At 65.9% G+C, this 113,772-nt stretch carries 102 protein-coding genes, 1 tRNA gene and 1 pseudogene (2 of these 104 cut by a window edge); 39 read left to right on the top strand and 65 right to left on the bottom strand.

Annotated features, from left to right (window positions below):
- The 6 genes from U0042_RS24425 to U0042_RS24400 form a co-directional block, all read left to right on the top strand.
- Positions 1-1,419, top strand: the 3' portion of a protein-coding gene (locus tag U0042_RS24425) for a 3-hydroxyacyl-CoA dehydrogenase (RefSeq protein WP_114813450.1). 144 nt of this gene lie to the left of the window's left edge; 1,419 of the gene's 1,563 nt are visible here — the last part of the coding sequence; the start codon falls outside the window, past its left edge; the stop codon is at positions 1,417-1,419.
- Positions 1,416-2,204 carry an oxepin-CoA hydrolase, alternative type gene (locus U0042_RS24420; RefSeq protein WP_114813452.1) on the top strand — a complete coding sequence of 263 codons (789 nt, stop codon included), beginning with the start codon at positions 1,416-1,418 and terminating at the stop codon, positions 2,202-2,204. Before U0042_RS24425 ends, U0042_RS24420 begins: the two co-directional genes overlap by 4 nt.
- A 13-nt stretch (positions 2,205-2,217) precedes the next feature.
- Positions 2,218-2,937, top strand: a complete 720-nt coding sequence (locus U0042_RS24415) for a histidine phosphatase family protein (protein ID WP_114813454.1) — start codon at positions 2,218-2,220, stop codon at positions 2,935-2,937.
- Positions 2,938-2,991: 54 nt separating this feature from the next.
- Positions 2,992-4,098 carry a phosphotransferase family protein gene (locus U0042_RS24410; protein WP_114813456.1) on the top strand — a complete coding sequence of 369 codons (1,107 nt, stop codon included), beginning with the start codon at positions 2,992-2,994 and terminating at the stop codon, positions 4,096-4,098.
- Positions 4,099-4,127: 29 nt separating this feature from the next.
- Positions 4,128-5,387 carry an acyl-CoA dehydrogenase family protein gene (locus U0042_RS24405; protein ID WP_114813458.1) on the top strand — a complete coding sequence of 420 codons (1,260 nt, stop codon included), beginning with the start codon at positions 4,128-4,130 and terminating at the stop codon, positions 5,385-5,387.
- Between the two features lie 118 nt (positions 5,388-5,505).
- Positions 5,506-6,207 carry a glutathione binding-like protein gene (locus U0042_RS24400; RefSeq protein WP_114813460.1) on the top strand — a complete coding sequence of 234 codons (702 nt, stop codon included), beginning with the start codon at positions 5,506-5,508 and terminating at the stop codon, positions 6,205-6,207.
- A 66-nt stretch (positions 6,208-6,273) separates the two neighbouring features.
- Here the strand turns inward: U0042_RS24400 and U0042_RS24395 are convergent, their stop codons facing one another.
- The 28 genes from U0042_RS24395 to U0042_RS24260 all read right to left on the bottom strand — a co-directional run bounded on the left by U0042_RS24395 (position 6,274) and on the right by U0042_RS24260 (position 33,484).
- Positions 6,274-6,738, bottom strand: a complete 465-nt coding sequence (locus U0042_RS24395; RefSeq protein WP_114813462.1) for a MaoC family dehydratase — start codon at positions 6,736-6,738, stop codon at positions 6,274-6,276.
- Positions 6,735-7,202, bottom strand: coding sequence for a MaoC family dehydratase (locus U0042_RS24390; protein WP_114813464.1), 468 nt, complete (start codon positions 7,200-7,202; stop codon positions 6,735-6,737). The genes U0042_RS24395 and U0042_RS24390 overlap by 4 nt, the downstream gene beginning before the upstream one ends.
- Before the next feature lie 36 nt (positions 7,203-7,238).
- On the bottom strand, positions 7,239-8,390 hold the full coding sequence (locus tag U0042_RS24385) for an acyl-CoA dehydrogenase family protein (RefSeq protein WP_114813466.1): 1,152 nt from the start codon (positions 8,388-8,390) through the stop codon (positions 7,239-7,241).
- A gap of 10 nt (positions 8,391-8,400) precedes the next feature.
- Positions 8,401-9,597: an acyl-CoA dehydrogenase family protein gene (locus U0042_RS24380; protein ID WP_114813467.1), complete on the bottom strand. Its 1,197-nt coding sequence runs from the start codon at positions 9,595-9,597 to the stop codon at positions 8,401-8,403.
- Positions 9,598-9,647: 50 nt separating this feature from the next.
- The gene (locus tag U0042_RS24375) at positions 9,648-10,082 is read right to left on the bottom strand and encodes a DUF1178 family protein (protein WP_114813469.1); all 435 of its coding nucleotides are present in this window, start codon (positions 10,080-10,082) and stop codon (positions 9,648-9,650) included.
- 306 nt (positions 10,083-10,388) lie between these two features.
- A complete protein-coding gene (locus U0042_RS24370; protein ID WP_114813470.1) occupies positions 10,389-10,991 on the bottom strand; it encodes an NUDIX domain-containing protein in 603 nt (200 codons plus the stop codon).
- Between the two features lie 51 nt (positions 10,992-11,042).
- On the bottom strand, positions 11,043-11,339 hold the full coding sequence (locus tag U0042_RS24365; protein WP_114813472.1) for a DUF2818 family protein: 297 nt from the start codon (positions 11,337-11,339) through the stop codon (positions 11,043-11,045).
- Entirely contained in the window at positions 11,339-12,811 is a 1,473-nt protein-coding gene (nuoN, locus tag U0042_RS24360; RefSeq protein WP_114813474.1) for an NADH-quinone oxidoreductase subunit NuoN, read from the bottom strand. Before nuoN ends, U0042_RS24365 begins: the two co-directional genes overlap by 1 nt.
- Positions 12,812-12,836: 25 nt before the next feature.
- Positions 12,837-14,327 (bottom strand): NADH-quinone oxidoreductase subunit M, encoded by a 1,491-nt coding sequence (locus tag U0042_RS24355; protein WP_114813477.1) that lies wholly within the window; start codon positions 14,325-14,327, stop codon positions 12,837-12,839.
- Between the two features lie 14 nt (positions 14,328-14,341).
- Positions 14,342-16,387 (bottom strand): NADH-quinone oxidoreductase subunit L, encoded by a 2,046-nt coding sequence (nuoL, locus tag U0042_RS24350; protein WP_114813479.1) that lies wholly within the window; start codon positions 16,385-16,387, stop codon positions 14,342-14,344.
- A gap of 17 nt (positions 16,388-16,404) precedes the next feature.
- Entirely contained in the window at positions 16,405-16,710 is a 306-nt protein-coding gene (gene nuoK / locus U0042_RS24345) for an NADH-quinone oxidoreductase subunit NuoK (protein WP_017774415.1), read from the bottom strand.
- Positions 16,711-16,727: 17 nt separating this feature from the next.
- Positions 16,728-17,384, bottom strand: a complete 657-nt coding sequence (locus U0042_RS24340; RefSeq protein ID WP_114813481.1) for an NADH-quinone oxidoreductase subunit J — start codon at positions 17,382-17,384, stop codon at positions 16,728-16,730.
- 173 nt (positions 17,385-17,557) lie between these two features.
- Entirely contained in the window at positions 17,558-18,046 is a 489-nt protein-coding gene (gene nuoI, locus U0042_RS24335) for an NADH-quinone oxidoreductase subunit NuoI (protein ID WP_017774413.1), read from the bottom strand.
- Between the two features lie 15 nt (positions 18,047-18,061).
- On the bottom strand, positions 18,062-19,126 hold the full coding sequence (nuoH, locus tag U0042_RS24330; protein ID WP_114813483.1) for an NADH-quinone oxidoreductase subunit NuoH: 1,065 nt from the start codon (positions 19,124-19,126) through the stop codon (positions 18,062-18,064).
- A complete protein-coding gene (nuoG, locus tag U0042_RS24325) occupies positions 19,127-21,466 on the bottom strand; it encodes an NADH-quinone oxidoreductase subunit NuoG (protein ID WP_114813485.1) in 2,340 nt (779 codons plus the stop codon).
- A gap of 196 nt (positions 21,467-21,662) precedes the next feature.
- Positions 21,663-22,991, bottom strand: coding sequence for an NADH-quinone oxidoreductase subunit NuoF (nuoF, locus tag U0042_RS24320; RefSeq protein WP_017774410.1), 1,329 nt, complete (start codon positions 22,989-22,991; stop codon positions 21,663-21,665).
- On the bottom strand, positions 22,988-23,473 hold the full coding sequence (gene nuoE, locus U0042_RS24315; protein ID WP_114813486.1) for an NADH-quinone oxidoreductase subunit NuoE: 486 nt from the start codon (positions 23,471-23,473) through the stop codon (positions 22,988-22,990). Before nuoE ends, nuoF begins: the two co-directional genes overlap by 4 nt.
- A gap of 114 nt (positions 23,474-23,587) precedes the next feature.
- On the bottom strand, positions 23,588-24,841 hold the full coding sequence (locus tag U0042_RS24310) for an NADH-quinone oxidoreductase subunit D (RefSeq protein ID WP_114813488.1): 1,254 nt from the start codon (positions 24,839-24,841) through the stop codon (positions 23,588-23,590).
- Positions 24,842-24,850: 9 nt separating this feature from the next.
- Positions 24,851-25,453 carry an NADH-quinone oxidoreductase subunit C gene (locus tag U0042_RS24305; protein WP_114813490.1) on the bottom strand — a complete coding sequence of 201 codons (603 nt, stop codon included), beginning with the start codon at positions 25,451-25,453 and terminating at the stop codon, positions 24,851-24,853.
- Between the two features lie 22 nt (positions 25,454-25,475).
- Positions 25,476-25,955, bottom strand: coding sequence for a NuoB/complex I 20 kDa subunit family protein (locus U0042_RS24300; RefSeq protein WP_006052903.1), 480 nt, complete (start codon positions 25,953-25,955; stop codon positions 25,476-25,478).
- Between the two features lie 62 nt (positions 25,956-26,017).
- Positions 26,018-26,377 carry an NADH-quinone oxidoreductase subunit A gene (locus tag U0042_RS24295; protein WP_114813492.1) on the bottom strand — a complete coding sequence of 120 codons (360 nt, stop codon included), beginning with the start codon at positions 26,375-26,377 and terminating at the stop codon, positions 26,018-26,020.
- Between the two features lie 156 nt (positions 26,378-26,533).
- A tRNA-Leu gene (locus U0042_RS24290) sits at positions 26,534-26,618 on the bottom strand.
- Between the two features lie 113 nt (positions 26,619-26,731).
- Positions 26,732-27,109, bottom strand: coding sequence for a preprotein translocase subunit SecG (gene secG, locus U0042_RS24285; RefSeq protein WP_114813494.1), 378 nt, complete (start codon positions 27,107-27,109; stop codon positions 26,732-26,734).
- Positions 27,110-27,203: 94 nt separating this feature from the next.
- Entirely contained in the window at positions 27,204-27,989 is a 786-nt protein-coding gene (gene tpiA, locus U0042_RS24280; RefSeq protein ID WP_114813496.1) for a triose-phosphate isomerase, read from the bottom strand.
- A gap of 219 nt (positions 27,990-28,208) precedes the next feature.
- A complete protein-coding gene (locus U0042_RS24275) occupies positions 28,209-29,222 on the bottom strand; it encodes an NAD(P)H-quinone oxidoreductase (protein ID WP_114813498.1) in 1,014 nt (337 codons plus the stop codon).
- Between the two features lie 154 nt (positions 29,223-29,376).
- Positions 29,377-31,527: a polyribonucleotide nucleotidyltransferase gene (gene pnp / locus U0042_RS24270; RefSeq protein ID WP_114813500.1), complete on the bottom strand. Its 2,151-nt coding sequence runs from the start codon at positions 31,525-31,527 to the stop codon at positions 29,377-29,379.
- 309 nt (positions 31,528-31,836) lie between these two features.
- Complete coding sequence (gene rpsO / locus U0042_RS24265; protein WP_017774401.1) at positions 31,837-32,106, bottom strand: 30S ribosomal protein S15; 270 nt, start codon at positions 32,104-32,106, stop codon at positions 31,837-31,839.
- A gap of 109 nt (positions 32,107-32,215) precedes the next feature.
- Positions 32,216-33,484 carry a branched-chain amino acid ABC transporter substrate-binding protein gene (locus U0042_RS24260; RefSeq protein ID WP_419150538.1) on the bottom strand — a complete coding sequence of 423 codons (1,269 nt, stop codon included), beginning with the start codon at positions 33,482-33,484 and terminating at the stop codon, positions 32,216-32,218.
- Between the two features lie 247 nt (positions 33,485-33,731).
- Here U0042_RS24260 and U0042_RS24255 point away from each other — a divergent pair, with 247 nt between their 5' ends.
- The 3 genes from U0042_RS24255 to U0042_RS24245 all read left to right on the top strand — a co-directional run bounded on the left by U0042_RS24255 (position 33,732) and on the right by U0042_RS24245 (position 36,752).
- A complete protein-coding gene (locus tag U0042_RS24255) occupies positions 33,732-34,262 on the top strand; it encodes a hypothetical protein (protein ID WP_114813712.1) in 531 nt (176 codons plus the stop codon).
- A gap of 189 nt (positions 34,263-34,451) precedes the next feature.
- Entirely contained in the window at positions 34,452-35,087 is a 636-nt protein-coding gene (locus U0042_RS24250) for a carbonic anhydrase (protein WP_114813504.1), read from the top strand.
- 72 nt (positions 35,088-35,159) lie between these two features.
- Positions 35,160-36,752, top strand: a complete 1,593-nt coding sequence (locus tag U0042_RS24245) for a SulP family inorganic anion transporter (protein ID WP_114813506.1) — start codon at positions 35,160-35,162, stop codon at positions 36,750-36,752.
- Between the two features lie 100 nt (positions 36,753-36,852).
- Here the strand turns inward: U0042_RS24245 and U0042_RS24240 are convergent, their stop codons facing one another.
- The 6 genes from U0042_RS24240 to U0042_RS24215 all read right to left on the bottom strand — a co-directional run bounded on the left by U0042_RS24240 (position 36,853) and on the right by U0042_RS24215 (position 43,961).
- The gene (locus U0042_RS24240) at positions 36,853-38,403 is read right to left on the bottom strand and encodes a 2-isopropylmalate synthase (protein ID WP_114813508.1); all 1,551 of its coding nucleotides are present in this window, start codon (positions 38,401-38,403) and stop codon (positions 36,853-36,855) included.
- Positions 38,404-38,732: 329 nt separating this feature from the next.
- Positions 38,733-39,605, bottom strand: coding sequence for a CDP-diacylglycerol--serine O-phosphatidyltransferase (gene pssA, locus U0042_RS24235; protein WP_114813510.1), 873 nt, complete (start codon positions 39,603-39,605; stop codon positions 38,733-38,735).
- A gap of 22 nt (positions 39,606-39,627) precedes the next feature.
- Positions 39,628-40,266 (bottom strand): phosphatidylserine decarboxylase, encoded by a 639-nt coding sequence (locus U0042_RS24230; protein WP_114813513.1) that lies wholly within the window; start codon positions 40,264-40,266, stop codon positions 39,628-39,630.
- Between the two features lie 184 nt (positions 40,267-40,450).
- Positions 40,451-41,467: a ketol-acid reductoisomerase gene (gene ilvC / locus U0042_RS24225; RefSeq protein WP_114813515.1), complete on the bottom strand. Its 1,017-nt coding sequence runs from the start codon at positions 41,465-41,467 to the stop codon at positions 40,451-40,453.
- Between the two features lie 69 nt (positions 41,468-41,536).
- Positions 41,537-42,028 (bottom strand): acetolactate synthase small subunit, encoded by a 492-nt coding sequence (gene ilvN / locus U0042_RS24220; protein WP_007588180.1) that lies wholly within the window; start codon positions 42,026-42,028, stop codon positions 41,537-41,539.
- Between the two features lie 169 nt (positions 42,029-42,197).
- Positions 42,198-43,961, bottom strand: a complete 1,764-nt coding sequence (locus tag U0042_RS24215; RefSeq protein WP_114813517.1) for an acetolactate synthase 3 catalytic subunit — start codon at positions 43,959-43,961, stop codon at positions 42,198-42,200.
- Positions 43,962-44,334: 373 nt separating this feature from the next.
- Between U0042_RS24215 and U0042_RS24210 the strand changes: the two genes are divergently transcribed.
- The 11 genes from U0042_RS24210 (at position 44,335) to U0042_RS24160 (ending at position 54,432) form a co-directional block, all read left to right on the top strand.
- Positions 44,335-44,898, top strand: coding sequence for an RNA polymerase sigma factor (locus tag U0042_RS24210; RefSeq protein ID WP_114813519.1), 564 nt, complete (start codon positions 44,335-44,337; stop codon positions 44,896-44,898).
- Complete coding sequence (locus U0042_RS24205; RefSeq protein WP_114813521.1) at positions 44,895-45,323, top strand: DUF3619 family protein; 429 nt, start codon at positions 44,895-44,897, stop codon at positions 45,321-45,323. Before U0042_RS24210 ends, U0042_RS24205 begins: the two co-directional genes overlap by 4 nt.
- A 16-nt stretch (positions 45,324-45,339) precedes the next feature.
- Positions 45,340-46,113, top strand: coding sequence for a DUF3106 domain-containing protein (locus U0042_RS24200; protein WP_114813522.1), 774 nt, complete (start codon positions 45,340-45,342; stop codon positions 46,111-46,113).
- Positions 46,114-46,236: 123 nt separating this feature from the next.
- The gene (locus tag U0042_RS24195) at positions 46,237-46,710 is read left to right on the top strand and encodes an RDD family protein (protein WP_198665380.1); all 474 of its coding nucleotides are present in this window, start codon (positions 46,237-46,239) and stop codon (positions 46,708-46,710) included.
- Positions 46,711-46,895: 185 nt separating this feature from the next.
- Positions 46,896-47,864: a UDP-2,3-diacylglucosamine diphosphatase gene (locus U0042_RS24190; RefSeq protein ID WP_114813526.1), complete on the top strand. Its 969-nt coding sequence runs from the start codon at positions 46,896-46,898 to the stop codon at positions 47,862-47,864.
- 77 nt (positions 47,865-47,941) lie between these two features.
- Complete coding sequence (locus tag U0042_RS24185) at positions 47,942-48,973, top strand: glycosyltransferase family 4 protein (RefSeq protein WP_114813528.1); 1,032 nt, start codon at positions 47,942-47,944, stop codon at positions 48,971-48,973.
- A 254-nt stretch (positions 48,974-49,227) separates the two neighbouring features.
- Entirely contained in the window at positions 49,228-49,743 is a 516-nt protein-coding gene (locus U0042_RS24180; RefSeq protein WP_327205070.1) for a diacylglycerol kinase, read from the top strand.
- A gap of 157 nt (positions 49,744-49,900) precedes the next feature.
- Positions 49,901-50,611 carry a TetR/AcrR family transcriptional regulator gene (locus tag U0042_RS24175; RefSeq protein WP_114813532.1) on the top strand — a complete coding sequence of 237 codons (711 nt, stop codon included), beginning with the start codon at positions 49,901-49,903 and terminating at the stop codon, positions 50,609-50,611.
- 67 nt (positions 50,612-50,678) lie between these two features.
- Positions 50,679-51,263 carry a TIGR00730 family Rossman fold protein gene (locus U0042_RS24170; protein ID WP_114813534.1) on the top strand — a complete coding sequence of 195 codons (585 nt, stop codon included), beginning with the start codon at positions 50,679-50,681 and terminating at the stop codon, positions 51,261-51,263.
- A 105-nt stretch (positions 51,264-51,368) separates the two neighbouring features.
- On the top strand, positions 51,369-52,115 hold the full coding sequence (locus tag U0042_RS24165; protein WP_114813536.1) for an SDR family oxidoreductase: 747 nt from the start codon (positions 51,369-51,371) through the stop codon (positions 52,113-52,115).
- Positions 52,116-52,410: 295 nt separating this feature from the next.
- Entirely contained in the window at positions 52,411-54,432 is a 2,022-nt protein-coding gene (locus tag U0042_RS24160) for an ArnT family glycosyltransferase (RefSeq protein ID WP_232833490.1), read from the top strand.
- 116 nt (positions 54,433-54,548) lie between these two features.
- Here the strand turns inward: U0042_RS24160 and U0042_RS24155 are convergent, their stop codons facing one another.
- The 15 genes from U0042_RS24155 to U0042_RS24085 form a co-directional block, all read right to left on the bottom strand.
- Entirely contained in the window at positions 54,549-55,163 is a 615-nt protein-coding gene (locus U0042_RS24155; protein WP_114813538.1) for a DUF924 family protein, read from the bottom strand.
- 37 nt (positions 55,164-55,200) lie between these two features.
- Positions 55,201-55,932 carry an alanyl-tRNA editing protein gene (locus U0042_RS24150; protein ID WP_114813540.1) on the bottom strand — a complete coding sequence of 244 codons (732 nt, stop codon included), beginning with the start codon at positions 55,930-55,932 and terminating at the stop codon, positions 55,201-55,203.
- A 215-nt stretch (positions 55,933-56,147) separates the two neighbouring features.
- Entirely contained in the window at positions 56,148-56,558 is a 411-nt protein-coding gene (locus U0042_RS24145) for a group II truncated hemoglobin (protein WP_114813542.1), read from the bottom strand.
- A 114-nt stretch (positions 56,559-56,672) separates the two neighbouring features.
- The gene (locus U0042_RS24140; protein ID WP_419150537.1) at positions 56,673-59,282 is read right to left on the bottom strand and encodes an ABC transporter permease; all 2,610 of its coding nucleotides are present in this window, start codon (positions 59,280-59,282) and stop codon (positions 56,673-56,675) included.
- A gap of 89 nt (positions 59,283-59,371) precedes the next feature.
- The gene (locus U0042_RS24135; protein ID WP_114813546.1) at positions 59,372-59,989 is read right to left on the bottom strand and encodes a DUF4126 domain-containing protein; all 618 of its coding nucleotides are present in this window, start codon (positions 59,987-59,989) and stop codon (positions 59,372-59,374) included.
- Positions 59,990-60,318: 329 nt separating this feature from the next.
- Positions 60,319-61,017 carry a two-component system response regulator KdpE gene (kdpE, locus tag U0042_RS24130; protein WP_114813548.1) on the bottom strand — a complete coding sequence of 233 codons (699 nt, stop codon included), beginning with the start codon at positions 61,015-61,017 and terminating at the stop codon, positions 60,319-60,321.
- Positions 61,014-64,214, bottom strand: a complete 3,201-nt coding sequence (locus U0042_RS24125) for a sensor histidine kinase KdpD (RefSeq protein WP_327204998.1) — start codon at positions 64,212-64,214, stop codon at positions 61,014-61,016. The genes kdpE and U0042_RS24125 overlap by 4 nt, the downstream gene beginning before the upstream one ends.
- A 174-nt stretch (positions 64,215-64,388) precedes the next feature.
- On the bottom strand, positions 64,389-64,967 hold the full coding sequence (gene kdpC, locus U0042_RS24120) for a potassium-transporting ATPase subunit KdpC (RefSeq protein ID WP_114813715.1): 579 nt from the start codon (positions 64,965-64,967) through the stop codon (positions 64,389-64,391).
- A gap of 30 nt (positions 64,968-64,997) precedes the next feature.
- A complete protein-coding gene (kdpB, locus tag U0042_RS24115; protein ID WP_114813552.1) occupies positions 64,998-67,103 on the bottom strand; it encodes a potassium-transporting ATPase subunit KdpB in 2,106 nt (701 codons plus the stop codon).
- Positions 67,104-67,127: 24 nt separating this feature from the next.
- Positions 67,128-68,933 carry a potassium-transporting ATPase subunit KdpA gene (gene kdpA / locus U0042_RS24110; protein WP_114813554.1) on the bottom strand — a complete coding sequence of 602 codons (1,806 nt, stop codon included), beginning with the start codon at positions 68,931-68,933 and terminating at the stop codon, positions 67,128-67,130.
- On the bottom strand, positions 68,930-69,022 hold the full coding sequence (kdpF, locus tag U0042_RS24105; protein ID WP_114813556.1) for a K(+)-transporting ATPase subunit F: 93 nt from the start codon (positions 69,020-69,022) through the stop codon (positions 68,930-68,932). Before kdpF ends, kdpA begins: the two co-directional genes overlap by 4 nt.
- On the bottom strand, positions 69,019-69,132 hold the full coding sequence (locus U0042_RS24100; protein ID WP_081601790.1) for a potassium ABC transporter ATPase: 114 nt from the start codon (positions 69,130-69,132) through the stop codon (positions 69,019-69,021). Before U0042_RS24100 ends, kdpF begins: the two co-directional genes overlap by 4 nt.
- A 210-nt stretch (positions 69,133-69,342) precedes the next feature.
- Positions 69,343-70,317 carry a quinone oxidoreductase family protein gene (locus U0042_RS24095; protein WP_114813557.1) on the bottom strand — a complete coding sequence of 325 codons (975 nt, stop codon included), beginning with the start codon at positions 70,315-70,317 and terminating at the stop codon, positions 69,343-69,345.
- 97 nt (positions 70,318-70,414) lie between these two features.
- Complete coding sequence (locus U0042_RS24090) at positions 70,415-70,807, bottom strand: methylglyoxal synthase (protein WP_114813559.1); 393 nt, start codon at positions 70,805-70,807, stop codon at positions 70,415-70,417.
- A gap of 95 nt (positions 70,808-70,902) precedes the next feature.
- Positions 70,903-71,682 carry an SDR family oxidoreductase gene (locus U0042_RS24085; protein WP_114813561.1) on the bottom strand — a complete coding sequence of 260 codons (780 nt, stop codon included), beginning with the start codon at positions 71,680-71,682 and terminating at the stop codon, positions 70,903-70,905.
- Positions 71,683-72,011: 329 nt separating this feature from the next.
- Between U0042_RS24085 and upp the strand changes: the two genes are divergently transcribed.
- The 9 genes from upp to rng all read left to right on the top strand — a co-directional run bounded on the left by upp (position 72,012) and on the right by rng (position 80,746).
- Complete coding sequence (upp, locus tag U0042_RS24080) at positions 72,012-72,662, top strand: uracil phosphoribosyltransferase (RefSeq protein WP_017774366.1); 651 nt, start codon at positions 72,012-72,014, stop codon at positions 72,660-72,662.
- A gap of 570 nt (positions 72,663-73,232) precedes the next feature.
- Complete coding sequence (locus U0042_RS24075; RefSeq protein WP_114813563.1) at positions 73,233-73,961, top strand: YebC/PmpR family DNA-binding transcriptional regulator; 729 nt, start codon at positions 73,233-73,235, stop codon at positions 73,959-73,961.
- A gap of 121 nt (positions 73,962-74,082) precedes the next feature.
- Complete coding sequence (purD, locus tag U0042_RS24070; protein ID WP_114813565.1) at positions 74,083-75,360, top strand: phosphoribosylamine--glycine ligase; 1,278 nt, start codon at positions 74,083-74,085, stop codon at positions 75,358-75,360.
- A gap of 396 nt (positions 75,361-75,756) precedes the next feature.
- Entirely contained in the window at positions 75,757-76,680 is a 924-nt protein-coding gene (gene hemF, locus U0042_RS24065) for an oxygen-dependent coproporphyrinogen oxidase (RefSeq protein WP_114813567.1), read from the top strand.
- The gene (locus tag U0042_RS24060) at positions 76,671-77,399 is read left to right on the top strand and encodes a nicotinate-nucleotide adenylyltransferase (protein WP_114813569.1); all 729 of its coding nucleotides are present in this window, start codon (positions 76,671-76,673) and stop codon (positions 77,397-77,399) included. The genes hemF and U0042_RS24060 overlap by 10 nt, the downstream gene beginning before the upstream one ends.
- A gap of 2 nt (positions 77,400-77,401) precedes the next feature.
- Positions 77,402-77,860: a ribosome silencing factor gene (gene rsfS, locus U0042_RS24055; protein WP_114813571.1), complete on the top strand. Its 459-nt coding sequence runs from the start codon at positions 77,402-77,404 to the stop codon at positions 77,858-77,860.
- 52 nt (positions 77,861-77,912) lie between these two features.
- Positions 77,913-78,383 (top strand): 23S rRNA (pseudouridine(1915)-N(3))-methyltransferase RlmH, encoded by a 471-nt coding sequence (gene rlmH, locus U0042_RS24050; protein ID WP_042301886.1) that lies wholly within the window; start codon positions 77,913-77,915, stop codon positions 78,381-78,383.
- 236 nt (positions 78,384-78,619) lie between these two features.
- Positions 78,620-79,258, top strand: a complete 639-nt coding sequence (locus tag U0042_RS24045; protein ID WP_114813573.1) for a Maf family protein — start codon at positions 78,620-78,622, stop codon at positions 79,256-79,258.
- 18 nt (positions 79,259-79,276) lie between these two features.
- Positions 79,277-80,746 (top strand): ribonuclease G, encoded by a 1,470-nt coding sequence (gene rng / locus U0042_RS24040; protein WP_114813575.1) that lies wholly within the window; start codon positions 79,277-79,279, stop codon positions 80,744-80,746.
- A gap of 231 nt (positions 80,747-80,977) precedes the next feature.
- On the opposite strand, the gene U0042_RS24035 is transcribed toward rng, so the two are convergent.
- From U0042_RS24035 to U0042_RS24025, 3 genes are all read right to left on the bottom strand, one after another.
- Positions 80,978-81,550, bottom strand: a complete 573-nt coding sequence (locus tag U0042_RS24035; protein WP_114813577.1) for a TetR/AcrR family transcriptional regulator — start codon at positions 81,548-81,550, stop codon at positions 80,978-80,980.
- 75 nt (positions 81,551-81,625) lie between these two features.
- Entirely contained in the window at positions 81,626-82,117 is a 492-nt protein-coding gene (locus tag U0042_RS24030; protein ID WP_114813580.1) for a DUF302 domain-containing protein, read from the bottom strand.
- A gap of 66 nt (positions 82,118-82,183) precedes the next feature.
- A complete protein-coding gene (locus U0042_RS24025) occupies positions 82,184-83,638 on the bottom strand; it encodes an amidase family protein (protein ID WP_114813582.1) in 1,455 nt (484 codons plus the stop codon).
- Between the two features lie 370 nt (positions 83,639-84,008).
- Between U0042_RS24025 and U0042_RS24020 the strand changes: the two are divergent.
- From U0042_RS24020 to U0042_RS24010, 3 genes and pseudogenes are all read left to right on the top strand, one after another.
- Positions 84,009-84,167 (top strand): annotated as a pseudogene (locus U0042_RS24020) (carboxymuconolactone decarboxylase family protein); the annotation flags it as partial.
- Between the two features lie 126 nt (positions 84,168-84,293).
- Entirely contained in the window at positions 84,294-84,452 is a 159-nt protein-coding gene (locus U0042_RS24015; RefSeq protein WP_198665375.1) for a hypothetical protein, read from the top strand.
- 56 nt (positions 84,453-84,508) lie between these two features.
- The gene (locus U0042_RS24010) at positions 84,509-84,838 is read left to right on the top strand and encodes a hypothetical protein (protein WP_114813584.1); all 330 of its coding nucleotides are present in this window, start codon (positions 84,509-84,511) and stop codon (positions 84,836-84,838) included.
- A 30-nt stretch (positions 84,839-84,868) separates the two neighbouring features.
- Here U0042_RS24010 and U0042_RS24005 read toward each other — a convergent pair whose 3' ends face one another.
- On the bottom strand, positions 84,869-85,711 hold the full coding sequence (locus U0042_RS24005; protein ID WP_114813586.1) for a glycosyltransferase family 2 protein: 843 nt from the start codon (positions 85,709-85,711) through the stop codon (positions 84,869-84,871).
- Between the two features lie 282 nt (positions 85,712-85,993).
- Here U0042_RS24005 and U0042_RS24000 point away from each other — a divergent pair, with 282 nt between their 5' ends.
- Positions 85,994-87,244 (top strand): O-antigen ligase family protein, encoded by a 1,251-nt coding sequence (locus U0042_RS24000; RefSeq protein WP_114813588.1) that lies wholly within the window; start codon positions 85,994-85,996, stop codon positions 87,242-87,244.
- A gap of 11 nt (positions 87,245-87,255) precedes the next feature.
- Here U0042_RS24000 and U0042_RS23995 read toward each other — a convergent pair whose 3' ends face one another.
- Positions 87,256-88,371 carry a glycosyltransferase gene (locus U0042_RS23995; RefSeq protein ID WP_114813590.1) on the bottom strand — a complete coding sequence of 372 codons (1,116 nt, stop codon included), beginning with the start codon at positions 88,369-88,371 and terminating at the stop codon, positions 87,256-87,258.
- Positions 88,372-88,535: 164 nt separating this feature from the next.
- On the opposite strand from U0042_RS23995, the gene U0042_RS23990 reads away from it, so the two are divergent.
- Positions 88,536-89,567: a glycosyltransferase family 2 protein gene (locus U0042_RS23990; protein ID WP_114813592.1), complete on the top strand. Its 1,032-nt coding sequence runs from the start codon at positions 88,536-88,538 to the stop codon at positions 89,565-89,567.
- An 11-nt stretch (positions 89,568-89,578) separates the two neighbouring features.
- Here the strand turns inward: U0042_RS23990 and U0042_RS23985 are convergent, their stop codons facing one another.
- Positions 89,579-90,607 carry a glycosyltransferase family 2 protein gene (locus tag U0042_RS23985; protein WP_232833492.1) on the bottom strand — a complete coding sequence of 343 codons (1,029 nt, stop codon included), beginning with the start codon at positions 90,605-90,607 and terminating at the stop codon, positions 89,579-89,581.
- A gap of 165 nt (positions 90,608-90,772) precedes the next feature.
- The gene (gene msbA, locus U0042_RS23980) at positions 90,773-92,560 is read right to left on the bottom strand and encodes a lipid A export permease/ATP-binding protein MsbA (RefSeq protein ID WP_114813596.1); all 1,788 of its coding nucleotides are present in this window, start codon (positions 92,558-92,560) and stop codon (positions 90,773-90,775) included.
- A 250-nt stretch (positions 92,561-92,810) separates the two neighbouring features.
- On the opposite strand from msbA, the gene U0042_RS23975 reads away from it, so the two are divergent.
- The gene (locus tag U0042_RS23975; RefSeq protein ID WP_114813598.1) at positions 92,811-93,614 is read left to right on the top strand and encodes a glycosyltransferase family 2 protein; all 804 of its coding nucleotides are present in this window, start codon (positions 92,811-92,813) and stop codon (positions 93,612-93,614) included.
- Here the strand turns inward: U0042_RS23975 and dnaE are convergent.
- The gene (gene dnaE, locus U0042_RS23970; RefSeq protein ID WP_114813600.1) at positions 93,608-97,228 is read right to left on the bottom strand and encodes a DNA polymerase III subunit alpha; all 3,621 of its coding nucleotides are present in this window, start codon (positions 97,226-97,228) and stop codon (positions 93,608-93,610) included. The genes U0042_RS23975 and dnaE overlap by 7 nt on opposite strands.
- Positions 97,229-97,490: 262 nt before the next feature.
- On the opposite strand from dnaE, the gene U0042_RS23965 reads away from it, so the two are divergent.
- A complete protein-coding gene (locus U0042_RS23965) occupies positions 97,491-98,402 on the top strand; it encodes a sulfurtransferase (RefSeq protein ID WP_114813602.1) in 912 nt (303 codons plus the stop codon).
- 97 nt (positions 98,403-98,499) lie between these two features.
- Complete coding sequence (gene gluQRS, locus U0042_RS23960) at positions 98,500-99,411, top strand: tRNA glutamyl-Q(34) synthetase GluQRS (RefSeq protein ID WP_114813604.1); 912 nt, start codon at positions 98,500-98,502, stop codon at positions 99,409-99,411.
- 113 nt (positions 99,412-99,524) lie between these two features.
- Here gluQRS and U0042_RS23955 read toward each other — a convergent pair whose 3' ends face one another.
- The 6 genes from U0042_RS23955 to purT form a co-directional block, all read right to left on the bottom strand.
- On the bottom strand, positions 99,525-100,967 hold the full coding sequence (locus tag U0042_RS23955) for a DEAD/DEAH box helicase (RefSeq protein WP_114813606.1): 1,443 nt from the start codon (positions 100,965-100,967) through the stop codon (positions 99,525-99,527).
- Positions 100,968-101,420: 453 nt separating this feature from the next.
- Positions 101,421-102,857, bottom strand: a complete 1,437-nt coding sequence (locus U0042_RS23950) for an aldehyde dehydrogenase family protein (protein WP_114813608.1) — start codon at positions 102,855-102,857, stop codon at positions 101,421-101,423.
- A gap of 62 nt (positions 102,858-102,919) precedes the next feature.
- Positions 102,920-104,584, bottom strand: coding sequence for an acetolactate synthase large subunit (locus U0042_RS23945; RefSeq protein ID WP_114813610.1), 1,665 nt, complete (start codon positions 104,582-104,584; stop codon positions 102,920-102,922).
- 239 nt (positions 104,585-104,823) lie between these two features.
- On the bottom strand, positions 104,824-105,213 hold the full coding sequence (locus U0042_RS23940; RefSeq protein ID WP_157977874.1) for an MliC family protein: 390 nt from the start codon (positions 105,211-105,213) through the stop codon (positions 104,824-104,826).
- Positions 105,214-105,256: 43 nt separating this feature from the next.
- On the bottom strand, positions 105,257-105,445 hold the full coding sequence (locus U0042_RS23935; RefSeq protein WP_232833500.1) for a DUF6726 family protein: 189 nt from the start codon (positions 105,443-105,445) through the stop codon (positions 105,257-105,259).
- Between the two features lie 138 nt (positions 105,446-105,583).
- Positions 105,584-106,807 (bottom strand): formate-dependent phosphoribosylglycinamide formyltransferase, encoded by a 1,224-nt coding sequence (purT, locus tag U0042_RS23930; protein ID WP_114813618.1) that lies wholly within the window; start codon positions 106,805-106,807, stop codon positions 105,584-105,586.
- A gap of 224 nt (positions 106,808-107,031) precedes the next feature.
- Between purT and U0042_RS23925 the strand changes: the two genes are divergently transcribed.
- Both U0042_RS23925 and U0042_RS23920 read left to right on the top strand, forming a co-directional pair.
- Entirely contained in the window at positions 107,032-107,571 is a 540-nt protein-coding gene (locus tag U0042_RS23925) for an META domain-containing protein (RefSeq protein ID WP_198665381.1), read from the top strand.
- 173 nt (positions 107,572-107,744) lie between these two features.
- Positions 107,745-111,746: an FtsK/SpoIIIE family DNA translocase gene (locus U0042_RS23920; protein WP_114813622.1), complete on the top strand. Its 4,002-nt coding sequence runs from the start codon at positions 107,745-107,747 to the stop codon at positions 111,744-111,746.
- A gap of 60 nt (positions 111,747-111,806) precedes the next feature.
- On the opposite strand, the gene U0042_RS23915 is transcribed toward U0042_RS23920, so the two are convergent.
- The gene (locus U0042_RS23915; protein ID WP_114813718.1) at positions 111,807-112,397 is read right to left on the bottom strand and encodes an antimicrobial peptide resistance and lipid A acylation PagP; all 591 of its coding nucleotides are present in this window, start codon (positions 112,395-112,397) and stop codon (positions 111,807-111,809) included.
- 113 nt (positions 112,398-112,510) lie between these two features.
- A protein-coding gene (locus tag U0042_RS23910; RefSeq protein ID WP_232833493.1) for a lactonase family protein crosses the window boundary here: on the bottom strand, positions 112,511-113,772 show its 3' portion. The gene runs 10 nt beyond the window's last position; only the last 1,262 of its 1,272 coding nucleotides appear in the window; its start codon lies off the right edge, out of view; it ends in the stop codon at positions 112,511-112,513.

The raw sequence follows: 113,772 nt of genomic DNA, 5'->3' as shown, positions 1-113,772 counted from the left end.
AGCTACCTCGGCGACACGTTCGCAAAGCTCACGGCCAAAGGCAAGCTCAACGACATTGAAGGCCGCACGGCGCTCGAACGCGTGACGGGTGCGCCGTCCATCGAAAGCCTCGCGGATAGCGACCTTGTCGTGGAAGCCATCGTCGAAAACCTCGAGGTGAAGCGCAAGCTGTTCCGCGATCTCGAAGCGGTGGTGAGCGGCCTCTGCATTCTCGTATCGAACACGTCCTCGCTCTCGATCACGGCGATTGCGGCCGCGTGCAACGATCCCTCTCGCGTGGCCGGCTATCACTTCTTCAATCCCGTGCCGCTGATGAAAGTGGTCGAGGTCATCGACGGGCTGCGCACGAACCCGGCCGTCGGCGACGCGCTGATGGACCTCGCGCGTCGCATGGGCCACACGCCGGTGCGCGCGAAGGACATGCCCGGTTTCATCGTGAACCACGCGGGCCGCGGCATGAACACCGAAGGGCTGCGCGTGGTGAGCGAAGGCGTGGCGAACTTCGTCGAGATCGACCGCATCATGCGCGAGCAAGCGGGCTTCCGGCTGGGACCGTTCGAGCTGCTCGACCTCACCGCGCTCGACGTGTCGCATCCCGTGATGGAGTCCATCTATCATCAGTTCTACGAGGAGCCGCGCTTCACGCCGTCGCCCGTCACAGGCGTGCGGCTTGCAGGCGGACTTATCGGGCGCAAGGCCGGCGAGGGTTTCTATTGCTACGTGGACGGCAAGCAGCAGGTTCCTGAAGAAGCGCCCGCGCCCTCCGCGCTGCCGCAACGTGTTTGGGTCAGCCGAAGCCATCCCGAAGCGCGCGAGGCCGTGCTGCAGATTCTCGCGAAAGCCAACGTCACGCTCGACGACGGCGCGCATGCCGCCGCCGACTCGCTGCTCGTCGTCACGCCGTTCGGGCTCGATGCGACGAGCGCAGCCGTCGAGGAAGGACTCGACGCGAGCCGCGTCGTGGCCGTGGACGCGCTCTTCCCGCTCGTCGGCGCGCAGCGGCGCACCGTCATGACGACGCCCGCCACCACGCGCGAGGCCCGCGACGCCGGCCACGCGCTCTTTGCGTCGGACGGCGTGCCGGTCACCGTGATCCGCGATTCGACGGGCTTCGTGGCGCAGCGCGTGGTCGCGACCATCGTGAACATCGGCTGCGACATTGCCCAGCAACAGATCGCTTCTCCGCAGGACATCGACCTCGCCGTCACGCTGGGCCTCGGCTATCCGCGCGGGCCGCTCGCGCTGGGCGACGCGCTCGGCGCGAAAACGATCCTCACGATTCTCCAGAACATCCATCGCGTACTGGGCGATCCGCGTTACCGGCCGTCGCCGTGGCTCGCGCGGCGCGCGCAGCTTGGCCTGTCGCTCGCACAGCCCGACGCAGCCGATGCCCCCAACGCCGCAGGAGCCGCCCAATGACCGCCGAACTGCTTACCTCGCGGCCGGCCGGCAGCGAATCCACGCTCGTGATGACGTTGTCGAACCCGGGCGCGCGCAACGCGCTGCACCCCGACATGTACGCGGCCGGCATCGAGGCGCTCGATTCGGCCGAACGCGATTCGTCGCTACGCGCCATCGTGCTCACCGGCGCCGACAACTTCTTCTGCGCCGGCGGCAATCTCAACCGGCTGCTGGAAAACCGCGCGAAAGATCCATCGGTGCAGGCGCAAAGCATCGACCTGCTCGCCGAATGGATCACAGCACTGCGCCAGTCGACCAAGCCCGTGATCGCCGCCGTGGAAGGCGCCGCGGCCGGCGCGGGCTTTTCGCTCGCGCTCGCATGCGACCTGCTCGTCGCGGCCGACGACGCGAAGTTCGTGATGTCGTACGCGCGTGTCGGCCTGACGCCCGACGGCGGCGGCTCCTGGTTCCTCACGCAGGCGCTGCCGCGACCGCTCGCCGCCGAAGTGCTGCTCGAAGGCAAGCCGATCAGCGCGACGCGCCTTGCCGAACTCGGCGTGGTGAACCGGCTCGCGAAGCCGGGCAGCGCGCTCAATACCGCCCTCGACTGGGCCGACGACCTCGGCAAGCTCTCGCCGAATTCGACCGCACGCATCAAGGCGCTCGTCGATGCAGCGGGCACGCAGACGCTCGAAGCGCACCTCGTCGCCGAACGCGACAGCTTCGTGGCGTCCCTGCATCATCGCGACGGCCTGGAAGGCATCACCGCGTTTCTCGAGAAGCGCGCCCCCGTCTACAAGTGAGAGAGGCCACGCCATGAGCGCATTCACGCTGCCCAAGCGCCGCCGCATCTTTCTGATGCGCCACGGCGACGTGACGTACTTCGATGCATCGGGCCGCGCCATCGATCCCGAAAGCGTGCCGCTCAACGAGAACGGCCGCGTTCAGGCGACTGCCGCGGGCGACCTGTTCGCGGCGCAAGGCATCCGCTTCGATCGCGTGATCGTGAGCGGCCTGCCGCGCACGCTGGAAACGGCGCGGCGCGTGCTCGCGCAGACCGGCCAGGCTATCGAGCCCGAGATTGAACCCGCATGGGAAGAGATTCGCGGCGGCAAGCTTGCGCATCTTGCGCCCGAAGATATCGAGGCATCGTTTCTCAGCGTGTTCGACGGCGTGGTCGCGGAAAGCACGCGCTTTCTGGGCGGTGAAAGCATCGGTGAGCTGCTGGATCGCGTGCTGCCCGCCATCGATGCCCTGCGCCGCGACACCGCCTGGGACACTGTATTGCTCGTGCTGCACGGCGGCGTGAACCGCGCAATTCTCTCGCACGCGATTACCGCGGGCGGCCGCGCATTCTTCGGCCACCTCGCGCAGGCCACCGGCTGCATCAACGCGCTCGATGTCGGTGCCGAACCACGCGACTGGGTCATTCGCGCGCTCAACCACTCGCCTCCCTCGCCGCTGCATCGCGATGTGCGCCACACGACGATGGAGATGCTCTACGCGCAATACGTCGAATACATGAAGCACCGCTAGCGCGCCCGCAACACAAGACACACACGACTCGCGGCGCCCGACCTGGAGGAGACAATGGCACACGCCACCCCGGCAGACAACACATCGCAACAGGCGGACTATTCGGCATTCGAAGGCACGCGGCCCGTTGCCGAGCGGCAGCGTTTCGACGCGGCTGCGCTCGAAGCGTGGCTCGCGACCCATGTCGAAGGATTCGCCGGTCCGCTTACCGTCGAGCAATTCGCGGGCGGCCAGTCGAATCCCACGTTCAAGCTCGTCACCCCGTCGCGCAGCTACGTGATGCGCGCGAAGCCGGGGCCGAAGGCAAAGCTGCTGCCTTCCGCGCACGCGATCGAGCGCGAGTACCGCGTGATGGACGCCCTCGCGGGCACCGGCGTGCCGGTCGCGAAAATGCTCGCGTTGTGCGAGGACGAAGCGGTGATCGGCCGCGCGTTCTACGTGATGGAGTTCGTCGAGGGCCGCGTGCTCTGGGACCCGTCGCTGCCCGGCCTGTCCACAGACGAGCGCGCCGCGATCTACGACGAGATGAACCGCGTGATCGCCACGCTCCATAGCGTCGTGCCGGCCGACGTGGGGCTCGCCGATTACGGTAAGGCCGGCAATTACTTCGCACGCCAGATCGATCGCTGGAGCCGTCAGTACCAGGCCTCGGAGACCGAGCCCATCGAGGCCATGCAACGCCTCATCGAATGGCTGCCGCAGCACATGCCCGACGACAGCGCCGCGCGAACCACCATCGTTCACGGCGACTACCGGCTCGACAATCTCATCTTCGACCGTCACGCGCCGCGCGTGCTGGCCGTGCTCGACTGGGAGCTTTCCACGCTGGGCGATCCGCTCGCGGACTTCGCCTATCACTGCATGGCGTGGCACGTCGATCCGGCGCAGTTTCGCGGCATCGCGGGGCTCGATCTCGCGGCGCTCGGCATCCCGGACGAAGCGGCTTACGTGCGTCGCTATTGCGAACGCACAGGCCTCGACGTTCGCGGCGACTGGAATTTCTATCTGGCCTACAACATGTTCCGCATCGCGGCGATCCTGCAGGGCATCATGAAACGCGTCGTGGACGGCACCGCCGCCAGCGCCCAGGCCGCAGACGCCGGCCGCCGCGCGCGCCCCATGGCCGAACTGGCCTGGCGCTACGCGCAGAAAGTGCGCTGAGGTATCCCTTCTCTTTCACGAGGTATCGGATGAATTTCGACTACACCCCCAAGGTTCAGGCGCTGCGTGAAAAGCTGCTCGCGTTCTTCGACGAGCACATCTATCCGAACGAGCCCGTCTTTCTCGCCGAGGTCGCACGCAATCGCGCGAACGGCAACGCCTGGGTGCCCACCGAAATCGTGGAAAGGCTCAAGGAAACGGCGCGTGCGGCAGGCCTGTGGAACCTGTTTCTGCCCGATTCGGAGCGCGGCGCGGGGCTCACGAATCTCGAATACGCCCCGCTGTGCGAGATCATGGGCCGCGTGCCCTGGGCGCCCGAGATCTTCAACTGCAACGCGCCCGACACGGGCAACATGGAGACCATCGAACGCTACGGCACCGAGAGCCAGAAGCGGCAATGGCTCGACCCGCTGCTCGACGGCCAGATCCGCTCGGCCTTTCTCATGACGGAGCCCGATGTCGCTTCGTCGGACGCCACCAACATCCAGACGCGCATCGAACGCGACGGCGACCATTACGTGATCAACGGTCACAAGTGGTGGTCGTCGGGGGCGGGCGACCCGCGCTGCGCCGTCTACATCGTGATGGGCAAGACCGATCCCGACGCGCCGCGGCACCGCCAGCAGTCGATGATCCTCGTGCCCGCCGACGCCACCGGCATCACCGTGCATCGCCCGCTCACCGTGTTCGGCTACGACGACGCGCCGCACGGCCACATGGACATCACGCTCGATAACGTGCGCGTGCCCGCGACGAATCTGCTGCTCGGCGAAGGGCGCGGTTTCGAAATCGCGCAGGGACGCCTTGGACCTGGGCGCATTCACCACTGCATGCGGCTCATCGGACTCGCGGAACGTGCTCTCGAACTCATGACGAAGCGCGCACTGCAGCGCGTCGCGTTCGGCAAGCCCATCGCGTCGCAAACCGTGACGCAGGAGCGCATTGCCGAAGCGCGCTGCCTGATCGAACAGGCGCGGCTGCTCACGCTCAAAACCGCGTACATGATGGACACCGTCGGCAACAAGGGCGCGCGCGGCGAGATCGCGATGATCAAGGTGGTCGCGCCGAACATGGCGTGCCAGGTGATCGACTGGGCCATGCAGGTGCATGGCGCGGCGGGCATGAGCGACGACTTTCCGCTCGCTTATGCGTACACGTCGGCACGCACGCTGCGCTTCGCCGATGGTCCCGACGAAGTGCATCGCAACGCCATCGCGAAGCTCGAACTCGCGCGCTACATGGATGCGGATGCCGCCTCGCGTGTCGAGATGCCGGTCACGCGAACCTGAGCGTGCAGACGCGCAGGCAAGCGCCCTGCGCCATCGCGCGATCTATGCTCTAATTTTTGCCTGTTCCGGCGCCGCGCCATACGCGCGCGGCGCCGCTTTCAAGCGCGAAGGAGCCACGATGATCGACGTCTACAGCTGGGCGACACCCAACGGCCACAAGGTCCACATCATGCTGGAGGAAACCGGGCTCGCGTACCGCGTGCATCCGGTCGATATCGGCGCGGGCGACCAGTTCAAGCCCGACTTTCTCGCCATCAGCCCGAACAACAAGATTCCGGCGATCGTCGATTCCGAAGGTCCGAAGCGTGCGGACGGCCAGCCTTTCTCGCTCTTCGAATCCGGCGCGATCCTTATCTATCTTGCCGAGAAGACCGGCCGCTTCCTGCCCGCCGATCCGGCCGAACGCTACGCAACGTTTCAGTGGCTCATGTTCCAGATGGGCGGACTGGGCCCGATGCTGGGCCAGGCGCACCACTTCCGCATTTACGCGCCGGAGCAGATCGACTACGCGGTCACGCGCTACACGAACGAAGCGAAGCGCCTCTACGGTGTGATGGACGCGCAACTCGCCAGGACCGCTTATCTCGCGGGCAACCAGTACACGATCGCGGACATCGCCGCGTTCCCGTGGACGCGCTCCTGGCAAAATCAGGGCATCGACCTCGACGCCTTCCCGCACGTGAAGCGCTGGCACGAAGAAGTCGCTGCGCGACCCGCGGTGCAGCGCGGCGTGGAGGTACTGGCTTCGGCCCGCAAGCCGCTCATGGACGAGAAAGCGAAGGAAGTGCTGTTCGGCGCGACGCAGTACGCGAAGCATTGACGAACCGCATCTCGCGAAAGACGTGGACATTGCCGAGGGCCGCCGCTCGATGGCGGCCCTGGGCGCTCAGAAGTAGTGGCGCGTGATGAATTCCGCGATGCACACCGGCCGCTCGCTTCCTTCACGTTCGAGCGTCACCTTCCAGATGACCTGCACGCCGTTGTCGTCCACGTCGGTGACTTCGGCCACAGCGAAATGTGCGCGCACCCTGGCGCCGACGGGCAACGGCGACGTGAAGCGCACGCGATTGAGCCCGTAGTTGATGCCCATGCGCTGACGTAGCACGACCGTGCGTTCGAGCAGCGCGGGGATGAGCGAAAGCGTGAGGAATCCGTGCGCGATGGGGCCGCCGAACGGCGATTCGCGTCGCGCACGTTCAGGGTCGACGTGTATCCACTGGTGGTCGCCGGTGGCGTCGGCAAAGCGGTCCACACGCGCCTGATCGATCTCGATCCATTCGCTGACGAGCACCGGCGCGCCCACGAGCGCGCGCAGCGCGTCGGCATCGATCTGCGGAGCAACCTCGCTCATGCTGCCGTCCCGGCCGCGCCCGGATGGCGCAGCCCGAAGATGCCTTTCGAACGCACGATGATGGCGGTCTCGCCGTTCTGGTTGATGCCCTCCCACTGCATCGATACGATGCCGCGATCCGGCCGGCTCGCCAGCACGCGTTTGTCGAGCACGGAGACTTTCATCGTGATGGTGTCGCCGACCGCCACGGGCCTGAGCCAGCGGATCTCGTCCACGCCGGGCGAGCCCATCGACGTGGAACCCGCCAGTGTGCTGCGCACGAAGAGCCCCATCATCACTGAGCACGTGTGCCAGCCGCTCGCAATCAGCCGGCCGTACGGCGAGGTCTTTGCGGCCTCGTCGTCCACGTGGAACGGCTGGGGATCGAACCGCTGCGCAAACTCCACGATCTCGTCATGCCCGAACGTGTGCGAACCGATTTCGGCCGTCGTGCCCGCTTCTATGTCCTCGTAGCTCAATCCCATCGCTTGATCCTTGTTGGCAACGTCCTTCGTTGGTGTTCACGCTTCGCAGGCGGCGAAACCGGGTAACGCGGCGAAGCGCGCGAGGTGATGGTCGACATCACCCAGCGTCGTTTCGATGATCGCGAGCCGCTTAAACAGATGCGCCGCGGCCACCTCGTTGGTGACGCCCATTCCGCCGTGCAGCTGGATCGCCTGCTGTCCCACGAAGCGCGCCGCTTGCCCTACCCGCACCTTCGCCGCGCTCACCGCGCGGCGTCGCTCGTCGGCGTCCTCGCTCGTGTAGCGCGCCGCGGCCAGATAGGTGAGCGAGCGCGCCTGTTCCGTGTGGATCAGCATCTCGACCATCCTGTGCTGCAGCGCCTGAAAACGGGCGATAGGCACGCCGAACTGCTGGCGCGTCTTCGTGTACTCGACGGTAGCATGGTTGAGCGCGTCGAGCGCGCCGATGGCCTCCGCGCAGAGCAGAACGATGCCGTAGTCGGCGATGCGCTCCAGCGTGGCGGCGCCGGCCTCGTGCGAGCCGTCGGCAGCGAGCCGGCGCGCCGGCGTGGCGTCGAAAACGAGCGTTGCTGCGCGCTGGCCGTCGATGGTGCGGTAGTCCGTCACGGTCGCGCCCGCTGCCTCGCGGGCCACGATGAAGAGCGCCAGGTGGCCCGGCGCGTCGCCGCCTGCGAGCCGTGCGGGGACGATCCAGTGGTCCGCCTGCGCGCCGTGCTGAACCCCCGACTTGCTGCCGCTCAGCACGAAGCCACCCTCGCGCGGCGTCGCGACTGTCTCGACCGCGAAGAGGTCGTATCGTGCAGCGGGCTCGTGGAATGCCACCGCGAGGTTGATCTCGCCCGCCGCGGCGCGCTCGAGCAGCGTCGCGTCTTCGCCATCGCCCGAGCCGGCAAGCTTCAATGCCTCGATGCCCACCGCGGTCGCCCAATAGGGCTCCACGACCAACGCTCGACCGAGTTCCTGCATGGCCACGAGCATATCGAACGGCGTGCCGTCGAAACCGCCTTGCGCCTGCGGCACGGGCAGTGCCGTGAGCCCCAGCTCGACGAGCGCCTGCCAGTGGGTGTCCGATACGCCGGCCTCGGAGCGCACGATCGCCTGACGCGCTTCGAAGCCGTATTGCCGGTCGAGATAGCGGCGCAGCGCGTCGGCGAATTGCTGTTGTTCGTCCGTGAAGGTGAAGTCCATGCGCCGCTCCTCAAAGGCCGAGAATCATCTGCGCGATGATGTTCTTCTGGATTTCGTTCGAGCCGCCGTAGATCGACGTCTTGCGGAAGTTGAAGTAGTAGGCGGCAAGCGGTGCCGCGTCGTCGTCGCCGGCGATGCTGTGTTCGCGCTCGCCTTCGAGGAACGGCACGTCGAACGGCGCGGCGAGCGGACCGGCAGCTTCGAACATCAGCTCCGTGAGCGCCTGCTGCACTTCGGTGCCTTTGATCTTCAGCATCGATGCTTCGGGACCCGGTCCACGTCCGCCCGTTTCGCTGCTCACCACGCGTTGCACGGTGACTTCGAGTGCCATCAATTCGATCTCGAGCGCCGCCACCTTCGCGGCGAACAGCGGATCATGCAGCAGCGGCTTGCCGTTCTTGCGCTGCGCGAGCGCGAAGCGCTTCAGAAACAGCAGCTCGCGCTTCGACTGGCCGACGCGCGCAATGCCGGTGCGCTCGTGCCCGAGCAGATACTTCGCGTACGTCCACCCGCGGTTCTCTTCGCCGACAAGATTCTCGACCGGCACCTTCACGTCTTCGAAGAACACCTCGTTCACTTCGTGATCTTCGTCGAGCGTGATGATCGGACGGACCGTGATGCCGGGGGTCTTCATGTCGATCAACAGGAACGAGATACCTTCCTGCTTCTTCGCGGACGAGTCGGTGCGCACGAGACAGAACATCATGTCGGCGTGCTGCCCGAGCGTGGTCCAGGTCTTCTGTCCGTTCACGACGTAGTGGTCGCCCTGGCGCTCGGCGCGTGTACGCAGCGAAGCCAGGTCGGACCCCGAGCCGGGTTCGGAGTAGCCCTGGCACCACCAGTCCGTGCCGTCGAGAATGCGCGGCAGGTAGTGGCGTTTCTGCGGCTCGCTGCCGTACTTCATGAGAACCGGCGCGACCATCGAGACGCCGAAAGGCAGCACCATGGGCGCACCGGCCCGGGCGCACTCCTCTTCCCAGATATGGCGTTGCGTCGCGTTCCAGCCAGGTCCGCCGTATTCGACCGGCCAGGCCGGCGCGGACCACCCACGCGTGCCGAGCAGTTTGTGCCAGGCCGCGAAGTCGTCGCGATTCAGACGTTTGTGATTGAGAACTTTGCCGCGCAGCGCCGAAGGCAGATTCGCTTCGAGCCAGGCGCGAATGTCGGCGCGAAAGGCGCCGTCGGCAGCGGAATAGTCGAGGTCCATACGCAGTGTCTCCTTGCCGCAGCGAGCGCCGCCGCAAGGAAGACACCGCGTTACTGCAGCGGCTCTTTCAGCGCGGCCGGAATCGGCAGCGGCATCACGTCGATGCCTTCTTCGACGAGCGCGCGTGCATCCTCAGCCGTCGTGACCCCGCGAATATTGCGCGCGGGCGCCTCGTTGTAGTGGATGCGCCGGGCTTCCTCGGCGAAGCGGTCGCCCACGTTCTCGGTCTTGTCGAGGACCTCGCGCAGCGCGCGCATCACCCGCGCCTGCAACTCGTTCATATCCGGTGCGCCTTGCTGCGCCGGCGGCTGGGCCGCTCCCGAAAGATTCAGGCGCGGCGCGGACGGCAGGCGGCTCACTTCGGTGGCACCGCAAATGGGGCATTCAACGAGCTTGCGGGACAGCTGCGATTCGAAGTCGTCTGCCGAGGCAAACCAGCCTTCGAAGCGATGGCCGCCCGGGCACTGTAGATCGAGGACCTTCATGTGGAATCAGGGCTTACGTGCGAGTTTAGCGCAATTCGCTGTTTTATGAACGGTCGTTCGCAAAGCAGACGGTTATGGATTCGCCGCGCGGCGCCAAGACTCATTCGCGCCGGCAAAATCCGCCGGTTGATGAACGACGCATGACGTGTTCGGGGATTGTAGCGCCTCGAGCTGCGTGCCGCTGAGGCCGCCCAAGGCGAGCGCGGGAGAATCCGCACGACCGCTACGAGACGACGATGACGGTTGCCAACGGAGACGACACCACCGGCGCGGTTCGCACCAACGGCGCCGGCCCGGCCGCAACGCTCAGGCGTCGCCGCCCGGCTCCGCCGGTCCGAGCGGCCAGGCGCCCGCAAGCACCTTTTCGAGCCAGAACGTGCCGATGATCGTCTTCACGTCCGTGATCTTGCCCGTGCGCACCCACTCGGAGAGATCGGCCACGGTTGCCGTGAAAAGCTCCAGAAACTCGCCGTCGTCCAGATTGCGTTCGCCCTCGGTGAGTCCGCGCGCCAGGTAGATGTCGATGAACTCGGTGGAGTACGAAATGATCGGGTGGATGCGCGTGATGTAGATGTACTCGCGCGCCGTATAGCCGGTTTCCTCGCGCAGTTCGCGCTTCGCGCATGCAAGCGCGCCTTCGTTCGGATCGAGCTTGCCGGCCGGATACTCGTACATCACCTTGCCGATGGGGTAGCGGTATTGGCTTTCCATCAGCACGCGGCCGTCGTCGAACATCGGGATCACCATGACGGCGCCCGGATGCTGCACGTACTCGCGTGTGGCGTGTTTGCCGTCGGGCAGTTCCACCGTATCGCACTTGAGCGTGAGGAACTTGCCGTTGTGGATCGTGGTGCTTTCGACGCATCGCTCGTAGAGCACGTCGTCGTGATCGGGAAGTTCGGCGGCCATATGCAAACCCTCTGTACAACGCTTTGAAAGGGGGCGCGATGGCTCGCGCCGTCAGTGTCGTTTGACGAGATACTGCCAGGCGAAGCCTGGAAAGGCGAAGACGATGAAAAGGCTGAACGTGATGGCGTAGAACTGCCAGCCCTGATCGAAGCGATTACCCGCGCGCGCTTCGAGCATGAAGCCGACTGCGCCAACCACGAAATAAAGCACGATCAATTCGCCGATCCGCCACCAGGCGCTCTTCTTCGTCGCCCCTAATGGGACCATGCAGAAGAGGCGCTGGTTCAGAAAAGGCAGGTTGGCGCCCGCGAGCGCCAACAACACGATAAACCAGCCCGCTGCAGACATCAGAGCGAGAGCGTGTGCGAGATGGCTTGCAGGCAACCGGTCATCAGCGGGCCCGGCACGAGGCCCAACACCAGCACGGCGACGCCGTTGAGCGCGAGCAGCGCACGGTTGCACATGCTCGACTGGATCGGCGTGGTGTCCTGCGGCGCGTCGAAGTACATGAGCTTGACGATACGCAGGTAGTAGAACGCGCCGAACAGCGACGTGATCACGGCTAGCACGGCGAGCCAGGTGAGGCCGGCGTTCATCGTGGCCTCGAGCACGGCCAGCTTCGCATAGAAGCCGACCGTCGGCGGGATGCCGGCGAGCGAGAACATCATCACCATCATGACGAACGCGAACACCGGGCTGCGCTGGTTGAGACCCTTGAAGTCGTCGAGCGTGTCGGCCTCGAAGTCGCGGCGTGTGAGCAGCATCACGATGCCGAACGTGCCCAGCGTTGTGATCAGGTAGACGATGCTGTAGAACATGGCCGAACCGTAGGCGCTGGCCGCCCCACCCGCCTTGCCGTCCACGATGCCGGAGAGCAGCCCGAGCAGGACGAAGCCCATGTTCGAGATGGCCGAGTACGCGAGCATGCGCTTCACGTTACGCTGCACGATACCCGTGATGTTGCCGACGATCAGCGAGAGCGCGGCGAGAATCACGAGCATTTCCTGCCAGTCGACCGCGAGGGGCAGCAGCCCCATCACGAGGAAACGCAAGGCCCACGCGAACGCGGCCACCTTCGGGCCGCCGCCGGTGAGCAGCGTCATCGCCGTGGGCGCGCCCTGATACACGTCGGGCACCCACATGTGGAACGGCACCGCGCCCATCTTGAACGCCACGCCGGCCACGACGAAGATCACGCCGAACAGCAGCACGACGTCGTTGATGCGACCCGAAGCGATGGCCTTCACCACTTCGTTGAGATCGAGCGAGCCCGTCGCGCCGTACAGCATCGAGATGCCGTAGAGCAGGAAGCCCGACGCCAGCGCGCCCAGCACGTAGTACTTCATCGCCGCTTCGTTCGACGTCGAGGCGCTGCGGCGCAGGGCGATCACAGCGTAGAGCGACAGCGACATCAGTTCCAGACCGAGGTACAGCGTCAGGAAGTTGTTGCCGGAGATCATCACCAGCTGGCCGAGCAGCGAGAACATGCCGAGCAGGAAGAAGTCGCCGCGGAACAGGTCGCGCTCTTCCAGGTAGCGGCGCGAGTAAACGATCGACACGGCGAAACCCAGCGTCACGACAGCCTTCATCGCACTGGCGAACGCATCCACCACGTACATGTGCGAGAAGAAGTAGTAGACGTTGTTGTCGGCCGCGTTCACCGCGAACCAGATGCCGGCCACGAGGCTCGACAGCAAGGCGATGAAGTAGGTCGTGCGCCGGCCGCTGTCGCCGACGAACGTGTCGTTGAGCCACGCGACGATGACGGCGACCATCAGCAGCGCGTCGGGCAACAGAACGGTCATAGGTGCGTTTTGCATGATGTCTTAGATCCTCCGCTCTGTATTACTGCGACAACGGCAGCTTCGACTGCGCCACGTGGGAGAGGAGGTTATCCACGGAGACGTGCATCACATCGGTAAAGGGCTTCGGATAGATGCCCATATACAGCGTCAGCAGCGCGAGGATAGCCAGCATGAAGTACTCGCGGCGGTTCACGTCCTTGAGTTCCTTCACGTGGTCGTTGGCCACGGCGCCGAAGTAGACGCGCTTGTACATCCACAGCGTGTAGGCCGCGCCGAGGATCAGCGTGAATGCTGCGCCGAAGGCAATCCAGAAGTTGAACTGGACGGCGGCGAGAATCACCATGAATTCGCCGACGAAACCCGAGGTACCCGGCAAGCCGCAGTTGGCCATCGAGAACAGCATGGCGAGCGCCGCGAACTTCGGCATCGTATTCACGACGCCGCCGTAGTCCGCGATCTGACGCGAGTGCACGCGGTCGTAGAGCACGCCGATGCACAGGAACATGGCGCCCGACACGAAACCGTGCGAGATCATCTGCACGATCGCGCCTTCCACACCGAGCTGGCTGAAGATGAAGAACCCGAGCGTGACGAAGCCCATGTGCGCGATCGACGAATACGCGACCAGCTTCTTCATGTCGGCCTGCACCATTGCCACGAGGCCGATGTAGATCACCGCGATCAGCGAAAGCGTGATGACGACCGGCGCGAGGAAGTGGCTCGCGTCCGGCGTAACGGGCAGCGAGAAGCGCAGGAAACCGTACGCACCGAGCTTCAGCATGATCGCCGCCAGCACGACCGAACCGCCGGTAGGCGCTTCCACGTGAGCGTCAGGCAGCCACGTGTGCACCGGCCACATCGGCACCTTCACGGCAAAGGCGAGGAAGAACGCAATGAAGAGCAGGATCTGCGGCGTCATTGCGATCTTCGCGGCCTGCCACGAAGCGAGGTCGAACGTACCCGTCTGCGTGTACAGGTACAGCAGCGCGACGAGCATCAGAAGCGAGCCGGCCAGCGTGTACAGGAAGAACTTGAACGCCGCGTAGACGCGGTTCGGGCCGCCCCATACGCCGATGATGATGTACATCGGGATCAGCGTGGCTTCGAAGAACACGTAGAACAGCATGCCGTCCTGCGCGCTAAACACGCCCACCATGATGCCGGAGAGGATCAGGAACGCCGCCAGGTACTGCGAGACGTTCTTCGTGATCACTTCCCACCCGGCGATCACGACGATCACCGTGATAAGCGCGGTCAGCACGACGAACCACATCGAGATGCCGTCCACGCCCAGGTGGTACGAAATGTTGAAGCGTTCGATCCAGGTGGACTGCTCGACGAACTGCATCGCCGCGGTGCTCGGGTCGAACTGCGTAAAGAGCGGAATCGTGACGATGAAGCTCAGGATCGATCCCACGAGCGCGATCCATCGCGCGGGCCCCGGATTCTTGTCGGACCCGATCGCCAGGATGACGAGCCCGAAAACAATCGGCATCCAGATGGCGATACTGAGAAGCGGATAAGTATGCATTCGTGTCCCTCGCCTTATTTGCCGCTAAGCGTTACAAACAGGGTCAGGAGCCCCAACATGCCGATAATCATGGCAAACGCGTAGTGATAGATGTAGCCGGATTGGAGGAAACGGATCACGCTCGCGAACCAGCCGATAAAACGCGCGCTCCCGTTGACGACACCGTCGATGACCACGACGTCGCCCTCTTTCCAGAGTCCGCGGCCGATCGCCACCGCACCCCGCGCGAACACGACTTCGTTGATCTTGTCCATGTAGTACTTGTTGTCCAGCAACGTGTAGATCGGGCCGAACTTGCTGCGGATCACTGCCGGCAGATCAGGACGCTTCAGGTACAGGAACCAGGCCACCACCACACCGGCCAGCGCGAGCCACATGGGCAGCCCCGCCACCGCGTGCAGGCCAAGGTCCAGCCAGCCGTGGAATTCCTCGGCCATCTCGGCCAGCGCCGGGTGGCTCGACGAAATCTCGATCACCTTGTCGAACGCCACGCCATGCTGGAAGAAATCGCCGTACAGCATCGGACCAATCGCGATGGCACCGATCACCACCGACGGAATCGCCAGCAGCACGAGCGGCAACCACACCACCCAAGGCGTTTCGTGCGGCACGTGGGCGTGATGATCGTCATGCTCGTGACCATGCGCGGACGACTCGGCGCCGTGGCCATTGCCGTTGCCGTAGTCCTTCGGATGACGGAAACGCTCCTCGCCGTGGAACACCATGAAGTACATGCGGAACGAGTACAGCGCCGTCACGAACACGCTCGCCGTCACGGCGAAGTACGCGAAGCCTGAACCCGGCAGATGCGAGAGCTTCACCGCATCGATGATCGAGTCTTTCGAATAGAAGCCCGAGAAGAACGGCGTACCGATCAGCGCGAGCGAACCGATCAGCGACGTAATCCACGTGATGGGCATGTACTTGCGCAGGCCACCCATGTTGCGCATGTCCTGATCGTGGTGCATGCCGATGATCACGGAACCGGCGCCGAGGAACAGCAACGCCTTGAAGAACGCGTGCGTCATCAGGTGGAACACGCCGACCGGGTAGGCCGACACGCCCAGCGCGACCGTCATGTAGCCGAGCTGCGAGAGCGTGGAGTACGCCACCACGCGCTTGATGTCGTTCTGCACGATGCCGAGGAAGCCCATGAAGAGCGCCGTGATGGCACCGATCACCGTGATGAACGAGAGCGCCGCATCTGAAAGTTCGAAAAGCGGCGACATGCGCGTCACCATGAAGATGCCGGCCGTCACCATGGTCGCCGCGTGAATCAGCGCGGAGATAGGCGTCGGGCCTTCCATCGAGTCCGGCAGCCAGACGTGCAGCGGGAACTGCGCCGACTTACCCATCGCGCCGATGAATAGGCAGATACACGCGACGGTCAGCAGACCCCAGTGCGTGCCCGGGAACGCCAGTGCCGCCAGTTCGTTGCGCTTCGCGAACACCTCGCCGTAGTTGAGCGAGCCGGCGAACGCGAGCAGCAGGCCGATGCCGAGCAGGAAGCCGAAGTCGCCCACGCGGTTCACGAGGAACGCCTTCATGTTGGCGTAGATCGCGCTTTCACGCGTGAAGTAGAAGCCGATCAGCAGGTACGACACGAGACCCACCGCTTCCCAGCCGAAGAACAGCTGCAGGAAGTTGTTGCTCATGACGAGCATCAGCATCGAGAACGTGAACAGCGAGATATACGAGAAGAAGCGCTGGTAACCGTCTTCTTCCGCCATGTAGCCGATGGTGTAGATGTGCACCATCAGCGACACGAAGGTCACCACGCACATCATCATCGCCGTGAGCGAATCGACGAGGAAACCGATCTCGAACTTCAGGCCATGCACCGACATCCACTCGTAGATCGTCGCGTTGAAGCTTGCGCCGTTCAGTACGTCGAGGAACACGATGGCGGACAGCACGAACGAGATCGCGACGCCGAGAATCGTGACCGTGTGGGCGCCCGCCCGCCCCACTGTCTTGCCGAACAGACCCGCGATCAGCGACCCGACAAGCGGCGCGAGCGGGATGGCCAGCAGCAGGTTTTCATTGAGTGTCGTGGACATAACAGCCTTGCCTGAAATTAACCTTTGAGCTGATCGAGGTCCTCGACGTTGATCGTGTCGAGGCTACGGAACAGGGTCACCAGAATGGCGAGACCGATCGCCGCCTCCGCCGCTGCCACTGTCAGCACGAAGAACACGAAGATCTGGCCATGCACGTCGCCGAGGTAATGCGAGAACGCGACGAAATTGGTGTTCACCGCCAGCAGCATCAGCTCGATCGCCATCAGGATGATGATGATGTTGCGACGGTTCAGGAAAATGCCGACGACAGCGATCGCGAACAGGATCGCGCCGAGCACGAGGTAATGGGCAAGGGTCAACATGTTTTTCTCCTCCTCGCTCAGCTGTTGCTGCCGGGCGCAGTTTCTCCCGCAACCGCTTCGGGTGCGACCTTCTCGGCCGGCATCTTCACGAGGCGCACGCGGTCTTCACGCCGCACGTGCACTTGCTCCGACACCACCTGACGCTTGCGGGTCTTGAGATGGCGCGCGGTCAGCGCGATCGCGGCGATGATCGCCACGAGCAGCACGAGGCCCGCCACTTCGAACGCGAAAATGTATTCCGAGTAAATAACGCGGCCGATCAGTCGCGTGTTCGGCATGGAGCCGAGCGCAGCGGCGGCAGCCGTATCGCGCACCGGCGTGGTCGTGGCGCCGTAGCCGTGCCAGAGGATCAGCGCAGTCTCGATCACGATGATCGCGCCCACCACGGTGGCCATCGGCACGAAGCGCCGGAAGTCGCGCCGCAGCACGTCGAGATTGATGTCCAGCATCATCACGACGAACAGGAACAGCACCATCACCGCGCCCACGTAGACCAGCACGAGCAGGATGGCGAGGAATTCGGCCTCGAGCAGCATCCAGATCGCGGCCGCGTTGAAGAACGCGAGCACGAGGAACAGCGCGGACGCCACCGGGTTGCGCGAGGTGATCACCTTCAGCCCTGACACCGTCAGGAGCAGCGCGAAGATGTAGAACAGTACGGTCGTGAATTCCATGATTACCGGTTCATCGTTAGGCCATCGTGAGGCTGGTCGTCGTCGGACTCGCGGCGCGGGCTGGCACAGGGGCACCGCGCCGCGGCGGTCGGGCTGAAGGTTCGCGCGCCAGCTACGCCGCGCGGACCATGCAGCCGGCCCGGACCGCGGGCCGATCGAGCATCAAGCTGAAATCAACGGTACGGCGCGTCCGCTGCCTTGTTTGCCGCGATCTGTGCTTCATAGCGATCGCCCACGGCCAGCAGCATGTCCTTCGTGAAATACAGGTCGCCGCGCTTCTCGCCGTGATATTCGAGGATGTGCGTCTCGACGATCGAATCGACGGGGCAGCTCTCTTCGCAGAAGCCACAGAAAATGCACTTGGTCAGATCGATGTCGTAGCGCGTCGTGCGGCGCGTGTTGTCCGCGCGCGTTTCCGACTCGATCGTGATGGCGAGCGCCGGACACACCGCTTCGCACAACTTGCACGCGATGCAGCGCTCTTCGCCGTTCTCGTAGCGGCGCAGCGCGTGCAGCCCGCGAAAGCGCGGCGAAATAGGCGTCTTTTCCTCGGGGAACTGCACCGTGAACTTGCGCCGGAACGTATAGCGTCCCGTCAGCGCGAGGCCCTTGAGCAGCTCGGTGAGAAAGAAGGTCTTGAAGAAGTTTTGGATTGCGGTCATGGGTTCATCCGCCCTTTATTTCCAGATATTCAGCGGCGACATGATCCAGAAGCCGACCACCACCAGCCAGACACAGCACACCGGAATGAACACCTTCCAGCCGAGACGCATGATCTGGTCGTAGCGGTAGCGCGGGAACGTGGCACGTGCCCAGATGAATACCGACAGCAGGAAAAAGACTTTCAGCACCAGCCAGAACACGCCCGGGATGAACGACAGGAAGCCGAACGGTGCGCTCCAGCCGCCGAGGAACAGCGTCGAAGCCAGCGCCGAGATCACGATCATGTTGATGTACTCGGCGAGGAAGAACAGCGCGAACGCCATACCCGAGTAGTCGATCATGTGGCCCGCGACGATTTCCGACTCCCCTTCCACCACGTCGAACGGGTGGCGGTTCGTTTCGGCGATGCCCGAGATGAAGTACACGACGAACATCGGCAGCAGCGGCAGCCAGTTCCACGAGAGCAGCGCAATGCCGTGGTCAGCGAAGAAACCGCGTTCCTGCGAGTTCACGATGTCCGAGAGGTTGAGGCTGCCCGCCGTCATCAATACGACCACGAGCGCGAAGCCCATGGCGATTTCGTACGAGACCATCTGCGCCGCGGCGCGCATGGCGCCGAGGAACGCGTACTTCGAGTTGGACGCCCAGCCCGCCAGAATCACGCCGTAGACGCCGATCGACGAGATCGCGATCGCGTACAGCAGACCCGCGTTGATGTTGCCGAGCACCGCGCCCGCCTGGAACGGAATCACGGCCCACACGGCGAACGCCGGCACCACGGTCATGATCGGCGCGATCAGATAGGTCCAGCGGCTTGCCTGCGCGGGTTGAATGACTTCTTTCAGCAGCAGCTTCAGCACGTCCGCGATAGGCTGCAGAAGACCCGCGGGACCCACGCGATTCGGGCCAAGACGCACGTGCATCCAGCCGATGAGCTTGCGCTCCCAGAGGATCAGGTACGCGACGCACAGCAGGATCACCACCGCCACGACGAGGATGCGCACGAGCGCCCACACCGTGGGCCACGCCACACCCAGCAACTGGCTGCCGCCTGCGTTGATCGTATCGAACAAGCTCATTTACGCCTTCTCCACCAGCAGTTCACCGAACAGGCTGCCCAGCGCCGCACCGGCGGGCGTCGCCGCCGGCACGCGCACCACCGTCTGCGCAAGATTCGCGTCGCGCACCGCCGGTGCCTGCACCGAGCGATCGCCCTGGCGCACGCGCACCGCGTCGCCGTCCTTCAAACCCAGCTGATCGAACAGCGCAGCAGGCAGGCCCACCGTGCCGGCAACCTTGGCCGCCATCGTCAGATGCAGCGACGGCGCACGACGCACGAGCGGGTCGGCGTGGTAGATCGGCACATCGGAGACGCGCTCGAAGCCGCCGTTGGCCGGCTTCGCCGAACCGCCTGCAGCACGCGCGATGGCGCCGTTCGCCTTGTTCGACAGACGCGACGTGAGGTCGCCGTCGCCCAGCGCGGCCGTGCGCACTTCTTCGGACGTATCGAATTCGAAGCCCGGCTTGCCGAGCAGGCTGCCAAGCACGCGCAGCACCTTCCAGGCCGGACGCGCGTCGCCGAGCGGACGCACCACACCGTTGAACGACTGAACGGTAGCCTCGGCGTTGACGAACGTGCCGGACGTTTCGGTGAACGGCGCGATCGGCAGCAGCACGTCGGCATATTCGGCGCCGGTCCTGAACGGCGACAGCACGACGACCATCTCGGCCTGATTCAGCGCAGAGAGTGCGACTGCCGGATTGGCGGTATCGAATTCGGGCTCGACGTTGAGCAGCACATAGCCCTTGCGCGGTTGCTCGAATGCTTCACGCGCATTCAGGCCGCCCTCGCCCGGCAGTGCGCCGACCAGATACGCGCCCACCGTATTCGCCGCCTCGGTAAGGAAGCCGAGCGTGGCGCCGGTGTTTTCCGCGATCCATTGCGCTGCTGCGTGCAGACGCGCAAATTCGGGATGCTGCACGGCGCCGTTGCCGAGCAGCACGAGCCGGCGTTCGCCGGTTGCGAGCGACGCCGCAACCTGCTTCGCCGCCTCCGACGGCTGAGCGCCCGCGAACGCCTCGGGCACGCTCACGCCGCGCGCTTGACCCACGGCCGCGGCGATGCCAGCGAGTTCGTCGAGCCATGCCGACGGTGCGGCCACGATGCGCTGTGCGGTCGGAATGAGCGAGTCGTCGTTCGTGGCCTGCAACAGCGTGAGCTTTGCGCCGCCCTTGGCGGCCTGGCGCAGACGCGCGGCGAGGAGCGGATGATCGCGGCGCAGGAACGAACCGATCACGAAAGCCGAGTCGAGCGTCGGAAGGTCCGCGATCTTCGTGCCGAGCCACGGTGCGCCGGCGAGCGGGGCCGAGAAATCCGACTGACGCAGGCGGAAGTCGACGTTCGGCGTACCGACGGCGTTGGCCAGTTGCTTCAGCAGATAAAGCTCTTCAACCGTGCTGTGCGGGCTCGCGAGCGCGGCGAGTGCATTCGCGCCATGGTCGGCAGCGATGCCCTTCAGGCCCTTCACCACGTACTCGAGCGCCGTCTGCCAGTCCGTCTCGATCCACTGGCCGCCTTGCTTCACCATCGGGCGCGTAAGGCGGTCGTCGCTGTTGAGGCCTTCGTACGAGAAGCGGTCCTTGTCCGAAATCCAGCACTCGTTGATCGCTTCGTTTTCGAGCGGCAACACGCGCATGACCCGGTTGTTCTTCACCTGCACCACGAGGTTCGCACCGACGGAATCGTGCGGGCTCACCGACTTGCGGCGCGACAGTTCCCACGTGCGGGCGCTGTAGCGGAACGGCTTGCTCGTGAGCGCACCGACCGGACACAGGTCGATCATGTTGCCCGACAGTTCCGAATCCACGGTCTTGCCGACGAACGACGTGATTTCCGAATGCTCGCCGCGGCCCAGCATGCCGAGTTCCATCACGCCGGCAACTTCCTGGCCGAAGCGGACACAACGCGTGCAGTGAATGCAGCGCGTCATCTCTTCCATGGAGATCAGCGGGCCGACGTTCTTGTGGAACACCACGCGCTTTTCTTCGCTGTAGCGCGACGACGACTTGCCGTAGCCCACCGCGAGATCCTGCAACTGGCATTCGCCGCCCTGATCGCAGATCGGGCAGTCGAGCGGGTGGTTGATGAGCAGAAATTCCATCACCGACTGCTGGGCCTTCACGGCCTTGTCGGAGGTGGTGCGCACGACCATGCCGGGCGACACCGGCGTCGCGCATGCGGGCACGGCCTTCGGCATCTTCTCGACTTCGACGAGACACATCCGGCAATTGGCCGCAATCGACAGCTTCTTGTGATAGCAGAAGTGAGGAATGTAGGTATCGACCTTGTGCGCAGCCTGGATCACCATGCTGCCTTCAGGCACCTCGACCTTCTTGCCGTCTATTTCGAGTTCAACCATGATGGTCAATCATCCTTAACCTGTTACCGCTCAATCGTTCGCCCCGTTCATCGCCTGCTGCGGCGATGAGTTCGCGGTGTGGCGCGCTGGCCGTATCTGCTGCGCGCGTTGCATTCGCTGCTGTTCCCACCGGGCGCTCTACTGGCCCGTTCCCGCGACCGCCAGCTTCGTAGCGCGGCGGTCACTGGAAAATCGCTTACGCGGCCACCGTCTCCGGCGCAGCCGGTGCACCGGCATGGCCGCCGACGAGGCAACGCTTATTGGCCACGTGATATTCGAATTCGTCCCAGTAGTGCTTGAGCATGCCGCGCACCGGCATGGCGGCGGCATCGCCGAGCGCGCAGATGGTGCGGCCCATGATGTTCTCCGCCACGGAGTTCAGAAGATCGAGATCTTCCTTGCGGCCAAGACCATGCTCGATACGGTGCACCACGCGGTAGAGCCAGCCGGTACCTTCGCGGCACGGCGTACACTGACCGCACGACTCTTCGTAATAGAAGTACGACAGACGCAGCAGCGAGCGCACCATGCAGCGCGTCTCGTCCATCACGATCACCGCGCCCGAACCGAGCATCGAACCGGCCTTCGCGATCGAATCGTAGTCGAGGTCGGTTTGCATCATGATGTCACCCGGGATCACCGGCGCCGACGAGCCGCCCGGGATGACCGCCTTGATCTTCTTGCCGCCGCGCATACCGCCCGCCAGTTCCATCAGCGTGGCAAACGGAGTACCAAGCGGCACTTCGTAGTTGCCCGGACGCTCGACGTCGCCGGACACGGAGAAGATCTTCGTGCCGCCGTTGTTCGGCTTGCCGAGCTCGAGATAATTCTGCGGACCGATGGCCAGCAGGAACGGCACGGCCGCGAACGTCTCGGTGTTGTTGATGGTGGTCGGCTTGCCGTACACGCCGAAGCTTGCCGGGAACGGCGGCTTGAAACGCGGCTGGCCCTTCTTGCCTTCCAGCGACTCGAGCAGCGCCGTTTCCTCGCCGCAGATATATGCGCCGTAGCCGTGGTGCGCGAAGAGGTCGAATGAGAAATCCGTACCCAGGATGTTCTTGCCGAGGAAACCGGCGCGGCGCGCTTCCTCCAGCGCCTCTTCGAAGCGCTTGTAGACTTCCCAGATCTCGCCGTGGATGTAGTTGTAGCCCACGGTGATGCCCATCGCGTACGCGCCGATGGCCATGCCTTCGATCAGCGAATGCGGGTTCCAGCGCAGAATGTCGCGGTCCTTGAACGTGCCCGGCTCGCCTTCGTCCGAGTTGCAGACCAGATACTTCTGGCCCGGGAACTGGCGCGGCATGAAGCTCCACTTGAGGCCGGTCGGGAAGCCCGCACCGCCGCGGCCGCGCAGACCAGACGCCTTGACGTCCGCGATGACCTGCTCGGGCGGAATCTTCTCTTCGAGAATACGGCGCAGCTGCTTGTAACCGCCGCGTGCAACGTAGTCTTCGAGATGCCAGTTGTCGCCGTTCAGCCCGGCGAGAATCAGCGGCTTGATGTGCCGATCGTGCAAAGACGTCATTTCGAAAGTTCCTCGAGCAGCTGGTCGATCTTCTCGCGGCTCATGAAGCTGCACATGCGATGGTTGTTCACGAGCAGCACGGGCGCGTCGCCGCACGAGCCCATGCACTCGCCCTCTTTCAGGGTGAACTTGCCGTCCGGCGTGGTTTCGCCAAAGTCGATGCCGAGCTTCTGCTTCAGGTATTCGGCCGCGCTCTCCGAGCCGCCGTCCGGGCCCAGCTGGCACGGCAGGTTCGTGCAGAGCGTGATCTTGTATTTGCCGACGGGCTTCGTCTCGTACATCGTGTAGAAGGTCGCGACCTCCTGCACGGCGATCGCCGGCATGCCCAGATAGTCGGCGACGAACTGCATGAGTTCGGGCGACAGCCAGCCGTGCTCTTCCTGCGCGACGGCCAGCGCCGCCATCACCGCGGACTGCTTCTGGTCGGCGGGATATTTCGCGATCGAGCGATCGATTTCTTTCAGGCCTTCAGCTGAGATCATTTTCAGACACGACTCTTTCAATTCCTACCGAACGAAAACCTGTCGCGAACCGCTTGCTGCGACAGACGTGGCGTTCCTTGCGTGATGCGCGGCACGCGCCGTGTTGCGGACCGCTTACCGGTCGATTTCCCCGAACACGATGTCCTGCGTGCCGATGATGGTCACGGCATCGGCAATCATGTGGCCGCGCGCCATTTCGTCGAGTGCAGCCAGGTGCGCGTAGCCGGGGGCGCGGATCTTGAGCCGGTACGGCTTGTTCGCGCCGTCCGAGACGAGATAGATGCCGAACTCGCCCTTCGGATGCTCGACGGCGGCGTAGGCCTCGCCTTCCGGCACGTGGAAGCCTTCCGTAAAGAGCTTGAAGTGGTGAATCAGCTCTTCCATGTTCGACTTCATGTTCACGCGCGAGGGCGGCGCAACCTTGTGATTGTCGGTCATCACCGGACCCGGATTCTTGCGCAGCCATTCAATGCACTGTTTCGCAATGCGGGTGGACTGGCGCATTTCTTCGACGCGCACCAGATAGCGGTCGTAGCAGTCGCCGTTCACGCCAACCGGGATGTCGAAGTCGAGGCGGTCGTACACCTCGTACGGCTGCTTCTTGCGCAGATCCCATTCGATGCCGGAGCCGCGAATCATCGGGCCGGTGAGGCCCATCTGCAGCGCGCGCTCGGGACTCACCACGCCGATGCCCACGAGACGCTGCTTCCAGATACGGTTGTCGGTGAGCAGCGTTTCGTATTCGTCGACGCAGTTCGGGAAGCGGTTAAAGAAGTCGTCGATGAAGTCGAGCACCGAACCCTGGCGCGCCTCGTTCATCCGGGCGAGCGCCTTTTCGTTGCGGATCTTCGACGCCTTGTACTGCGGCATGGCATCCGGCAGGTCGCGATAGACGCCACCCGGACGATAGTACGCTGCGTGCATCCGTGCGCCGGACACCGCTTCGTATACGTCCATCAGGTCTTCACGCTCGCGGAAAGCGTAGAGGAACACCGCCATCGCGCCCACGTCGAGTGCGTGCGCGCCGATCCACATCAGGTGGTTCAACACGCGCGTGACTTCGTCGAACAGCACGCGAATGTACTGCGCGCGAATGGGCACGTCGATGCCGAGCAGCTTTTCGATGGCCATCACATAGCCGTGCTCGTTGACCATCATCGACACGTAGTCGAGACGATCCATATACGGCACGGACTGGATGAACGTCTTGCTTTCGGCGAGCTTTTCGGTCGCACGGTGCAGCAGGCCGATGTGCGGGTCGGCGCGCTGGATCACTTCACCGTCGAGTTCGAGCACGAGGCGCAGCACGCCGTGCGCTGCCGGGTGCTGCGGGCCGAAGTTGAGCGTGTAGTTCTTGATTTCTGCCATGGCACCCTCTTAGTGTTTCAGACCGCCATAGCGATCCTCGCGGATCACGCGCGGCGTGATTTCGCGCGGCTCGATCGTCACCGGCTGATAGACGACGCGCTTCTCTTCCGGGTCGTAGCGCATTTCGACGAAGCCGGAAACCGGGAAGTCCTTGCGGAACGGGTGACCGATGAAGCCGTAGTCGGTGAGGATGCGGCGCAGGTCCGGATGGCCTTCGAACACGATGCCGTAGAGGTCGAACGCTTCGCGCTCATACCAGTTGACCGAGTTCCAGATATCCACGACGGAGGGGACAATGGGCACTTCGTCGTCCGGCGCGAACACACGCACGCGCAGACGCCAGTTGTTCGTCACCGAGAGCAGATGCAGCACCGCTGCAAAGCGCGGGCCGTCGTAGGCGCCGTCGCCGTACGCCTGATAGTCGACGCCGCACAGATCGATCAGTTGTTCGAAACGCAGCTTCGGGTCGTCGCGCAGCTGCTTCGCCACGTCGAGGTATTCACCCGCTTTCACGACGATCGTCAGCTCGCCGATCGCCTCGGTGATGCTCACGAGACGGCCGCCAAAGGCCGCCTCGAGGTTCGCTTTCAGGGTCTCGAGTTTGCTTGCCATATTGTGGGGGAAGGCTCAGGCCTTATTGACGGGCGATGGTGTTGGTGCGGCGAATCTTCGCCTGCAGCTGGATCACCCCGTAGACCAGGGCCTCCGCCGTGGGCGGACAGCCCGGCACGTAAACATCGACAGGAACGATGCGGTCGCAGCCACGCACCACCGAATACGAATAGTGATAGTAGCCGCCGCCGTTGGCGCACGAGCCCATCGAGATAACCCAGCGCGGCTCGGCCATCTGGTCGTACACCTTGCGCAGGGCAGGCGCCATCTTGTTGCACAGCGTGCCGGCCACGATCATCACATCCGACTGACGCGGGCTCGGGCGAAACACCACCCCAAAGCGGTCAAGGTCGTAGCGGGCTGCACCCGCATGCATCATTTCGACTGCACAACATGCAAGACCGAACGTCATCGGCCACAGCGAGCCGGTGCGTGTCCAGTTGATCAGCTTGTCAGCCGTAGTGGTGACAAACCCTTCCTTCAAGACCCCTTCGATACTCATTTGCTTTCCACTCCAGGCGGGCGGCATGGCGCTGCCACCCATGCAAACCGGCAATTAACCCGTCACTCCCAGTCGAGGCCGCCTTTCTTCCAGATATAGGCGAAGCCCAGCAGGAATTCGAGCAGAAAAATCATCATCGCGATGAAGCCCGGCCAGCCGATATCGCGCAGGGCAACGCCCCACGGGAACATGAACGCGGTCTCGAGATCGAAGATGATGAAGAGGATGGCCACGAGGTAGTACCGCACATCGAATTTCATGCGGGCGTCTTCGAAGGCTTCGAAGCCGCACTCGTACGGCGAATTCTTGTCGGCGTCGGGCCGGTTCGGACCAAGAATCTTGCCAATGCTGACCAGCGCTATACCCAAACCGGTGCCCACAAGGAGGAACAACAAGACGGGGAAATAGGCTGCGAGGTTCAAGACTATCCTCAATCGGTTGGTTCTGGGTTCCGCGGGCGCGGTGTGGCCCGCGGCATATTACTTCAGAAGCTTGACGGGCGCCGCGAAACAAACAAATACGACGCCAGAAGTAAAAATGCCAGCCGAAGCGAAGCAGCGGCTGGCATTAGATAACATTGGTGCCGACGGCGAGACTCGAACTCGCACAGCTTTCGCCACTACCCCCTCAAGATAGCGTGTCTACCAATTTCACCACGTCGGCACTGTATGCAATCCGGGAAAACAACTTGTTGAAACCCGCGAATCGCTTCAAGATTTGAATTCTAACCTGTCTAAACAGATTGTTCAACGCATCAAAGCGGTTCCATCGAAAATTTATTTCGGCACGTCCTGGCCCGGCGCCGATGCAGCCGAAGCCGCTGCAGGCGACGAGGCCGGAGCTGCAGCCGACGCAGCGGATGCAACCACAGGCGCCGTTGTTGCAGCGCCCAACACACCTGCCGAAGGCTTCGAATGATACGAGCCAAGATAAGTGAGCGCCAGCGTCGATACGAAAAAGACTGTTGCGAGGACGGCGGTTGTACGCGAAAGAAAATTCGCCGAGCCGCTCGCACCGAACAGACTACCCGACGCGCCGCTGCCGAACGCGGCGCCCATGTCCGCGCCCTTGCCGTGTTGCAGCAGCACGAGGCCGATAACGCCAAGCGCGGACAGCAGCTGGACGACAATGATCAACGTCTTCAAATACAGCATTACACTCACCTGAGGTTCTGTTAAAGCGGTGACATCAAGTCGTCACGCGCATGAAAGCATGGGTGCCGCGATACCGCGGCAACACCGAAGGGCCTTACGAAGCCTGAGCAGCGCTCGCTGCGGCAGCGGCCTCACAGATCGCGATGAAGTCGGCCTCCTTGAGCGAGGCACCACCGATCAAACCACCATCGATATCGCGCTGGCGGAACAACTCCTCCGCATTGTCGGGCTTCACGCTTCCGCCATACAGCAGCGGCACGTCGGCGACTGCCGCACCTTTCGCCGCCAGTTGTGCACGCAGGAACGCGTGCACCTGCTGCGCCTGGGCCGCCGTAGCGCTGCGGCCCGTACCAATCGCCCAAACCGGCTCATAGGCCACGACGATTTGCGCCGCCTCTTCCGACGAAAGCTTGGCGAGCACTTCGCCCAGTTGCACATCCACCACCTGCTCGGTCGTTCCGGCTTCTCGCTGCTCGAGCGTTTCGCCCACGCAGACGATGGGGGTCAAACCCGCCTCGAGCGCACGTTGCGTTTTGACCGCCACAAGCTCCGCGCTTTCGTAGTGATAGGCACGGCGCTCGGAATGGCCCACGATTGCAAACGACGCGCCAAATTCGCGCGCCATTTCAGCGGCCACTTCGCCGGTATAGGCGCCTTGCGCGTTGGCCGACACGTCCTGCACGCCCCACGCGACACGGCTGCCTTCCAGCAAGGACTGCACCTGCGCGAGATACGGAAACGGCACGCACACAGCGACGCGCACGTCGGCAGGAAGCGCGGCAGCCCGCCTGGCGATCGCCTGCAGCAATGTGGCGTTCGCCTCCAGACGACCGTGCATCTTCCAGTTGCCGACTACCAGTTTCGCTCGTTGTTTCGACATCGTCTCGTCGTGTCCTCTCGTGTCCCGGGCAGCCCGCGGTCCGTTGCCTGGGGCGCTATTCGCTCTGCGTTGCGCCGCCTGACCCGGAAGGCAACCGACAAAACCTCCCGACCGAACCAGACCGATTCTTTCCGGACGGGCAGGGCAATCACCCGGTGCGGCAAAAGCAAAAACGCGCAATTTTACTGTGCGACCGCCAGGCCGGTCAAACCGCACATGTCAAGCCCCTTGCCAGTCCAGCACGATCTTGCCGATGTGCTCGCTGCTCTCCATCAGCGCATGCGCCTCGGCCGCACGGGCGGCCTCGAACACGCGGTAGACCACCGGCTTGATGCGTCCCTCTTCGATCAGCGGCCACACGCGCTCCTTCAGTTGCGCTGCGACCTGCGCCTTGAATTCAACGGGGCGTGGGCGCAGCGTCGAGCCCGTGATGGTCAGCCGACGCCGCAGGATTTCGTTGAGATTCACCTCGGCCTTTGCACCGCCGAGCATGGCGATCAGCACGATGCGTCCGCCGTCCGCGAGTGCCGAAAGCTCGCGTGGAATATAGCTCCCGCCCACCATGTCGAGAATCACGTCGACGCCACGATCGTTCGTGAGCGACTTGATGACTTCGACGAAGTCTTCGGTCCGGTAGTTGATGGCGCGCTCGGCACCCAGTTGCTCGCACGCACGGCACTTGTCTTCGGAACCCGCCGTCGCGAACACGCGAAAGCCCAATGCGTGCGCAATCTGGATGGCCGTCACCCCGATGCCGCTGGAACCGCCCTGCACGAGCAGCGTCTCGTTCGCACCGCCCTCGCCCACGCCCAGTTGCGCGCGCATGAAGACGTTGCTCCACACCGTGAAGAACGTCTCAGGCAAAGACGCAGCCTCGACGTCCGACAGTGCGCCCGGCACAGGCAGACATTGCTGGAGCGGCACCGCAGCGTACTCGGCGTAACCGCCGCCCGCGAGGAGCGCGCATACGCGGTCGCCTTGCTTCAGGCCGAACGGGTTGCGTTTGGGATCGATCGTGCCGCCCGCTATCACACCCGCCACCTCCAGCCCGGGCAGGTCGGAGGCGCCGGGCGGCGGCGCATACGCGCCCTTGCGCTGGAACACGTCCGGTCGGTTGACACCCGAAGCCGCCACCTTGATCAAAACCTCGCCGGCCTTGGGTTCCGGCACGGGCCGCTCGGTCAGCTTGAGCACGTCAGGTGCACCGAATTCCGTAATTTCGATCGCTTTCATCCGCGTTCCCCTGAGTCTGAATTGCACTGCAAACGGCAGACAGCATGCCCTGGATTAGGGTTGCATGCAGCGCGATCCGCGCGCGCGTTTCGCGCGTCATCAAGAAAAACGGCCGGCACGCTTGCGCGCTGCCGGCCGTCGTCAGGCTACCGCGTTACTGCTGCGGAGCCGGCTCGCCCTGCGGCGCGCCGGACGCCGAGTCGTTGAGCAGCGCCTTGGCCGACAGGCGCACGCGACCCTTCTCGTCCGTCTGGATGACCTTGACCTTCACGATCTGGCCTTCCTTGAGGTAGTCGTTGATGTCCTTGATGCGCTCGTTGGCGATTTCCGAGATATGCAGCAGGCCGTCCTTGCCCGGCAGCAGGTTCACGATCGCACCGAAGTCCAGCAGCTTGAGAATCGTGCCCTCGTAAATCTGACCGACCTCGACTTCCGCCGTGATGGCTTCGATGCGGCGCTTCGCTTCGGCCATGCCTTCGCTGCTCGTGCTCGCGATGGTCACGACGCCGTCGTCGGAGATGTCGATGGTCGTTCCCGTTTCTTCGGTCAACGCGCGGATCACCGAACCGCCCTTGCCGATCACGTCGCGGATCTTTTCCGGGTTGATCTTCACGGTGATCATGCGCGGCGCGAACGCCGACAGTTCCGTGTTCGCACCCGACACCGCTTCCGTCATCTTGCCGAGGATGTGCATGCGGCCTTCCTTCGCCTGCGCGAGCGCGACCTGCATGATTTCCTTCGTGATGCCCTGGATCTTGATGTCCATCTGCAGCGCGGTCACGCCTTCGGCCGTGCCCGCCACCTTGAAGTCCATGTCGCCCAGGTGGTCTTCGTCACCGAGGATGTCGCTCAGCACGGCGAACTTGTTGCCTTCGAGGATCAGGCCCATCGCGATACCCGCGACGTGCGCCTTCATCGGCACGCCGGCGTCCATGAGCGCGAGGCAGCCGCCGCACACCGAGGCCATCGACGACGAACCGTTCGATTCCGTGATTTCCGACACCACGCGAATCGAGTAGCCGAACTCTTCGGCGCTCGGCAGGCACGCGACGAGCGCGCGCTTCGCAAGACGTCCGTGGCCGATTTCCCGGCGCTTCGGCGAACCCACGCGGCCCGTTTCGCCGGTCGCGAACGGGGGCATGTTGTAGTGGAGCATGAAGCGGTCGCGGTACTCGCCTTCGAGCGCGTCGATGATCTGCTCGTCACCCTTCGTGCCGAGCGTCGCCACCACGAGCGCCTGCGTTTCGCCGCGCGTGAAGAGCGCCGAGCCGTGCGTACGCGGCAGCACGCCGGTGCGGATTTCGATCGGACGAACGGTGCGCGTGTCGCGACCGTCGATGCGCGGCTCGCCGTTCAGGATCTGGCCGCGAACGATCTTCGCTTCCAGGTCGAACAGGATGTTGCCGACGGTCGCGGCATCCGGCGCTTCGCCGGCCGACGTCACGGCGTCTTCCGCGAGCTTCGCCGTCACGGCCGAATAGATTTCCTTGACCTTCGCCGAGCGAGCCTGCTTTTCGCGAATCTGGTAAGCGGCCTGGAGGTCGGCCAGCGCAAGTTCCGTCACGCGCGCGATGAGCGGCTCGTTCTTCGGCGCCGGCTGCCAGTTCCACTCGGGCTTGCCGCCTTCGCGCACGAGTTCGTGAATGGCGTCGATGGCGGTTTGCATCTGCTCGTGGCCGAACACGACTGCGCCCAGCATCACGTCTTCGGGCAATTGGTCCGCTTCGGATTCCACCATCAGCACGGCGCGTTCCGTACCCGCGACCACGAGGTCGAGGCGCGATTCCTTGATCTGCGCGCGCGTGGGGTTCAGCACGTATTCGTTGTTGATGTACGCAACACGCGCGGCCCCCACCGGACCGTTGAACGGCAGACCCGACACCGCGAGTGCGGCCGATGCGCCGATCAGCGCCGGGATGTCCGACGGAATGTCCGGATTCACGGACAGCACGTGAATGACGACCTGCACTTCGTTGTAGAAGCCTTCGGGGAAAAGCGGGCGCAGCGGACGGTCGATCAGGCGAGAAATGAGCGTTTCGCCTTCGGAGGGACGGCCTTCGCGACGAAAGAAGCCGCCCGGAATCTTGCCGGCGGAATAGGTCTTCTCGATGTAGTCGACGGTGAGCGGGAAGAAATCCTGACCCGGCTTGGCCGACTTCGCGCCGACGACGGTCGCGAGCACGACCGTATCTTCGACGTCAACGAGGACGGCACCGCTCGCCTGACGGGCGATTTCGCCCGTTTCGAGGCGAACGTTATGCTGGCCCCATTTGAATTCCTTCACGACTTTGTTGAACATGGACATAGAAGTCACTCCTTTACTCGTTCGTTGTTATACCGCGCACCCTCGGGCGCGGCTACGCGAGAACCGGCGCTGCATGGCTAGAGGAGTGTTATGCCATTCCAGCGGATCACGTCCCGCGAGGCGGATGAACCGCAATCGCATGAACCGCTGGAATGACACAAAGCTCTACCCAGAAAGCCCGGTCATCGGGTCGTATTGCCTGGTGCTACCCAGTGGCCTGCCGGTGCGCAGCACATGAAGCGCACCGTTCAAAAACAAAATGCCTGCATCAGCTGACTGACACAGGCATCTTGTTGAAAAACCGTCCGGTTACTTGCGCAGACCAAGCTTTTCGATCAGCGCGCGGTAACGGTCAGCGTCCTTACCCTTCAGGTAATCGAGCAGCTTGCGGCGGCGGCTCACCATGCGCAGCAGGCCGCGGCGGCTGTGGTGGTCCTTCGCGTGGGACTTGAAGTGAACGGTCAGTTCGTTGATACGGGACGTGAGGAGCGCCACCTGAACTTCGGGCGAACCCGTGTCGTTGGTGCCACGCGCGAATTGCGCGACTACGTCGGACTTCTTGATATCTGCTACAGACATTTGATTTCCTTTGAATCGAACGGGCGGTCACGGAAGAAAGGCCGTGCCGTGGGGTTACAGCAAGATCGGTATTGTAGCACAGCGACCGCCCCGCACCGAAAGCCCCGCATCAGGGCCGCGTCATCCGGCACGTGGTGGGCGGCACGGTCCGTTCAGGGGGCAACGCCAGTACCGTACGAAAGCCGTAGCCCGAGCCCTCGTTGTCATAGCGCACGCCGGCCGTGCCCGCTTTGTCCATCGCCATCACATAAAGAGGCTGGATCAGCTGATGGTCCTCGGCGCGCATCCATTCGGCGTGAAAGCCGTTGTCGAACCTCATGCCTTCCAGCGCCCGCGCAACGGCCACGGGATCGGCGGAACGGGCCCGCCCCATCGCCTCGGCCAGCATCTCGACGAGCAGACTCATACGCAGCACGGGATAGTCGTCAGCGGCGGCAGGATAACGCGCGCGGAACGCCGCGTACCAGGCGTCCGACTGCGCGCCGCCCGCGTTCGGATGCCAGTCCGCGACCGCAAATACCCGTCCGACCCCGGCATCGCCCAGGGCCGCCGGCGCACCCAGGCTGTTGCCGTAGAACGTGTAGAACTTCGCATCGAAGCCCTGTTCGCGCGCCGCCTTCACGAGCAACGTCAGATCGTTGCCCCAGTTGCCCGTCACGACCGCGTCCGCGCCGCTCGCGCGAATCTTGGCGATATAGGGCGCGAAGTCCTTGATGCGCCCAATCGCGTGAAACTCGTCGCCCACCACCGCGATGTCGGGTCGCTTCGTCGCAAGCGCCGAGCGCGCGAGCGCGCTCACGTCGTGGCCGAAGCTGTAGTCCTGATTCAGCAGGTACACCTTCTTCACCGACGGATCGCGCGCGATGACGTCGGCGAGCGCGTCCATCCGCATGCCGGCGTGAGCGTCGAAACGGAAGTGCCAGAAGCTGCAATTGGCGTTCGTGAGGGCCGGGTCGTCGGCGGAATAGTTGAGGAACAGCTCGCGGTTGTCCGGATTGCGGCTGTTCTGCTTCTGGATGGCGTCGACGAGCGCGGCGGCTACCGCCGAACTGTTGCCCTGCAGGATGAAGCCGATGTGCCGGTCGGCCGCCGCGCGCAGTTGCACGAGCGCGGCCTCCGCGCTGCCCTTGCTGTCGAGCACGACGAGTTCGAGCGGATGGGCGCCGTCGGCCAGTTTCACGCCGCCGCGCGCGTTCACGCGCTCGACTCCGAACCGCAGATTGCGCTCCACGGCCGCGCCCGCATTCGCGAACGGGCCCGACATGCCTTCGATCAGGGCAAGGCGGATCGGCTCGCCGGCATGGGCCGTTCCCGACACCGGCGTGGCAGCCTCGGCGGTGATCGCCGGCCACGTTGCCAGCAACGCAACGAACGCCATTGCAGCGCACGCCCCCGCCGGCGCCGTCTTCAGAGTCATCCTCGGCGCCGCACTCGCCCCTGCCCGACCGTACCTCATCGCTTCTCCAGAATGCGTTGGAAGCGCGGATCATAGGCCCCGAGCGGACGAGCGGCAAGTGCGGCCAGCAGTGCGTCGTGCCCGCCCGCGCCGACGCGCCGCCAGCGGGGCCCGTGTCAAAATAACGAGATTCAATGCCACACGCTGGCCCATGCTCCCGGAGGCTTTCATGCGTATTTCAACGACCATCGCGCGACCGCGCACCTGCCTCATGGCGTTTGCCGCCTGCTTCGGCGCGCTGACGCTCGCGGGTTGCGCGCAGCCCTGGCAGCAGGTGCAGCCGGGCGCGGACCAGTCGACCATCGTCGCGCGGCTCGGCGCGCCGCGCGAAGTCTACGATCTTCCGAACGGCGGACACCGCCTGATGTGGCCCACCCAACCGATGGGCGAAACGACCACTGCGGCGGACATCGACGCCTCGGGCAAGATCGTGAGCGTGCGCCAGGTTCTGCAACCCAACGAGTTCTATCGCGCCGAGATCGGCAAGTGGACCCGCGCCGACGTGCTCGTGAATTTCGGCCGGCCCGTGGAAACGTCGTATTTCCCGCTGATGAAGCGCGAGGTGTGGACCTATCGCTACCTCGAAGACAACGTCTGGTACATGCTCTACAGCTTTTACTTCGACGACAACGGCACACTGCGCCTCACGCAAAAGACGCCGGATCCGCTCCACGATCCCGACAGACGCAATCTGTTTTGACACTCGCGCGGCGGACCTCCGCGCTGCGCCGCACGGCTTCATCACACCGCTCAATGCCGCCCACCAGGCGGCATTTTTTATTCGCTCGGCATCAAACCGATTTTTTTCGGATTTTGTCTGAATTTTTTCTGATAGAAAGCGTTTTGTAATGGTCAAACAGCGCTCCCGCTCAACGTGGAGTCACTCCCAATGAACCTTCCGAAACGCATGCTCGTCGCGAACGTCGCCTGGGCGCAGGAAATCGCCCGGCGCGACCCGCACTTCTTCGACACCCTCGCCCAGGGGCAAAGGCCTCAAGTGCTCTGGATCGGCTGCTCCGACAGCCGCGTGCCCGCCGAAAGCGTTACGCATTGCTCGCCGGGCGACCTCTTCGTCCATCGCAATATCGCCAACCTGTTCGACCCCGCCGACGACAACTCCATGAGCGTGCTCGAATACGCCGTAGCGGTGCTGCGCGTGAAGCACATCATCGTCTGTGGACATTACGGATGCGGCGGCGTGCGCGCCTCGTTGATGCCGCCGGCTCCGCATCTTCCGCACGTGAACCGGCGTATCCGGCCTCTTTGCGATCTCGCGCAGGCACATCGCCCAGAGCTGGACGGTATCGCGCCGGAGCAGGCACGCATCGACCGGCTCGCCGAACTGAACGTCATTGCCCAGGTGCAGCGCCTGCGCGGCCACGCCGTCGTCGCGCGAAGCGAGTCACCGCCCCTCGTGCACGGCTGGATCTTTTCGCTCGCGAACGGCCAGTTGCGCGAACTCGCGTCGGGATATGAAAGCGTGTCCGCCACGCCGAACTTCGAGCCGGCTCTCAAGCCGGCTTGAACGCGCCTCACGACTTTCATCGCGCATAGACGCGCCACGCCACGCACACCACCTTTCACGCCCCATTTCGCCATGACCTCGAAAGACTATCTATCTTCGCTACCGCGCGACCTTGCCGCCGGCACTGTCGTGTTCCTCGTCGCGCTGCCGCTCTGTCTCGGCATCGCCAAAGCCTCGGGCGCCGAGCCCTTCGCCGGACTCGTGTCGGGCATCGTCGGCGGACTCGTCGTGGCTGCGCTGAGCGGTTCGCGACTGAGCGTGAGCGGACCGGCCGCCGGCCTCGTCGTCATCGTGCTCGACGGCATCGCGCGCCTCGGCAGCTTTTCCGCATTTCTCGTCGCCGTGCTGCTGTCGGGCGTGATCCAGTTCGCGTTCGGCATGCTCAAGGCCGGGCGGCTCGCGGCCTATGTGCCGTCGCCCGTCATCAAAGGGATGCTCGCCGCCATCGGGCTGCTGCTCGTCATCAAGCAATTGCCGCTCGCGTTCGGGCTCGCGTCAGGTACCGGAGGCGACGCGGCATCTGCCGTCGCGCAAGCTGGCGCTATCGCAACGCCGTTCGGCTCCATCTCGCCCATGGCGTGCGCCGTTGCGGTGTTGTCGCTCGCGCTGCTTGCAGGCTGGGAAACGCGTGCGCTGCGCCGCTTCAAGCTCGTGCGGCTTGTTCCAGCGCCGCTCGCCGTCGTGGTGCTCGGCATTGCGGCGACGCTCGCGGCCGAAGCGCTCGGCCCTTCGTTCGCGCTGCCCGTGGAGCATCGCGTCGCGCTGCCCGAACTCGCGTCGTTTGCGGCGCTGGGCAACGCGCTCAGCTTCATCGACTTCGGTCCGGGCTTCGCCCGTCTCGCCGACCCCGACGTATGGATCGTGGCCATCACGCTGGCCGTCGTCGCGAGCCTCGAATCGCTGTTGAGCCTCGAAGCCGTGGAGCAGATCGATCCGCAACGCCGCCCTGCGCCGCCTGATCGTGAGCTGAAGGCTCAAGGCATCGGCAACCTGGTCGCGGGCGCCATCGGCGGGCTGCCCATCACGTCGGTCATCGTGCGCAGTTCCGCCAACGTGCACGCCGGCGCGCAGAGCCGTCTGTCCGCGATCTTTCACGGCGTGCTGCTGCTCGTGAGCCTGTTCGCGCTCACCGATGTCATCAACCTGATTCCGCTCGCCTGCCTCGCGGCGATTCTGATCTTCACGGGCCTCAAGCTCGCGAAGCCGTCGTTGTTCGTCGCCATGGCGAAGCAAGGTGTGGCGCCGTTCGTGCCGTTCGTCGCAACGGTGGCCGGCGTGCTGGCCACCGACCTGCTGATGGGCATCCTGCTGGGCGTGGCATGCAGCGTCGCGCTCGCGCTGTGGGCGAATCTGCATCGGCCCATCGCGCTCGCGCAGCACGACGATCATTTCCTGCTGTCGTTTCGCAAGGACGTCTCGTTTCTCGGCAAGGTGCCGCTCAAGCAGATGCTCGCGCGCATTCCGGACCGCGCGACAGTGATCGTCGATACGACACGCGCCGACTTCATCGACCACGACGTACGCGAACTGCTCGACCGCTTCATCGAGGAAGCGCCGGGACGCGCGATCGCCGTCGAGATGCGTCACGCGACGCCGGTGCTGCCCACCGCGACGCGCGGCTGGAGCTGGAACCGTGGGCTCGCGCAGCAGACAGGCGGACGCTGAAATAGAAAGCGGCCGCTGAAACTGCAAGCGGCCGCGTGAGATGCGTAAGGAGGAACGTGACGAGAACGCGGGTGGGCGTCCTCGCCACGCAAGCGGTACCTCAGATGCCGCCGCTCTGCGGATTGAGCTTGTCCGTATCGGCATGCAGCTTGTTGAGTGCCGAGATGTAGGCCTTCGCGGAAGCCGCGACGATATCCGGATCCGTGCCCACGCCGTTCACGATGCGCCCGGCCTTCGAGAGTCGCACGGTCACTTCGCCCTGCGCCTGTGTGCCGGTCGTGATGGCATTCACCGAATACAGCATGAGCTCGGAGCCGCTGCCCACTTCGGTTTCGATCGCGTTGAGGGTGGCGTCGACGGGGCCGTTGCCGTTCGCCTCGGCGGTAGTTTCCTTGCCGTTCACCGTGAACACGATGCGCGCGTGCGGCCGCTCGCCTGTCTCCGAATGCTGCGCGAGCGAGATGAACTTGTAGTGCTCCTTTTCCTGCGCCTCAGCCGACTCTTCGCTAACGATCGCGATGATGTCTTCGTCGAAGATTTCGGCCTTGCGGTCGGCCAGTTCCTTGAAGCGCGCGAATGCGTTGTTGAGATCGGTTTCGCTGTCGAGCGTGATGCCCAGTTCCTGGAGACGCTGCTTGAACGCGTTGCGGCCCGACAGCTTGCCGAGCACGATCTTGTTCGCGCTCCAGCCCACGTCTTCCGCACGCATGATCTCGTAGGTGTCGCGCGCCTTCAGCACGCCGTCCTGGTGAATGCCCGAGGCGTGCGCAAACGCGTTGGCGCCCACCACCGCCTTGTTCGGCTGAACCACGAAGCCCGTGATCTGCGAGACGAGCTTCGAGGCCGGCACGATCTGCGTCGTATCGATACCGACGTCGAGCGTGAAGTAATCCTTGCGCGTCTTCACGGCCATCACGACTTCTTCGAGCGAGGTGTTGCCTGCGCGTTCGCCAAGTCCGTTAATCGTGCATTCCACCTGACGCGCGCCGCCGATCTTCACGCCGGCCAGCGAGTTCGCCACGGCCATGCCGAGGTCGTTGTGACAGTGCACCGAGAAGATCGCCTTGTCCGAATTCGGAATGCGTTCGCGCAGCGTCTTCACGAGATTGCCGTACAGCTCGGGCACGCCGTAGCCGACTGTGTCCGCGATGTTGATCGTCGTGGCGCCTTCGGCGATCACCGCTTCGAGCACGCGGCACAGGAAGTCCATGTCCGAGCGGCTGCCGTCTTCGGGCGAAAACTCGACGTCGTCGGTAAACTTGCGCGCGAAGCGCACGGCGAGCCGCGCCTGCTCGTAGACCTGCTCCGGGGTCATGCGCAGCTTCTTCTCCATGTGCAGCGGCGAAGTGGCGATGAACGTGTGGATGCGGAAGCGGTTTGCAGGGGCGAGCGCGTCGGCCGCGCGCTGGATGTCCTTGTCGTTCGCACGGGCGAGCGAGCACACCGTGCTTTCCTTTACCATCGACGCGATCGTGTGAATGGCATCGAAGTCACCGTTCGAACTCGCGGCGAAGCCCGCTTCGATCACGTCCACGCGCATGCGTTCGAGCTGCCTCGCGATACGGACTTTTTCTTCCTTCGTCATCGACGCGCCGGGCGACTGCTCGCCGTCACGCAACGTCGTATCGAAAATAATCAGCTTGTCTGCCATCTTGGGTCTCCAGGAATTCGCTCAGGAACGGAAAGGGAGTACGGAATACGGTTGTTTGCGCCACCGCTGGCGACGCTGACAACGTACGGGCAGACGGGGGGCGAAAACGATCAGCGCGGCAGGCGCGCTAGCGCTAGCACGCGTAGCGGCGCGCCGGCTAGAAGGGAAAGGAGGGGGAACTTGAAGGTCACCATGCGGGCGACTATAGCGGGATTCAGCCAAACGCGCAATTGGCGCCGGCACCGGTCCGAGGGGAGTCCGAGCACCGAAAAAACGGCCCGGCATACGTCTGTCGCCGGGCCGCGAGAAGCTCTGCCGACGCGTGTAACTCAGCGCTCGCGAGGCAGCGAGCGCGCCGGGTTGGTGCGGCCGCGCAGCGTCTGGTATGCCCAGAACACGTAGCCGGAAAAGCCGTACAGCACGAAGAGACCGAACAGCATCAGCGGCGGGTCCGACGACACCAGCACGAACGCCACCACCACCAGCAAGGTGGCCGCGAACGGCACGCGGTGCCTCACGTCGAGTGCCTTGCCGCTGTAGAACGGCGCGTTCGACACCATCGTGACGCCGGCGTAGACCGTGAGCGCGAATGCCACCCACGGCAGCCAGCCCAGCTTGAGCGGCACGCGGTTGTCGGTGGCCAGCCAGACGAAGCCGGCAATGAGCGCGGCGGCGGCCGGGCTCGGCATGCCCTGGAAAAAGCGCTTGTCGACCACGCCGATGTTCGTGTTGAAGCGCGCAAGCCGCAGCGCCGCGCCGGAACAGTAGACGAACGCGGCGAGCCACCCCCACCGTCCGAGGTCCTTGAGAATCCACTCGTACATCACGAGCGCCGGCGCCACGCCGAACGACACCATGTCGGAAAGGCTGTCGAACTGTTCGCCGAAGGCGCTCTGCGTGTGCGTCATGCGGGCAACGCGACCGTCCATGCCGTCCAGCACCATCGCGACGAAGATCGCAATGGCCGCCACCTCGAAGCGCACGTTCATCGCCTGCACGACGGCGAAGAAGCCGCAGAACAGCGCGGCCGTGGTGAACGCGTTGGGCAGCAGGTAGATGCCGCGCTTTCTCAGGAACTGCTGACGCGCGGCCCGGCGGCCCGCGTCCACCGCGACCGTTTCCTGCACGCTCTTGTTGCGGCGAAAGGAACGCGGCAGAGGTGCGCCGCCGCTGTTGCGGGGTCGGCGTTTGAATGCGGCCATCGAAGAACCTCCCTATGCCGCGTTAGAGCTCGGCCAGAATGGTCGACGACGCGAAGACCTTCTCGCCGATCGACACGCGCGGCCGACTTCCCATCGGCAGGTACACGTCCACGCGCGAGCCGAAGCGGATGAAGCCGTAACGCTGACCGCGCGTGAGCGGTTCGCCCGCACGCACGTAGCACAGAATGCGGCGCGCGATCAGGCCAGCGATCTGCACCGCCGTCACCGTATGTCCGCTGGCCATGTCGATCACGAGCGCGTTGCGTTCGTTCTCGAGCGACGCCTTGTCGACCGCCGCGTTCAGATACGCGCCCGGAAAGTACTCGACTTTGGAGACAACGCCGTCCACAGGCGAGCGCTGCGAGTGCACGTTGAAGACGTTCATGAACACGCTGATCTTCAGCGCCTCACGATTGGCATAGGGGTCGTGTGCCGTTTCGACGGCGACGATGCGCCCGTCGGCCGGGCACAGCACGGCGTTCGCCTGCTGCGGAATGGGGCGCGGCGGATCGCGGAAAAACTGGACGACGAAAATGAGCAGCAACCAGAACGGCCATGCGAGGCCCAGCCCCGCAACGGCGTGGATCAACAACGCAACGACGGCGGCGATGGCGATGAACGGCCAGCCTTCGCGCGCGATGATCGGATGAGGGTAATTCATTGATGGCTTCGGTATTTTTGTAAAACCGTAGGATAGCAAAAGCCGCCCAGGGTACTGCACACCTGGGCGGCTTCCGGGTACTTCATGCGCTTCACATGCGTGCGCGCGATGCCGGGCAAACGGGCAGCGGACTGGACCTGCAACCGTCCCGCCGAACCGCCCGCTTCGCCCACATGCGGCCGGCTTAGTTCTTCGACTGGTCGACCAGCTTGTTCTTCGCGATCCACGGCATCATCGCGCGCAGCTTGCTGCCCACCTGCTCGATCTGATGCTCGGCCATGATGCGGCGACGCGATTGCAGCGTCGGCGCGCCGGCGCGGTTTTCGAGGATGAAGCTCTTCGCGTACTCGCCCGTCTGGATGTCCTTCAGCACATCCTTCATCACCTTCTTGGTTTCTTCGGTGACGACGCGCGGACCCGTCACGTACTCGCCATATTCGGCGTTGTTCGAGATCGAGTAGTTCATGTTCGCGATGCCGCCTTCGTAGATCAGGTCGACGATCAGCTTCAGTTCGTGCAGGCACTCGAAGTACGCCATTTCCGGCGCGTAGCCCGCTTCGACCAGCGTTTCGAAGCCGGCCTTGATGAGCTCCACGGTACCGCCGCACAGCACGGCCTGTTCGCCGAACAGGTCGGTTTCCGTTTCTTCGCGGAAGTTCGTTTCGATGATGCCGGCACGGCCGCCGCCGTTCGCTGCCGCGTACGAAAGCGCGATGTCGCGCGCCGCGCCCGACTTGTCCTGCGCCACGGCGATCAGGTGCGGCACGCCGCCGCCTTGCGTGTAGGTGCCGCGCACGGTGTGGCCCGGGGCCTTCGGCGCGATCATGATCACGTCGAGGTCGGCGCGCGGAATCACCTGGCCGTAGTGCACGTTGAAGCCGTGTGCAAAGGCGAGCGCCGCGTTCTGCTTGATGTTGGCGTGCACTTCGTTCTTGTAGACCTCGGCGATCTGCTCGTCGGGCAGCAGCATCATCACGACGTCGGCGCCCTTCACCGCTTCGGCCACTTCCTTCACCGTGAGGCCGGCGTTTTCCGCCTTGCTCCACGATGCGCCGTTGCGGCGCAGGCCGACCGTGACGTGCACGCCGCTTTCCTTGAGGTTCAGCGCGTGCGCATGGCCTTGCGAGCCATAGCCGATGATCGTGACCTGCTTGCCTTTGATGAGGGAGAGGTCGGCGTCCTTGTCGTAGAAAACTTTCATGTCTGTTCCTTGACGATATTCAGGGTATTCAAAAAAAACCGGTTGATTGTCTGGTGCGAGCCCGGCGCATCACACCTTCAGAATGCGCTCGCCGCGCCCGATGCCCGAGCCGCCCGTGCGGACCGTCTCGAGAATCGCGGTGGCGTCGAGCCCTTCGATGAACGCGTCGAGCTTCTCGCTCGCGCCCGTCAGCTCGATCGTATAGGTCTTCTCGGTGACGTCGATGATGCGGCCGCGGAAGATATCCGACATCCGCTTCATCTCCTCCCTTTCCTTGCCGACCGCCCTTACCTTGATCAGCATCAGCTCGCGTTCGATGTGGGCGCCCTCGGTCAGGTCGACCACTTTCACCACCTCGATCAGGCGGTTCAGATGCTTCGTGATCTGTTCGATCACGTCGTCCGAGCCAATGGAAACGATGGTCATGCGCGACAGCGAACGGTCTTCGGTCGGCGCCACCGTCAAGGTTTCGATGTTGTAGCCGCGTGCCGAAAAGAGACCGACCACGCGCGAAAGCGCGCCCGGCTCGTTTTCCAGCAGAACGGAAATGATGTGTCGCATGGTGTTTCCCGCTTCGTTTTCCAGTTAGTCGAGTTGCGCGCCTCGCGCTTCATCGAGCGCTCGACATGGCGCGCACCGCAGCGGTGCCGCCGCTGCCCGCGCTTTCGCCTTTCGTGAAGGCGTGCGCGGCAGGGCCGGCACGAGGCTAGAGACTTGCCGCCCGCTGCCGCTACAGATCCTCCGCGCCAAGCAGCATCTCGGTGATGCCCTTGCCCGCCTGAACCATCGGCCAGACGTTTTCGGTCGGATCGGTCTGGAAATCGAGAAATACCGTGCGGTCCTTGAGACGCAGCGCTTCCTTCAGCGCCGGCTCCACTTCCGAACTTTTTTCAATGCGCATGCCGACATGGCCATACGCCTCGGCGAGCTTCACGAAGTCCGGCAGCGCGTCCATGTAGGAATGCGAATAGCGCTTGCTGTACTCGATCTGCTGCCACTGGCGCACCATGCCCAGATAGCGGTTGTTGAGCGAAATGATCTTGACCGGCGTGTCGTACTGCTTGCAGGTGGACAGCTCCTGGATGCACATCTGGATGGAGCCTTCGCCCGTAATGCAGACCACTTCCTCGTCCGGATGCGCCATCTTCACGCCCATCGCCGCGGGCAGGCCGAAGCCCATCGTGCCGAGGCCGCCCGAATTGATCCAGCGGCGCGGCTTGTTGAAGCGGTAGAACTGCGCGGCCCACATCTGGTGCTGGCCCACGTCGGAACAGACAAAGGCGTTGCCGTCGGTGAGCTCCCAGAGTTTTTCGACCACGTACTGCGGCTTGATGATCTCGCTTGCGCGGTCGTACTTGAGGCAGTTCTTTTCGCGCCAGCTTTCGATGTCCTTCCACCAGGCGGCGAGCGCCTCGGTGTCCGGACCGTGCTCGGCGTGCTGGAGCTGCTCGATCAACTCCTTCAGCACTTCCTTCACGTCGCCGACGATCGGAATGTCCACCTTCACGCGCTTCGAAATGGACGAAGGGTCGATGTCGATGTGAATGATCTTGCGCGGACGCGACGCGAAGTGGGCCGGGTCGCCGATCACACGATCGTCGAACCGCGCGCCGATGGCGATCAGCACGTCGCAGTGCTGCATGGCCATGTTCGCTTCGTAAGTGCCGTGCATGCCGAGCATGCCGAGGAACTTGCGGTCGTTGGCGCGATAGCCGCCGAGTCCCATCAGCGTGTTCGTGACGGGATAACCGAGCAGATCCGCGAACTGGTTGAGTTCGCGCGATGCGTCGGCGAGGATGATGCCGCCGCCCGTGTAGATATACGGGCGCTTTGCCGAAAGCAGCAGCGCCACGGCTTTGCGGATCTGCCCCGAGTGGCCCTTGGTAACCGGGTTGTACGAGCGCAGCGAAACGGTCTTGACGGGCTCGTAGGCGCAGGGCGTCTTCGACACGTCTTTGGGGATGTCGATCAGCACCGGACCCGGCCGACCCGTGCGCGCAATGTAGAACGCCTTCTTCACGGTTGCGGCCAGGTCGCGCACGTCCTTCACGAGGAAGTTGTGCTTCACGCAGGGACGCGTGATGCCGACCGTATCGCACTCCTGGAAGGCATCCTGACCGATGGCGGAAGTCGGCACCTGGCCGCTGATGATGACGAGCGGGATCGAGTCCATGTAGGCCGTGGCAATGCCGGTCACGGCATTGGTGACACCCGGACCCGAGGTCACGAGGCACACGCCGACCTTGCCTGTGGAGCGCGCATAGGCGTCCGCGGCGTGGACCGCGGCCTGCTCGTGGCGCACGAGGACGTGCTGGACCTTGTCCTGCTTGTAGAGTTCGTCGTAGATGTAGAGTACCGAGCCGCCGGGATAGCCCCACACGAATTCGACGTCTTCGTCGGCCAGTGCCTTCATGAGCACGGTGGCGCCGATAGAGCCGGTTTCAGGGGGAGTAGAGGTATCCGACGTGGAGAATTCCGCGCTGGGCATATTCATTATTCACCTTTCAAATTTTCGGCAAAAAATTGATCGGGTGCTCTCTGCCGGGCTTGTGGCTCGGGTTCAAGCGGCGCGTCCAGTTGACAGGCGAGCTTTGTGGGCCACGCCTCAATTGAGACAAGTCACTTATGTTGCGAACCAGCGACGATATCTGCTGGCGCGTGCGCGGTCAAGTAAATCCTTCCTTTACTCGGGCACCTGGCGCCGTTTATGCCGGGCGAAGCCCATGAAGTCCGCCGCCGGAAGCGCGACGGCGACACGCAATGCGCCCGTCTGTCCCCCGGAGGGCGCGAAAATTTGCTAGCATCCGCGGGTTTTACGACATTTTTCGAACGATTACGCGCACGCTGGCTGCGCCGACCTTCAGCGGATGGCATCAGACAAGGAACTCGCCGATTTTCTGGCGGGCGTCGAAAGGCGCGCGTTCAAGCAGACGGTCTACGCCGTGCGGGACGACGACGCGGCACTCGACATCGTGCAGGACGCGATGATCAAGCTCGCCGAAAAATACGGCGACCGTCCCCCGGCCGAACTGCCGCTTTTGTTTCAGCGTATTCTCCAGAATGCGACACACGACTTTTTCCGTCGGCAAAAAGTTCGCAATACGTGGGTGACACTCTTTTCCTCGCTCGGCAACGCCGAGGACGAGGAATTCGATCCGCTGGAAACATTCGAGGCCGAAGGCAGCCCGGCCGGCGCGGAGAGCGGCGAACAGCAGCTCGAACGCGAGCAGGTGCTGAAGCTGATCGACGAGGAAATCCAGAAACTGCCGGCACGTCAACGGGAGGCGTTTCTGATGCGTTACTGGGAAGATATGGATGTCGCCGAGACTGCCGCCGCCATGGGCTGCTCCGAGGGTAGCGTAAAGACGCACTGCTCGCGGGCCACCCACACGCTGGCGCAGGCGCTCAAGGCCAAAGGAATCACGCTATGAGCTCCGCTCTCGAAACTAAAGAACTCGAGTTTGCGCGGCAGCTGCGCCGTGCGCTCGACGAAAACGCCGCCAGCATCCCGCCCGTTACTGTCGATCGCCTCGCCGCGGCCCGCCGCGCCGCCCTCGCCCGCAAGAAAGCCGAGCCGGCCGAGGTGCGCGTCGTTGCGCCCGTGCTCGTCGCGGCCGGCATGCCCGGCGCCATGGCGGCTCCGGTGGCGCCGCGCCAGCGTTCGCGGCTGCGCCGCTTCGCCTTTGCGTGGCCGCTCGTCGCGCTCGTCGTCGGTCTCGTTGCCATTGCGTACTGGGAGGACTACCAGCGCACGGCCGAACTCGCGGACATCGACGCCGCCATGCTGAGCGACGACCTGCCGCTCAACGCATATCTCGACCACGGTTTCAACGCCTATCTTTCGCGCGCACGCTAACCGGGGGACCGATCGGGTGAGTTACAAGCGCGGCCTCGCCGTAGTCTTCGGGTGCGTGATCGCGGCGCTCGTGTCGTTCGCCGCAACTTACCCACGGTTCCATCCGGGCGCAGCCACCGCGCCGGCTGCCAGCACGCCGGTCAAGGCCGGCGCGGCGGGCGAGCCGTCGCTTACAGTCGACTTTCCGCCGCTCAACGCCAGCACCAGCCCCCTCTCGTGGGCGCGCCTTTCCGAGGCGCAGCACACCGCGCTCGCGCCATTCGCCGGCGAATGGGATCGCTTCAGCGAAGAGCGCAAGCGCAAATGGCTCAAGATTGCCTCCCGTTACGCGAAGATGTCGCCGGAGGCACAAAAGAGGCTTCAGGAGCGCATGACCGAGTGGGTCCGCATGACGCCTGAGCAGCGGCGCGTCGCGCGCGAAAACTACCAGGTATCGAAGGAGTTGCCGCCCCAGGCGCGACAGAACGCCTGGAAGGCGTATCAGGCCCTCTCGGAGGAACAGAAGGAACGGCTCGCCGCGACCGAACGCAAGCGGCGGCCGACCGTCGTGAGCGCCCCGCCGAGCGGCAAGAGCGAAATCCGCGGCATCAACCGGTTGCTGAATGCCCGCGAGCATGCCGCGGGCGCGAGTGCCGTGCAGCCCGGCGCCATACCGGCCGCCGCGACCTCGCAGGCGGCGAGCGCATTGCCCGCCGCGCCGGCCATGCCGCTGCCGTCGAGCAGCAGCCTGCCGCCGACGCCGGTGCCCGTCTCGCCCTCCGAAGCGCCGTCGGTGTTCAACGGTTCCTGAGCGTGCGTCACGCTCCGACCTGATCGACCCGCCATCGTGCCTGGCCCGCTCCCATCCAACGCCGCCGGTTCCCCGGGCACCACTACCGAACCGCTTTCGCCGCAGGACGTCGCCGCCGGCGCGCTGCCCCCCACCGTGCGCCGCCGCCTCGCGGCGCTCCTCTACGAGGCGATGATCCTCTTCGGCGTGGTCTTCTTCGCCGGCTATCTGTTCAGCACGCTCACGCAGCAACGCAACGGCCTTACGCATCACAACCTGCTCGCCGCGTGGATCGGGCTCGTCGTCGGCATCTACTTCGTCTGGTTCTGGACGCACGGCGGCCAGACGCTACCGATGAAAACGTGGCGCCTGCGCGTCGTGGGCCCCGGAAACGCGCCGGTCTCCGTGCCGCGCGCCGTCGCGCGTTATCTGCTTGCGCTGCTGTGGTTCCTGCCGCCGCTTGCGCTGCATCCCGCGGTCGGCCTCACGTTGCCGCACACCCTCCTGATCGCCGCACTCTGGTTCGTGCTGTGGGCCGCAACGGGCCGCATCGGCGCGAGCCGCCAGTTCCTGCACGATCGTCTGGCCGGCACGCGCATCGTCACCGTCGCACGCTGAGCGCCTTGTCGTCGTTGTGCCACGAGCGGCTCGATCCGTTCGACGACGACACACGCATGACCACCTCGCTCGCCCTGCCGCGCAAACATGCCCGCCCCGAGGCGTAATAAGAAATTCTCGTGACTGTCACGGCTCGGTCACGCGCGCGTGGCCGAATTCGCATACCGAAACACGCCGCGCGAGCCATGGCCACGAAGACGTCCGTGAGTTCCTTTTTCCGTCAGACCGGCCAGGGTGGCGAACCCGTCGCCTTCACGCCAGGCGCGCCGGCAGGCTCCCTGCCCTTGCCGCCCCAGCCGCCGCTTGCACACCCGCTCACGCAACAAGGCGCACCGGATGCCCCGCATCACGACGACGACCATCCCGCGTCGCACCGTTACCGCACCATCTGGCTCTCCGACATCCATCTAGGCTCGAACGGCTGTCAGGCGCCCTACCTGCTCGACTTCCTGCGCCACAACGAGTCGGAATACCTCTACCTCGTGGGCGACATCATTGACGGCTGGCAGTTGAAGAAGGGCTGGTACTGGCCGCAGGCGCACAACGACGTGGTGCAGAAGATCCTGCGCAAGGCGCGCAAGGGCACGCACGTGGTCTACATCCCCGGCAATCACGACGAGGGCGCGCGGCAGTTCTGCGATCTCGCGTTCGGCGACATCCACGTGCGTGGCGAAGCATTCCACACGACGATCGCGGGCCAGCGCCTGTGGATCGTGCACGGCGACCTCTTCGACGGCGTGATCCAGCACGCGAAGTGGCTCGCCTACCTGGGCGACACGCTCTACACGCTGATCCTCGTGCTCAACCGCTGGTTCAACCGCATCCGCAGCCGGCTCGGCTTCCAGTACTGGTCGCTCTCGCAGTACCTGAAACACCAGGTGAAGAACGCCGTGAACTTCATCTCGTCGTTCGAGCGCGTGATGACCGAGGAAGCCCGCCGCCGCGGCTGCGACGGCGTGGTGTGCGGCCACATCCACAAGGCCGAGATCCGCGACATCGACGGCGTGCTCTATTGCAACGACGGCGACTGGGTAGAGAGCCTTTCTGCGCTCGTCGAGACCTTCGAGGGCGAACTGAAGGTCATCTACTGGACCGTCATGCGCAGCCCGCAAGGCGTACCGGCGAAAGCCGGCAAGGCCAGGGCCGCGGCATGACGCACACGCCCCACGGGCATCCGCAGCAGCCACCACCGGCGCAGCACGCGCAAGACACTCGAGAGGGCCAGATAACGATGAAGATAATGATCGTGACGGACGCATGGGAGCCGCAGGTCAACGGCGTCGTGCGCACGCTGAAGAACACGACGCGCGAGCTCACCGCGCTCGGCCACCGCGTGGAGATCGTCACGCCGCTGGAGTTCCGCACGGTGCCGTGCCCGACCTACCCGGAAATCCGCCTGTCGCTGTTCCCGAAGCGCAAGCTGCACCGTCGCATCGACGACTTCGCACCCGACGCGCTGCACATCGCGACCGAAGGTCCGCTCGGCCTCGCAGCGCGCCGCTACGCGATCACGCATCGGCTGCCGTTCACGACCGCGTACCACACGCGCTTTCCCGAGTACGTGCAGGCCCGCTTCGGCATTCCGCTCGCGGCCACCTACCGGTTCCTGCACTGGTTCCACAAGCCGTCGCTTGCCGTGATGGCGCCCACGCCGGTCGTCAAGGCCGACCTCGAAAAATTCGGCTTCACGAACGTGGTGCTGTGGACGCGCGGCGTCGACCTCGACATCTTTCATCAGATGGAGTCGAAGGTGCTCAACACGGCGCGGCCGATCTTCCTCTACGTGGGACGCGTCGCCGTCGAAAAAAACGTGGAAGCGTTTCTCAAGCTTGATCTGCCGGGCTCGAAGTGGGTGGCGGGCGAGGGTCCGGCGCTCGGCGAACTGAAGTCGCGCTACCCGCAGGCGAACTACCTCGGCGTGCTGAGCCAGGCTGAACTCGCAAAGGTCTACGCGGCCGCCGACGTGTTCGTGTTCCCGAGCCGCACCGACACCTTCGGCCTCGTGCTACTCGAAGCGCTCGCGTGCGGCACACCGGTCGCGGCCTACCCGGTGACGGGCCCGATCGACGTGCTGGGCGACGGCGGCGCGGGCGCCATGAACGAAGACCTGCGCGAAGCCTGCCTCGAAGCGCTAAAGATCGATCGCAACGTGGCGCGCGCCTGGGCCGAGCGGTTCTCCTGGAGCGCCGCGTCGGCACAGTTCGCGGCACACCTGAAACCGCTGCCGCGCGCGACCGTCGAGGAGCAAAGCGCCACCGCGTAAGCCGCGGTTCCGCTCCTGCCGCCCTCTCCTCTACCATGCGACGACTTTCTCCTGTGCTTTCTCCCACGCCTTCTTCCGCAAGCGAGGAGCGGGAAAGCGGGGCACCGGACGCTGCCGATGCGGCGGCCGGCGCTCCGGCCGGCCCCGCCGTGCGGCGCGACCCGGCCGTGCCGCGCGGCGAGACGAATGGCGGCGAGTCCGGCGCGTATCATGCTGGGCAACCCGACCACGAGCACGCGCCCTCGCGGCAGACCATGCGCCCCTCCCCCGTTCGCTCCACCCACCGCGTAGAGGCTCACCACGCGGACCACGCCGAGATGCACGAGCCGCTCGGCCCCGACGATCCGCTCGCCCCGCTGCCGTTCAACCCGTACAAGGGCAACCGCGGCGTGACGCGCGCCTGGCACGCGCTCAAGAACTCGCTGGCCGGCTTTCGCGTGGCCATCCGCGTGGAAAGCGCGTTTCGCCAGGAACTCACGCTCGCCGCGATTCTGCTGCCCATCGGGCTGCTGGTGCCCGTCGAGCCGGTCGCGCGCGTGCTGCTGCTCGGCTCCGTGCTGCTGGTGCTGATCGTCGAGCTGCTCAATTCGAGCCTGGAAGCAGCCATCGATCGCATTTCTCTGGAGCGTCACGAGCTGTCGCGGCGCGCCAAGGATCTGGGCAGCGCCGCCGTGATGGTGGCGCTATTCGTCTGCGTAATGACATGGGTGCTGCTGCTCGCGCCACTGGTCGGCCCGCTGCTCTCACGCTGGCTCGCGGCGCTGCACTAGACATCTGCCCCACTGCGTGGGAACCCTGAGCTTCGGCGGGAAATGGTCGGTTTATAATCGAACGATAGTCTTAAAAAAGACCAACCGTGTCCGGGCGAACCCCGCGCGAACGGCACGCCGCCGCGCGCCTGCCCGGCAAAAACCAGGGCCGGACGACATGGAAGCCAAACCTCCCCGCCGCACCCGTGAGCGGATTCTCGAGCTCTCTCTGAAACTCTTCAACGAGATCGGTGAACCGAACGTCACCACGACGACGATCGCCGAGGAAATGGAGATCAGTCCAGGCAACCTGTACTACCACTTCCGCAACAAAGACGACATCATCAACAGCATCTTCAGCCAGTTCGAGCAGGAGATCGAAAAGCGGCTGCGCTTTCCCGACGACCATCGGGTCACCATCGACGAAATGTGGTCGTACCTGCAGTACATGGTGGACTTCACCTGGCGCTACCGCTTTCTGTACCGCGACCTCAACGACCTGCTCGCGCGCAACCGCACGCTGGAGATGCACTTCAAGCAGATCATCAGCCACAAGGTGCGCTTCGCGGGCCAGTTCTGCGAGCAACTGGTCTCGGACGGCGAGATGGTCGCCACGCCCGACGAGATCAACGTCATCGCAACCAACATCGGGCTCATCGGCACCTACTGGCTCTCGTACCAGTTCGTGATGAACCCGCGCAAGTACAACGATCAGGAAGCGATCCGCGCCGAGCTGCACCAGGTGAGCGTGCAGATCGTGTCGCTGATGGCGCCGTACCTGCGCGGCCGCTCGCGCCAGATTTTCGACGACCTCGTTTCGGGACGTCTGCCGCGGCGCGAGTTCTACGACTATCTGCCGCCACGCGAAAACGCGGCCGGCGGCGCATGACCCCCCTGGGCACGGCCGCTGCTGCGGGCCGCCTGCTCGACGGCAACGAAAACAGGAACGTTCGGCAATGAAGTCGGTTTGTGTCTATTGCGGCTCCTCATTCGGCGTGAGGAGCGATTATCGGGAAGCCGCGCAGGCGTTCGGCCGCGCGCTCGTGGAAGCGGATCTGGCGCTCGTCTACGGCGGCGGCAAGGTCGGCCTGATGGGCGCCATCGCCGACGAAGTGCTGGCCCGGGGCGGACGCGCCATCGGCGTGATTCCGGAGCTGCTCATCAACAAGGAAGTGGGCCACACGGGCCTTTCCGAACTGCACGTCGTGCCCGACATGCACCAGCGCAAGAAGATGATGGCCGACTTCGCCGACGCCTTCGTTGCGCTGCCCGGCGGCGCCGGCACGCTCGAGGAACTCTTCGAGGTGTTCACGTGGGCGCAACTCGGCTATCACCAGAAGCCGGTGGCGCTTCTCAACATTCAGGGGTTCTACGACCCGCTGATAGCGTTGCTCCGTCACACCGTGCAGGAAGGCTTCATGCGGCAGAACTGGCTCGACATCCTGCAGGTGGAGGCCGATCCGCGCGCGCTCATCGCAAAACTGCAGCGCTACCAGCCGCCCGTCGCCGACAAATGGACGACGGCGCGCGAAGCAGTTTGAATCCGTTTGAAGCTGCCTGGCGCCGTTCGAAGCCGTCCGAACGCTTCTGCGCGCTAACCCACCGGGTGAAATGAAGTCGCGAACCTCGAACCCCTGGAGGCCGCCATGTCGAAAGTCGTTCTGATCACGGGAGCCAGCCGCGGCATCGGCCGCGCCACGGCAAGGCTGCTCGGCGCGGGAGGCTGGACCGTCGGCGTCAATTACGCCCACAACGAGGCCGCGGCCCAGGAAGTGGCCGCCGAAGTCGGCCGCGCCGGGGGCCACGCCCGCGTGATACACGGCGACGTGGCGAACGAAGCCGACGTCGACGCCATGTTCGATACGCTTGAAAAAGCGTTCGGCCGCATCGATGCGCTCGTCAACAACGCGGGCATCGTCGCGCCGTCGCTGCCGCTCGCCGACATGAGCGCGGAGCGCCTGCGGCGCATGTTCGACGTCAACGTCTACGGCGCCTACCTCTGCGCGCGCGAAGCAGCGCGCCGCATGTCGAAGGACCGCGGCGGCGACGGCGGCGCCATCGTCAACGTGTCGTCGGCTGCGGCGCGCCTCGGCTCGCCGAACGAATACGTCGATTACGCGGGATCGAAAGGCGCCGTCGACACCATGACCATCGGCCTTGCAAAGGAACTCGGCCCGCAGGGCGTGCGCGTCAACGCCGTGCGGCCCGGCCTGATCGATACCGACATTCACGCGAGCGGCGGCCGCCCCGACCGCGCCGCCGTGCTCGGCGCGCAGACGCCGCTGGGCCGGCCGGGCACCGCCGAGGAAGTGGCCGAGGCCATCGTCTGGCTGCTCAGCGACGCCGCTTCCTACGTGACGGGCGCTCTGCTCGACGTCAGCGCCGGGCGCTGACGCACGACCGCGCCGCTCCTCAGGCTTTCATGCCGCGCCTCGCCCAGGCGCGCGATCTGGCGCGGGTCGCCGCCCGCGCCCATCGCATCCCGCCTGATCGGCCTTCCCGCCGCCGCTCGATTACAACTGCCCCTCTCTTTTCGTAACCCGCTGTAATAATCCATCTATAGAATCGCGGGACAGCTTATCCGCTATGCGGCACGGACCTGCGCGCCACACGCACACCACCGGCGGACAAGACCCTATGCACACAGCGCCTCGCCAAAGCAGCGAGGCGCACGAGTGAGATCTTTAGATGCGTCAACCGAATCACCCCGCCGCCGCGCTTGTGGGAGGGCCGGCAACGGGGACACCGGATGCCGGCTCGCCGGCATCGGGACTCGCCACAACCGGTCTTGCCGTCACGGCCGGCGCAGCGTCTTCCGCCGCGCACTCCGCCGAAGGCACGGCACCCCTCGTTCAATCGACTGCGCACCTTTCGCAAGGCGAAGCCGTCGCGCCTGTTCCCGCCGATCCGCTCGGCCCGCCCCTCGCGCCCGCTTCCGGTACGCGAGCGCTCGCATGGTCGCGTCGGCTGATCTGGCTCGTGGCCATCGCGCTCGTCTGCGCGTGGCTGTTGCCCGGCACGCTGGGCCACGACCCGTGGAAGCAGGATGAGACGTACACGTTCGGCATCATCCAGCACATGCTGGAGACGGGCGACCTCGTCGTGCCGACCAACGCGGGCCAGCCTTTCGTCGAAAAGCCGCCGCTTTACGACTGGGTCGCGGCCGGACTCGCGTGGGGCCTCGGCCGATACTTGCCGCTGCACGACGCCGCGCGGCTCGCCAGCGCGCTGTTCGCCGCACTCGCCCTCTATTTCACGGCACGCCTCGCGAAGCGCGCGACCGGCGCCGCGCGCTGGCTCGATCTGCGCGTGATCGGCACGCTCGCGCTCTTTGCGGGCAGCTTCGTCGTCATCAAGCACGTTCACGACATGATGACCGACGTCGCGTTGATGGCCGGCGCCGCGATGGGTCTCTGCGGGCTCTACGAGCTGGTGACCGCGCATCTGGCGAGCCACGTACCGGCACACGGCGACACGGGCACAGCGCCGCCGCGCAACTCGACCAACGCGCAAACGAACACACGCGTGCCCGCCGCGCTGCTCGGCGCAGGCGTCGGTATCACGCTGATGACCAAGGGACTGTTCCTGCCGCTCGTGTTCGGCGCCACAGTCTGCGGCGTACTCGTGCTCTATCCGGCCTGCCGCAGCCGCGCGTTCATGCGCTCGCTCGCCGTGGCCGCGCTGGTGTGCGCGCCGTTCGCGCTGATCTGGCCGGTCTGTTTCTATCTGCGCTCCGAGGCGCTCTTCAAGGTCTGGTTCTGGGACAACAACGTCGGCCGCTTCCTCGGCTTTTCGGTGCCCGAACTCGGCTCGGAAAACGACGGACATCTGTTCGCCCTGCGCGCCGTGCTCACGGCGGGCTTCCCGGCCGGCCCGCTCGCCTTCGTCGCGCTGGCGACAGGCACGTGGCGGCGTTGGCGCGAGCCCCAGGTCGCGCTGCCCGCGCTCTTCGCCGGCATCGGCCTGGCCGTGCTGCAGACGTCGGCCACCGTGCGCGTGCTCTACATCCTGCCGTTCATGCCGGCGCTCGCGGTGCTCGCGGCCGACGGCATCCGCCGACTGCCGCAGCGTCTCGCCGTGGCCTGGGACATGGCGGGCCGCGTGTTGTTCGGCGCCCTCGTGCTGCTCGCGTGGATCATCTGGTCGACGATGACGGGCCCCGTCGGCACGCACGCTACCCTCGCGCGACTCGGCCGCTGGCTACCGCTCGACTGGACGATGCCGGTGCGGCCGGCGCTCGTCGTTGCGGCCATCGCGCTGACCGCAGGCTGGCTGTGGCTGCTGCCCGCGCTCAAGCACAGCGGCCGCTGGCGCGGCGCGCTCAGCTGGTGCCTTGGCGCGACCGCGGCGTGGGGACTCGTGAGCACGCTGCTGCTGCCGTGGCTCGACGAAGCGAAGAGCTACCGCTCAGTGTTCGAAGACCTCTCGGCGCATCTCGCCGTGGAGTGGAACGAGGGCGACTGCATGGCGAGCAGCGGACTCGGTGAATCCGAAGCGCCCATGCTCTATTACTTCGCGGGCATCGAGCACGTGCCCGCCGACCCGGCGACCACCGAGTGCACCTGGCTCATCGTGGAGAGCCGCCGCAACGCCGCACGCTCGCCCGGCGACGACTGGCAGCTGTTCTGGTCGGGCGCACGCCCCGGCGACACGGACGAGTTGCTGCGCGTGTTCGTGCGCACGCCCGACACGATGCCGCCGCTCGATTGAATTTCGCGTGAGCCGTACATGGAGTCGGGCCTGCAGGTGCGTCTGAAAGCGGGTGTGAACCCGCGCCGGCTCGCAGGCACCACGACGCGGGCCACCGGTCTCCAACGCGTGAACGTCTAGAACGAAGAGCCGGGCTCCCGCAGGAACGCCTCTTCCTCCTGCGTGGTGAGCCGGTTGAGCACCGCATTGCGATGCGGGTAGCGGCCGAAGCGCTCGATCACCCGCGCGTGTAGCACCGCGTAGCGGTAGTAGTCCTCGCCGTCCGGTTCGTCGGCGAGCGCGCGAAAGAGCCGCAGCGATTCGCGCTGACTCCCGGCAGACTCGTCGTGCTCGAACGGCAGATACGCAAACGCGCGGTGATGGACGCTGGGCAGCAGACGGTCTGCGCCGCTCGCCACGATCTGTTTTGCGACGGCGAGCGCTTTGAGGTCGCCCGCGAACGCGTGCGGCGTGCCGCGATGGCAGTTGCGCGAAAACTGGTCGAGCACGATCACGAGTGCGAGCGCGCCGGGCGTCGTGGCGGTCCACGCATCGAGTGCGCCTTCGCGGCCCAACATGATCAGTTCACCAAAGCGATCGCGGAGGTCGGCGTCGAAGGCGTCATCGCGAGCGAACCAGATCTTTCTCCTCGTGCCGTAGCCGGGCGAATCCGGCTCGCCGAACCAGAAGTCGAGCACGGCTTTCGCGCGGGAATCGAGCGCGGCGTAATCGCGGTTCCAGTCGCTGCTCACGTCGCTGCTCCGATCGCTCCCGCCACGTCCCACACGCTCATGCGAACTCCAGCACGAGCCGCCGCGTGCGCGCGCTCTTCTTTTCGAGCTTCGCCACGCGCAGCGCGCCGATTTCGCTCGTGTTGCGCACGTGGGTGCCGCCGCAGGGCTGAAGGTCCACGTCTTCGATGCGCAACAGCCGCACGCGGCCAAGCCCCATGGGCGGCTTCACGCTCATCGTGCGCACGAGTTCGGGACGCTGCTGCATTTCGTCGTCGGTGATCCAGACCGTGGCAACCGCATGCGAGCCTTCCACCAGTTCGCCCAGCCGCGCCTCCACCGTGTCGCGTTCGATCGGCTCCACGGTCGCGAAGTCGAGCCGCGCGTAGTCCGCCGTGATGCTGCAACCGTCCACGGGATACGGCAGCACCGCGCACATCAGATGGCTCGCCGTGTGCAGGCGCATGTGGCGGTAACGGCGCGCCCAGTCGATCTCCGCCCGCACGCGTTCGCCGGCGCGCAGGCGCGCGAGCAGCGCCTCCTGGTCGGGCGCGGGAACGTGGACAGCGTCGTCCGGCGTGGCGCCTTCGAATTTCGCCTTGCGCGTGTCCGCAATCGCGATGCGCGTGCCGTCTTCGAGCACAAGCGCGCCCGTGTCGCCCGCCTGGCCGCCGCCCAGCGGATAGAACACCGTCTGGTCGAGATGAATGCCCTGCTCGTCGACCGCGGTGATCAGCGCGTCGCATTGGGTCAGATAAGCGTCGTCGCGAAAGAGCGCCTTCGTGGCCATGGTCTCTCCTGTAGGTTGTTCGGGGCTGGCTGGATGCGGCCGGTGCGTGTCGCGCCGCGCCGGCGATACGCCGAGCGGCCATTATTGCCGCGCCCTGCACACGCGAGACAGGCCGCCTCGCGGTCCACTGTCACCGGACTGTACTGGTCCGACGGACAGGCCAGCCGGCTGCGGGGAAAGCCGTGCGCCCCCGGCCCGAACCTCGGGTCACGCCGTCACCCCGGACGATTACGCATCCAGTCGGCGGTCTCGAAAAACGAATGCAGCAGACGCTCGCGCAACGGTTCGGGCAAACCGATGTCCTCCATCGCCCAGGCCATGCAACGCAGCCACTGGTCGCGCTCGTCCGATGCGATGGCGTACGGCAGATGCCGCGCGCGCAGCCGCGGATGCCCGAAGCGGCTGATGTAATGGTCCGGGCCGCCCAGCCAGCCGCACAGGAACCAGAAGAGCTTGTCGCGAGAGCCCTCCAGCGTCGGCGGATGCAACGCACGCAGGCCCGCGAAGTCGGGCTCGAGGTCCATCAGGTCGTAGAAGCGGTCGACGAGTTCGCGCACGCGCGTCTCGCCGCCCACGAGTTCGAAGGCCGTGGGTTGGGTCGGCGCTTCGTCGTTCGGATCGGTCATACGGTCAAGAAAGGAAGTCGGAAAAAAATGCGGGCGGGAAAGCACGGCTTCATTGACGCGGCTTCAATGAAGCCTCGGCGATAAGACCGCATCACGCCCCTGATGCATCGCGTCTCACGCGTCCCGCAGCGATTGCAGCGCCGGCCGCGCCAGCACGTTGCGCAGGCTGAGCCAGCCGCCCACCGCCGCGCACGCCACGCCGGCCACCACGCCGGCCGGCAGCAGCCATGGGTCGAAGGCGAGATAGAAGTCGAACACGCGCGTGGCGAGCACCATGCCCACGGCCTGCGCGCCCGCCGCGCCCATGAGTCCCGCGAGCGCGCCCACCACGGCGAATTCCGCGAACTGCACCGTGAGCACCTGGCGATGCGACGCGCCCAGCGCGCGCAGCAGCGCGGATTCTCGCACACGTTCGTCGCGCGTCCCGGCGAGCGCCGCGTACAGCACGAGCAGCCCCGCCGCCAGCGTGAACGCGAACAGGAACTGCACGGCGCCGATCACCTGGCCGATCACCCGCTGCACCTGCGAGAGAATGGGCGCGGTGTCGATGGCGGTGACGTTCGGATACGCGGCAACGAGCCCATCGATCACGCCGCGCTGCTCGCGCGGCACGTGAAAACTCGTGATGAACATCGACGGAAAATCCTGGAGCAGCGCGGGCGGCATCAGCACGAAGAAGTTCACCTTGAACGATCCCCAGTCGAGCTTGCGCGTGCTCGTGATGGGCGCATCGACGGTCATGCCCGTCACGTCGAAGCGGAGCGTGTCGCCGGGCTTCACGTTGAGGATTCTGGCAAGCCCCTGCTCCATGGAAAGCTGCGGCGCCTTCGAGTCGCCGTACCACTTGCCCGCCTCGATGCGATTGTCGTCGGGCAGCTTCGTCGTGTACGAGAGGTTGAACTCGCGGTCCACGAGGCGCCGCGCGTCTTCGTTCTTGTAGGTGTCCGGATTGACCGGCTTGCCGTTGATGGCGACGAGCCGCGCACGCACCATCGGTTCGAGCGTGACGTCGGCGAAGCCGTGCGACTTGAGGTAATCGAGCACGCCCGCGCGCTGGTCGGGCTGGATATCGATGATGAATTCGTTGGGCGCATCGGGCGGCGTCGACTTGCGCCAGCCCTCGATCAGGTCGTTGCGCGTCATCGCGATGAGCAGCAGGCACATCAACCCGATGCCGAGCGCGGTGATCTGCAGCGCACTCGCGCCCGCGCGCCGCTCAAGCGAAGCGAGCGCATAACGCCAGCCGACGCTCGCGTTCACGCGTTCGCTGCGCGCCACATGGGCCGCGGCCCCGAGCGCGATCCGCGCGACGACCGAAAACAGCAGCAGCCCGCCCGCGAAGCCGCCCGCCACGATGCCGCCCAGCTTGAGTTCGCCCGCGGCGAGCACGAGCAGGCCGGCAAACAGCGCGATGCCGAGTGCGTAAGCGGCCCACGCCGTGCGCCCCGCCTCGCCCCATTCGCGCCGCAGCACCCGTACCGGCGGCACGCGCGTGAGCGGCAACAGCGGCGGCAGCGCGAAGCCGAGCAGCAGCACGAGCCCGGCGGCCAGCCCTTCGAGCGCGGGCCACACCCTCGGATAAGGCAGCGCGACGTCGATCAGACTGCCGAGCCACGCAAGCAGCGCGAGATGCCCGCCGAAACCGAGCGCGAGGCCGGCCACGCCGCTCACCAGGCCCACCGCGAGAAATTCGAGCGTGAACAGCACGCGCAACGTCCGCTGACTCACGCCGAGGCAGCGCATCTGCGCGCAGCTATCAAGATGACGGCGCGTGTAGCGGTGCGCGGTCATGGCGATGGCGACCGCCGCGAGCAAGGCCGTGAGCAGCGCGACGAGCGTGAGGAAGTGGCCCGCGCGATCGAGCGTCTGCCGCACCTGCGGCTGGCCGTCCTGCAACGATTCGAGTGCGACGCCGCGCATCTTGCCGCCGTCCACGCGCGCATGGGCCCACTCGGCGAAACGCGCCACGGCGGCGTCGGGACCCGCCACGAGCAAGCGCCAGGTGACCCGGCTGCCGTAGCCGATCAGGCCCGTGGAATAAAGCTCGTCGGCCCGCATCATCAGACGCGGCGAGAAGTTGACGAACGAGAAGCCGCGATCCAGCTCGCGCGTGATCATCGCGGCCACCTTGAAGGTGCGCCCGCCCACCAGCACCGTGTCGCCCACGCGCAGCTTGAGCGTGTCGAGCAGTTGTTCGTCCACCCAGACAGTGCCGGGCGCAGGGATGCCGCGCGCGACGTGATCGGGCGCATTGGGCCCGGGCGCGATGCGCAGCGCGCCGCGCAACGGATACTCCGCCGACACGGCCTTCACGGCGGAGAGGCGCGCCACGGTGGGCGCGGCGGCCTGCGACTGGCCGGCTCCGCTCGCCGGCTGGCCGGATGCGAATGCGCCCGAAGCGTCGTTCGGTCCGGCGCCTGAGCCAGCGTTTGAATCCGCACCCGAGCCTGCACCCGAACCCGCCGCTGCGCTCACCATGGTCGGAAAAATCGCCGTCGACGCGGTACGCAGGCCGAGCGTCTCGGCCTCGCGAGCGAATTCGGCGGGCACAGGGTGATCGGCACGCACGATGAAGTCGGCCGCAATCATCTGCCGTGCGTCGCGTTCCAGCCCCTGCTGCAGGCGGTCGGCGAGAAAGCCAACGCTCGACAGCGCCGTCACCGCCAGCACCAGCGCGAGCACCAGCATGGTGAGTTCGCCCGCGCGCCAGTCGCGGGCCGTCATGCGCGCTGCCTGACGAACTACGTCGGACCATCCGTAGCGGCGCGCGGCCCCGTCCTTCGGCACGCTTTTCTCGACCTTCCGTGCTTCGTTCAATCGTGTCGGCTCCTCAACGTACCGAAACGCGACACCATATGCGTCGCCATGCCTCTGAAACCGCCCTGCACGCCGCGCCACAGCCGCGGCAGCGCCCACAGCGCCACGGCGAGAAAGCCGGCCAGCAGCACGAGAAACAGCACCGGTACGAAGAGCGCGAGCAGCACGCCCGTGAACGTCAGGCCGTCTTCGGCCGTAGAGGTCACGACGTTCGACACCGGTTCAGGCGAAAGATTGATGAGGGCGCGCGTGCCGGCCTTGGCGAGATGGGCCGTGCCGGCGAGCGTGCCGCCCGCGAGCGCCGCCACCGTGAGCAGGGCGGGGTCGGCATGACCGAGCGCGCCCGCTGCCAGCACGGCCCCCGCCGGAATGCGGATGAACGTGTGCACGGCGTCCCAGAGCGAATCGAAGGCGGGAATCTTGTCGGCGAGAAATTCGGCGATGGTCAGCACGGCGGCCGCGGTGAGCACCCACGGCGAGGCGAGGACCGCGAGCGTGTCGGGCAGATGGATGAAGCCGAGACGCTGCAGCGCGCCCGCGATCAGCACCGTGAGATAGAGCCGCAAGCCGCTGCCCCAGGCAAGGCCTGCTGCCAGCGATAGTGGTTCGAGCATTGCCCCCTCCTTGCGCGCGGCCGGCGCGACTGTGCGGCATCGGCTATTCGGCTGTTCGCGAGCGCGTCCTCGAACGGAGCGAACCGAGGCGTCGCGTGTCCATCGCGTATCGAGCGGACATGCCCCCCGCGGCGAGCGCGTATCAAGCGTGTATCAAGCAGCCGAACGCGCGCCGCATGGGGCGCGAGCCAATTTCAAGACCGGATCACTGCATTATAGCCACGGAGATTCGCATTCCGCCGTGAAGCGGTGCGGTTCCTTCGCCTCGCTGCGTCCTTTCGCCCCAGCCGGCTGGCGCCCGCGCCGCAGGCTCGGGGTGCCCCGCGGATTCAGCTCGTGCCGATGAGCCGATACCCGACGCCCGTCTCGGTGACGATGTGCTCGGGCTGTGCGGGATCGCGCTCCAGCTTCTGGCGCAGATGGGCCATGTAGATGCGCAGGTAGTGGCTGCTCTCCACGTGCGACGGCCCCCAGACGTCGCGCAGCAGCTGCCGGTGGGTCAGCACGCGGCCGGCATGGCGCACGAGCGTGGCGAGCAACCGGTATTCGATGGGCGTGAGATGCACGGGCGCCCCGTCGCGCGAGACCAGACGCAGCGCGAGGTCCACGGTCACGCCGCCGAAGTGGACCTGCGGCGCCTCGTTCGAGCCGCCCTGGTTGCGGCGGCGCAGATGGGCGCGAATCCGAGCGAGCAGTTCGGAGACGCCGAACGGCTTGGTGAGGTAGTCGTCGGCGCCGGCATCGAGTGCGGCCACCTTCTCGCTCTCCTGGCTGCGCGCCGACAGCACGATCACGGGCAGGTCGCTCCAGCCGCGCAGTTCGCGGATCACGTCGAGCCCGTCGGTGTCGGGCAGCCCGAGGTCGACGATCACGAGATCGGGCTTGCGCGTCGCCGCCTCCACGAGGCCCTGGCGGCCCGTGTCGGCGTCGTGCACGGCGATGCCCTCGGCTTCCAGGGTCGCGCGCACGAAACGGCGAATCTGCTTTTCGTCTTCGATCAGGACGACGGTGATGCGCGGCTCGTTCATGAGTGGGTGTCGGGAGAGGGCATGGGCCCTGAAAGCGGGTCCGGCCGGTCCGGGCCGGGCGGGCGCCCAGCAGCGGACGATGCAGCCCCGGCGCCGGTGCTGGAGGCCGTAGTATCGCCCGGCACGGGGCCGGATGGCGAGGCTGGCGAGACCGCGGACGATCCGGTGGGCGCGGCGGTGGATCGGCGTGGGTCCGTGGCCTCGTCAGGGCTGGTTGCAGCCCTTTCGCCAGGCATGTCGCCAGCCACGTCGCCCGCCCCTTCGCCTGCGGCGTCATGCGCGCCGGAGCTGGCCGCTTTCTGTGCCGCTCGTGCAGGCGCTTCCTGAGCCGCCTCTTCCGCCTCTTCCGCCTCTTCCGCCTCTTCCGCCTCTTCCGCCTCTTCCGCCTCTTCCGCCTCCACAGCCTCCACCGTCGCGGGCGGGGTCTCCACCGGCAGCGTGAACCAGAAGCGCGCGCCTTCCACGCGGCCGTCCGGCGCCATGCGGTTGAACGCGCCGATCGCGCCGCCGTGCGCCTCCACGATCGCGCGGCAGATCGCGAGCCCAAGTCCGATGCCCGGTTTCGCCGACTCCTTCTCGCCGCGCGTGAACTTCTCGAACACGCGCGCTTCCATGCCGGCGGGCAGCCCCGGCCCCGCGTCGTCCACGGTCACGCGCACGAACGGGCGGCCGCCTTCCTCGATCTGCTCCGCGCCGATCACGAGCGGCGTATCGAGCGGCGTGTACTTCGCGGCGTTCTCGAAGAGATTCGAGAAGAGCCGCTCCATCAGCACGGCGTCGAGCTGCAGCAGCGGCAAGTCGGCCGGCAGCTTCGTCTGCACGGGGTGCCGCTGCAACACGCGGCGGCACGCGCGCAGCGCGGCGCCCACGGTCTCTTCGAGCAGCGTCCACTGGCGGTTCAGGTGGAGGCTGCCCGCCTGCAGGCGCGCCATGTCGAGCAGATTCGTGACGATGCCGGTCATGCGCAGCGCCTCGTCGTGAATGGCCTCCACGAGTTCGCCGGACTTCTGGGCGCCCGGCGCGGCGGCCTGGATAGCGCCGGTCGCCTCGCCGCCCGCGCCCGCCTCGTGCATCTGCGCGAGCATCGAAGAGAAGCCGACGATTGTCGTGAGCGGCGTGCGCAGATCGTGCGAGATGGCCGAGAGCAGCGAGTTGCGCAGCCGTTCCGACTCCATGTTCACGAGCGCGTCGCGGGCGATCTCCACGTAGTGCACGCGCTCCACGGCAAGCGCGATCTGTGCCGCGAACGCTTCGAGCATGCGCTGCTGTTCGGGCACGTCGAGTTCGTGCGCATCGCGTGTCTCCACCGCGAGCACGCCCCGCGTGCGCATGGGCGCCTTCAGCGGCAGGTACAGCGCGCGGGCCGCGGGCAGGGTGTCGGTGCCGCGCCCCGCCGGCTGCTGCTGGTCGTACACCCACTGGCCCACGTCGACGTCGAGCGCCTCGCCTTCCAGCATGATGGCCGGGTCCGGCTCTTCCACTTTCTGCTGCAGCTTGTCCTGGCTGTCGGGCAGCAAGAGCGCCACGCGCGCGCGAAACACCTCGCTCACGTGACGGGTGCCGATGGCCACGATCTGCTCCATCGTGAGCGCCGCCGCGAGTTCGCGCGCCATCGCGTACATCGCGCCGGTGCGTTGCTCGCGACGCTGGGCGACCGCGGCCTCGCGGCGCAGGCTCGACGTGAGATGGCTGATCACGAGCGACGTGAGCAGCATGCCGAGAAAGGTCAGCAGGTACTGCGTGTCCGACACCGAAAACGACATGCGCGGCGGCACGAAGAAGAAGTCGAATGCCGCGACGCTCGCGAACGACAGCATCACGCCAGGCCCGCGGCCCAGCTTCGCGGCCGCGAAGATCACGCCGAGCAGATACAGCATCACGAGGTTCGTGAGGTCGATGTGCGTCCTCAACTGGCTCGCCACCGCCGTGATGGCCACGCAGATGGCGAACGCAGTCGCATACGCGCGGGGCGGCGAGCGGCGCTCGCGTGCCGCCGAGAGCGCGTCGCGCCAGGCGCCGGCGAGCGTGTCGGGGTGCGTCTCGCGATCGCGGCCGTGTTCGTCGGTGGAGGCGCGGATCAGCGTGAGATCGAGGTCCCCCGAACGTTCCGCGAGGCGCTCGCCGAACGGTCGCCGCAGACGGCGCGAGAAGCCCGAGCGCAGCGAACCGCCCGCCACGAGCTTCGAGACGTTGCGCACGCGCGCGTAGCCGAGCAGCGTCGCCACGGCGTCGTCGCCCGCGAGCGTAGCCGTTTCGGCGCCGAGGTCCGCCGCGAGCTTGAGGGCGGCGAGCGTGCGTTCGCGGCGGGCGTCGGGCAGACGTTGCAGCCTCGGCGTTTCGACGTAGACGGCGATCCAGTCGGCCTTCAGGCTCGCCGCGAGACGCGCCGCGCCGCGCACGAGCGTGGGCGCCTCCGGCCCCGGCCCGACGCACACCAGCAACCGCTCGCGCGCCTGCCAGATGCGTTGAATGGAGCGGTCGGCGCGGTACTCGCGCATCTGCGCGTCCACGCGGTCGGCGGTGCGACGCAGCGCGAGTTCGCGCAACGCGATGAGGTTGCCCTTGCGAAAGAAGTTGCGCACCGCACGCTCGGCCTGCGCCGCCATGTACACCTTGCCGTCGCGCATGCGGTCGAGCAGTTCCTCGGCGGGCAGGTCGACGAGCGTGACTTCGTCGGCGCGGTCGAACACGCGGTCGGGCACGGTTTCCCAGACGCGGATGCCCGTGATCTGCCCCACCACGTCGTTGAGGCTTTCCAGGTGCTGCACGTTCACCGTCGTATAGACGTCGATGCCCGCGTCGAGCAGTTCGTAGACGTCCTGCCAGCGCTTCAGATGGCGCGCGCCGGGCACGTTCGAATGCGCGAGTTCGTCCACCAGCACAAGCTGCGGCTTGCGCGCGAGCGCGGCGTCCAGATCGAACTCGCCGAGCATGCGGCCGCGGTACTCGATCTGCTGGAGCGGCAGCACGTCGAGCCCTTCCATCAACGCCGCGGTTTCGCGGCGCCCGTGCGTTTCCACGATGCCGACAACGACGTCCGCGCCCTCTTCCTTGCGGCGCCGCGCAGCCTGCAGCATGGCGTAGGTCTTGCCGACGCCCGCCGACGCGCCGAAGAACACCTTCAGCTTGCCGCGCTGGCGCTTTTCTTCATCGCGCTGCAGGCGGTCGAGCAGTTCGTCGGGATCGGGTCGGTTCATACGCCAGGGGAGTCGAGGGATGGCCCGCCGTTAAGCGGGTACGTGCGCCAGGTTTCTTTGGCCGTATTGCGCAGGCGCATTGCCGCGGCCATCGTCGCACCGCGCCGTGAAAATGGCAACGCGGCGGCGCCGTGTCGCGCGCCGCCGTCTGCCTCCGTCTAGCTCAACGTCGCTTCAGCCGTGCTGTGCAGCGTCGAGCGCGAGATTGAGCTTCAGCACGTTCACGCGCGGCTCGCCGAAGAGACCGAACTGGCGGCCCGACGTGTAGCGGTCCACGAGCGCCTGCACGTCGTTCGCGCTCAGGTGGCGCGCCTTCGCCACGCGCTCCACCTGGTACGCCGCGGCGGCGGGCGAGATCTCGGGGTCGAGCCCGCTTGCCGACGACGTCACGAGATCCACCGGCACCGGCTTCGACATATCCGTGCCCGCGGCCTTGAGCGCGTCGAGGCGTCCTTTGATCTCGTCGGCGAGCGCGGGGTTGGTCGGTCCGAAGTTCGAGCCCGACGAGCCCTGCGCGTTATACGGCATCGGCGTCGTCGCGGAGAGACGGCCCCAGAAGTACTGAGGCGCGTCGAACTGCTGGCCGATCAGCGCCGAGCCGACCGGCTTGCCGTTCACTTCGATCAGGCTGCCGTTGGCCTCGTACGGAAAGACGGCCTGGCCGAACGCCGTCATCACGGCGGGATACGCGAGCCCCGTGAGCGCCGTGAGCACGGCAAAGATCACGACGAGCGGACGAAATAGCGATTTCATGATGGTCGATCCTTCGATGTCCGGCATGTTTCACACCCACCCGAACGCGGTGAGCATCATGTCGATGAGCTTGATGAACGGGAACGGCAGCAAGAGGCCGCCGAGGCCATAGACCAGCAGGTTGCGGCGCAGGATGGCGGCCGCGCCGAGCGGCCGGTACTTCACGCCCTTCAGCGCGAGCGGAATGAGCGCGACGATGATGAGCGCGTTGAAGATCACCGCTGACATGATCGCCGACGACGGCGAACTCAGGTGCATCACGTCGAGCACGCGCAGTTGCGGGTAGGTCGTGGCGAACGCTGCGGGAATGATGGCGAAGTACTTCGCCACGTCGTTCGCAATGGAAAACGTGGTGAGCGAGCCGCGCGTCATCAGCATCTGCTTGCCGATCTCCACGATCTCGATGAGCTTGGTCGGGTTCGAATCGAGATCGACCATGTTGCCCGCTTCCTTCGCGGCCTGCGTGCCCGTGTTCATCGCGACGGCGACGTCGGCCTGGGCGAGCGCGGGCGCGTCGTTGGTGCCGTCGCCCGTCATCGCCACGAGGCGGCCTTCGGCCTGGTGCGAGCGGATCATCTTGAGCTTCGCTTCGGGCGTGGCTTCGGCGAGAAAGTCGTCCACGCCCGCTTCCGCCGCGATGGCCGCCGCCGTGAGGCGGTTGTCGCCCGTGATCATCACGGTCTTGATGCCCATCTTGCGCAGCTCCGCGAAGCGCTCCTTGATGCCCCCCTTCACGATGTCCTTGAGTTCGATCACGCCGAGCACACGCGTACCGTTCGCGCTCTTTTCCGCGACCACGAGCGGCGTGCTGCCGCGGCGCGCGACGTCAGTGACGGCCTGGTTGACCTCGGCCGGATAGCGGCCGCCGTTCGATTCGACGTACTGCTTCACGGCATCGGACGCGCCCTTGCGGATTTCGCGCGCGGCGGCGCCGGGGGCTGCGGGTGCAAGGTCCACGCCGCTCATGCGCGTCTGCGCGCTGAACGCGATGAACACCGCGTTGAGCGCGGCCATGTCGCGCTGACGGATGTTGAAGCGCTGCTTCGCGAGCACGACGATGCTGCGGCCTTCAGGCGTTTCGTCGGCGAGCGACGAAAGCTGCGCCGCATCCGCGAGCGCTTCTTCGGAAACGCCGGGCGCGGGCAGAAAGGTCGACGCCTGGCGGTTGCCGAGCGTGATGGTGCCGGTCTTGTCGAGCAGCAGCACGTCCACGTCGCCCGCGGCTTCCACGGCGCGGCCCGACGTGGCGATCACGTTGGCCTGCATCATGCGGCTCATGCCCGCCACGCCAATCGCGGAAAGCAGCCCGCCGATGGTGGTCGGAATCAGGCACACCAGCAACGCGACGAGCGCTGTGATCGTGACCACGTGGCCGGCCTTCACGGCCGCCACCGAGAACATCGAAAATGGCAGCAGCGTGGCCGTGGCGAGCAGCAGCACGATGGTGAGCGCGACGAGCAGGATCGTGAGCGCCACTTCGTTCGGCGTCTTCTGGCGCTTCGCGCCTTCCACCATCGCGATCATGCGGTCCAAAAACGCCTCGCCCGGGTTCACCGAAACGCGCACGACGATCCAGTCCGAGAGCACGCGCGTGCCGCCCGTCACCGACGAAAAGTCGCCGCCCGACTCGCGGATCACGGGCGCGGATTCGCCCGTGATGGCCGACTCGTCCACCGAGGCGACGCCTTCGATCACTTCGCCGTCCGCCGGAATCACGTCGCCCGCTTCGACGAGCACGACGTCGCCCTTGCGCAGGTCCGTGGCCGTGGTGATGCGCACGGGCGACTTCGGATGCGGCTCGTTGAGCTTCTTGGCCATCACGTCCTTCTTCGCCTGACGCAGCGAAGCGGCCTGAGCCTTCGAGCGGCCCTCGGCCAGCGCCTCCGCGAAGTTGGCGAAGAGCACCGTGAACCACAGCCAGAGCGCGACGGCGAGAATGAAGCCCGCGGGCGCCTCGGCCTCGCCGCCCAGCGCGGCGATCCAGAGGATCGTGGTGAGCACGCTGCCCACATAGACGCAGAACATCACCGGGTTGCGCAACTGCGTGCGCGGATTCAGTTTCCTGAACGACTCCGCGATGGCCGGGCGCACGAGCGCCGGATCGAACATGGAGCGGGTTGCGGAATGTTGATTCATGATTCTTGAGTTCCCGAATGCGTGTCAGTGGCCCGCCACCATCATCAGATGCTCGACGCCGGGGCCGAGCGCGAGCGCCGGCACATAGGTGAGCGCGCCCACCAGCACCACGGTGCCGAGCAACAGCACGACGAAGAGCGCGCCGTGCGTGGGCAACGTGCCGGCCGTCACGCCGATGCGTTTCTTTTCCGCGAGCGACCCCGCGATGGCGAGCACCGGCACGATGGTGCCGAAACGGCCGAACCACATCGCGATGGCGAGCAGCGTGTTGTAGAACGGCGTGTTCACCGAAAGGCCCGCGAACGCGCTGCCGTTGTTGTTCGCCGCGGAGCTGAACGCGTAGAGAATTTCGGAGAAGCCATGCGGCCCCGGGTTGGCGATACCCGCGGTGCCCGCACTCGTGAGCACCGCAATCGAGGTCCCGACCAGCACGAGCAGCGGCGTGAGCAGCACGACGATGGAGACCATCTTCATCTCGTACGACTCGATCTTCTTGCCGACGTATTCCGGCGTGCGGCCGATCATGAGCCCCGCCACGAACACGGCGAGCAGCGCGAACACGAGCATGCCGTAGAGGCCCGAACCCACGCCGCCGAAAATCACTTCACCCAACTGGATCAGCAGCAGCGGAACGAGGCCGCCCAACGGCGTGAGCGAGTCGTGCATCGTGTTCACGGCGCCGCACGACGCAGCGGTGGTCGCCACCGTGAAGATGCCGGACTGCGCGATGCCGAAGCGCGTCTCCTTGCCTTCCATGTTGCCGCCCGATTGCAGCGCGCTCGCCTGCTGATCGACGTTGAGCGACGCATAGAGCGGATTGCCCGCCTGCTCGGCGCTGATTTCGCCCCACACGCCGATGGCGAACGCGATCGTCATCGCGGCGAGCACGGCCACGCCCTGGCGGCGGTCCAGCACCATCTGGCCGAACGTGAGGCAGAGCGCCGCGGGCAGCAGAAGAATCGCAATCACTTCCACGAAGTTGGCGAACGGCGTGGGGTTCTCATACGGATGCGCCGAGTTGGCGTTGAAGAAGCCGCCGCCGTTCGTGCCGAGCATCTTGATCGCGACCTGCGAGGCGACCGGGCCCATGGCGAGCGTTTGCGATGCGACCTTCGTGTCGACCGTCACAGGGTTGCCCTTCGCGTCCTTCACCGGATTGCCCGCGGCGTCGAGCTTCGGCGCCGCGTACGTCGTGGTCTGGAGAACGGGCACGTCTTCATACGCGCGGAAGTTCTGGATCATCCCCTGGCTCATCAGCAGCGCGGCGATGAGCGCCGACATCGGCACGAGCACGTAGAGCGTGACGCGCGTCACGTCCACCCAGAAGTTGCCGATGGTCTTCGCGGTGTGACGCGCGAAGCCGCGAATCAACGCGATGACCACGACGATGCCGGTGGTCGCCGAGAGGAAGTTCTGCACCGTGAAGCCGAGCATCTGCGTGAGATAGCTCACCGTCTGTTCCGGTGAGTAGTCCTGCCAGTTCGTGTTCGTGACGAAGCTCACGGCCGTGTTGAACGCGCCGTCGACGGTCATGGGACCAAAGCCCTGCGGGTTGCCGGGCAATAAGCCTTGCACGCGCAGCAACAGATAGAGAAACAGCGCGCCCAACAGGTTGAACGCGATGGTCGCGACGGCGTAGTGCTTCCAGCCCATCTCGGCCTGCGCATCGACACCGGCCACGCGAAACAAAAAACGTTCGAGCGGCGCGAACAGGCGCACGACGCGCGACGTGCCGTCCATCACGTTCGTGAGGTATCGCGAAACGGGCACGGCGAGCAGCAGCAGAACGACCAGATAGACGAGCGGCTGCTGGAGGTTGTCGAGGTTCATTCCAGGTCCTCCGCGCGCAGCAGCGCATGGACGAGATAGACGAACAGCAACAGCGTGGCCGCTGCCGAGAGCCAAAGCATCCAGTTCATGACCGTGCCCCCTGGCCGCGCCGGTATTGCGTGAGCTTCTGGCAACCGGCGATCAGGGCATAGGTGAGCGCGGCGAAAGCCACGATTCCCCCGACGTACAGCGCATCCATGTTGGTGTTCTCCGATGATGGATTACGGATGGATGCAACGTTAGTCGGTTGGATGTAAAGGGCGGGTTAAAGGTGAGGGGCGGCGGTGTAAAAAGCGCGTAAACGCCGAGCGTCCGTTGGGCTCGTTCGACGCGCGGACGTAAGAAAAAACGGCGGCAAAGCTGCCGCCGTTTCTGCAAAAGTCGCCGGGAAAAAAGAAGCCTGTGCCGCTCAAGGCATCAGCACCGTGGAGCCCGTCGTCTTGCGCGCTTCGAGGTCCTCATGCGCGCGGGCGACGTCGGCAAGCGCATAACGCTGGTTGATGCTCGTCTTCACCTTGCCCGAGGCGAGCACGTCGAAGAGTTCGGCCGACATCGCTTCGTAGTCGGCGCGTTTGGACATGTACGTGAAGAGCGTAGGGCGCGTGAAGAAGAGCGAGCCGCGGCCCGCGAATTCGGACGAGTCGATGGGCGGCAACGGTCCCGACGCATTGCCAAAGCTCACGAAGAGACCGAGCGGCGCGAGGCAGTCGAGCGAGCCGGTAAAGGTGTCGCGGCCAATGGAGTCGTAGACCACGGGCACGCCCGCGCCGTTGGTGATCTCGCGCACGCGCTTCGTGAAGTTCTCGCGCGTGTAGACGATCGGGTGGTCGCAGCCGTGCGCCTTCGCGATGGCGGCCTTGTCGTCCGAACCCACGGTGCCGATCACGGTGGCGCCCAGCGCCTTGGCCCACTGGCACACCAGCAGGCCCACGCCGCCCGCGGCGGCCTGGATCAGGATCGTGTCGCCGGGCTTCACCGCATACGTGCGGCGCAGCAGGTATTGCGCCGTGAGGCCCTGAAGCATCACCGAGGCCGCCTGCTCGTACGAGAGCGCGTCCGGCAGCTTCACGACCTGCGCCGCGCCCAGCACGCGTTCCTCGGCATACGCGCCGGGCGGGCGCGCCACGTAGGCCACGCGGTCGCCCACCGCGAGGCTCGTCACGCCCGGGCCCACGGCCGCCACCTCGCCCGCCGCCTCCATGCCGAGCCCGCCCGGCAACGGCAGCGGATAAAGCCCGCTGCGGAAATACACGTCGATGTAGTTGAGCCCGACCGCGTGCTGGCGAACGCGAATCTCGCCCTCGCCGGGGTCGCCCACGGGCACGTCGACCCACTTCATCACCTCGGGGCCGCCGGTGCGCTCGAATCGGATTGCCTTGCTCATCTCGTTCTGTCTCCTGTTCCGTCGTTATTCGAAGCTGGAATCGAAGCTGCATTCGAAGCTGGAAGGGCGGATGGGCTTCATGCGCCCTTCTCTGCCGTCACTCGCCTTCCTGAGCGAGGCGCAGCGCCAGCACGTCGAGGATCATGCGTGCTGTCGAGATGTTGGTCGCGCACGGCACGTTGTGGACGTCGCAGGCGCGCACGAGCGCGTTGATGTCCGGTTCGTGCGGCTGCGGCGTCATGGGATCGCGCAGGAAGATCACCATGTCCACCTTGCCCTCGGCCAGTTGCGCGCCGATCTGCAGGTCGCCGCCGTGCGGGCCCGACAGCATGCGCTCCACTTCGAGCCCGTGCGCCGCCGCGATGCGCGAACCCGTGGTGCCCGTGGCGATGAGGTGGCAGCGGCGCAGCGTGTCGGCATACTCGCCGGCCAGCTTCACGATGTCGTCTTTCTTGTGGTCGTGCGCAATGAGCGCGACGCGTGTGGACATGAGGTGGGTCTCCCTTTGGTTGGTCTGGTTGAACGTGATGGATGCGGCGGGTCGGGTCCTGGCTGCTGGCTGCGGTTGTTAGAACGCGCCCTCCGTCAGAACGTACCCGGATAGGCGCCGCCGTCGATCAACAGATTTTGCCCCGTGATGTAGCCGGCGTGCACGCCGCACAGGAAGGCGCAGGCACGGCCGAACTCGTCGGGCTGACCGAAGCGGCCCGCCGGAATGGACGCCATGCGGTGCCGGCGGGCTTCCTCGATCGAGACGTTCGCGGCCTTCGCCTGCGCCGCCATCGTGGCGACGATGCGGTCGGTATCGAAGAGGCCGGGCAGCAGGTTGTTGATCGTCACGCCGTGCGGCGCGACCTTGCGCGCCACGCCCGCGACGAAGCCCGTGAGGCCCGAGCGCGCGCCGTTGGAGAGCCCGAGCACGTCGATGGGCGCTTTCACCGACGAACTCGTGATGTTCACGATGCGGCCGAACCCGCGCTCGATCATGGCGTCGACGGTGGCGCGGATCAGCTCGATCGGGGTGAGCATGTTGGCTTCGAGCGCGCGAATCCAGTCGTCGTGGCCGAACTGGCGGAAGTCGCCCGGCGGCGGGCCGCCCGCGTTGTTGACCAGAATGTCCGGGCGCGGGCACGCGGCGAGCGCGGCCGCGCGGCCTTCCGGCGTGGTGATGTCGCAGGCCACCGCCTTCACCTCGACGCCCGTGTTCGCGCGGATCTGGGCCGCCGTGGCTTCGAGTGTCTCCTGCGTGCGCGCGACGATGGTGAGATTCACGCCCTCGGCGGCCAGCGCTTCTGCGCAACCGCGTCCGAGTCCCTTGCTCGCCGCGCAGACGAGCGCGGTGCGTCCTGCGATGCCCATGTCCATCGGTATGTGTCCTCTTTGGTGTGCTGGCCGGCTGGCCGTTGCGCCTGCTGCGGTGTTGCTGTCGCGGCGGTACGGTGCCGTGGGTGGCTGCCGCGCGTGGGTGCCGCGCGAGTGCCGAGTAGCCGATTCTAGAAGAATCGGCGCGGCGCCGTTGGCTGCGGCGTCGGCCCATATCGCCGCCGCATGCTTTGTCGGTAAACTTGCAGCCGTGGCGCGCCTGCGGGACCCTTGCCGGACTGCGGCGCGCCTTCTCACCGGGCCGCCGTCCGGGCGCTGCGTCCGCCCCGCCGGTCCGGCCGATTTCCCTCTTGCCGCCTTGTGCCTTCGTCATGAAACAGGACAGCCGCTTTCCGAACCTTTTTATCCTCGATCACCCGTTGATCCAGCACAAGCTCACGCACATGCGCGACAGGGACACGTCCACCCGCACGTTCCGCGAACTGCTGCGCGAAATCACGCTGCTGATGGGCTACGAGATCACGCGCAACCTGCCCGTCACCACGCGGCGCGTGCAGACGCCGCTCGTCGAGATCGACGCGCCGGTGATCGCCGGCAAGAAGCTCGCCATCGTGCCGGTGCTGCGTGCGGGGGTCGGGATGTCGGACGGACTGCTGGAGCTGATTCCGTCGGCGCGCGTGGGCCATATCGGCGTCTATCGCGACGACGCGCATCGGCCGGTCGAATACCTCGTGCGGCTGCCTGACCTGGAAGACCGCATCTTCATCCTGTGCGACCCGATGGTGGCCACGGGCTACTCGGCGGTGCACGCGGTGGACGTGCTCAAGCGCCGCAACGTGGCCGGCGAGAACATCCTGTTCCTCGCGCTCGTCGCGGCGCCCGAAGGCGTCGAGGTGTTCCAGAAGGCGCATCCCGACGTGAAGCTGTACGTGGCCTCGCTCGACTCGCACCTGAACGAGCATGCCTACATCGTGCCGGGCCTCGGCGACGCGGGCGACCGGCTGTTCGGCACGAAGAACTGAGGGGCGTTGCGCGAAGGCCGGCGCGCAGCGCGGCGGCCTTTGCCGGGCAGCCTTCACCTTCTTCATCTTTTAGCGCGCACGGATCGCCGTGCTGCCGCGGCCCCGCCCTACAACGCCACCCCACTCCAGCCGGCTGCGGCTTCCCTGCAAGCCCGTCGCGGCACCGCTCTGCAGCCGCTCTCCCGCCCGTCCAGCCGCGCGCCGCACCGCCGGACGGCGGCGGTCGCGCCGCCCCGGCGTGGTAAAATCGATATTCGCTTCAGCAGGCTGATTCCGGGACTGACGGGGCAGAGGGCAGGGGCTGACAAGGAACAAGCGACGGGCGGTCAAATCGCCTGGCCGGCCTAACCGGTCGGCGCCTTCCCTGCCGGGCGGCGCGTGACAACACGATGGACACGAAGGCCATGCGGCCACGCCGCCGCACGACGGCGCGATCACGCGAACGGACCAACAGACATCGAGGCGCGCGAGGCCAGTGCCCCACGGCCGCCGGCCGCGCCCGAAATCGCAACGACGCAACGACAATTGCACACTGCGCGCGCCTTGCCGGCGAGCGCCACGGAGAAAGGTATGGCGGGTCATTCGAAATGGGCCAACATCAAGCATAAGAAGGCAGCAGCGGACGCCAAGCGCGGCAAGGTCTGGACGCGGCTCATCAAGGAAATCCAGGTGGCGGCGCGCCTCGGCGGCGGCGACATCGACACCAACCCGCGCCTGCGGCTCGCCGTCGACAAGGCGACCGACGCCAACATGCCGAAGGACAACATCAACCGTGCGATCCAGCGCGGCGTGGGCGGCGTGGACGGCGCCACCTACGAGGAAATCCGCTACGAAGGCTACGGCATCGGCGGCGCGGCCATCATCGTGGATACGATGACGGACAACCGCACGCGCACGGTGGCCGAAGTGCGCCACGCGTTCTCGAAGTTCGGCGGCAACATGGGCACGGACGGCTCGGTGTCGTTCATGTTCGATCACGTCGGCCAGTTCCTGTTCGCGCCGGGCACGCCCGAAGACAAGCTCATGGAAGCCGCGCTCGAAGCCGGCGCCGACGACGTCGTGACGAACGACGACGGCAGCGTCGAAGTGATCTGCCCGCCCAACGACTTTCCGAAGGTGAAGTCCGCGCTCGAAGCCGCGGGCTTCAAGGCCGAAGACGCCGAAGTGACGATGAAGCCCCAGACGGAAGTCGAATTCACCGGCGAAGACGCGGTGAAGATGCAGAAGCTGCTCGATGCGCTCGAGAATCTCGACGACGTGCAGCAGGTGTACACCAACGCGGTGATCGACGAGGCGTAAGGGCAAGGCGCGCGCGCCCTTCGTGTCACCGGCCTGACGTTCGCCCCGTGCGAACCTTGCGGATATCACGGCTGATGCGCTTGCATCGGCCGTCACTGTTTTTCAGTCTTCGGGGATTCAAATGAAGTTACTCGTCGTCGGTTCTGGCGGCCGCGAACATGCCCTCGCATGGAAGCTTGCGCAATCGCCGCGCGTGCAGCTCGTCTACGTCGCGCCCGGCAACGGCGGCACCGCGCAGGACGCGCGGCTCGCCAACGTCGACATCACGGCGCCTGAAGCGCTCGCCGATTTCGTCGAGAAGGAACAGGTCGCGTTCACGGTGGTGGGGCCGGAAGCGCCGCTCGCCGCGGGCATCGTCAATCTGTTCCGCTCGCGCGGCCTGAAAGTGTTCGGGCCGACGAAGGAAGCCGCGCAACTGGAAAGCTCGAAGGACTTCGCCAAGGCCTTCATGAAGCGCCACGCCATTCCCACGGCCGAATACGAAACCTTCTCGGATGCCGCCGCCGCCCACGCGTACATCGACGCCAAAGGCGCGCCCATCGTCATCAAGGCCGACGGGCTCGCTGCGGGCAAGGGCGTCGTGGTGGCCATGAGCGCCGACGAAGCGCACGCCGCCATCGACATGATGCTGGCCGACAACAAGCTGGGCGACGCGGGCGCGCGCGTCGTGATCGAAGAGTTCCTCGCGGGCGAAGAAGCCAGCTTCATCGTAATGGTGGACGGCAAGCACGTGCTGCCGCTCGCCTCGAGCCAGGACCACAAGCGTCTGCTCGACAACGACGAGGGCCCGAACACTGGCGGCATGGGTGCCTACTCGCCCGCGCCCATCGTCACGCCGCAACTGCACGCACGCGTGATGCGCGAGATCATCCTGCCCACCGTGCGCGGCATGGAAAAGGAAGGCATCCGCTATACGGGCTTCCTCTACGCGGGCCTCATGATCGACGCGCAAGGCAACCCGAAGACGCTCGAGTTCAACTGCCGCATGGGCGACCCCGAAACGCAACCCATCATGGCGCGCCTCAAGGGCGACTTCTCGAAGGTCGTGGAGCACGCCATTGCGGGCACGCTCGATACGGTGGAACTCGAATGGGACCGCCGCACGGCGCTTGGCGTCGTGCTCGCTGCGCACAACTACCCGGACACGCCGCGCAAGGGCGACCGCATCAACGGCATTCCGGCCCAGACGGAGAATTCCGTCACGTTCCACGCAGGCACGGCCATCGTCGACGGCAAGCTCGTTACCTCGGGCGGCCGCGTGCTGTGCGTGGTGGGCCTGGCAGACTCGGTGCGCAGCGCGCAGTCGGTCGCCTACGAGACGATCAACCAGATCTCGTTCGACGGCATGCAGTACCGCCGCGACATCGGTTATCGCGCGGTGAATCGCAAGCACGGATGAGGCGGCGTGCGGGCGGCTGCGCGGCAATGCGTGTGCTGCCCGCGAGTTTGTCGCTGAATAGCGTGTGCGGGGAACGCCGCATGTCGACCACGCGTATGCCGGCCTTCGCGTTGCGGCCGTCGATCGGCTGAAGATGCGAGGCGGCCAGCAGACAAGCCCACGTTCCAGACGCCGCGCCGCAGCAATGCAAGCCGCCTCGCCGCGGCCTCCACCGCGCGGCGGCGATGGCGCTACACTGCCGCTTATCGGGCGCCTCGCGGAGCATGAACAGAGCGGGCACGACGCCGGACCACGGAACAGGGCATACGAACGTAAGCACCGCGTCTTACCCCTTCCGCCCCGAACCCTCACAGAACCACTTCGCGGCCGCCGCAGCGGCGCCGCCCCTCGATACCGATGACCGACTCGACTCAAGACAGCGCGGCCGTCCGCACCTGGCTGCAAGGACTGCAGACGCAGATTGCCGACAGGCTCGGCGCCTTCGACGGCAAGCCGTTCGCCACCGACGACTGGCAACGCCCGCCCGGCGAACGCCTGCGCGGCGGCGGCCGCACGCGCATTCTCGACGGCGGCGACTTCTTCGAGCGCGGCGGCATCGGTTTCTCCGACGTGGCGGGCGACGCGCTGCCGCCGTCCGCGAGCGCGGCGCGTCCGCAACTGGCGGGGCGCGGCTTCGAGGCCATGGGCGTCTCGCTCGTGCTGCACCCGCACAATCCGTACTGCCCCACGGTGCACATGAACGTCCGCATGCTGATCGCGACCAGGGCCGGCGAAGCGCCGGTGTTCTGGTTCGGCGGCGGCATGGACCTGACGCCCTACTACGGTTTCGAGGAAGACGCCGCGCACTTTCACCGCGTCTGCCGCGATGCGCTCGCACCGCACGGCGACGATCTCTACCCGCGTTTCAAGCGCTGGTGCGACGAGTACTTCTTCCTCAAGCATCGCAATGAACCGCGCGGCATCGGCGGCATCTTCTTCGACGACTACGCCGAAGGCGGCTTCGAGCGCTCGTTCGCCATGCTGAAGAGCGTGGGCGAGGCGTTCCTCACGGCGTACGTGCCGATCATCGAGAAGCGCCGCGCGCTGCCCTTCGGCGAGGCCGAGCGCGCCTTCCAGGCCTACCGGCGCGGCCGCTACGTCGAGTTCAATCTCGTGTTCGACCGCGGCACGCTGTTCGGACTGCAAAGCGGCGGACGTACGGAGTCGATCCTGATGTCGATGCCGCCGGTGGCCAGCTGGCGCTACGACTGGAAGCCGCAGCCGGGCACACCCGAAGCGCGCCTTTACACCGACTTCCTGGTGCCGCGCGAATGGGTGTGACGCAGCAGGCGCTGCCGCGGCGCGTCGGCCTGCTGGGCGGCACGTTCGATCCCATTCACAACGGGCACCTCGCGCTTGCGCGGCGCTTTGCCGAACTGCTGCAACTCACGGAAGTGGTGCTGCTGCCGGCAGGACAGCCGTGGCAGAAGGCGGACGTGTCGGCCGCCGAACATCGCCTCGCGATGACGCGCGCCGCCGCCGGCTCGCTCGCGCTGCCCGGCGTCACGGTCACGGTGGCCACCGACGAGATCGATCACGGCGGCCCCACCTACACGGTGGACACGCTCGAACGCTGGCGTGAACGCGAGGCGAAGCAGATCGGGACGTTGGGGACGCCGGCCTCGCTGTCGCTCTTGATCGGCGCGGACCAGCTCGTGCACCTCGATTCCTGGCACGACTGGCGGCGTCTTTTCGACTACGCGCATGTCTGCGCCGAGACGCGGCCCGGCTTCGAGCTGGCGTCCGCGGCGCCGGCCGTTGCCGCGGAAATCGCCGTGCGCGAGGCCGATGCGGCCACGTTGCGCGCGACGTCCCACGGCCATCTGCTGATCGACACGGCGCTCGCATTCGACGTATCGGCCACCGACATCCGCAAGCACCTGCGCGAACACCTCGCCCAGCACGCGGACGCCGGCGGCACAGCGGCCATGCCGGAGGCGAGCCTCGTGCCCGCCGAGGTCTGGACCTACATTCTTCAACATCATCTGTACCACGGGTAATCATGGACATCCGCAAACTGCAGCGCGCCATCGTCGACGGTCTCGAAGACGTGAAAGCGCAAGACATCAAGGTGTTCAACACCAGCCACCTGACCGGCCTCTTCGATCGCGTGATCGTGGCGAGCGGCACGTCGAACCGGCAGACGAAAGCGCTCGCATCGAGCGTGCGCGAGAAGGTCAAGGAAGCCGGCGGCGAAATCATCAGCACCGAGGGCGAGGACATCGGCGAATGGGTGCTCGTGGATTGCGGCGACGCGGTGGTCCACATCATGCAGCCGGCGCTGCGCCAGTACTACAACCTCGAGGAAATCTGGGGCGACAAGCCGGTACGCGTGAAGCTCGCGAGCCGCGGCGGCTTCGGCGGCGCACGCGCCGGGGAGCCGATGGACGACGAGGACGAAGACGACGAGCCCGCCGCGCGCAAGACGCCGGCGCGCAAGAGCGCGGCGCGCCGCAGTTGAGGCCGCGTAGCCGTCCCGCACACTGCTTCCTCGCTAGCGCGTTGCTGTTGCGATGAAACTGCACATCGTTGCCGTCGGCCACAAGATGCCCGACTGGATCGCCGCGGGCTTCGACGAATACGCGAAGCGCATGCCGCCCGAGCTGCGTATCGAGTTGCGCGAGCTGAAGCCGGAGCAGCGCGCCTCGGGCCGCTCCGCGGAAAGCGTGATGGCCGCCGAGCGGCAGAAGATCGAAGCGGCGCTGCCGAAGAACGCGCGCATCGTCGCCCTCGACGAACGCGGCAAGGACTGGACCACGATGCAGCTCGCCGCCGCCCTGCCCGACTGGCAGCGCGATGGCCGCGACGTGGCGTTCCTGATCGGCGGGGCTGACGGGCTCGACCCGGCGCTCAAGGCACGTGCCGACCTGCTGCTGCGCCTCTCCAGTCTCACGCTGCCGCATGCCATGGTGCGCGTGCTGCTCGCCGAGCAGCTCTACCGCGCCTGGACCATCACGCAGAATCACCCGTATCATCGCGCGTGAATGTTGACGCGCGGGTCGGCGCAGGCGCCCCGCGTGCGCCGCGCCTCGTATGCCGATGACTCGCAGTCGACGCCTGCCGGTGCGTTCGCGGACGATGTGATGGGTCTCAAAGTAGCCGCGTAACGCGACGCACGCCTTGTCCGAAGCCTCCGGGACAGCGCGCAACGTCAACGCCAAAGTCGGTATCCGTCCAGGCCGCCTGCCCCGAATGCCCCGCCCACTTCCGGAATCCGTTCATGACTTCGCCATCCACGCTTTCCACACCCGCCTGGCCGTTCGTCTATCTCGCCTCCCAAAGCCCGCGCCGCCAGGAGTTGCTCCAGCAACTCGGCGTGCGCTTCGAGCTGCTGCTGCCGCGTCCCGATGAAGACGCCGAAGCGCTCGAAGTCGCGCTGCAAGGCGAAGCCGCCGACGCCTACGTCGTGCGCGTATGCCAGGCCAAGGCCGAAGCTGCGCGTCTGCGCCTCGAGCGGGGCGGCCACGCCGCGGCGCCCGTCCTCGTTGCCGATACAACCGTCACGATCGACGGCGCGATTCTCGGCAAGCCCGCCGACACCGACGACGCACTCGCCATGCTCGCGCGCCTGGCCGGCCGCGAGCACGACGTGTTCACCGCCGTGACCGTGCTCGACGCAGGCGGCGCGTTGCTGCCCACGGCGCTCTCGCGCTCGCGCGTGCGCTTCGCCGCCGCCACGCGCGAGGCGCTGGCGCGCTACGTGTCGAGCGGCGAGCCGTTCGGCAAGGCCGGCGCGTACGGCGTCCAGGGACGCGCCGCCGAGTTCATCGAGCATATCGAAGGGTCCTATTCGGGTATCATGGGTTTGCCGCTTTACGAAACCGCCGCGCTGTTGCGCACGGCGCGCCTCGATTTCTAGAACATCTAGAACAACACCATGAACGAAGAGATCCTGATCAACGTCACGCCGCAGGAGACGCGCGTCGCGCTGGTCCAGCAGGGCGCAGTGCAGGAGCTTCACGTCGAACGCACGCTGTCGCGCGGGCGCGTCGGCAACATCTATCTCGGCAAGGTGGTGCGCGTGCTGCCGGGCATGCAGTCGGCCTTCATCGACATCGGGCTCGAACGCGCAGCCTTCCTCCACGTCGCCGACATCTGGCACCCGCGTGTAGCGGGAGAACCGCAGCAGTCCGTGCCGCATCAGCCCATCGAAAAGATCGTGTTCGAAGGGCAGACGCTGATGGTGCAGGTCGTCAAAGACCCCATCGGCACCAAGGGCGCGCGGCTTTCCACCCAGGTGAGCATTGCGGGACGCACGCTCGTCTATCTGCCGCAGGAGCCGCACATCGGTATCTCGCAGAAGATCGAAAGCGAAGCGGAGCGCGAGGCGGTTCGTGCACGGCTCACGTCGGTGCTGCCCGCGGACGAGAAAGGCGGCTACATCGTGCGCACCATCGCCGAAGACGCCACGAGCGAAGAGCTGGCCGGCGACGTCGCCTATCTGCGCAAGACGTGGGCGACCATTCTCGCGCAGGCGCAACGCATGCCGGCCACGAGCCTGCTCTACCAGGACCTCAACCTCGCGCAGCGCGTGCTGCGCGACTTCGTGAACGACGAAACGACGCGCATCCAGGTGGACTCGCGCGAGACGTTCCAGATGCTCACGGAGTTCGCCGCGGAATTCACGCCGGCCGTGTCGTCGAAGCTGCATCACTACACGGGCGAGCGGCCGCTCTTCGACCTCTACAACATCGAAGCGGAAATCCAGCGAGCACTCTCGCGGCGCGTGGACCTGAAGTCGGGCGGCTATCTCGTGATCGACCAGACCGAGGCGATGACGACGATCGACGTGAACACGGGCGGCTATGTCGGCGCGCGCAACTTCGACGACACGATCTTCAAGACGAACCTGGAAGCCGCGCATACCATCGCGCGGCAACTGCGCCTGCGCAACCTGGGCGGCGTGATCATCATCGACTTCATCGACATGGAAAACGCCGAGCATCGCGACGCCGTGCTCGGCGAACTCAAGAAGGCGCTCTCGCGCGACCGCACGCGCGTGACGGTCAACGGCTTCTCGCAACTGGGGCTCGTGGAAATGACCCGCAAGCGCACACGCGAATCGCTCGCGCACGTGCTGTGCGAGCCGTGTCCGGTGTGCCAGGGCAAGGGCCAGGTGAAGACCTCGCGTACCGTCTGCTACGACGTGCTGCGCGAAATCCTGCGCGAATCGCGCCAGTTCAATCCGCGCGAATTCCGCGTGGTGGCGTCGCAGCAGGTGATCGACCTGTTCCTCGAAGAGGAGTCGCAGCATCTGGCCATGCTGATCGACTTCATCGGCAAACCGGTGTCGTTGCAGGTCGAGTCGAATTTGAGCCAGGAGCAGTACGACATCGTGCTGATGTAGGTCCGCCTGGGCCGCTTAACCACGGTCAATCTATCCCTTCCACACCACTCACGCTGATGACGTTCAGCAGCGAAAGGTGGCCGGCGACAGCCAGCGCGAAACCTGCGCCACAAGTGCCATCATCTATGGATAGCACGCGTCCGGCAATCAGCGGTTCTTGTTCGACTCGCCGCAGCACACGTTCAATCTGTCGCCGACAAGAGGAAGCTCCAACGGCAGCGGGCGTACATCTCACCCGCTCGCCAACTTCAGGGCCGCGTGTACCCCGCCCTCCAGAATTTCTTCCGCAAGCTGTGGATCTGCCACAGCCCGGGCAATTTGCATCGTTCCGACCATCAGACCAAAAATCGCAGCTGCCTGTCGTCGGCTTTTGGCTGATGCAGGATCGGGGAGTAACCTTGCCAGACCTTCGGTGTACGAAAGATAGGCTTTCTCGTACATTTTTCTCGTCGATTCAGGCTGACGTCCAATCTCAGGCAGCAATGCAGCGGATGGACATCCTTCTTCACACCCGATCAGGTGAGACATATTGAGGTAACGCCGAATAGCGTCTTCAATATTCGACGCCCCTGTCTCGTCGTTCGTCAATACGGAATACTGGTGCTGCAGCGCGCTGGAAAGCGCCTCCTTGACCAACGTTTCCTTGGAGTCGAAGTGAGGATAAAAGGCACCGTTCGTCAACCCGGACTCAGCCATAATGCCGGCCAAGCCTGACGCCGCGATTCCATCTCGTCGGAATCGCTTTGCGGCGACGTCAATGATGCGCCTGCGCGTATTTTCCTTATGGCCTTTTTCAAAACGCATGAGTTTTACCAATCATCTAATACATCAAACCTGGTGCGGAAAAGCTTGAATTCCCTGCTCCCGCACGCCAACAGTTCACGACACAGCCTCTTCGAGCACCGCACGAAGGTCTTTATCCAGTTGCACAGCAACCGCGTCGATCTCCGGGCTATTGAACTGCCCAAACGTCGACACGGGGCGGTCATACTCGAAGGACACTGCACCATCGCCGTCTTCACTCAGCAGGACTCGGATTGGGGCATAGAGACCCGCAGCAATATTGTGTCGCGTCATTTTAGACGCAGTAAGCGGATTGCCGATGTCATATTGAATGGCGTGACGGCGCGGACCCGCGATTCCCAGCAACGCCCCGTGATCCCGGAATCCAAAAATCGACAGCGCGGGCAGCGCCTCTAGCTCTTTCAGCGCACGTACTGTTTCGCCGTAGCGCAACAAGGTAAAGATCCCATCGTCAATGCGACTCACCAGGCGCTCCAGTTTGGTCTTGACGGCGGCGAATGAATTATTGGACCGAATGGTGATGTGCTCGACGGCGATCGTCGTCGTTTCGTAAGCAGGCGTAGACATTTGCATTCCTTCAGGTAGCGCAGCGCGCTCAGGCTGCGAACTAGTGACCGTTATTTTTCGCAACGATCAGATAGGCGCTGGCAACGTGCCCACCACCGCTTCCACGCGGCGGGCGACATACAGAAGTGCCCGATCCCGACCAAAGGGGCCGTCTAACTCTAGACCGATCGGCAGCCCCTTATCGGACGCTCCAATCGGAAGACTGATTCCCGGAAGACCTGCCGCACTGGCGGGAATCGTGTTATTGGCGAGCACCAGCTGGCTGGTCTCCTGACCACCCAACATGATCTTGTCTTCCTGCCCGATCATCGGTGCGACGGACGGCGTAGTGGGCAGAATCAGTGCCTCGGCACCCGTACTCGAAAATGCTTCAGCATACCGACGCTTGATTTCTGCGCGTTCGACCCACACCGCGTGACGATAGACCTCATCGGAGATGTAGCCTTGCCCGGTAGGGAGTACGAATTGAGTCCATACATTTTTCAGTCCCGGCTTCAGGCTATCCAGGATCGCATCGAACGTAGCAGGAACATTATTCTGGCGGATAAATTTCTCGACCGCCGCCTTCGCCTCACGGAAAAAGATGTTCCATGTTGCGGTTAATGCGCGGCCGGAGAAATCCTCTCCCAGATCGACTTCCACCACATTCGCCCCGGCATCGCGCAGTTGACGAATAGTTTCCTTGAACCGCGCATCGACTTCAGGCGCCACTCGTTCCAGAAACTGACGCGGCGCGCAGGCCAGCGTGACGCCTTTCAGGCCGGAATGAGTACGGCTGTCGGGCGTCTCGTCGCGGGTAACGACGCGATCTATCAAAATGCAGTCTTCCACATTTCGGGCAAACACCCCGGTGGTGTCGAGAGTGTGGGAGATGGGCGCTACGCCGCTGCGAGGCCAACGGCCGGTGGTGGGCTTGAAGCCGACCACACCACACAGGGACGCCGGCACACGAATCGAGCCGATGGTGTCGCCGCCCAACGCCGCCGGGACGAGGCGGGCGGCAACGGAGACACCGCCGCCGCCGGACGAACCGCCGGAGACGTGATTTGTGTTGTGGGGGTTCTTCGCTTGACCATAGGCTTCGTTATGGCCGGTCAGACCAAAGGACATTTCGACAAGATTGTTTTTACCGAAGATGATCCCGCCGCCATCTTTGATCGCCTGCACCGCGTCGGCGTCGTGCTCCGGCACAAAACTGTCCAATATCGAGAGACCAATGGTTGAACGAAGTCCCTCCGTAAGATAACTGTCTTTGATCGCAACGGGCACACCGCGAAGCGGCGCAATCGTTCCTGACGCAACCGTTTTGTCAGCTTTCCGCGCCGCTTCGAGCACGGCCGCTTCGTCGATCGTAACGAACGAGTTCAGATCCGCGTGATCGCGAGCCCGCTGCAACAACGCGCTCGCATACGACTCCGAGGAAACCTCGCCCTTGCGAATGGCCTCAACTGCCGCGACGACGCCAAGTGACGCAAGCGCGTCGGTCTTGGCGGTGCTGTTCGCTTCAATTTTTTGCTGCATGACATAGCCTCACTATCGAAACCTCATGACTGGCCGGGCGCCCCGGGGCCTCGGGGTGTTTTGAATTATGATCGTAATTTCACAGTGCGATCATAATTCAAAGACCCGACAAACGCAAGCGCCGACCAGGTTGCAGGGCAGTCCCGCGGGAATGGTCGCGAGGACACCGGCATTGCTGCCTGTGCATATTCAGGAATGCTTAAATAACTTTAACCGAAGCGGGACGGGTGAAAGAGGCCTTCAGCAGAGCCCCGTGGGAACGCGTCCAGCGTCAGTTCGAAACGGCCTTCGGGAAAGAGGATGCGCTGGAAAAGGGCCCAAATTTACGTGCCGACCAAGGTGACGCGGGTGGCGCAGACCGGCGTGCCGGACGCGGGTGGCGCAGACCGGCGTGCCGGACGCGGCGTACGAGGCCGCCCCCGCCGTATTCGACGAACGCGAGCTGGTGGATCTGCCCATCGCCATCAGCATGATGAATGCCTATAACCGCATGGCGATCAGCTTCCGGAACACGCCTCAGGCCGCGCTGGGAACGGTGGACTCGCGGGTGCGCCGCTTCTGCTCTGCAGCGAACGCGCTCCGCGTCGCGCCGCCCTGCTTGTCCCGCTCCATCGCCTAGAATCGATCTATCGGGTCGAACACTACGGAGGCTGCCATGGCGGAGTCGATGGTAAGCGTCGTCGTCGGACTGCTGGTACTCGCGCTGGTCGCCATCATGCTGACCTCGCGGTACCGGCACGATATTCACCGGGAGCGGATGCTGAGCCGCATGGAAGGACACCGCTGGTGGGAGCGCGAACGGCACCGCCACTGAGCCGTCGCATGCAGGTCGAACGACGGTAATCGACGGCGCACCCCACGGAGGCGATCATGTCCGAGCAACCCCATGCCCGCGAGGCCTGGCACCAGGCCGACTACGAGGGCTTCGAAATTCACGTGTGCCCTGTTCCAAAAGATGGCGAGAAGACCGCGCCCGGCGTCGCGGCGACGCCCGCTCGATACACGTATGAAGGCTACGTCTGCCATCCCGGCGCCGATCCGGCGCTGCCCGGCCACACGGTGCCGTTCCACGCAGACGGCGAAGAGTCGTTCGCCAGCGCCGATGATGCACTGCACGAAGGCCTGCATGTGGGACGCAGCATCGTGGAGGGCACGCATCCCGATCTTTCGGTGTTGGGGCTTGTAACGAGCGGGGTGTGAGCCGCTCCTCCATCGTCAGAGAGGGATCGCCTAGCTCAACGCACGCTTGATACGCGACTTCAAGAGCGCGCGACTCAGCTTCGCGCCCGGCGCCGGCTCGTCCACCGCCACCGCGCCCTCCACGGGCTGACCGCGCCGCAGGTAGAAGCGGTCGAAGGTGGCCTGCGTCATGCCCCATTTGTGCAGGAACTGACGGCGTCCGTCGTTCTTGACCACCTTGCCCGTGCTCTTCTGCTGGAAGTGATAGACGAGGCTGTCGCCCACACCGAGGAAAATCCGGCATCCGGCGTCCCAGAGCTTCATCGAGAAATCGTTGTCGCTGCTCATGCCCGGACTCAACTCGCTGCTGTATCCGCCCACTTTGAACCACCAGTCGCGATGGACGAGTGTCGGCGGCCACGTGGCGCCGCGCCAGTCGGCGCGTGCAAGCGTAGGCGCGGCTTCCACCAGGGCACGCGCGTCGAAGCTTGCGGCGTCACGGCCGAAGTCGCGCACCACGACGCATGGGTTGCCCGTATCGACGGGCTCGATCATCGTGCCGGAAAGCAGGAAGAGGTCCGACGGCATCTGCGCGATGCGACGCGCAAGCGCCTCGTCCCAACCCGGGCAGCAGTACATGTCGTCGTTCATGTAGACGATGTAGTTCTCTCCGGCACGCGCCGCGGCAAGATTCACGGCGTGGCAGATGCCGATGTTGGAGGGCGACGCCGTGTGCTCGATGCCCTGCTCCCGCACCCAGGCGAGCGTGCCGTCCGACCCGTCGTTCACGTGAACGATGATCTGGTGCGCGTGCGCGGAGTGCCGCCGCAGGCTCTCGATCACGAGTTGCAGGTAGGGCAGGTTGTTCCAGGTGGGGATGACGATGGAGAACATCGGGAGTGAGGATCCTTGTGTTGCGCCGCATCCGCGGCAAGTGCCTCGCACGGAAGGTGCGATTGTACCCGCCCGTACTCCTCGTACTGCCCGCACTGTCGGCCGCACTTAGCTCCGCGGCGTGGGGCGGCGGCGCTTGATCACCTTCCCGGCCCTTACAGGGTGCCGTAGCTCACGGTGGGCCGGTTATAATGCCGCTCGCCTTCGCATATCAAAATTGACGCCACGCCCCTCGTCGCTTCATGTCGCAACCGGCCGGCGTGGCCGCCCTGATTCGTCCCTATGACTTTATCGCCTCGCCTTGTGTGGCTTGTCGGCGCCCTGCTGTTTCTCGCCCCCGCGGTGAATCTCGTCTGGCGTGGCGGCACCGGTTACTGCTTCTTTCTCCTTGTCGCGATCTCGCTGTACGTCGCGTTCGCGAACCGGCATTCCCGCGAATATTTCGCACCGCTGCGCAAGTACCCGTGGTACACGGCGAGCATGCTGGTGTTCATGCTCGCGATCGCGCTTCAGCAAGCGGTCCAACATTACTGGCTGCCACGGCAGTTCGACGCTCTTTCGCGTTTCGCGCTGGCGCTGCCGCTGTTCCTCATGCTGTGCCGCATGTCGCCGCGGCATCTGCGCGCCGTGGGCTGGGGCTGCGTCGCAGGTGCGCTGGCCGTTGCGGTATGGGCCATCGTGGCGCGCCCGCCCGGCGGCTGGACCGACGCAACGCGCCTCAACAATTCTTATACGAACGCGATTCCGTTCGGAGACACCGCGCTGCTGCTCGCTTTCCTCTCCATTTTCACTTTCGGCTGGGCCCCAAGGCGCGACTGGCGCACGCTCGCCATCAAGCTGCTCGCGCTCGTGGCCGGCGGCTTCGTTTCCTACCTCTCGGGGACACGGGGCGGCTGGCTCGCCGTGCCGATATTCGTCGTACTGCTGGGTGCGCAATACGGCTGGTTTGCTCACTGGAAGAGGCTCTCGATCGCCACGGTGGTGGTGGTGGCCTGCGCCGCGGCACTGCTGTCGACCGAACGCATGCGACATCGCCTCGACGAAGCCACAACCGACGTCACACTCATGCAGCGCGGCAACGACGACACATCAGTCGGCTTGCGGCTGCAACTCTGGCAGGCATCGCTACGGATTTTCTCGCAGCACCCGGTCTACGGCGTAGGCAAAGGCCGGCTGGTCGATGCGCTCGGCGAGATGGCCAAACGCGGCGAAGTGAAGAGCGAGATCGTCAACGAACGCGCCCACAGCGACTTCTTCTCGACGCTCGCGGAGATGGGTACGGTCGGCGTGCTGTGCCTCGCGCTCTACTATTTCGGCACCCTGGTCTACTTCTGGCGTCATCGCCGCGCTACCGACCCCACCATCCGGGCAGCCGCCCATGCAGGGCTCGCGGTGTCGCTCAGCACCATCATCTTCGGGCTCACGATCGACGTGCTCGTGCCCATCATGGTGACCGTTCTACTTGCGTTGCTCACCGCGGCACTGCTCGCCATGATCGAAGCACGCGGCCGGGAGATTGCCTCGGCCGGCTGAGCAATCAGACGTCAATTGACGCCCTCGCCGTCCGCGGCGCATACCGCCAACATCAGGCGATAAAGTTCGGCCACGTGTGCATCGACGCCCGGGTCATACGCGAGGCTCTCCACCGGACGTTCGAGACGCGCATGACCTGCGCGTACCTGTTCGATCGCCGCGTGAATCGCGCGCTCGAAGCTGCCGGGCGTGCTACGCGAGAACTCGATCTTTCCGCCCTGTGCGACGGTCTCGGCCGACCCCACGTTATCCGCGATAACGAGCGGCGTGCCGCACATCACCGACTCCACGCCCACGAGGCCAAAGGGTTCGTAAGCTGACGCCACGACGGTGTAATCGGCGGCCGCGAATAACTTCTCGATATCGCGACAGTAGCCCACGTAGCGAATCGTGTCGCCCGTGCGAGGCACCGGACGTCCCGCCACGGCGAGACACACCGGCAGCGTCGTCTGGGCAAAGAACGCCTCGAGCAGGTCATACCCTTTGCGCTCGTGGCTCGTAGACGAAAACACGAAGACCACACGGTCTTCGGGCAAGCCGAAACGGCGCCGCGCCTCCATGCGCTCGTCGTTCGAAAGCGGCTTGAACCGGTCGGTATCGACGGGCGGATAGATGACCGAAATCTTTTCGGGCGCGACGCCATAGAACCGCTGCAACTCGCGGCCCATCAGTTTCGAGTGAGCCACGATGGCCCGCGCGTTGGTATAGGTGCGCCGCTCCAGTTCGATCTGCCAGCGGTCGCTGCGCCGCTCGCGGCGTCCTGCCGCTTCCAGCGAGCCCGGGTGGGTGCCGCCGCACAGCGCCACGTCGGCAAACGGCGAATGGTTAATTGCGAACAGGCACTGCGGCCGGTGTTGTCGCAGTCGCCGTCCGAGCCTCCAGTTGAACGCCAGATTGCGCAGCTTGCGCGGCGCCCAGCGCACGTTCAACGGCTGGGCGTCGATCCAGCCCGCCTCCTCCATCGACATGTCGATCTCGCGTGCGTAGAGCGTGGGCCGCAGTCCCATGCGATGAAATCCTGCGATGACGTCGCGCGTGTAGCGCTCCGCTCCGCCGCTCGCTTTCAACGCCTGCGCCGTGAGCGCGATGTCGACAAGCGGCAAGGAGGCATTGCGCGCCTGCACCATGGAAGCGGGGCTGGGAGGGGTCGGCGAATCTGGCAAGAACGACATCTCGGTAGGATGGATGGGATGGTCACGCACAGCCGTTGCGGCGAATCAGCGCGATTGTAATGGAACGGCGAGATGCCCAACCCATTAGAATCTGCCGGTTCGACTTTCGACACCTGCTCATGAACACACCTGAGGCATCGTCCGCCGCCGCAACCCAGGACGCCGGCACGGCAGCATCCGCCGCCCGCCCGCTCGTCTCCGTCCTGCTGATTGCCTACAACCAGGAGCGCGTGATCGGCGACGCCGTACGCAGCGTGCTGGCACAAACCTGGCAACCGACCGAGATCATCATTTCCGACGACTGCTCGCGCGACGGCACGTATGCCGCCATCGAAGCGGCCGTGCGCGGCTACACCGGTCCACATCGCGTCATCACGCGCCGCAATGCCGCCAACGAAGGCATCAGCGCCCACCTTTCGCGTCTTGCCGGCATGGCGCACGGCGAGCTGCTGTTCGTTGCAGCCGGCGACGATCTCTCCGCGCCGGACCGCTGCGAGCGCGTGGTGCAGTTCTGGCTCGCGCACGGCCGCCAGCCGGATCTGATCGCGACAGACCTGACGAGCATCGACCACACCGGCGACGCACGCGAACTCATCATGCCCGACGACCTTAGCCGCTACCGGATCGACGACTGGTTCGAGAAGCGGCCGTTTCTGGTGGGCGCGGCGCACACGTGGTCGCGGCGGCTCTTCGAGCGCTTCGGCCCAATGCTGCCGGGCACGGCCGCCGAGGACCAGATCATGACGTTCCGCGCCATCGTTACGGGCGGAGCAATGAGCCTGCACGAGCCGCTCGTGCGCTACCGGCGCGGCGGCCTGTCGGGCAAGCGGCGCTACCGGTCGGTGGCCGAGATGCTGGCCCGCGTGCAGCAGAGCAACCGCTTCGCGCTATCGGAGGCGGCGCAGTTACAGCGAGACGCGGAAGTGGCAGGTCTTGGCGACCGGATGCGGCGCGCCCTGGCGCCCAAGGTCGCCCGCGAGCAGTTCATTCGCGCGATGTTCGACGCGCGGGGGATCGGCGAACGCCTGCGGCTGGTCTTTGGCAAACGGGACGTCAAGTGGGGGTTGCGGTTCAGGATGCTGCTTCATACCACGTGCCCGGCGATCTACGCCCCGCTCCTCTGGGCCAAGCGGACATTCCGAAAGGGATAGCGACGCCCGGCTCAGACGCGGAACAATTTGCCAGCAGTCCGTCTGCCGCCGGCCTCCATGCCGAAGCGCAGCACACTGAGCCGCAGGCGGCGCAGCATCTTGAGGGAACGTATGAAGGTTTCGCCGGTGTGCGTGTTGGCGACGAACCACAATGCACCCGCCGTGCTCGCAAGGCCCTGCGAAAGCGCGGCCATGTCGGCTTGAGCGCGCGGCGGCAGTTCGTCGCCGAAGCGGGAAGCGAATGCTTGCAACTGCGCCGCCACGCCGTTGATCTGCCGGCAACGGCCGCGCTCGCGGCGTTCGCCTGGCGAGAGCGCCGCAAGAGCCGGGTCGCGAACGGCCTGGCAACTGCCCGTGGCCGCCGCCCCCACCGCGTTGCCCTCATGCTGCCGATACTTCAGATGGGGGCGGGCGACGTGCACGATCTCGCCGAACGCAGCCGCCACCATTGCGAGCCACCAGTCGTGCATCACGACCTGAGGCGGCAGCGGCAAGGCACGCTCGACCGCCGCCCGGTTCAGCAGCATGGAACAGCCGGGAATGTGGTTGCTCAGCAGGAAGTCCCGCAGCCGCGCGGCGTCCGGCGACTTCGTCGTAACGTGGAACAGCGACTTCGACAGACAGGCGAGACGTGCATCGACCAGTTCGATGTCGCAGAAGGCCAGCGCGGGAGTGTCCGGGCCGCGCCGCGCGGCCACGGCTTGCAGAGCCGCCACGGCGTCTGCGATCTTCTCCGGCGCCCAGACGTCGTCCTGGTCTGCGAGCGTGATGAACTCGCCTTCGCAGCCCGCCATCGCCCGCTCGAAGTTGCGCGCAATGCCTACGCGCTCGCCAGCCGCCACCACGCGCACACGGAGCGGGCCACGGTAGGACCGGAGCAGATCGGGTGTTCCGTCAGTGGAATCGTCGTCGGAGACGACGACTTCGAGATTGGGCCAGGTCTGGGCTTCGAGCGAGGCCAGGAAGTCGCGCAAATGCGGCGTGCCGTTATAGGTTGCGAGCGCGACTGAAACGAGCGGGAAGCGGGTGTGAGCGAGCATGCCGGGGAACTGCGGCCTCTCGCGCCGCATCGTTGCACAAACCAGCGCGCAGCATGAGGGACGGATTCGAAAATTGCAACAATTCGTTACAATCCCGGCGCCCGAGTGTGGCGCCGGCGCACTTCACCGCAGACGGAGAGGCCACGGGAGCTCCTCCCTGACCCTCTACACCCCCGCCTGCTGAAACTGAATCCGATGCAAATGCGCGTAAAGCCCGTCCTGCGCGAGCAGTTGCTGGTGGCTGCCGCGCTCGACGATGCGGCCCGCTTCCATCACGAGAATCCGGTCGGCGCGCTCGATGGTGGAGAGCCGGTGGGCGATCACGAGCGTCGTGCGTCCGCGCATCAGCGTTTCCAGCGCCGCCTGCACGTGGCGCTCCGATTCGGAGTCCAGCGCCGACGTGGCCTCGTCCAGAATCAGGATCGGCGCGTCCTTGTAGATAGCCCGCGCGATGGCGAGGCGCTGCCGCTGTCCGCCAGAAAGCCGCATGCCGTTGTCGCCCACGAGCGTATCGATGCCGTCCGGCATCGCCGTCACGGTGTCCCACAGGTTCGCCGCCTTCAGCGCTGCGGCCACGCGCTCGCGGTCCGGCGTCTCGCCGTACGCCACGTTGCTCGCGATCGTGTCGTTGAAGAGCGTCACGTCCTGGCTCACCATCGCGATCTGGCTGCGCAGCCCGTGCACGTTGTAGTCGGGCAGCGCGACGCCGTCCACGAGAATCTCGCCGCCGGTCGGGTCGAAAAAGCGCGGCAGCAGGTTCACGAGCGTGGTCTTGCCGCTGCCCGACGGCCCCGCCAGCGCCACCATCTCGCCGGGCGCCACCTTGAACGACACGCGGTCGAGCGTCGGCTGACCGGCAAGACCGTAGGTGAACGACACGTCGCGAAACTCGATCTCGCCGGTCGCGCGTTCGAGAGGCCGCCCGCCGCCTTCGGGCTCGGGCGGCTCGTCGATCAGGCCGAAGATCAGCTCCGCCGCGGTCATGCCGCGTTGCAACGGCTGGTTCACGTCCATCAGATGCTTGAGCGGCGAAATGATCAGCAGCATCGACGTGACGAACGCCACGAAGCCGCCCACCGTGGTCTGATCATGTGACGACTGCACCACGGCGATCGTGATGACCACCGCGAGCGCAATGGACGACAGGAACTGCGTGAGCGGCTGCGCGAGGCCGCCGGAGACGGTCATCCGCATCGAATAGCCGCGCAGCCGGCGGCTCAGCGCGTTGAAGCGGTCGATTTCGTACCGCTCGCCGTTGTGCACCTTCACGACCTTGTAGCCGCCCACGGTCTCTTCGACGATGTACGACAGCTCGTTGGTGAGCGCCTGGTGCTCGCGGTTCAGGCGCCGCAAGCGCCGGTTGATCTTGCCCACCAGCCACCCGATGCCCGGCAGCAGCACGGCCACGATCAGCGTCAGGCGCCAGTTGAGATAGAACAGGTACGCGAGCAGGAACAGCACAGTGAGCGAGTCGCGCACGAGCGTCACCATCACGCTCACCAGCACGTTGAGGATCTGGTTGACCTCGAACACGATGGCATTGATAACCGTGCTCGCTGTCTCACGCTGGAAGAACGCGACGCTCGTGTGAATCATCCGGTCGAACATCTTCATGCGTAGTTCGAGCAGGATGCGGTTCGATACGTACTGCAGCAGATAACCGGACGCGTACTGCGACACCCCGCGCACGAACGCGAGGCCGATCACGGCAAGCGGGACGTACCACTTCGCGCTGGGGTCGCCCTTGGCGCCGAAGCCGCGGTCGAGCAGCGGCTTCAAGAGTGCGGGAATGCCGGCGTCGGTGGCCGAGCTGACGGCCATGGCCGCGATGCCGGCAATCAATACCCACCACAACGGCTTCAGGTACGGCAGCAACCGCCGCAACACGACGACGGGCGAAGAAGCGTCGCCGGAACCGCCTATGGGCTTGCTTAACGTGGGCTTCGCGCTCAAGAGTTCCTCGGGAAATACGGAAAAACAGACGTCCGGGGCAACCGCGCCGCGGACCGATCGGAAAGACCAGCATTGTAAACCGCCGGCCACGAGGCACCGCACAGCGGGCCGATTACATTCGCTTGCTCGCGTGCCGGGCGCGTTACGGCATGGGTTCGATAGTGCGGGCGGGCCGGCCGCGCGCGCTGTGTATACTTCCGCGAGCTTTTCCGACGCCATCCCAGTCACCTCTACCGCCCGCCACTCACGCATGAACCAGCCCACGCTCGGGGTCGCCATCATCACCCGCAATGCCGCCGCGCGGCTCGCGGAGTGCCTTGCCGCCGTGGCCTTCGCCGACGAGATCGTCGTGGTGGACAGCGGCAGCACCGACGCCACGCTCGACATTGCCCGCGTCCACGGCGCTCGCGTCATCGAGCATCGCGACTGGCCCGGCTTCGGCCCGCAAAAGAACCGCGCGCTCGACGCACTCGCCACGGACTGGGTGCTCTCCATCGACGCCGACGAAATCGTCTCGCCGCAACTGGCCGCCTCGATACGCGCCGCCATCAGCCAGCCACGCGCGGACGTCTACGAAATCGACCGGCTATCGAGCTTCTGCGGCCAATGGGTGCGCCACAGCGGCTGGTATCCGGACTGGATTCCCCGCCTGTTCCGGCGCAGCACCGCGCGCTTTTCGAGCGACCTCGTGCACGAGCGCCTCGTCTTCGAGGGCGCGGCGCAGCGACTCGACGGCCAGTTGCTGCACTACTCGTACGAAGACTTCGAGAGCGTGCTGCGCAAGCTCGACGCCTATTCGAGCGCGGGTGCAGCGCAGCGGCACGCGGCCGGGCAGCGGGGCAGCTTCGGCAAGGCGGTGGCGCGCGGCCTGTGGGCTTTCGTGCGCACCTGGATTTTGCGGCGAGGGTTTCTGGACGGCCGCGCGGGTTTCATGATCGCCGTCTTCAACGCGGAAACGGTCTATTACCGCTTCCTGAAGCTCGCCCATCTGGGCGATCTGGACGAAGCGGACCGCCAGCGCACCCCGCAGGACGCCGGCAAGACCGCTCAATAAACGATTTCGATCGAGCTTCCCGCGAACTCGCCGCGCAGCGCCGCGAGCAGTTCGTCGGTGGGCTTCACGCGCCACGCGTCGCCGAGGCGCACTTCGCCTTCGGCGTTGTCGCTGCGATAGACGATCTGCACGGCAAGACCATTGGGAATGGGCGCAGGCGCTCCGCGGGAATGGCCGCCGCCGTTGCCGCCGTAGCCACCACCGTTCCCTCCATAACTTCCGCCGTTCGCGCCATTGCGGCCCGGCCCGCCGTTGCCGGCCCTGCCCGCGGGGGCCGATGCCAGCACAGCCGCGGCCTGCGCCTCGTCGGCACGGGCGCAATGCGCCTCCAGCACGCGACGCAGCGCGAGCGCGTCGGCATTGCCGTTCATCTGCACCTTCACGGCCTGGGCATAGCGGCTGCGCGCGCGCTCCAGGTCCATCACCGTCTCCGCCGTGAAGCGGATGCCGCCCGTGAACGCGTCGTTGCGCGCCTGGCCTTGCACGACGAGCAGCTCGTCTTCCTTGAACAGGTGCTTGTGCGCCTCGAACTGCTCGTTGAACACCGTCACTTCGCACTGGCCCGTGCCGTCGTCCAGCAGCGCGATCAGCATCTTGCCGCGCTGGGTCATCTGCGTGCGCAGCGACGCGATCACGCCCGCAATCAGCCGGTCGCGACCCTCTTTCAGTTCACCGATCTTGAGCCGCACGAAGCGGCGCACCTCGTCCTTGTAGGCATCGAAGAGGTGGCCGGACAGATAGAAGCCCAGCGCGCCCTTCTCTTCCTGGAGCTTGCGCTTTTCGGGCCACGCCGGCTCGTCCACGAGTTCGTGGCCTTGCGATGGGGCGTCGCCCATGTCGAAGAGGCCAGCCTGCAAGGCATTCGCGGCGGCCTGCTCGGCCGCTTCCATGGCGAGCGGCACCGACGCGATGAGCTGCGCGCGATTGGCGTGCAGCTCATCGAACGCGCCGGCGCGAATCATGGCCTCCACGGTGCGGCGATTGACGATGCGGCGATCGACGCGCGCGCAGAAGTCGAACAGGTCGGTGAAGGGACCGTCTTCGCGCGCCCGCAGAATTTCCTCGATTGCGTTCTGGCCGCTGCCCTTGATGGCGCCGAGGCCGTAGCGGATGGTCTTCGCGCGCTTGCCGTCGGGCTCGCCCACCGGCTCGAAGCGATAGGCCGAGTGGTTGACATCGGGCGGCAATACCGTCATGCCGTTGGCGATGCAGTCTTCGAACAGGATCTTGACCTTGTCCGTGTCGTCCATCGCGAGCGACATGTTGGCCGCCATGAATTCGGCGGGATGGTGCGCCTTCAGCCACGCGGTGTAGTACGCGAGCAGCGCGTAGGCCGCGGCGTGCGACTTGTTGAAGCCGTAGCCCGCGAACTTCTCCATCAAGTCGAAGATTTCGTCGGACTTCTCGCGCGAGAGACCGTTCTTCGCCGCACCCTCCGCGAAAATTTCGCGGTGCTGCGCCATCTCTTCGGGCTTCTTCTTGCCCATCGCGCGACGCAGCAGGTCGGCGCCACCGAGCGAGTAGCCGCCGATGATCTGCGCCATCTGCATCACCTGCTCCTGATAGACCATGATCCCGTAGGTCTCTTTCAGGACGGGCTCGACGCGCGGGTCCGGGTACTCCACCATCTCGCGGCCGTGCTTGCGCGCGCAGAAGCTGGGGATCAGGTCCATCGGGCCGGGACGGTACAGCGCCACGAGCGCGATGATGTCTTCGAAGCGGTCGGGCTGGGCGTCTTTCAGCATGCCCTGCATGCCGCGACTTTCCAGCTGGAACACGGCAACCGTGTTGGCCTTCTTGAGGATCGAGAACGACGCGGGGTCGTCGAGCGGCACCTGCGCGAGCGACCAGTTCTGCTTTGACGGATCGAGCCGGCGGATGTAGCGCTCCGCCCAGTCGAGAATGGTCAGCGTCGTGAGGCCCAGAAAGTCGAACTTCACGAGGCCGACGGCTTCCACGTCGTCCTTGTCGTACTGGCTCACCACGCCGCTTTCATCGCCCTGCGTGTAGAGCGGACAGAAGTCGGTGAGCTTGCCCGGCGCAATCAGCACGCCGCCCGCGTGCATGCCGACGTTACGCGTGAGGCCTTCGACGCGCTGCGCGAGTTCGAGCAGCTGGCGCACTTCGTCTTCGTTGTCGTTGCGCTCCTGGAGGAGCGGCTCTTCCTTCATCGCGTCGGCAATCGTGACGTGCTTGCCGGGCTTGAACGGAATGAGCTTCGCCACGCCGTCCGTGAAGTTGTAGCCGAGGTCGAGCACGCGGCCGATGTCGCGCACCGCGGCCTTCGCCGCCATGGTGCCGAAGGTGGCGATCTGCGAGACGGCGTCCGCGCCGTATTTTTCCTTCACGTACTGGATCACGCGGTCGCGGCCGTGCTGGCAGAAGTCGATGTCGAAGTCGGGCATCGACACGCGTTCCGGGTTCAGGAAGCGTTCGAACAGCAGGTTGTAGCGCAGCGGATCGAGGTCGGTAATACCGAGCGCGTAAGCGACGAGCGAACCCGCGCCGGAACCCCGGCCCGGCCCCACCGGCACGCCGTTGTTCTTGGCCCAGTTGATGAAGTCCGCAACAATCAGGAAGTAGCCCGGAAAGCCCATCTTGATGATGGTTCCGCACTCGAAATCGAGCCGCTGGTAGTAGCGCTCGCGTTCCTGCTCGCGCTCGGCCTCGTTCGGATAGAGCTGCACGAGACGCTTCTCGAGCCCTTCCTTCGAAAGCTGCACGAGGTAGTCGTCGAGCGAGAGACCGTCGGGCGTCGGAAAGAGCGGCAGCTTCGGCTTGCCGAGTTCGAGCGTGAGGTTGCAGCGCTTCGCGATTTCGACGGTGTTGGCGAGCGCGGACGGAATGTCGGCGAAGAGCGCCGCCATCTCGTCCTGGGTGCGAAAGTACTGCTCGGTGGTGAAGCGTTTCGGGCGGCGCGGATTCGCGAGGATGTCGCCTTCCGAAATACAGACGCGCGCTTCGTGTGCCGTGAAGTCGTCGGGCGTCATGAACTGCACGGCGTGCGTGGCGACCACCGGCAGCTTCAGTTGCACCGCGAGCGCCACCGCCTGCTGCACGTACGCTTCGGCACCGGGATGGCCGCCGCGTTGCAGTTCGATGTAGAAGCCGTTCGGAAAGACCTTCGCCCAGCGCTCGGCATGCCGCTTCGCCGCTTCCTCGTTGCCGGCGGCGAGCGCAAGCCCGATGTCGCCGTGCTGCGCGCCCGACAGCGCAAGCAGTCCTTCGGCAAGCCCGCCGTCGAGCCACGCCGCATCCACTTCGGCGCGGCCACGGTACTGGTTCGTGAGCCACGCTTTCGTGAGCAGCTCGCAAAGATTCAGGTAACCGCGCCGGTCTTTTACGAGCAGCAAGAGGCGCGAAGGCTTGTCGCGGTCGTCCGGATTCGTGATCCAGACGTCGCAGCCGGCAATGGGTTTGACCCCTTTGCCGCGGGCTTCCTTGTAGAAACGAACAAGACCGAATGCGTTGCCGAGATCGGTGAGTGCGAGTGCGCCCTGACCGTCTTTGGCCGCCGCCGCGACGATGTCGTCGAGGCGCACGATGCCGTCGGCAATCGAGAATTCCGAGTGGACGCGGAGGTGAACGAAGCGGGGATCTGACATGCGCGACATTGTACAACCGGGCGCCTGCCGCCTTCGGCTAATTTGGGCGGGTCGCCGGGGCGAAAAACCGCGCGCCGGGACTGTCTCGCGAGAGGCTGCGAGAGCCTCTACGGCGATGCAGCAGAGCCCCTTCGCAGTTGAGGGATAATAGCGGTTTGCGCTCGCGCCAGCGGCACGTCGCGGCCGTCACGCCATCACGGCTACGTCGGGGCAACATCACGGCAACATCGCCGCCGCACCATCGCGCGGGCCTGTCATATCGCAGAACGCCATGTCTATCCTGAATCTCGCTTCCTATCACTTCGTCACGCTCGACAAGACCGCCGAATGGCGCCCGCTCATGCTCGACCGCTGCAAGGCGCTCGACCTGCGCGGCACCATCCTGCTCGCGCCCGAAGGCATCAACCTGTTCGTCGCGGGCACGCCCGACAACGCGCGCGCGTTCATGGACTACCTTCGCCACGATCCGCTCTTCGAAGGCAAGTTCGCGGGCCTGCAATTCAAGGAAAGCCTTTCGGAGGACCGCCCGTTCAACCGCATGCTCGTGCGCCTCAAGCGCGAGATCATCACCATGAAGAAGCCGGCGATCCAGCCCGAGCTGGGTCGCGCGCCCGCCGTGGACGCCCGCACGCTGAAGGCGTGGCTCGATCGCGGCCACGACGACGAAGGCCGGCCGGTCGTGATGCTCGACACGCGCAACGCGTTCGAAGTGGACGTCGGCACGTTCGACGACGCACTCGACTACCGCATCGCGAAATTCAGCGAATTCCCCGCCGTGATCGAGGCGCATCGCGCCGACCTGGAAGGCAAGACCGTCGTGTCGTTCTGCACGGGCGGCATCCGCTGCGAGAAAGCCGCGATCCACATGAAGGAAGTGGGCATCGAGCACGTCTATCAGCTGGAAGGCGGCATCCTCAAGTACTTCGAGGAAGTGGGCGGCGCGCACTATCACGGAGCCTGCTTCGTGTTCGACCATCGCACGGCGCTCGACCCGGCGCTCAAGCCCACGGACATCGCGCAATGCTTCGCGTGCCGCACGGTGGTGAGCCCCGAAGACCAGCGCTCGCCGCTCTATACGCCGGGCAAGAGCTGTCCCGCTTGCCATCCGGCGCGCGCCAACGGCGGCGCTCAAGCCGGGGCGCACACGGCGGCGACTGCCGGCGAGCGTTCGCAGGCTGCTTGAGCCTGCCGAGCCCGCCTGGCTGGTCGAGTCCGTTAAGCCGCCAAGCTCCTTCCGCGCGTTGAGCACCCACCCACAATCCACCACAGCGGCCCGCACCATGCCCTACCGCGGCCGCTTCGCCCCGTCGCCCACCGGGCCGTTACACTTCGGCTCGCTCGTCGCGGCGCTCGCGAGCTGGGCGGATGCGCGCGCGCACGGCGGCACCTGGCTCGTGCGCATCGAAGACGTGGACGCGCCGCGCACCGTGCCGGGCGCGGCCGCCGGCATCCTTGAGACGCTCGCGCAATTCGGCATGCACGCCGACGAACCGCCCGTCTGGCAAAGCCAGCGTACAGAGCGCTACCAGCAGGCGTTCGACCGGTTGCAGGCCGCCGGGCTCGTCTACCCGTGCGGCTGCACGCGCAAGGAAATCGCGGACTCGCAGTTGCATGCCCACACGCGTCACACCACGCTGATCTACCCCGGCACCTGCCGCGACGGCTTGCACGGCAAGACCCCGCGCGCGTGGCGTTTGCGCGTGCCGGACAGTGCACCTGCGAATGGAACGAGTGCGCCCGACGACCCCGCCGCCATCTCGTTCGTGGATCGCTGGCAAGGGCTGCAGACGCAGAATCTGGCAACGGAAGTCGGCGACTTCGTGCTGCTGCGCGCGGACGGGCAATGGGCCTATCAGCTCGCGGTGGTGGTGGACGACGCCGACGCGGGCATCACGCACATCGTGCGCGGCGCCGACCTGCTCGACTCCACGGCGCGGCAGATTTACCTGCAGCGATGCCTCGGCGTGCCGACGCCTGCGTATCTGCACGTGCCGGTGGTGACGAACGACGAAGGCGAAAAGCTGAGCAAGCAAACGGGCGCCACCGCGCTGGACGCGAGCCGGCCGCTCGACGCACTGCACGCCGCGGCAAACCATCTGGGACTGGATCTGGACGAGACGCGCTATGCGTCGACAGCGGCGTTTCTGGCCGGCGCCACGGCGGCGTGGGCCCGGCTGATGAAAATCTCATGACGACGCGCGGCGACCGCGTCGCCCGGAGCGTGCAGACGGCGTGACCGCCGCATCACGACGAGCGAAGCCGGACGAAGCCGAGCCTGCCGGCCGCGATCAGGCCGTGACGTATCTCAGGACGAAGAACCCTTGCGTGCCATGCCGAAGCCGCCCAGCAACGCGGCGAGCGGCTGCTTCGACGCATTTTTCTGCGGCGCCGGGGCGGCGTTGTCTTCGGCCTTGCCGGCAGAGGAGGCCGACGGCTCATAAGGCTTGAGGAAGAAATCGTCGACGGGCGCGGCCTGGCGGTGGTGCGGCCGGTCGAACGACGCGGACCGCCGGTGCCCCGTCCGCTCCGTGCGGCCATCGCGCTCGCGCCGGCCGCCACGCTCCTCGTGATGCGCAACCGGCACGTCCACGGTCAGACGCTGCACCTCGATGGGCCGCTTGATCAGCTTTTCGATGTCGGCCAGTTGCTTGCGCTCGTTCGGGCTGCACAGCGACAGGGCATCGCCCGACGCGCCCGCGCGGCCCGTGCGGCCGATGCGGTGCACGTAGTCTTCGGCGTTGAACGGCAGGTCGAAGTTGATCACGGCGGGAAGCTCCGCGATGTCGAGCCCGCGCGCCGCCACGTCCGTGGCCACGAGCGCCTCGATCTCGCCGCGCTTGAAGGCGTCGAGCGCCTGCATGCGCTCGCTCTGCGTGCGGTCGCCGTGAATCGCCGTGGCCACCACGCCGCTGCGCTCCAGCTGGCGCGCAAGCCGGCTCGCGCCGATCTTGCTGTTGCAGAACACGATCACCTGCTTGAGCCCGCGTTCGCGGATCAGTTGCACGACCGCGCCCGTCTTGTCGCCCTCGGCCACCTCGTAGACGATCTGCGTGACGTTCGTGGCCGTCGAGTTGCTGCGCGCCACCTCGATGGTCTGCGGGTTGCGCAAGTAAGTGGCCGCCAACTTCTTGATTTCGGGCGAGAACGTGGCGGAGAAGAGCAGCGTCTGGCGCTCCTTCGGCAGCAGGTTCAGGATGCGCTGCAGGTCGGGCAGGAAACCCATGTCGAGCATGCGGTCGGCTTCGTCGAGCACGAGCATCTGCACCTGGCCCAGGTTCGCGGTCTTCTGCTGCACGTGGTCGAGCAGGCGCCCCGGCGTCGCGATCAGGATTTCCACGCCGCGCCGCAGCTCGGCCGACTGCGGATTCATGTCCACGCCGCCGAACACCACCGCGCTGCGCAGCGGCGTGTGCTGGGCGTAGGCGCGCACGTTGGCGGCGACCTGGTCGGCGAGTTCGCGGGTGGGCGTGAGGATCAGCGCGCGCACCGGATGGCGCGCCGGCGACGCGCTCGTGCTGGCCGACGGCAACAGCCGCTGGATGATCGGCAGCGAAAAGCTCGCGGTCTTGCCGGTGCCGGTCTGCGCCGCGCCCATGACGTCCCGCCCGGCGAGCACGACCGGAATCGCCTGCGCCTGGATGGGCGTGGGAGTCGTGTAGCCCTGGTCGGCAATCGCCTTGAGGATGTCGGGCGCAAGGCCGAACTGGTCGAAGGTCGAAGTGCTGGGCTGGACAGCTGTGTCGGACATGGTGGCTTTCGCTAAAAAGGCGCCCCCTTGGGCGCGCGGCGGCCGCTCGGGCCGCTACGTGGCGGCATGAAGCCGCTCGAAGCATCGGAATGAAGGTGGAACCGTTCGCTGCCGCGAAATTCCCGCACGGGCTAATCAGGCATGAATCGGATGTGAAGCGCGCATGCGTGGCCCGGAAGCTCCGGGCGGCGGCCTTTCTGCGGAGCCTGAGACGCCGAGGTCCCGGCATCCCGGCAGGCACGCTCAAAGGCCGACATTGTAGCACCGCAGCGCCCGTACCACCCCCTGGCCGGATGGCCAGGGGAGGCGGCTGTGGCGGCGGGCGCGGCGCCGGCGCACGGTCGTCGCGCCGAGCCGTCCGGCTGCGGCTCGGGGTGCCCCGTGTGCACCCAGGCGGCGCCCATGCCGCAATCACCGCGCACTTGCCACTCCAGCCTCCCGCCCTCGCCGTCTTCACCACGTCTCGCGCATGACCATCAGCCGCAACTCGGTCATGTCTTCGATCGCGTAGCGCACGCCCTCGCGGCCGAGGCCCGAGTCCTTCACGCCGCCATACGGCATGTTATCGACGCGAAACGACGGCACGTCGTTGATCACCACGCCGCCCACTTCGAGCGCGTCCCACGCGCGATGGGCATGCGCGAGCGAATTGGTGAACACGCCGGCCTGCAGACCGAAGTCGCTGTCGTTCACGGTGTCCAGCGCCTCGCCGAAATCGTGGAAGCGCTCCAGGATCGCGACCGGCCCGAACGCCTCCTTGCGGTAGAGGTCGCTTGCGCGCCCCACGTTCTCCAGCAGCGTCGCCTCGAACATCGCGCCTTCCACCCGGCCGCCCGCCACGATCTTCGCGCCGTCCTTCACGGCCGCGTCCATCCAGCCAGAGAGCCGCCGGGCCTCGGACTCCGAGATCATCGGCCCGACGAAGGTCTGCTCGTCCTTCGGGTCGCCCATCTTGAGCGACTTCGTCTTCGCAATCAGCTTCTCGCGCAGCGCGTCGTAGATCGCATCGTGCGCGAGGATGCGCTGCACGCCGATGCAGCTCTGGCCGGACTGGTAGAACGCGCCGAAGGCGAGCCGGTCCACGACGTAGTCGAGCTTGTCGCGCTGGTCGGCGTCCACAATGGCCGCCGCGTTGCCGCCCAGCTCCAGGATCACTTTCTTCTTGCCCGCCCGGCGCTTCAGGTCCCAGCCCACCGCGGGCGAGCCCGTGAACGAGAGCAGGCGGAAACGTTCGTCGGTCGTGAAGAGGTCCGCGCCGTCGCGATGCGCGGGCAGGATCGAGAACGCGCCTTTCGGCAGGTCCGTTTCAGCCAGCACTTCGCCGATGATGAGCGCGCCCACCGGCGTGCGGCTCGCCGGCTTGAGCACGAACGGCACGCCGGCGGCGAGCGCGGGCGCCACCTTGTGAGCGGCGAGATTCAGTGGAAAGTTGAACGGCGAGATGAACGAGCACGGGCCGATCGGCACGCGCTTCACGTAGCCGCGGTAGCCCTTCGCGCGCGGCGAGATTTCGAGGTTCACGATCTCGCCGTCGATCCGCACGGACTCTTCGGCCGCCACCTTGAAGGTGTCGATGAGCCGCGTGACTTCGCCGCGCGAATCGTTGATCGGTTTGCCCGCCTCGATGCACAGCGCCATCGCGAGTTCGTCGAAGCGTTCGCGAAAACGCTTCGCGCAATGTTCGAGCACGGCCTGGCGCTTGAACGGCGGGTACGCGCGCAGCGCCGGCAACGCGGCGACCGCGGCGCCGATAGCCGCGTCGATCGCCTTCGCGTCCGCGAGCGCGACGCGCGTAGCGACTTCGCCGCTGTACTTGTCGGTGACTTCGAGATCGGTGTTGGCCGCCACCGCCTCGTTGGCGAGGTAATACGGATAAGCCGGTTTCAACATGGTCGAGTTCTCCTTGAAGCCTGGGTTGAGAGAGCAGCGCGGCGGTGCGCCCGGCCCCGCGCCTAGATCTGCGCCGACAGCCGCTTGATCTCGCGGTTGAGCACACGCTCGTTGTCCGAGTAGTCGATCGGCACGTCGATCACATGCACGCCAGGCGCCGCGAAGCATTCGCGCACGAGCGGCGCGAGTTCGTCCGCGGCCGCGATGCGATGGCCCTGCGCCCCATAGCTCTTCGCGTACTCTACGAAATCGGGATTGCGCAGCGTCATGCCGTAGTCGGGAAAATTCATGTTCTCCTGCTTCCAGCGGATCATGCCGAACGCGTCGTCGCGCAGGATCAGCACCACGAGATCGAGCTTCAGCCGCACCGCCGTTTCGAGTTCCTGCGAATTCATCATGAAGCCGCCGTCGCCGCACACGGCCATCACCTTGCGCTCGGGATGCACGATCTTCGTCGCGATGGCCGAGGGCAGCCCGGCGCCCATCGAGGCGAGCGCGTTGTCGAGCAGCAGCGCGTTCGGCTCGTGCGCGCGGTAGTAGCGCGCGAACCAGATCTTGTACATGCCGTTGTCGAGACAGATGATGCCGTCCACCGGCATCGTCTCGTAGACGTCGTGCACCACGCGCACCGGGTACATCGGGAAGCGCTCGTCGTGCTGACCCCGCGCGAGGTGTTCCTCGAAGTGCTGCTTGATCTCGGTGAAGCGCGCGAAGTCCCACTGCGGCTCGCCGCGTTCGAGCCGCGCCTTCAGGCTCTCCTTCAACTGCCAGAGCGTGTTGGCGATATCGCCCACCACCTCGATCTGCGGGAAGTACACCGGGTCCACTTCGGCGCCGAGGAAGTTCACGTGGATCACCGTTTTCTCGCCCGCATCCACGCTGCGCATGAAGAACGGCGGCTTCTCGATCACGTCGTGGCCCACGTTGATGATGCAGTCGGCGTGGTCGATGGCGCGATGCACGAAGTCGCCGTCGGACAGCGTGGCGTTGCCGAGCCACAGCGGATGCGATTCGTCGATCACGCCCTTGCCCATCTGCGTCGTGAAAAACGGAATGCCGATCTGGTCGACGAACTCGCGCAGTTCCTTGCGCGTGGTCTTGCGGTTGCCGCCCGCGCCGATCATCAGGAGCGGATGACGCGCCTTTGCAATGGCGGCCACCGCGTGCGTCACCGCTTTTTCCTCGGCGATGGGGCGGCGACTGAAGCTCTTCGGAATGGGCTTGCCGTCGCCTTCTTCGTCCGCGACGTCTTCGGGCAGTTCGAGATGCACGGCGCCGGGCCGCTCGTCCTCGGCGCGCCGGAACGCTTCGCGCACGAGCGCCGGAATGTTGCCGATCGAGACGATCTGCCGCGTGTATTTGGTAAGCGGCTCCATCATGCGCACCACGTCCACGATCTGGAAATGTCCCTGCTTGCTGGTCTTGATGGGCTTCTGGCCGGTCACCATCAGCATGGGCATGCCGCCTAGCTGCGCGTACGCGGCGGCCGTGACGAAATTGGTGGCGCCGGGGCCGAGCGTCGCGAGACACACGCCCGTGCGGCCGGTCAGGCGCCCGTAGGTGGCCGCCATGAAGCCGGCGGCCTGCTCGTGGCGCGTCACGACGAGCCTGATTTTCGAGCGGCGCAGCGACTCGAGCAGATCGAGGTTTTCTTCGCCTGGAATGCCGAACACGTACTCGACGCCTTCCGCTTCCAGTGCCTTGACGAACAGATCCGATGCTTTCATGGGGAGTCTCGCGTCAGTGACGGCGCGTTCGCCCGCAGGAGGCAGCAGTCCACGTGCCCATGCCCGCGCCGGGAGTTCGCAACCGGACGATCGAAAAAAGAGAGAACCGTGCGGCACGTCGCGCCGATGCAGGTCGGCATCGGCGCGGTGCGCGGGTCACAGATTACTACCGGGCGGGAATAGGTGCGCGCTGGGCGGCAGGGTGTGTGCCTCTCAGCCGTGCCTCCAGGCCGCGCGGATCAGCGCTGGATGGTGACGCAGTCGGCGAGGATGGGCGGCGCGTTCTCGCCGGCCGTGGCGTCGTAGAGGTCGGCGCGCGGCCCCTTGGTCCACCACGTGTAGCGATCGGCCTGGTACTTCGCGCCCGAGGCCGCGAGCGTGTTGACGAACAGCATGGCGCGTCCGTTCACCGGCAAGACGGCAAAGCTCTGGCCGTTGGCGGCGCTCAGATACGAGACCTTGAACGTGCGCCCGCTCGAGCAGGTGTAGCGGAACGTGTGCCGCGCCTGCGTCTGGATCTCGCCGATGCTGAGCGGCCCGGGCGCGGCGTTGCCGTCCGCGGCGGCGAGCGTCAGCGTGGTTGCGAGAGTGGCGGCGAATGCGACAGGCCGCTTGCGGTTCTTCTTCATGTCGTTCTCCGCCGCTCGCGCCGTCGTGGCGCGCGTAAAGACGTTACGGATCGATGACGTCGGCACATGCATCGGTGGGCGCGGCGGCGGCATGGCCCACTACCGGTACGATTTTCAAACCCGCGGACGCGATGCGGCATGGCGCCGCCGCGAGCCCGCATCCGCCCAGACCCGCGATCAGCGCGACGCCGAGCACAGCGCACGCCGCAGCGCGCCCGGCGAGACGAACAATACCCAGGGCGCGAGGCGCATGGTGACCGTCGCCGGTGTAGCAGGATGCTGGCTTCATCGATCCCTCCTTCGTGCCCCGCCCTCGTAACCGCCCTGACCCGCGCGGCCTTTGCCTCGTTCGTTCGCCGCGCTCTGGGGCTTACTGACCGGCCTCTCCTGAGACCGGGCGCACGCGCGAGGCAGCCTCTTTGGCGCGCTCGAGCGCCTCGCCGATATTGGCGCCGGTCGCCAGCGCCACGCCCATGCGGCGCTTCACGAAGCTTTCGGGTTTGCCGAAAAGGCGCAGGTCCGTGCCCGGCACGGCGAGCGCCTCGCTGACGCCCTCGAACGCGATGCCCGGCTCTTCGAGCCCGCCGTAGATCACCGCCGACGCGCCGGGCGCCCGCAGCGCCGTATCGACGGGCAGGCCGAGAATGGCCCGCGCGTGCAATTCGAACTCCGAGAAGCGCTGCGAGGCGAGCGTCACGAGCCCCGTGTCATGCGGACGCGGACTCACCTCGGAGAACCACACTTCGTCGCCGCGCACGAACAGCTCGACGCCGAAGATGCCCCGGCCGCCCAGCGCGGTCGTCACCTTCTGCGCGATCTCGCGCGAGCGCGCGAGCGCCTTCTCGCTCATCGGCTGCGGCTGCCACGACTCGACGTAGTCGCCTGCCACCTGGACGTGGCCGATCGGGTCGCAGAAATACGTGCTGACGGCTTGCGTGGCCGGGTCCACGGCGCGCACGGTAAGTTGCGTGATCTCGTACTCGAAGTCGATGAAGCCCTCCACGATCACGCGCCCCCGGTTCACGCGCCCGCCCGCGAGCGCGTACTGCCAGGCCGGTTCCACGTCGGCGTCGCTGCGCAATACCGACTGGCCCTTGCCCGACGACGACATCACGGGCTTCACGACGCACGGGTAACCGACCTTCGCGATGCCGGCCCGCAGTTCTTCGAGCGAGTCGGCGAAGGCGTAGGGCGACGTCGGCAGGCCGAGTTCCTCGGCGGCAAGGCGCCGGATGCCTTCGCGGTTCATGGTGAGCTGGGTGGCGCGCGCGGTGGGGATGACTTCGGCGAGGCCGTCCGATTCCACGGCGGCGAGCGCATCGGTGGCGATGGCCTCGATTTCGGGCACCACGAGATGCGGCCGTTCCTGCTCGATCAGCGCGCGCAGCGCCTGCGGGTCCGTCATGTCGATCACGTGCGCGCGGTGGGCCACCTGATGCCCCGGCGCGTTGGGGTAACGGTCGACCGCGATCACCTCCACGCCGAGCCGCTGCAGCGCGATGATCACTTCCTTGCCGAGTTCGCCCGCGCCGAACAGCATGACGCGCGTGGCCGTTGCCGAAAGCGGCGTGCCGATCCGTTGACCGATCTGCATGAAGTCTCCAGAGAGTGTGAAGCGGATGTGAAAGAAAGTGCCACCGATGTTAACATGCGCGCCCCGCACGAAACCCCTGCGGCGGCCCGCAGCGCGGTGCGATACGCGCATCGGCCTCGGCCGGTCCTGCGTTCGTCCGACACCGGCGCGGCTCGCGTGCCGCGAAGCCGCCAGGGTACTCTTACACCTTCGTCCGTCCGAAGAGGAACAGCTTCATGGTCCCCATGTTCCGCGCGCGAAGCATTGCGCGCCTCACCGTTCAGACCGCCGTGTCGCGCAAGGCGGCGCTTGCCGCGCTCGTGTGCGTCGCGCTCGCGGCCTGCGCGCTGCCCAAACATCCCGACGCCTCCGCGCCGGCGCCCGATCCGTTCAACCCTGCGGCGACGCAACTGCTCGACGACACGCAATGGGAACTGACGGGCTGGAAGAATGCGGACGGCACCGCGCGGGACGTCCCGCACAGCGAAGGTACCAAGTCCATTACGCTCGACCTGTCGACGGCAACGGGACAGCGCCGCGCGGGCGGCTTTTCCGGATGCAACCGCTACATGGGCAGCTACACGCTGAAGGACGGCAAGCTCGGCTTCGGGCCGCTCGCCGGCACGCGCATGGCCTGCGCCACGCCCGCCGGCCAGATGGAGGGCGACTACCTCGCCGCCCTCTCGCACATCGACCGCTCGGGCGTGCAGATGCGCGACCCGCAGCAACTGTTGCTCGTGCTCGACGACGGCAGCACGCTGACTTTCGCGCGACGTGCAAAGTAAGGCCAGCGGGTATTGACGGTATTCGCGGTACCCGTGGTCGCGCCGCCGCGGCGCAACGCTTCGCCCGCTTCGTCGGCTCGCAGCGGGCTGTCTCAGAAGTGTCCGGCTTCAGCGGTTAAACTCGGCAAGTTGCTCGGCAGGTTGGTTTCCCCCCTCATTCGTTGATGTCTGGCATGCACACGGTTTTCGGCTGGTTCGGCGCATCGGCCCTGTGGTTTCTCCCTCTTTTCTGGCGTCTCGCCAAATCCGTGCTGCCGGGCGGCGCCGGGCTGCGCGGACCGGGAACGATTCGCCTGTGGCTCGGCTTCGTTGGCGTGCTGGTCGCGAGCATGGCGCTCGAGGCGACGCTTATCGGCATCGCGGGCAGCGACGCGCTGGGCCACGGCCTCACCGGTGCTTTCGGAAAACTGCTGGGCCACATCGGCACGCCGGTCGCGATGGCGGTGCTGTTCCTCGTGAGCCTACCGTGGCTGCTGGACTTTCGCTGGAGCGAGGCGTTTGCCTGGGCCGATGCCGCGTTCGGACTGGGGCTCGGTGCCGGCCGAGCGCCGCGTGAACCACGCGAGCCGCGCGAGTCCCGCGCCCGAGGCAGCCGCGGCGGAGAGCCGCGGATGCGGCGCGCCGAACCCGACGAATCGCTCGCCTCGCACACCGCGCCCGCGGTGAATACCATGGCGCCGCGCAGTACGGGCCGCTACGCGCGGCCCACTGTCTGGCGCCCCGCCGCGACGGGACGTGCGGCAACGGCGGCATCGGCCGCGACCGGCGCCGGGTCTGCCGCGGCGCTGGCCGCAGGCACCGTTGCTACGCCGCCCGTTGCGGCGATGGATCGAATCGTCTCGAGTCCTGTCCGGCAGACGGCGCCGGCGGCGCGGTCTGCGGGTTCCGCTGCGGCTCCTGCTGTGCCTGCGGGTTCTGTTGGCCGGGCGATGAGTGCGGCGGCCCGCGTGCAGAATGAGCCGCTGTCTGCGCCTGTGTCGCCGAAAGCCACGCCGTCTGTGCCTTCCATGCCTTCCGGCCGGTTGCGGGAACAGACCGCGCCGGGCCATGTGGCCTCTGCGCCTCGCGCTGCCATCGATTCGACCGTCGCGCAAACGCGTGCCACGACGCCACGCGCTGGCACAGCGGCGCCGACAAACAGCTTCTCCAGCGCCGTCGCCACGTCGACGCCAGGATCAGCCTCACCGCGTGCGGGCAGCGCGCTGGGCGCTACGGCGGCTACGTCGAAACTGCTCGCCGCACGCGGCATTCCGCCGTACGGGCCGGTACGGCGCGAACCGGCCCCTGCCGGCGCACCGCGATCGGGCGTTCACAATGCAAAGCCGCTCCCGCAATCGTCTGCCCTTGCGCGACAAGGTGAAGCGGCAAGCGCGAGCGGGCTGGCTGCAACCGGCGCTGGTGCAGCGGACGTGAGCCTGGGTGCGGCTTCTGGTTTGCCGTTGGGCCAGGATTCGGCGTCCGGTGCAGATGCCGCAGCGACTTCGGACGCGGCATTTCCGGCGTCCTCGGGCCAGCCGTCAGCGCCGCCGGTTTGGGTGGCTGGCGCACACGACGCCGCATCGCCGACGACGGCAGGCAATGTCGGTGCGCCGCCCGCCGGCACATCCGCGCGGCCCAACCGCATGCCCGCGCCGGCTTACTCGCGCCCCGCGCCCATCGACGAAGCCGAGCGACAGCCGCTTTCCTCGACCGTGCAGGAAACGCTGCGCAGCATCGAGGAAAACACCGCGCGCTGGACTTCGCTTGCCGGCGCGAGCCTTGCGCGCCGTGGGAACGTGGAAGCGGTGAATAGCGGCGCCACCGCTGCGACCGCGTCCCCGCAGCCACAGGCGGAAGCGCAAGCTGCGCCGCATGCCGGGCACAGTCAGCAACTGACCGATGCGCCGAGCGAAACGGATGCAATGGACTCCACGGACACAGTCGCCACGCAAGCCGCTCACTCGGCGCTTGCGCCTGCCGCGTCCGTGCCCAGCGCGATGGACATCGCCGCAACGGAGCCTTCGCTCGCCACCGCTCCCAGCGCACCGCAGCCGCACGTGACGCCGGCGCCCACCGCAATGGCGCCTGACGCCACGACGCGCCAGCTTCCGGCGCTGTCCGATGACGTCGTTCAATCGACGTCAGCCAACACGCAGCCGGCCATCGGCGTAACGGCGACCGAACCGGCAACGCAGTCGACTGCCTCGCTTGCGCCGGTGGCGCTCGCGGTTTCGTCGAACGTCGTGCGCTTTCCCGGCCCCGCGTCCACGCAGGGCAACGTCGCCGGCGAGCCGCCGCTCGCGCCGTGGCACGACACGCCGTCCGCAACGGCGCGCCCGGCGTTCTCGCTCGTCGAGCCGGAGCCGGGACGGAATGATGAAGCGTCAGAAGCGTCTGAAGTACCAGCCGGCCCGGTCGCATCCCACCTCGCGACCGCGACGGCGACGGGTGCCGCATCCGCGCCGAGTGCCGACGATGCCGCCGATGTCGCGCCGTCGTCGCCCCCCCTCACCGTGAGCACCGTCGCTACGCTCGCTCCGGTCACTCACACGGCCGTAGAAACGGCCGCAACGTTCGACGCCTCGGAGCGCCCCCCGACGCAGGTGACGCCCCAAAGCGACCCAGCCGGCACGCCGGAAACCGCCGCCGCTGGCGCCCGTGCACCGTTGCGCGGTCACGCGCACGCCACCTTCGAATTCCGCGCGCCGTCGGCGTCGCGTGTCGAACTGCCGGGGCTCGATCTGCTCGAACCCGCCGATGCGAGCATCGAGCCCGTGTCCGACGCGCAGCTCGCGCAGACCGGCCAGCTGATCGAGCAACGTCTGCAGGAATTCAAGGTGCCGGTGAGCGTGGTGGGGGCGTCGGCCGGGCCCGTCATCACGCGCTTCGAGGTGGAGCCCGCGCTGGGCGTGCGCGGCAGCCAGATCGTCGGCCTCATGAAAGACCTGTCGCGCGGCCTCGGCCTCACGTCCATTCGCGTGGTGGAGACCATTCCGGGCAAAACGTGCATGGGCCTCGAGCTGCCGAATGCGCGCCGCCAGATGATCCGGCTCTCCGAGATTCTCGAATCGAGCCTGTATCAGCACTCGCATTCGAAGCTCACCATCGCGATGGGCAAAGACATCACGGGGCATCCGGTCGTCACGGATCTCGCCAAGGCGCCGCACATGCTCGTGGCCGGCACCACGGGTTCGGGCAAGTCGGTCGCTATCAACGCGATGATCCTCTCGTTGCTTTTCAAGGCGACGCCCGAGGAAGTGCGGCTCATCATGATCGACCCGAAGATGCTGGAGCTTTCGGTCTACGAGGGCATTCCGCATCTGCTCGCGCCTGTCGTCACCGACATGAAGCTCGCCGCCAACGCGCTCAACTGGTGCGTGGGCGAAATGGAGAAGCGCTACAAGCTGATGTCGGCCGTGGGCGTGCGCAATCTGGCCGGCTTCAACCAGAAAATTCGCGACGCGGACGCGAAGGGCAAGAAGATCGGCAACCCGTTCTCGCTCACGCCCGAAGCGCCGGAGCCGCTCTCGGCGCTGCCGCTCATCGTCGTGGTGATCGACGAACTCGCCGACCTCATGATGGTGGCGGGCAAGAAGATCGAAGAGCTGATCGCGCGGCTCGCGCAGAAGGCGCGCGCCGCGGGCATCCACCTGATTCTCGCCACGCAACGGCCGTCGGTGGACGTCATCACGGGGCTCATCAAGGCGAACATTCCGACGCGCGTCGCGTTCCAGGTGTCGTCGAAGATCGACTCGCGCACGATCCTCGACCAGATGGGCGCCGAGTCGCTGCTGGGCCAGGGCGACATGCTGTTCCTGCCGCCGGGCACCGGTTATCCGCAGCGGGTGCACGGCGCGTTCGTCGCGGACGAGGAAGTACATTGCGTCGTCGAGTACCTGAAGCAGTTCGGCGAGCCCGAGTACGAGGAAGGCATTCTCGACGGCCCGGCGCCGGAGGGCGGCCAGCAGGACCTGTTCGGGGACGCGCCGGATGCCGAAGCCGATCCGCTCTACGACGAAGCGGTGGCCTTCGTGGTACGTACGCGGCGTGCCTCGATCTCGTCGGTGCAGCGTCAGTTGCGCATCGGCTACAACCGCGCTGCCCGGCTCGTCGAACAGATGGAGACAGCGGGGCTCGTGTCGCCGATGGGCATCAACGGCAGCCGCGAAGTGCTCGCGCCCGGGCCGGCGGAATGATGGACGCAATGACGCCGGAATGAGCCGCGAGGCGCACGCCGTTGTCTCGCGCGGACACGTTCAGAACTCGTAGCGCGCCCAGAAGAACGCGACGTCGCCTTTGCTCACACCCGGCACGCGCGGAATGAACGCGCCCATCACAGACGCCTTCGCGTAGCGGATCGACGCCACGGGCAGCGCGAGCGGCACCGGCAGGTAATGCAGGATGTCGCTGCGTGCCGTGAAGCCCGCAAAGTACCCCCCACCGATCGAAAGGCCGCCCAGCACGGGCGGCGTGTACCACTGGCGCGCCCAGCCGCCGATGGGCTCCGGGTTGTTGTGCGAGTCCATGAAGACGAACGCGAACAGGATGTCTTCGTTGCCGTTCGCGTCCGTGAAGTGCTTGCCCGCGCCGCCGCCCCACGACTGCGCGTTGAGATGGCGACGGTCGTCTGCGCTATAACCGTCGATGTGCCAGCCGTAGCCGGTGAGATACAGGTCCCACGTGCCCTCTTCGGCGACGCGCGCTACGCGGTTGCACGCAGCCTCGATCAGCGCCGACGAAGACGGACAGCCTGCATGCGCCTCGTTCACGACGAGCGGCGAAACGAGCGCCAGCGTTGCGAGCCCCGCTGCCGCGCCGAACGTTCTGCCTGCCTGCTTCGTTCTCATCGCGCGTTCCATCCTGCCGATGTTGCGGGTCCTGTTCCCGCCACCTTCCTTCTGCGGGCGCGACGCAATGCGCGCCCGCACGTCGTTGCGTCACATGCCCGACGCTCGCCGGCTCACGACGGCGACACCAGCTTGAAATCGACCGGCGACCCGACGTCGATACGCTTCGGATCGGACGCAAGCAGACCCGTCTGCGGATCGCGGCGGAACACGTAGGCCGTGTCGCTGTTCTGATTGCCGACGATGAGCCAGTGTCCGGTCGGATCGATCGTGAATTCGCGCGGCGTCTGGCCGAGGCTGGACTGCCGCCCCACCACTTTCAGGTGGCCGTTGGCGGCATCGACGGCGAAGATCACGATCTCGTTCGCGTCGCCGCGATTGGACGCATAGAGAAAGCGTCCGTCGGGCGACAGGTGGATTGCCGCCGCCCCCTGCTTGCCCTTGAAACCCGGCGCCGCCAGCGGCAGCGTCTGCACGGGCGTGAGCTTGCCGTCCTCATGGCGAAGTACAGTCACGGTGGCCGCGAGTTCGCTTGTCAGATAGGCGTAGCGGCCGTCGTTGTCGAACACGAGGTGGCGTGGGCCGCTGCCGCCCTTCATGGGAATGTAGCGAGTCTCCGTTGGGCTCAACAGACCGCGGCTGCCATCGGGCGTGTAGCGATAAGCGTAGATCTTGTCCGCGCCCAGGTCCTGGACGAACAGGTACTTGCCGTCCGGCGAGAACACGGTGGAGTGCACGTGCGCATTGTCCTGGCGCCCCTTCACCGGACCACCGCCCTCATGATGCACGGTGAGGACGGACGTGCCCACCTGGCCGTCCGGCTGGATCGGGAACACCGCGAAGCTGCCGCCCGGGTCGGCCGCTACCGAGTAGTTCGCGGTCAGCAGATAGCGCCCATCCGGCGAGAAACTCAGATAGCACGGGTCGTTACCCTCCGAGGAGACGCGATTGAGAAACGTCAGCTGGCCGCTCGCGGCATCGAAGCGAAAAGCGCTGATGCCGCCGCGCTGCGAGGCCGGGCCGTTGTCGCCCGGCAATTCGTTCACGGCATAGACGTAGTGCCGGTCGCGACTCACCACGAGGTATGAAGGGTTCACCGTCTTCGCCACCGAAACGCGCGTGGCGTCGCCGGTTTTCGTATCGAAGCGGTAGACGTAGAGGCCCTCGCTCTTCGGCCCGGTGTAGGTGCCGATCAGCAGATCGTAGACCCCGTCCGCGGGCGCGGCGGCCGAGTCCTGTGCCAGTGCATGCGTCGTGGCGATGGAAGCCATGATGGCAAGTCCCTTGATGAGCGTGATGAACGGACGGGAGAACCTGTACGGCCGTGCAACAGCCGCTTTCGATGATGCGGGCACGCGAGATGCGGCGCGGGCAC

It is taken from the genome of Paraburkholderia kururiensis, assembly GCF_034424375.1.
Taxonomy (GTDB): domain Bacteria; phylum Pseudomonadota; class Gammaproteobacteria; order Burkholderiales; family Burkholderiaceae; genus Paraburkholderia; species Paraburkholderia kururiensis_A.
Note: the sequence above shows the minus strand (reverse complement) of the source record. Positions and strands in the feature narration are given on the sequence as shown.

Excerpts from the sequence above, each read along its gene's own strand:
- U0042_RS24420 (WP_114813452.1), top strand. The coding sequence starts at position 1,416 with ATGACCGCCGAACTGCTTACCTCGCGGCCGGCCGGCAGCGAATCCACG.
- U0042_RS24415 (WP_114813454.1), top strand. The coding sequence starts at position 2,218 with ATGAGCGCATTCACGCTGCCCAAGCGCCGCCGCATCTTTCTGATGCGC.
- U0042_RS24410 (WP_114813456.1), top strand. The coding sequence starts at position 2,992 with ATGGCACACGCCACCCCGGCAGACAACACATCGCAACAGGCGGACTAT.
- U0042_RS24405 (WP_114813458.1), top strand. The coding sequence starts at position 4,128 with ATGAATTTCGACTACACCCCCAAGGTTCAGGCGCTGCGTGAAAAGCTG.
- U0042_RS24400 (WP_114813460.1), top strand. The coding sequence starts at position 5,506 with ATGATCGACGTCTACAGCTGGGCGACACCCAACGGCCACAAGGTCCAC.
- U0042_RS24395 (WP_114813462.1), bottom strand. The coding sequence starts at position 6,738 with ATGAGCGAGGTTGCTCCGCAGATCGATGCCGACGCGCTGCGCGCGCTC.
- U0042_RS24390 (WP_114813464.1), bottom strand. The coding sequence starts at position 7,202 with ATGGGATTGAGCTACGAGGACATAGAAGCGGGCACGACGGCCGAAATC.
- U0042_RS24385 (WP_114813466.1), bottom strand. The coding sequence starts at position 8,390 with ATGGACTTCACCTTCACGGACGAACAACAGCAATTCGCCGACGCGCTG.
- U0042_RS24380 (WP_114813467.1), bottom strand. The coding sequence starts at position 9,597 with ATGGACCTCGACTATTCCGCTGCCGACGGCGCCTTTCGCGCCGACATT.
- U0042_RS24375 (WP_114813469.1), bottom strand. The coding sequence starts at position 10,082 with ATGAAGGTCCTCGATCTACAGTGCCCGGGCGGCCATCGCTTCGAAGGC.
- U0042_RS24370 (WP_114813470.1), bottom strand. The coding sequence starts at position 10,991 with ATGGCCGCCGAACTTCCCGATCACGACGACGTGCTCTACGAGCGATGC.
- U0042_RS24365 (WP_114813472.1), bottom strand. The coding sequence starts at position 11,339 with ATGTCTGCAGCGGGCTGGTTTATCGTGTTGTTGGCGCTCGCGGGCGCC.
- nuoN (WP_114813474.1), bottom strand. The coding sequence starts at position 12,811 with ATGCAAAACGCACCTATGACCGTTCTGTTGCCCGACGCGCTGCTGATG.
- U0042_RS24355 (WP_114813477.1), bottom strand. The coding sequence starts at position 14,327 with ATGCATACTTATCCGCTTCTCAGTATCGCCATCTGGATGCCGATTGTT.
- nuoL (WP_114813479.1), bottom strand. The coding sequence starts at position 16,387 with ATGTCCACGACACTCAATGAAAACCTGCTGCTGGCCATCCCGCTCGCG.
- nuoK (WP_017774415.1), bottom strand. The coding sequence starts at position 16,710 with ATGTTGACCCTTGCCCATTACCTCGTGCTCGGCGCGATCCTGTTCGCG.
- U0042_RS24340 (WP_114813481.1), bottom strand. The coding sequence starts at position 17,384 with ATGGAATTCACGACCGTACTGTTCTACATCTTCGCGCTGCTCCTGACG.
- nuoI (WP_017774413.1), bottom strand. The coding sequence starts at position 18,046 with ATGACCGCAATCCAAAACTTCTTCAAGACCTTCTTTCTCACCGAGCTG.
- nuoH (WP_114813483.1), bottom strand. The coding sequence starts at position 19,126 with ATGAGCTTGTTCGATACGATCAACGCAGGCGGCAGCCAGTTGCTGGGT.
- nuoG (WP_114813485.1), bottom strand. The coding sequence starts at position 21,466 with ATGGTTGAACTCGAAATAGACGGCAAGAAGGTCGAGGTGCCTGAAGGC.
- nuoF (WP_017774410.1), bottom strand. The coding sequence starts at position 22,991 with ATGACGTCTTTGCACGATCGGCACATCAAGCCGCTGATTCTCGCCGGG.
- nuoE (WP_114813486.1), bottom strand. The coding sequence starts at position 23,473 with ATGATCTCAGCTGAAGGCCTGAAAGAAATCGATCGCTCGATCGCGAAA.
- U0042_RS24310 (WP_114813488.1), bottom strand. The coding sequence starts at position 24,841 with ATGGCAGAAATCAAGAACTACACGCTCAACTTCGGCCCGCAGCACCCG.
- U0042_RS24305 (WP_114813490.1), bottom strand. The coding sequence starts at position 25,453 with ATGGCAAGCAAACTCGAGACCCTGAAAGCGAACCTCGAGGCGGCCTTT.
- U0042_RS24300 (WP_006052903.1), bottom strand. The coding sequence starts at position 25,955 with ATGAGTATCGAAGGGGTCTTGAAGGAAGGGTTTGTCACCACTACGGCT.
- secG (WP_114813494.1), bottom strand. The coding sequence starts at position 27,109 with ATGCTGTATTTGAAGACGTTGATCATTGTCGTCCAGCTGCTGTCCGCG.
- tpiA (WP_114813496.1), bottom strand. The coding sequence starts at position 27,989 with ATGTCGAAACAACGAGCGAAACTGGTAGTCGGCAACTGGAAGATGCAC.
- U0042_RS24275 (WP_114813498.1), bottom strand. The coding sequence starts at position 29,222 with ATGAAAGCGATCGAAATTACGGAATTCGGTGCACCTGACGTGCTCAAG.
- pnp (WP_114813500.1), bottom strand. The coding sequence starts at position 31,527 with ATGTCCATGTTCAACAAAGTCGTGAAGGAATTCAAATGGGGCCAGCAT.
- rpsO (WP_017774401.1), bottom strand. The coding sequence starts at position 32,106 with ATGTCTGTAGCAGATATCAAGAAGTCCGACGTAGTCGCGCAATTCGCG.
- U0042_RS24260 (WP_419150538.1), bottom strand. The coding sequence starts at position 33,484 with ATGGCGTTCGTTGCGTTGCTGGCAACGTGGCCGGCGATCACCGCCGAG.
- U0042_RS24255 (WP_114813712.1), top strand. The coding sequence starts at position 33,732 with ATGCGTATTTCAACGACCATCGCGCGACCGCGCACCTGCCTCATGGCG.
- U0042_RS24250 (WP_114813504.1), top strand. The coding sequence starts at position 34,452 with ATGAACCTTCCGAAACGCATGCTCGTCGCGAACGTCGCCTGGGCGCAG.
- U0042_RS24245 (WP_114813506.1), top strand. The coding sequence starts at position 35,160 with ATGACCTCGAAAGACTATCTATCTTCGCTACCGCGCGACCTTGCCGCC.
- U0042_RS24240 (WP_114813508.1), bottom strand. The coding sequence starts at position 38,403 with ATGGCAGACAAGCTGATTATTTTCGATACGACGTTGCGTGACGGCGAG.
- pssA (WP_114813510.1), bottom strand. The coding sequence starts at position 39,605 with ATGGCCGCATTCAAACGCCGACCCCGCAACAGCGGCGGCGCACCTCTG.
- U0042_RS24230 (WP_114813513.1), bottom strand. The coding sequence starts at position 40,266 with ATGAATTACCCTCATCCGATCATCGCGCGCGAAGGCTGGCCGTTCATC.
- ilvC (WP_114813515.1), bottom strand. The coding sequence starts at position 41,467 with ATGAAAGTTTTCTACGACAAGGACGCCGACCTCTCCCTCATCAAAGGC.
- ilvN (WP_007588180.1), bottom strand. The coding sequence starts at position 42,028 with ATGCGACACATCATTTCCGTTCTGCTGGAAAACGAGCCGGGCGCGCTT.
- U0042_RS24215 (WP_114813517.1), bottom strand. The coding sequence starts at position 43,961 with ATGAATATGCCCAGCGCGGAATTCTCCACGTCGGATACCTCTACTCCC.
- U0042_RS24210 (WP_114813519.1), top strand. The coding sequence starts at position 44,335 with ATGGCATCAGACAAGGAACTCGCCGATTTTCTGGCGGGCGTCGAAAGG.
- U0042_RS24205 (WP_114813521.1), top strand. The coding sequence starts at position 44,895 with ATGAGCTCCGCTCTCGAAACTAAAGAACTCGAGTTTGCGCGGCAGCTG.
- U0042_RS24190 (WP_114813526.1), top strand. The coding sequence starts at position 46,896 with ATGGCCACGAAGACGTCCGTGAGTTCCTTTTTCCGTCAGACCGGCCAG.
- U0042_RS24185 (WP_114813528.1), top strand. The coding sequence starts at position 47,942 with ATGAAGATAATGATCGTGACGGACGCATGGGAGCCGCAGGTCAACGGC.
- U0042_RS24180 (WP_327205070.1), top strand. The coding sequence starts at position 49,228 with ATGCGCCCCTCCCCCGTTCGCTCCACCCACCGCGTAGAGGCTCACCAC.
- U0042_RS24175 (WP_114813532.1), top strand. The coding sequence starts at position 49,901 with ATGGAAGCCAAACCTCCCCGCCGCACCCGTGAGCGGATTCTCGAGCTC.
- U0042_RS24170 (WP_114813534.1), top strand. The coding sequence starts at position 50,679 with ATGAAGTCGGTTTGTGTCTATTGCGGCTCCTCATTCGGCGTGAGGAGC.
- U0042_RS24165 (WP_114813536.1), top strand. The coding sequence starts at position 51,369 with ATGTCGAAAGTCGTTCTGATCACGGGAGCCAGCCGCGGCATCGGCCGC.
- U0042_RS24160 (WP_232833490.1), top strand. The coding sequence starts at position 52,411 with ATGCGTCAACCGAATCACCCCGCCGCCGCGCTTGTGGGAGGGCCGGCA.
- U0042_RS24150 (WP_114813540.1), bottom strand. The coding sequence starts at position 55,932 with ATGGCCACGAAGGCGCTCTTTCGCGACGACGCTTATCTGACCCAATGC.
- U0042_RS24145 (WP_114813542.1), bottom strand. The coding sequence starts at position 56,558 with ATGACCGATCCGAACGACGAAGCGCCGACCCAACCCACGGCCTTCGAA.
- U0042_RS24140 (WP_419150537.1), bottom strand. The coding sequence starts at position 59,282 with ATGACGGCCCGCGACTGGCGCGCGGGCGAACTCACCATGCTGGTGCTC.
- U0042_RS24135 (WP_114813546.1), bottom strand. The coding sequence starts at position 59,989 with ATGCTCGAACCACTATCGCTGGCAGCAGGCCTTGCCTGGGGCAGCGGC.
- kdpE (WP_114813548.1), bottom strand. The coding sequence starts at position 61,017 with ATGAACGAGCCGCGCATCACCGTCGTCCTGATCGAAGACGAAAAGCAG.
- U0042_RS24125 (WP_327204998.1), bottom strand. The coding sequence starts at position 64,214 with ATGAACCGACCCGATCCCGACGAACTGCTCGACCGCCTGCAGCGCGAT.
- kdpC (WP_114813715.1), bottom strand. The coding sequence starts at position 64,967 with ATGAAATCGCTATTTCGTCCGCTCGTCGTGATCTTTGCCGTGCTCACG.
- kdpB (WP_114813552.1), bottom strand. The coding sequence starts at position 67,103 with ATGAATCAACATTCCGCAACCCGCTCCATGTTCGATCCGGCGCTCGTG.
- kdpA (WP_114813554.1), bottom strand. The coding sequence starts at position 68,933 with ATGAACCTCGACAACCTCCAGCAGCCGCTCGTCTATCTGGTCGTTCTG.
- kdpF (WP_114813556.1), bottom strand. The coding sequence starts at position 69,022 with ATGAACTGGATGCTTTGGCTCTCGGCAGCGGCCACGCTGTTGCTGTTC.
- U0042_RS24100 (WP_081601790.1), bottom strand. The coding sequence starts at position 69,132 with ATGGATGCGCTGTACGTCGGGGGAATCGTGGCTTTCGCCGCGCTCACC.
- U0042_RS24095 (WP_114813557.1), bottom strand. The coding sequence starts at position 70,317 with ATGAGCAAGGCAATCCGATTCGAGCGCACCGGCGGCCCCGAGGTGATG.
- U0042_RS24090 (WP_114813559.1), bottom strand. The coding sequence starts at position 70,807 with ATGTCCACACGCGTCGCGCTCATTGCGCACGACCACAAGAAAGACGAC.
- U0042_RS24085 (WP_114813561.1), bottom strand. The coding sequence starts at position 71,682 with ATGGACATGGGCATCGCAGGACGCACCGCGCTCGTCTGCGCGGCGAGC.
- upp (WP_017774366.1), top strand. The coding sequence starts at position 72,012 with ATGAAACAGGACAGCCGCTTTCCGAACCTTTTTATCCTCGATCACCCG.
- U0042_RS24075 (WP_114813563.1), top strand. The coding sequence starts at position 73,233 with ATGGCGGGTCATTCGAAATGGGCCAACATCAAGCATAAGAAGGCAGCA.
- purD (WP_114813565.1), top strand. The coding sequence starts at position 74,083 with ATGAAGTTACTCGTCGTCGGTTCTGGCGGCCGCGAACATGCCCTCGCA.
- hemF (WP_114813567.1), top strand. The coding sequence starts at position 75,757 with ATGACCGACTCGACTCAAGACAGCGCGGCCGTCCGCACCTGGCTGCAA.
- U0042_RS24060 (WP_114813569.1), top strand. The coding sequence starts at position 76,671 with ATGGGTGTGACGCAGCAGGCGCTGCCGCGGCGCGTCGGCCTGCTGGGC.
- rsfS (WP_114813571.1), top strand. The coding sequence starts at position 77,402 with ATGGACATCCGCAAACTGCAGCGCGCCATCGTCGACGGTCTCGAAGAC.
- rlmH (WP_042301886.1), top strand. The coding sequence starts at position 77,913 with ATGAAACTGCACATCGTTGCCGTCGGCCACAAGATGCCCGACTGGATC.
- U0042_RS24045 (WP_114813573.1), top strand. The coding sequence starts at position 78,620 with ATGACTTCGCCATCCACGCTTTCCACACCCGCCTGGCCGTTCGTCTAT.
- rng (WP_114813575.1), top strand. The coding sequence starts at position 79,277 with ATGAACGAAGAGATCCTGATCAACGTCACGCCGCAGGAGACGCGCGTC.
- U0042_RS24035 (WP_114813577.1), bottom strand. The coding sequence starts at position 81,550 with ATGCGTTTTGAAAAAGGCCATAAGGAAAATACGCGCAGGCGCATCATT.
- U0042_RS24030 (WP_114813580.1), bottom strand. The coding sequence starts at position 82,117 with ATGTCTACGCCTGCTTACGAAACGACGACGATCGCCGTCGAGCACATC.
- U0042_RS24025 (WP_114813582.1), bottom strand. The coding sequence starts at position 83,638 with ATGCAGCAAAAAATTGAAGCGAACAGCACCGCCAAGACCGACGCGCTT.
- U0042_RS24015 (WP_198665375.1), top strand. The coding sequence starts at position 84,294 with ATGGCGGAGTCGATGGTAAGCGTCGTCGTCGGACTGCTGGTACTCGCG.
- U0042_RS24010 (WP_114813584.1), top strand. The coding sequence starts at position 84,509 with ATGTCCGAGCAACCCCATGCCCGCGAGGCCTGGCACCAGGCCGACTAC.
- U0042_RS24005 (WP_114813586.1), bottom strand. The coding sequence starts at position 85,711 with ATGTTCTCCATCGTCATCCCCACCTGGAACAACCTGCCCTACCTGCAA.
- U0042_RS24000 (WP_114813588.1), top strand. The coding sequence starts at position 85,994 with ATGACTTTATCGCCTCGCCTTGTGTGGCTTGTCGGCGCCCTGCTGTTT.
- U0042_RS23995 (WP_114813590.1), bottom strand. The coding sequence starts at position 88,371 with ATGGTGCAGGCGCGCAATGCCTCCTTGCCGCTTGTCGACATCGCGCTC.
- U0042_RS23990 (WP_114813592.1), top strand. The coding sequence starts at position 88,536 with ATGAACACACCTGAGGCATCGTCCGCCGCCGCAACCCAGGACGCCGGC.
- U0042_RS23985 (WP_232833492.1), bottom strand. The coding sequence starts at position 90,607 with ATGCTCGCTCACACCCGCTTCCCGCTCGTTTCAGTCGCGCTCGCAACC.
- U0042_RS23975 (WP_114813598.1), top strand. The coding sequence starts at position 92,811 with ATGAACCAGCCCACGCTCGGGGTCGCCATCATCACCCGCAATGCCGCC.
- dnaE (WP_114813600.1), bottom strand. The coding sequence starts at position 97,228 with ATGTCGCGCATGTCAGATCCCCGCTTCGTTCACCTCCGCGTCCACTCG.
- U0042_RS23965 (WP_114813602.1), top strand. The coding sequence starts at position 97,491 with ATGTCTATCCTGAATCTCGCTTCCTATCACTTCGTCACGCTCGACAAG.
- gluQRS (WP_114813604.1), top strand. The coding sequence starts at position 98,500 with ATGCCCTACCGCGGCCGCTTCGCCCCGTCGCCCACCGGGCCGTTACAC.
- U0042_RS23955 (WP_114813606.1), bottom strand. The coding sequence starts at position 100,967 with ATGTCCGACACAGCTGTCCAGCCCAGCACTTCGACCTTCGACCAGTTC.
- U0042_RS23950 (WP_114813608.1), bottom strand. The coding sequence starts at position 102,857 with ATGTTGAAACCGGCTTATCCGTATTACCTCGCCAACGAGGCGGTGGCG.
- U0042_RS23945 (WP_114813610.1), bottom strand. The coding sequence starts at position 104,584 with ATGAAAGCATCGGATCTGTTCGTCAAGGCACTGGAAGCGGAAGGCGTC.
- U0042_RS23940 (WP_157977874.1), bottom strand. The coding sequence starts at position 105,213 with ATGAAGAAGAACCGCAAGCGGCCTGTCGCATTCGCCGCCACTCTCGCA.
- purT (WP_114813618.1), bottom strand. The coding sequence starts at position 106,807 with ATGCAGATCGGTCAACGGATCGGCACGCCGCTTTCGGCAACGGCCACG.
- U0042_RS23925 (WP_198665381.1), top strand. The coding sequence starts at position 107,032 with ATGTTCCGCGCGCGAAGCATTGCGCGCCTCACCGTTCAGACCGCCGTG.
- U0042_RS23920 (WP_114813622.1), top strand. The coding sequence starts at position 107,745 with ATGCACACGGTTTTCGGCTGGTTCGGCGCATCGGCCCTGTGGTTTCTC.
- U0042_RS23915 (WP_114813718.1), bottom strand. The coding sequence starts at position 112,397 with ATGAGAACGAAGCAGGCAGGCAGAACGTTCGGCGCGGCAGCGGGGCTC.